Raw genomic sequence first — 115,343 nt, 5'->3', positions numbered from 1 at the left:
GCAGATACAAATTCAATTGTTGTGAATTATTCTCCATATGGTGTATCCGGTAACATAAGTGTATATGGTTCTAACTCATGTGGTAACGGTGCTGCCGCTACAATTAATATTACGTTTGAAGCAATTCCAAGAGTTGAGTTGTGTTATATTACTGTTGATTCTGCAAGTCAAAAAAGTTTGCTATGGTGGCAGAAACCAAATGAAGCGCAAAGTGACAGTATTGTAATAATGCGAAAAAACAAAGGAACTTCATTATTCGAAAAAGTGGCAACAGTAAAAGATACTGTACCCACTTCTTACCTTGATTTAGCATCTGATCCTACAACAATTGAAGGAGAAAGCTATCAGTTGGCAGTGAAAGATACTTGTGGTAATGTTGGTAGTTTTAGCGGTGTAATTATCCATAAAACAATTTATTTATATGGATTATTGGGTTGGGGAAATTTTCCAAAGCTTTATTGGACTCCTTATTTAGGAAGCAATGATACTTTGAGATATTACCGAGTGATGAGAGATACATTAGGTGCTGGACCATTTAATATCCTTAAAGATAGCATTGCCTTCAATTCAACATTAAATTATACTGATACTAGCAAAAAAGCTGCAACTTGTCCCTCTTGTCGCTATGCCATTGAGATGGTCTATGATGTGGATTGTAACCCGTCAGCTCGTTTGAATACACTTTATAGAAGCACCACTCGGTCAAATATTAAAAATAAAGTAGCTATGCCATTTGATAGTACATTGCTTTTTAGTAGTCAAATAGAGCGCCTTCAAAATAGTATAATGGTATACCCTAATCCGGCTAAAGAAAGAATTTCTTTTTATTCCTTTCGACAACTAAATAATATAAATATTCAACTTTTTGACATGTTAGGAAATAGTATATTTTATGACGAGATTGAAGCTTTGAAGGTTGGTGAACAAAGCTTTATCAAAACTGAAGCCTTCACAAGAGGGATTTATTTACTAAAAATATCTGATTCTAATGATGTGATTATTAGAAAAATCATACTTAATTAAGTTTGAAAAAATTATTATAAAAACTAATTAAATAAGATTTTTCAATCTAGCTTCTGCAGCTAGTACAATTTGTATTGGTTGACTTTTTGGGACTTTCCTTATCGAAAAAATATTTAGTTTTGGAATGCTATAATATGAATGCCTTCAAACGAATATTTTTTTTCATCCTTTTATGTACCGGTAATATTGCTGGTGCTCAACATTATAATTTACTAAAATTTAAGAACAAGGATGGTCTTGGTGGTTTTACTATAAATGCAATTATTAAAGATAGTAAAGACTATATGTGGCTAGCCTCACAAGACGGTGGGGTTTGTAAATATAATGGAAAGGAGTTTGTAAACTATTCCACTTCAAATGGCTTACACACAAATGATATAACAAGCCTTTGCGAAGATGCACTGGGCAATATTTGGATTGGAACTAAAACAGGTGTTGCATTATTTGACGGCAAAAAATTCCGTAGAATTCATGATTTTGGGTTAGATTCTTTAGTGATTTATTCAATTTATTGTGATAAAAAGAACAATATTTGGATCGCTACTTTTGGAAATGGTTTAATTAAATATGACGGAAAATCATATACTCATTATAGGAAGAATAATGGTTTACCCACAGATTCTATTTTTACTATTATTCAAGATACTGATGAAAATTACTGGATTGGAACATATCATTTTGGAGTATGCAAAATAAGTTCAATAAATGCAGAATCACACAAATTGGGCATTCAAGTATTCAAGGATGCTATAGGTGGATCTAGCAGTGTCTTTTCATTGTTACAAGATAGTAAAGGAAGGATTTGGATAGGTTCAACTAGTGCATTTGTTTATAAATTCGAAAACAATAAAATTAGCCAACTATTCAACTCAGTTGAAACAAATACGGCATTGGTTGGGAAAATACTTGAAGATGCAAACGGTGCAATTTGGATAGCAACTCAAGAAAGTGGGTTGTTTAAATTTATGAATAATGAATTTAAAAAATATAGTGAACGGGAGGGGTTTCCATCAAATGAAATTTATGCACTTGGATTAGATCACGAAAATAATCTTTGGGTGGGTACAAATGGACAAGGTCTTTGTGTTTTTAAAAACGAATCATTTCTTAATTTCAATAAATTTGATGGCCTACCACATAAACAGATAAGCAGTTTTTTTGAGCTTAATAAAAACTTTATACTAATCGGTACAGCTTCAGGTCTTTGTTATTATGATGGCCTGAAAATTAGATCAATAAACAATATTCCAGAAATAGAGAATCAGTCCATTCATTGCATTGCAAAAGATAAAGACAATAATATTTGGCTTGGGACAGATGATGGAATTATCATTCTCAGAAAGACATCGAAATTGGAGTTTGTTAAGTCATTCCCAATGATTAATAACATAAATCTTGGCGTTATATACGGGCTTGTATACATTGATCACACAATGTGGATTGCAACAAGCACTGAGGGGCTTTTTGCAATTACTGGATCAGAAACAAAAATTTATACATCTAAAAATGAGCTGACAAACAATAATATTTTTACAATTACAAAATCAAGTGATAATTCACTGTGGATTGGGTATTTAAATGGTGGGGCGTCAAAATATGATGGCAAAAAATTTGTTCATTTCAATGCGAAGAATCAATTAGCAAATCTTACAATTGAAAGTATTGTTAGCAATAAAAGAGGCCAATTACTCTTTGCAACAGCAGATAAGGGTTTGGTTTGTTATGACACCAAAATAGGGTTTAAAAATATTACTCAAAAGCAAGGTCTCTCCTCTGATGTTATTGTTGCTGCTATTGCAGATGCATATGATCCAAATGTAGTATGGCTTAGCACACCTAAAGGATTAAATAAGCTTAAATTGGATAGTCTTTTCAATGTTGTTTCAATAAAGCATTACACTGAAGAAAACGGACTTTTTGGAAATGAATTGACAGAGAATACATTGATGGTTGATTCAAATAAAAACATTTGGATTGGCGGTGCAGAGGGCTTTTCTATTTTTAATCCATCATTTGAGAAAATTAATTATACCCCACCAACTGTTTATTTAATGGATATTAGGTTGTTTTACCAAAAAGTAGATTGGTCAAAGTATTCTGATTTAATTGACGATGTCACGGATTTACCAAAATCCCTAAAATTGAATTATAAAAACAACCACTTAACTTTCGATTTTCAAGCTATTAGTGTAGATAAGGAGATGAAATACTCCTACATCCTTGAAGGCTTTGACAAAGATTGGTCGCCTCCCGGAAAGCTGAATGAAGCCATCTATAGCAACATCCCCTCCGGTAAGGATTATATTTTTCGAGTGAAAGCTCAAAACAGCGATGGGGTATGGAGTACCAAAAATATCGAATTCAAATTCACCATCGAATCCCCTATTTGGCAGCGCTGGTGGTTTATTACATTGGCTATTTTGTTTGCCCTTGTTGGAATTGTTTTCTACACCAATTACCGCACCGCAAAACTGGCCAAAGAAAAAAAATTGCTGGAAGATACTGTTGCCTCTCGCACGGTAGAATTAAAAGAAACGAACGATCAATTAAGCGATGCCTTTAAAGATATTAAGGACAGTATCAATTATGCTCAAAAAATTCAGCAATCTATCCTTCCGGTAGATGCAAAAGTAAAAGCCGCCTTGCCCGATTCCTTCATTTTATTTAAACCACGCGACATTGTTAGCGGAGATTTTTATTGGTTTGGTTCGGTAAATGTGCAAGGCGTTTCCCATCATATTTTAGCAGCTGCCGATTGCACCGGCCATGGTGTTCCGGGTGCATTTATGAGCATGGTAGGAAATACTATTTTAAATGAAATTGTTATCACCAAACACATCATCGACCCTTCCGAAATTCTTTCGCAATTGCATCATGGTGTAAAAACGGCGCTCCAACAAAGCGAAAACGAAAGCCGCGATGGTATGGACATCTGCCTCTGCAGTATCAATTCAAAAACGAATGAGGTGCTCTATGCCGGTGCATTTAATCCCTTGTGGATATTGCGCAACAGCGGCGAAATGGAAATCATTAAGGCCACAAAATCCGCTATCGGAGGCTTTACGCCCGATGACCAGGTATTTGAATCGCATAAAGTACAGCTACAAAAAGGGGAGTGCATTTATTTATTTACCGATGGATACGCCGATCAGTTTGGAGGAGAAAACGGAAAAAAATTAACCTCTAAAAAATTCAGAGATGCACTACTTGCAAACTCTTATAAAACCATGAAAGAACAAGGTTTCTTCCTCGATAATTACATCGAAATTTGGAAAGGCAACGAAAGCCAAGTGGATGATATTTTGGTAATAGGAGCGAGGGTCTGAGTTTCAAAAAAAGAGTCGTTGGAGAAAAATAAACACATAGCCACATAGCTCAACCCTATGAGAATCCTATGTTCCTATGATCCTATGTGTTTCAAAAAAAGAGTCACTGAAAAAATATAAACACATAGCCACATAGCACATCCCTATGTGAATCCTATGTTCCTATGACCCTATGTGTTTCAAAAAAAGAGTAACTGAAAAAATATAAACACATAGCACACCCCTATGTGAATCCTATGTTCCTATGACCCTATTTGTTTCAAAAAAAGAGTAACTGAAAAAATATAAACACATAGCCACATAGCACATCCCTATGTGAATCCTATGTTCCTATGATCCTATGTGGTTCAAAAAAATAACTTAAAAAGAAGAAACCTCATTCCTCAAATCTAAACCACCACTAGGAATTGCAGCAATCAATGCTTGCGTATACGCACTTTTCGGCGCAGCATAAATTGCATCCGCATCACCTATCTCTTCTATTTTTCCTTTGTGCATCACCATCATCCTATCGCTCATAAATTTCACCACCGATAAATCATGTGAAATAAAAATACAAGTAAAGCCAAACTCATCGCGTAATTCGCGAATCAAGTTCAACACCTGCGCTTGCACCGAAACATCCAAAGCCGAAACCGATTCATCGCAAATAATAAATTGAGGTTGCACCGAAAGAGCACGTGCAATGCATACCCGCTGCCTTTGTCCACCCGAAAATTCATGCGGATAGCGGTTAAAATGGCTTTCGTTCATGCTAACCCGTTCCAATAATTCAATAACCTTTTTTCTTCTTTCCGTGTCGTTTGCATACAAACCATGAACTTGCATCGGTTCCATTATCGCTTTACCAATTGTCATTCTTGGATTTAAAGAAGAATAAGGATCTTGAAATATGAGTTGCATTTCCTTGCGGAGTTTACGCATACTCGCATCGTCTAATTGTAGTAGGTTTTTTCCTTTGTAGTAAACTTCACCCGAATTAGGCTCAATTAATCGCAAAATGCTTCTGCCTAAAGTTGTTTTTCCACATCCCGATTCTCCTACTAATCCAAGAATTTCTCCAGGGTAAACATCAAAATTCACCTCATCAACAGCTTTCGTATAGGCAGTAACGTTTCCAAACAAACCATTGCTAATGGGATATATTGTTTTAAGGTTTTTTACTTGAAGCAAGGGTGTTTGAGCATATAATTTATCGAGACGGGTTTTTCTTTCTGATGTACTAATTTGAAGTGCTTTCCGAAACTGTTCAACACTTACATTGCTTTCACTAAGCACCCCTGCGGCATCTGGTGCCATGAAATCAGAAATAACGGGCAATCTTTTTAAGCGTAAATCAAGTGGAGGACGGCAGGCCAAAAGTCCTTTTGTATAGGGATTTTGGGGTGTTTTAAAAATATCTTTCACGCTACCTTGCTCTACAATTTCGCCTTTATACATCACCAAAACCCTATCTGCTATCTCGGCAATCACAGCTAAATCATGTGAAATAAAAAGCATACTCATGCCCTGCTTTTGCTGCAATTTACGCAGCAACGCTAATATGGTTTTTTGAAGCGTAACATCCAATGAAGTAGTGGGCTCATCTGCAATCAATAAGTCGGGATTACAACAAATTGCCATGGCTATTAATACCCGCTGCTTTTGCCCGCCCGATAATTGATGCGGATAACTTTTGTAGATGCGTTCTGGGTTATCTAATTGCACCTCGCTAAATAATTCAAGACAGCGCTTTTTAGCAGCAGCTTTAGATAATTTTTTATGTAAAATTAAGGACTCAATAACCTGGTTGCCACAGGTAAAAACAGGGTTTAAGGCGCTCATCGGTTCTTGAAAAACCATGGCCATTTCATTCCCTCTTAATTTGCGAATTTGTTTTTCCGAAAGCCTTGTCAAATCCACATCGCCCTGACTTCCGGAATGAAAGAGCAATTCCCCCGAGGTGATTTTTCCTAGAGAGGACAATAAGCGCATCAGCGAAAGTGCAGTTACCGATTTGCCCGAACCCGATTCGCCAACAATGCCAACTGTTTCACCCTTTAGAACTTGAAACGAAATGGAATTTACGGCTATCACCTGACCTTCTTCCGCAGAAAATTCAGTTCGCAAATTTTTTACATCAAGTAACAGGTCTGTCATTAATGCAAATTAAAGGAATTATATGTTAAGCAGCCACAAAAACCGATGACTCTTCTATCAAAGGCTTTCCAATAAAGCGAAGTATTAATTGCGCCACGGTTAGCACATCTTTTTGGCAATAGCGCACAATGCGCAATACGTTTTTTTCTTCCCAAAACACTTTTGATACTTCACTCCCATCAATATCATCCTTTGGGGTGGTGATTTTAAATATGGCTGCTAATAAATTTAGGGAGGTGAAGTTTTTGTAATCGCCAAATTTCCACATTTCAAGCGTATCCAAATGAGGCACTTCCCAAGGTTTTTTGCCTGCAAGGTCCAATACCGATGGCAGCTTAATTCCTTGTATGAGCATGCGCCTTGCTATATAGGGGAAATCGAATTCTTTTCCATTGTGCGCACACAACAAATAACTTTTTTTTCCATACCTATTGTTTAAGAATGCAGTAAAATCAGTAAGTAACTGAAATTCGTCCATTCCAAAAAAGGATTGGATTTGAAAAGTGTTTTCTTTGTTTTGGACTTCTAGGTATCCCACAGAAATGCATACAATTTTTCCAAATTCAGCATAGATTCCTGCTCGCGAATAGAGTTCAGCCGAGGTATTATTTTCCTTTTTAAAATATTGCATTTTTTTGTCCCAGAGTTCCTGCATTTCAGTAGATAGGGCAGCGTATTCATATACCTCAGGAACTGTTTCTATATCCAGAAACAACACGTTTTGTAGATTGATTTTTTCTAGCATAATTTTTAGGTTTAATACTTAAAATTAGCCATTAGGAAGATGCTAGAAGAGCTCCTCATCCAAAAATCATCCAAAAAAAAGACCTGCTTCGAAACTCAAAGCAGGTCTTTTAATAAATTATAATGGGTTACTCTTTATGCATTTTTGCGCAAGCTTCACCGCATTTTGCAGCACATTCTTCCTTTGTTTTACATCCTTGATCACATCCTTCCATACAAGATGAAATAGCACCTTTTCCAGCATGTTGTAAACACATTGCTTTTTCCTCAGGGCTGCATTTCATACTATCACAATAAGCAGCACATTCTTCTTTGCTCATGTTCATGCATTTACTCATATCGCATTTTGGACCAACAAATTTTCCGTCGGCACCATACATGCTCATGCAATACGCTTTTTCTTCAGCGGTACAGCCTTTATCATCACACATTTTAGCGCATTCCTCTTTGCTCATTTTAGCACATTCGCTCATGTCGCATTTACCCATTTCGCATTTTCCACCCATTCCCATTTCAGTAGTGCAGCAATTCGCTTTGTCCATTTCGCATTTTCCTTCTCCGCCATCATTTCCAACAACTGCTATATAAGGAGCTATAACCAATGAAACAATACTCATTAATTTAATTAGGATGTTCATTGATGGTCCTGATGTATCTTTAAACGGATCACCCACAGTATCACCTGTAACAGATGCTTTGTGTGGTTCTGATTTTTTATAAAACATCTCACCGTTAATCATTACCCCTTTTTCAAACGATTTTTTAGCATTGTCCCAAGCTCCCCCTGCATTGCTTTGGAAAATTCCCATCAATACACCACTAACGGTAACACCTGCCAATAAACCTCCTAATACTTCAGGTCCAAATACAAATCCAACAATTACCGGAGTAATCAAAGCAATTGCACCCGGCATCATCATTTCGCGGATAGAAGCTTTTGTAGAAATAGCAACGCATTTTTCGTATTCAGGCTTTGCTTTGTATTCCATAATTCCCGGAATTTCGCGGAACTGACGACGCACTTCCTGAACCATGTCCATTGCGGCACGCCCTACTGCTTGTATACATAACGCAGAAAAAATAAATGGAATCATCCCACCCACAAATAAACCGGCTAAAACAGGAGCCTTATAAATATCAATCGAATCAATACCGGCAATCCCGACAAAGGCTGCAAACAAAGCCAAAGAGGTTAAAGCGGCCGAAGCAATTGCAAATCCTTTACCGGTAGCTGCAGTGGTATTTCCAACCGCATCCAAATTATCGGTGCGTTCACGCACTTCCGGTGGTAACTGACTCATCTCTGCAATACCTCCTGCGTTATCTGCAATAGGACCAAATGCATCAATAGCCAACTGCATAGCAGTTGTTGCCATCATTCCGGCAGCAGCGATTGCAACACCATACAAACCGGCAAAATGATAAGAAGCCATAATACCTGCCGCTAGCGTTAAAATTGGAATAACAGTTGATTTCATCCCTACAGATAATCCACCAATGATATTGGTAGCATGTCCGGTGGAAGATTGTTGTATAATTGAATTTACAGGGCCTTTACCCATTGCGGTATAATATTCAGTCACTATACTCATTATCGCGCCTACTGCAGTACCTACTAATATGGCATAAAATACGCCCATACGGTCAAACTCCATTCCACGAAGTGATATTGGACCTTCTGGCAACAAATACATCACCACAAAGTAAGAAGCAATAACAGTCAAAATCATCGATGACCAGTTTCCTAAGTTCAACGCATTTTGAACATTTGCTTTATCATCTTTAATGGTTACAAACCAAGTTCCTACAATCGAAAAAACAATCCCTAATCCACAAATTAACATCGGTAATAAAATGGGAGACATTCCACCAAAATTATCTGTTAATACAATCTCTTGTCCAAGCACCATGGTGGCTAAAATGGTTGCAACATAAGAACCAAATAAATCGGCACCCATTCCGGCAACATCTCCAACGTTATCGCCCACATTATCAGCAATAGTAGCAGGGTTGCGCACATCATCCTCAGGAATTCCGGCTTCTACTTTACCAACTAAATCTGCTCCCACATCTGCTGCTTTGGTGTAAATACCTCCGCCTACACGCGCAAACAATGCAATAGACTCAGCACCCAATGAAAACCCGGTTAATACTTCAATAGCAGTTTTAACAGTATCTGCACCTAAATCAGCAAAAACCGAAAGAAAGGTAATAAACAAGCCTCCCAATCCTAGCACAGCTAATCCTGCAACACCTAATCCCATTACCGTTCCGCCAGTAAATGAAACTTTTAAAGCTTGCTTTAAGCTGGTACGTGCTGCTTGGGTTGTACGCACATTTGCTTTGGTTGCTACCTTCATTCCAATATAACCTGCAGTTGCTGAAAATACAGCTCCAATAATAAAGGCTATTGAAATAATCCAGCTGGAATGAATAGGAACCCCATTTACTTCATGAATTGTTCCTGAGTAAGCTAATAATGCTGCTGCAAAAGCAACAAAAATTCCCAAAACTTTCCACTCTGCTTTTAAAAATGCCATGGCGCCATCGGCTATATAGCCTGCAAGCTCTTGCATGTTTTTATCGCCCGCATCCTGCTTGCTAACCCAGGCAGATTTAACTGCCATTACTACCAATCCTAAAATTCCTAAGGCCGGTACTAAATAAATAATGTTCTGCATAAATTGTATCTAATTAATTATTAAATGGTTACAAATGTCCTTTTTTTAAAAGGGCTGCAAACTTAGAAAAATTTAAAGGAAATAGCAAAAAAGTCCTTGCCAAAGGCATTTAAATCATTGATAATCTTGCTTTATATGAAATGGAAATGAGAGAAAGGATGTTGGCGAAAAGAATTTTATTCGACTGATTTGGCTTTAGGTGGCTTAATAAATTTGAGACCAACTAATATTTCGTGCGTGCCACTGCTGTAATTTTTTAAGTTTGAAAAGGTAAAATCATGCGCATAAGCAAATGTTAAGTGCTTTTGAATGCATAATCCAAGCATAGCACTATAAGCATCTTTAGAGCGATATGCGCCACCAATCCAAATCATTTCCTTATACATAACCTTAAGTCCGGCGTCGATTTGCGTAGGCACCGGTTTTAGAACCTTTACCATAAAAGAGGGTTCAATTTCAAAATCTTCGGTTGGGCGAATGCGGTAAGCTCCATTAATAAAATAATGATCTTCTAATTTCGATGCTATAGAATTGGTGCTTTCATACAAATCCAATTTGTTTTGAACCAATTGCGGAGCACTAAAACCTAAGGTAAATTGCTTTGAATATAAATTTAAACCAAAGCCAAAATCCGGTAGAATAACCGATTGTAAACTATTATCCAAGGCAACATCTGCATCGTCGTGCAGTTTAATTTTTGATCCATCAACCGTGAATTGAAGTAAGCCGGCAGATAATCCCAAGCCAAGTTTAACCTGCTCGTTTATTTTTAAATGATAGGCATAGCTGGCATAAATTCCTGTTCTACGTGTAGGCCCGGTAATATCTGTAAAAAGATAGCCCCCCAACCCAACTTTACGTGACCGAAGTGGTCCATTTACACTAAGAATGTAGGTTCGAGGAGCATCCGTAATCCCTTTCCATTGGTATCGGTTATTGCTTTTCGCTTCAAAAAAATCATTCTTGCCTCCCGCTGCAGGATTTACAATATATTCATTCAACATGTACTGGGTGTAAAGCGGAACTTGCTGCGCAACCACATTCAGCGCAACATACATGAAAATTAGAAGTAAACTGATTTTTTTCATTGTCTTAACGCATTATGGTTATTGGTCCGGTTAGGTTTTCAGTATTCACCTCATCGTGTAAGTTAATGATGTAATAATAAGTTCCTACCGGCAAATCCTTACCCTTAAACTTACCATCCCACTTTTCAACATAGCCGGGAGAACTGAATAGTTTTTCACCCCAGCGATTATAAACTTCAACTTCACAATTTTTATATGCCTGTATACCATCAATTTCCCAAACATCATTTTTACCATCTCCATTAGGAGTAATACCATTGCTGACGCCAATGGTAGGAAGAACGGTTATGGTTATTGAATCAACTGCAAAACAGCCTGTTGGGTTGGTAATCTTTACCGTATAGGTTGTAGTTACGATGGGCGTAGCAGTTGGTGTGGCAGTGAGTGTATCAACTAAGTTAGTTGTAGGTGACCACAAATAGCTTGAGCCCGTGGTTCCTCCAGCCGCATTTAATTGCACAGTGCTGCCTTGTATGATACTTACGTTCGGACCCAAGTCTGTTTCAGGTAAGGGATTTACAAAGATGCGAACAGTATCAGTATCCGAACATGCACCGCTATATGCAACCAATATAAAGTCATTTATACCCACCACCGGCTTTACAATTACGGCAAAAGTGCTATCAATAAATTGAAGCCCTGAATTTGTTATACTGAACCATTTGTATTTACTTCCTCCATTTCCTTGTAAGGTAATTTGATTGGTAAAACACAAGGTATCATCCGGTCCTGCACCAGCTTGAACAATTACTAATGCTTTTATAGTATCTGAATAAACAAAGCTACATCCGTTTGCATCATTAATGGTGGCATGATATACACCGGCTATTACTCCGGTTAAATCTTCAGTAACTGTTGAATTAGCGTCATCCCATAAAAAGCTGTAAGGAGGTGTTCCGCCACTTGGTGTCAAATCGATTGCACCATCCAAAGAATTGCTGCATTGTGCATAAGTAACAACAGCACTTGCAGATAATGCGTTTGGAGTGCTAATTACCAATGTTGGCGATACCGTATCACAGCCATTTGCATCTGTGATGGTAACAAATAAATTTCCATTTGGCACATGCGCAATAGTAGGTGTCGTGAAACCTCCAATGCTCCACAAATACTGGTAGGGTATGGTTCCTCCTGAAGGAATAACTGTTATACTGCCACTGCTATCGCCAAAGCACAGCACATCTTTTATTTGCGACAAGCTTAACGATATTGCACTAGGTTCATTAATGCTGATTTGCTGAAATCCTTTACAGCCTAAATTATCTTGCGCCTCTACTATATAATTACCGGCACAGAGGTTAGAAATTGTGCTGCTTACCTGATTTCCTGGAGTCCATGAATAGGTGTAACCGGGGTTAATACCTGATGCCGTCGCGGTTATGCTACCATTGCAAGAAGTGTTACAAGTTACATCTGTAGCCGTATAAACTATTGATGGACCTGTTGTATTTCCCAAAGTTACTGTATCTATTTGAGCGCAGCCATTTATGTCGGTTACAGTTGCAATATAAATACCTGCACACAAATTTGAAATGCTCGATGTGGGCGTGTTTGCAGGTAACCAGGCATACGTATAAGGCCCAACTCCACCGGTAATAGTTGTCGACAGCGCACCGTCACACACGCCACAATTTGGGCTAGTTTTCGTAAATGCAATGTTTACGGTACTTGCAGGACTTATTGTAACACTACCTGCACTTACACAGCCATTTGTATCAATTACTTCATAATTGTAAGAGCCGGCACAAAGTCCACTTAATGAGGAGGTGGTAGCACCATTGAATAACCAATAAAAACTAAAAGGTCCTGCCCCCGCTGTTACTGTGAGTTGTGCAGTTCCATTGCATGATCCGGAGCAGGTTTCATCGGTTTTTGTTGCAGTAACTAATGGTCCGGAAGAATTACTAATGCTCACATTTTTGGTTTGAACACAACCTCCATTATCTGTTACAGATACTGTATAAATTCCTGCACATAAACTGTCGGCTGATAATCCCAAATCGGAATTACTCCATAACACAGCATTGGGTAATACTCCTCCGGATGGAATTATTGTTGCACTCCCATTACACTCTCCACAGCTAGCATTTACAGTATTACTAATGCTGAATAATATTGGTGGTGGTTCAGAAATGCTGATGCTATTAAAGGTTTTACATCCTACATCATCTGTTACTTCAATTATATAAGGCCCCGCACAAAGCCCGGTAATGGAGGCAGAAACTTGCCCTCCGGGACTCCAGCTATATGAAAATGGAGCATTTGCGCCACTCACCACCGCGGTTGCGGTTCCATCACATGCAGCATTACAGTGAGCATCGGTAAAACTGGTTGTTACGCCTGGTCCGTTCGAATTATTTAATGTAAATACTTTTATATAACTACAGCCTGCACCATCTGTTAGATGCAAGGTGTAAATTCCAGCGCATAAATTGCTGATGCTTGCTGTACTAGCTCCTCCGGGTAACCAAGAGTAAGTATAAGACCCTGTTCCACCGCTTGGATTTACCGTTATTGAGCCATTGCAAACGCCACAACTGGGTTGTACTTGTGTTTCATTGTAACTAATAATTCCGGGAGTGCTTAGTGTAATGGATGAAGTGAATATACAACCAAGCGAATCTGTAACTTGATAATCATAAGTCCCTGCACATAAATTAGTAAGGGATGCATTCGTTTGGCTGCCTTGTAACCACAAATAAGAATAAGGTGGAGATCCGCTAGTAACCGTTAAGGATGCTGTTCCGTCGCATAAATTTGCACAACTTTCATTAGTGAAACTTTCAACAACAACCGGTCCGGTACTATTGCTTATTGTAACAGTAGCCGCAGTTTTACACTCCGATTTATCTTTCATAAAAATGGAATACACACCGGCACATAAATTATTAGCAAAGGCACCTGTATCTCCGCTGCTCCAAAAAACAGTATAGGGTAATGTCCCTCCATTCGGCAGTATCGAAGCCGTTCCATCACAATTTCCGCAACTGGCTGGAGTGGTATGCGGCAAGCTAAACACTAATGGTGTTGGTTCTTGAATTGTGATTGGTGCAATGCTCTTACAGTTATTTACATCATTTACAGTTACAAAATATGTTCCTGCACACAATCCATAAAGGGTATCAACATTTTGTCCGGTATTCCATTGATAGGAATAAGGAGAACTACCTCCAAACGCACTTACAAAAACGGATCCATCACAAGTCCCAAAACAGGTAGCATCGGTAAATGAATTAGAAATTGAGGGCGCATTGCTATTGTTTAAAATGATGGATGCATTTGTTGAACAATTAGTTGAATCCGTAATTTGAACCGAATAAACTCCTGCGCATAAAGCATTTAATGTAGAAGTGCTTTGCCCATTGCTCCACAACAAGGTATAAGGCGAAATTCCTCCGGTTGGATTTAAGGTAATACTTCCATCGCAAATTCCACAACTCGCATTCATAAAGCTCGTTCCCGGATTAATAGCTGCCGGTTCTGTAATAGTTACCGATGAAACTCTTTTACATCCATTGGCATCTATAATTTCAAAAGTATAGGTTCCGGCACACAGTCCATTTAGCGAGTTTGTTGTGGCTCCTGAATGAAGCCAGTAGTAACTATAGGGCGCTTGCCCGCCAATAGGAGTAATACTCACTGTTCCATTACAAACGCCATGGCAGGTAATGTCAGTTTTTACTATATTTTCCCCACTCGGTCCTGTGGTGTTGGAAATATTAAAATTACTGGTACTTGCACAGCCTGAATTATCACTTACTTGCACCGAATAGGTTCCTGAACATAAACTATCTACACTAAAAGAAGTTTGATTTATACTCCACAAATAACTGTAAGAACCTGTTCCGCCTGTTCCACTAACTTGGGCTGTACCATCACATAAGCCACAACTGGCATCTGTCGATGTAACGTTTGCTTGAACTGCTGTGGGCTCTATAATTTGAACTGTCTCAAATACAACACAACCTATTGCATCAGTTACTTTTGGGAAGTAGGTGCCAGGGCATAAATTTGTGATGCTATCAGTAGATAAGCCTCCCGGAGTCCATAAATAAGTAAATGGAGCTGTACCGCCAACAGGAGTAACGGATGCAAGTCCATCACATCTGCCAAAACAACTTGCATTTAAGGAAAGTTTTGATAACGTAAAAGCATTGGTACTTAATGGCACGCTTGAGTTAATAGAACAACCTCTGCTATCGGTTATTTGAACTGTGTAAAGATTGGCTGATAAATTACTTACTGTATCATTTGTTGACCCACCCGGAATCCAATTATAAGTATATCCGGGAGTTCCACCATTGGCGTTTACTATTATGCTTCCATTACTAGTGTTACAGGTGGGGTTGGTGGTGATAAATGTGCTTGTAATAACCGGCGGTTCCGATATCACAGCTGTTTGTGTAATGGAACAATTATTAGTATCAATAACAGTCAATACATACGTTCCGGCACACAAACCTGTAATTCCAGCAGTATTAGCATTTCCGGGTGACCATAAATACCTAAAGGGTGCTGTACCGCCAAGGGTAACCGATGTGGCTGTTCCATCACAACTTCCATTGCAACTAATATCTACACTATTAATATTTGCATTTAACAACCCGGGTTCTGTAATCGTAACCGGAACGGTAATAAAACAGCCACTTGCATCCGCAATATTCACAGCATAATTTCCGGCACAAAGATTTGAAACAGAATCTGCTGAGCTTACCACACCAACCCAAGTAAATGTATACGGACCTATACCTCCCGATGGGCTAACTTTGGCACTTCCATTACATTGTCCAAAACATTTGATATCATTCTTTACCAAATTGCTTAAGATGGCTATGGGTTGGTTGACTACTACAATTGCCGATTGCGAACAATTGCGAGCATCTGTCACAAAAACCGTATAACTTCCTGCACATAAATTTCCGACAGTAGCTAAGGTATCGCTAGCACTACTCGACCAGGAATATCGGTATGGCGCAGTACCACCGGATGGTGTAACGGTTGCTGAACCATTGCATACCCCATTGCAGCTTAAATCCGTATGTGTTTGCTGTATCGTAATCGCTGCAGGATTGGCAACAGTAAAATCGAACGGTGAGGCACAATTATTTGCATCGGTTATAGTAACATGATAGGGCCCGGCACTTAAGTTGGTGATACTTGATAAAACGGCTCCTGCAGGTGGATTCCAAGAGTATGAATATGCTCCAGTTCCTCCCGATGGAAACAAGAAAATGGCACCATCGCTTAATCCATTACAGCTTATGTCAACTACCGAATCATTGCTAACAATTGGCAAAGGTTCAGTAATAGTATCGCTTGTGAGCTGAATGCATCCTGTTGCATCTGTAGTTTGCAATATATAAACTCCGGCGCATTGGTTTGTTAAGGTCGCCACACCGGTTGGTCCAGTTGGTAGCCAAGAATAAGTATAAGGCAATGTTCCTCCACTCACTGCAACAGCCATAGTTCCATTACATTGTCCGTTACAACTGGCGTTTGATAGTGTAACAACTGCTGTATCCGGCCCCGCATTATTACTTAAGGGCAAAGTAAACGGTTGCACACAATTATTTACATCAGTAACAGTTACACTATATAACCCGGCACATAAATTAATTGCAATTTGCCCGGTTTGATTGGTAGGTGTCCAACTATACGTATATGGTCCTCCCGAACCACCGGCAGGAAATATTGCCAATGCACCGTCACAAGCACCACAATTCGCTGGAGTTGCGCCCGATACTATAGTTATAGCAGCTGGATCAATTAAAGTTAAATTTTGAGTCACACTGCAACCATTTGCATCCGTCACAATCACACTTATTGTCCCTGCACAAACGCCACTTATGCTTTGAGTTGTTTGACCACTTGGTAACCAAGAATAGGTATAAACTCCTGAACCTCCGGATGGAATTACTGTAGCTGTACCATTACATACTGCTTTACAAGTTGAGTTAACACTGCTTGCATTCGCTACTAGTACTGCCGGTTGTGTTACAGTTACTGTTTGGCTGGAGCTACATCCGTTCAAATCAGTTACAAAAACAGTATATGTGCCTGCACATAAATTGGTAATGGTTTGTGAGGTTAACCCATTTACTGACCAGGAATATGAATAAGGAGCTGAGCCTCCCGAAGGTGTGGCTGTTGCTGTTCCATCACAAGCCGCATTGCAGCTAGGGGATGTAAAAGTAGTTGCCACTGAAATAAGACTTGGTTCCGTTACATTCACTGTTTTTATGACCGAACAATTATTAAAATCATTTATTGTTACGGAATAGGTTCCGGCACACAAATCACTAACAGCAGGATTCGTGTAATTTCCGGGCGACCATAAATAGGTAAAAGGAGGTGTACCCCCATTTACCTGCACATCTACAGTGCCATCGCAGGCAGCATTACATGAGTTGGGCGTGAAAGATGCAAGACCATCTAAAACAGCCGGCTCTGTAATTGTTTCCGATGAACTTATATTGCAATTATTAAAATCGGTAACAGTTAGAGTATAGCTGTTTGGGCAAAGCAAGGCTACCGATGGAACAGTAGGTCCATTACTCCAAACATATGAATAAGGAAGTGTTCCGCCGCTTACAACTCCTGTAATTTTCCCATCGCAATTTCCATTACAAGTTACATTTGTCTTATTTAAATTAAGCACAAGTGCTGCTGGTTCTGATATTGTTAATGTGTCAAAATCAAAACAATTATTAGCATCCGAAATACGTACAATATAGGATCCAACACACAAATTCGAAATGCTAGTGCCAAGCGCGCCGGTTGACCATGAATAGGTGAATGGATTTGTTCCACCTGAAGGAGTCAATGTTAAACTACCATTGCACTGTCCTCCACAGGAAGTATTTACCGTCACTGCATTTGAGCTAATTGCAGGTGGTGAAATTATGGTGTCATTTAAAAGGGTATTGCATCCATTAGCATCCGTAATTTTTACCGAATAGGCACCGGCACATAAATTAGAAATCGAAGTTGCTGCGCTATTGCCTGGTGTCCACAAATAGGTAAAGGGGCCAACTCCAACAGGTGGTGTGGTAGAAATTGAACCGTCGCAATTATTCGGACAACTCGTATTTATTTTTGAAGAACTAACAATTGGACCCGCAGCATCGCTAATAGCAATTGTAAATAGTTTTGAACATAAAAGGGCATCCGTTATTGTAACAGAGTATGAACCTGCCGCCAGATTTGAGACACTTGATGAATTTGATACCAGTGGAGCTGCCCAAGAATAAGTGTAAGGAGCTGTTCCTCCGGTTGGGGCAAGAGTGATTGACCCATTATTTAAAAGACATTGTGATTTAACAACAACTTCGTTTGCCGCTATTACAGTTGGTTCTGTAACCGTAAAGGTACTCACCTTAGTACAACCATTGTTATCGGTAATGGTCACCGTTTGAGTACCGGCACACAATCCATTCACCGAATTTCCAGTTTGCCCGGCTGCACTCCACGAAAAAGTATAGGGTGGTGTTCCTCCTGTTGGTATCGAGATAGCACTGCCGTTACAACTTCCAAAACAAGTTGCATTTGTAACATTCACGGAATTGTTTAAAACGGGCGGATCAGTAAATGTTATGGTTGAGACATTAAAACAGCCATTTGCATCTGTTACACGCACAGAATCAATTCCTGCACATAATCCAGTTGCAGTTTGCGTAGTTTGTCCACTTGGAAACCAAAGAAATGAATAGGGCTGTTGTCCTCCACTAGCATTGGCAGTTGCTGTTCCATTGCATGAATTGGCACACAATGCATTAGTAGATGAACTGGTAATTAAGATAACCACCACAGGATCAATTGTGAGATTTCTATTCACCTGGCAGTTATTTGCATCAGTTACAATTACTGAGTAATTTCCAATACACAAGCCTACAGCTGTTGGAGTTAATTGTGAATTAGACCAAGAGTATTGATAAGGCTGGGTTCCTCCTGCCGGCGATACGGTTGCAGTTCCGGTACAAACACCACAACTCGATGTGGTACTTGCTAAATTAATGGTCAACAAGGGTGGCTGTGTAATGGTAACGGTATTACTCGCTTTACAGCCTCTAGAATCGGTTACTTCTACGGTATACACACCTGGACAAAGATTTACTATAGTTGAAGTAGTTAGGCCATTACTCCAGGAATAAGTATAAGGCCCCGTTCCTCCACTTCCACTTGCAGTCGCTTTTCCATCACAAACTCCATTACAACTCGGTTGGGTGGGAGTTGCTGCTACTGCTAATGGAAGAGGCTCTGTAATGGTTACTGATCCCGGTACAGAACAATTATTTACGTCTTTAACGGTGTAGGTATAAACACCTGCGCACAAAGCAGTAAGATTCGAACTTGTTTGATTACCGGGCAACCACAAATAGGTGAAGGGAGCGGTTCCGCCACTGGGCAGTATGTTTGCAGTTCCATCACAGCCTCCATTGCAAGTAATATCGGTTTTTGATGAGGTGGCAATTAGCTGATTGGGTTGAGTTATTGTTACGCTAACCGAAGTGCTGCAATTTTTTGCATCAGTAATAAAGAGCGTATATGTGCCAATACATAAATTGGTTAATGATGAACTTAATACTCCTGTATTCCATGAAAACGAATAAGGTGGTGTACCCCCAGATGTGGATGCTACAGCAGAACCATTGCATTGCCCAAAACAAGTAATTTGTGAAGGGCTAATGGTTGCAGTTAATGCATTGGGTTGTGTTATTACAACTGTTTGTTGACTTAAACAATTGCTGGAATCGCGCACAAATACAGTGTAACTTCCGGCACATAAAGCATTCACAGTGGCAGATGTCGACACAATTGGTGCACTCCATGAAAACGTATAGGGTGCGCGCCCTCCCGCAGGTGTTGCGGTTATTGAACCATCACACGCCCCATTGCAGCTAATATCGGTTTTAACAGTATTCACCAATAAGGCCAATGGTTCTGTAATAATAGCACTATCCCTTTTTATACAACCCGAAATATCAGTTACCTGTACCCGATATGTGCCAGGGCATAAATTGTTTTGTGGATTAGTGGATCCACCGGGAGTCCATTGTATAGCATAAGTGCCTGCTCCACCCGACGGTGTAACTCTTGCAGTTCCATCACAAGCTCCATTGCAACTAATATTTCTTTTTGTTAAGTTGGTCAATAAGGGAGTGGGTTGATTCAAATTAGTAGTAAACGATTTTGCACAACCTTTCGAATCGGTAACAATTACGCTCACCGATCCTCCGCAAAGTAAACTATCTGTTTGCCCGGTTTGCCCATTGTTCCAGAGGTAACTATAACTTGGTGTACCTCCTAATGGATTAGCTCTTACTTTTCCATTACAATCTCCAAAACATTTGGGCTGTGTTTTTGTATAGTTAGGGATGATAATTGGGGGAGGGTCATTAATAATAACAAACTGATTCAGTACCTCTCCATTACTGGTGTTTGTAACGGTAATGATGTAAGTTCCGGCAGGCAAATTCACCATTGGATTTCCGGAGTAGTTCGAATTCCCATCTGTGAGTGCATAGGTGTAAACTCCGGGCGTTGCTGTAAAAACCGAATCTACTTCTACAATCGCATTGGAATCACCATTGCATTTCGGTGGAGTAACTGTTACATGAATGCTATCAATAATTGCTTGAATACCAGAAAATTTTTGTACAGCTGGGTTTAGTAACACAGCATCTTTTTTCTTTAAAGTAAAATTAGTTGCGGCATCATTAATAATTTTATTTTGAAGTATAACGGTTGATTTTCCTAAATCTAAAGTGCTTTTTTGAGGTCCAAAAACATGAATGGTTTTTGCCTGAATAAAATAATTATTTGAAAGAATTTTACCGCCGGATAGTGTAATTGTCTTGGTCTTATCAAGCAATAAATGGTTTTGTAAGGCCCATGAACTGTTCACACCTTCAAAAAATAAATTACCAAGAAAGAGTTGATTCGCTGATTCTATGACATTTTGAGCCGTATTGGAATAAAAATAAATTGTGCCGTGAAATTGATTTTGAATTCCTCGAGAAAATAGGAATGAACCTCCAACATAAAGCTGTGCCGAAGCTGAACCTTTTAAGGCTGCTAATGGAATTGCGGGTGCACACGAAAAGGTCTTACAACGTGCAATTCCATTTACGGTGATGTTTTGCCCGCTTTGATTAAATGAATTTTCATCAAAGTAAACATTGTCAGCCGCTCCGGGAATTATTCCTGCAGCAGCACCTCCACTGGTTATCGACCAATGTGCACCATCCTCCCAATTACCGGAATTATTTACCCAATATAAATTCGAAGCAATTGTCGTTCCGAGCAAACAGAAAGATAAAAAGAGTGGAAATAAAAGGAGAGTAGCTATTTTTTTCACATCGAATGAATTGTTTCTCTGACGAAAATATTTAAAAAATCAGGTGGTAAATTTGTATGTTAAATATACTTATAAACAGTAAGCGTTTTAAAAGTATTCGATTAATGCATTTAAAGGGGATAATTAGTTGAATTAAATCGTCTACTATTTAATAAAATTTGCGTGCCTTTTGCAATTTGAAAAAGCAATTAATTCAAATAAAGTTTAATACAACAGTTTCATTCTAATGCTTACTTTTGAAGTCCAAAAAAATAATATGATTAAATCGATGACCGGCTTTGGAAAAGCTACAATAGATGCCAATGGGAAAACAATTGTGGCGGAGGTGCGTTCATTAAACAGTAAGCAACTTGACTTAAACATAAAACTCCCTTCAGCATTTAGAAGCAAAGAATTGGAGTTGCGCAATAGCGCTGCAAAATTAATTGAACGTGGCAAAGCAGATGTATTAGTTTACATCGAAAATAGTGACCCGGAAAAGCTTGTTTCAGTTAATACAAGTCTTGCCAAAAGTTACTACCATGAATTTAAAAAGCTCGCAATAGAGTTAAATGAATCATCTCACGACCTGCTTTCTCATATTTTAAAAATGCCCGAAGTGTTAAAGCCTGAAATTATTGAACCGGATGAGGTACAAGAAAATCTGCTTAAGGACTGCTTAGACAAAGCCATCGCAGCCTTCATTAGTTTTCGAACTGCCGAAGGAAAAGTACTCGAGAAGGAATTTGTGAGCCGGCTTGCGAATATATTAAATCACTTGGCTGCAATCGAAAAGAAAGATAGCAAGCGAGCTGTAGAACTAAGAAAACGCATTGAAAAAAACTTAGAAGAACTTATCCAAAAGGAACGGATCGACCAAAATCGACTAGAGCAGGAGTTGATTTACTACATCGAAAAAATGGATATTACCGAAGAAAAATTGCGCCTGAAAACCCATTGCGAATATTTTCTGAAAACCATGAAAGAGGAAGAATCAGTTGGAAGAAAATTAGGATTTATTACGCAAGAAATTGGCCGTGAAATCAATACAATCGGCTCAAAGGTAAATGATTCTAGCATGCAAAAATTAGTTGTTCAAATGAAGGACGAATTGGAAAAAATTAAAGAACAACTCCTCAATGTTTTATAACCGTTACGAACTCTGAAATGCAAGGTAAACTCATTATATTTTCGGCCCCTTCCGGCGCAGGTAAAACTACCATTGTACAACATCTACTCAAAAAATTTCCGGTATTGGAATTTTCAATTTCGGCATGTAGTCGCACCATGCGAAAAGATGAAAAGGAAGGCGAAGATTATTATTTTTTATCGGTAAAGGATTTCAAAAAAAAAATAATTAACGACGAGTTTCTCGAATGGGAAGAAGTATATACCGATCACTATTACGGAACACTTAAATCAGAAATTGAACGCATTTGGAATAAAGGGCATCATGTTATTTTTGATGTGGACGTACATGGCGGTTTAAATCTTAAGAAAATATTTGGTGAGAGAGCCCTAGCTGTTTTTGTAAAAGCACCTTCCATTCAACATCTCGAAAATCGCTTAAAGCTACGCGAAACCGAAACACCCGAAAGTATTGCTCGAAGAATTAGTAAAGCCGAACAAGAAATAAAACTGGCCCCCGATTTCGACAAAATTGTGTTAAACGATAAAATGGAACATGCTTTCGAACAAGCAGAAAAATTAGTTACAGAGTTTTTAAATAAGCAATAAGAGTTAATAAATGAAAGGCTTGGAAGAAGAAAAATTATGCTACCCCATTGGCAGATTTAAGCTTCCCGAGAAGGTAACTAATAAGGAGCTGACACAATTTTTAAGTGACATTGAATCCCTTCCATCCCAAATGAAACTTCTTGTTCAAAATTGTTCCGAACAACAATTGCAATTAACCTATCGTAAAAGCGGTTGGAGTGTTAAACAAATTTTAAATCACTTGGTCGATAGCCACTCCAATTCGGTAATTCGTTTCAAATTAGCACTAACCGAAGCTATCCCGGTTATAAAACCGTATGATGAAGCTAAATGGGCCCTGCTATCCGATACACAAAACTGCCCTATTCAACTTTCACTCAAATTATTGGATGCCATACATCAACGCTGGACTATCCTTTTAAAATCATTAAGTAATGAGGATTGGGAAAAGAAATTATTTCACCCCGGTTCCAAAATAGAATATAATTTAAAGCAACTCGCCGCACTATATGCTTGGCATGGAAAGCATCACCTTGCTCACATCCAATTGGCTTTAAATACGATAGGTTAACAGCTTATTTATTTGAAGCTATCTAAAGCTTTCTTGGCTTTATCATTGCCCGGGTCTATTTCCAATACTTTTTGCCAATTTTGTTTGGCAGCAACCGTATCTTTTTGCTTCATTCCTTGAAATCCTAAATAAGAATACGCCTCAATTAAATCTTTTTTGTTTTTTTCTATTTCTTCAGTTTTAATAAGACTTACAAATTTTTCATAATGGGGTTTTGCCAAGCCTTTCTCGTTGCTGGCATCCAGCTGTGTATTGGATTTAGCTCTCCACAAATAGCCTAAAGGTAAAGTTGGATTTGATTTAATGATTTGTGAAAATGAACTATCCGCATTCACAAAATCCTTCGTAAAATAATAGGCACGACCCATCCCAAAATAGTCATTCGCATTAGGTTTACCCATGGTTAACTTTTTTTGATAATTGCTAATGGCTTGTGCATATTTTTTTTGCTTCATATAAGAAGATGCAATTTCACTGTATAAATCGGTTTTAGAAGTATCCAAATCCAAAGCCTTGTTTAATCGCTCAATTCCCAAAGAATCATTATTTGTTTTAATCAGCAACTTTCCATTGTACTCATAATCTTGTGCTAAAATTTTTGTTTTTTCCACATCTGCTCGCTTAAAAAAAGCATTGCTTTTGGAAAGACCATTCGCAAAATCACCGGTTTCGAAATAAGAAAAAGCAAGCAATCGATTCAAAATATTATTACTCGTATCCAGTTTTTGGATTTCATTTATTTCAGCAATAGAGTTGGCATATTCTTTACTCAAATACAAAAAGGAAGCATAACGTGTTCTTGCATCCAAATTGTTGCTCGAAAGCTCTAAAAAGCGCTTGTATTTAGCCTTGGCAACATTGTACTGCTTGGCCATATAATAAAGTTCTCCCTGCTCACGATATGCCGGAGCAAAGGATGAATCAATAAGAGCAGCCTTTTTATAATATTCTAAAGCCAAGTTATAATTACGAGCGCGTCCATATAATTGCCCAATTCGTAAAATGGCTTTTAAAGAAGATTTGTCAATTTCAGCTGCTTTTTCGTAGTTTTTTATGGCATTGCTACCATCATTATTATTTTCTAAATACGCATCTCCGGTAAGAATGTATACTTCTGCATTTTTAGGTTCAAGTTTCGCAGCACTTGTCAAAAGGGAAAATGCAGCCATTAAATCTTTCTTTTCGGCTTGCGTATAGCATTCTGCAATTTTCATTTGCACCAAAGCATTCTTATTAGCACTTAAGGTGAGGGCATTTGTAAAGGTTGCCTTTGCCTCATCGTATTTACCACTATACCACAATACTTTTCCGAGTCCAACAAAATTTATAGGATTGGCAGGATTCACTTCAGCTCCTTTTTTGTAAGCCAGTTGTGCGGAATCCAATTTCTCCGATTTAAAATAATTTTCTCCCATGTAAAAATAATTTTCACCTAAGGTGGGTTGCTGTTGCACAAGATTTTTATACATCCTTGTGGCAGCATAAAATTGTTCATTGTCGGTCAACTTAAGCGCATCTTTCAACGTTTGTCCAATAGTTACTTGTGCGACTAAAAGAGCAAGGGCTAAAATTACTTTCTTCATTTTTTGTGGATTGTTTTAGTTTTTTATCTCTACGATTCTGCTGGGGATAGTTGCCGGTACAAGTCCTGACTTCAATATCATACGTTGTCCTTTTTCACCCGCAACAAAAGAAACAAAGCCCGTGCCAAGTCCTGCGCGGGTTTGTCGGTTTATCATATACACATCTCTGCAGAGCGGATATTCTTTTGTTTTTATGTAGGCCTGATAAGGCTTATAAAAATCAAGTCCCTCCGATTTTGAAATCCCTACTACTTTTACTTTCGTTAAAAAGCGTTGGCTTAGTGTGTCGTCTTGATCACTAATCCAGTTCACACTAATAACGCCTAAAGCATTCTTATGTGTATTCACATAATTAATCACTTCAGGATTCGACTTTACTGCAAAACAATTTTTTTGGTAGGGCTGATTATCCAGTAATACCTCCCTTAAATAACGCTCATTTGCTGAATTGTTGTTGTCGAATACAACATTTATCCTGCCTTCCTGCGATTCCGGATTTACTTGCTTCCATAAACTGTCTTTTCCCAACAATATAGATTTTAATTGGGCTAAACTTAATTGTAGATTTATATTTTCATTATTTACAATCAAGGCAACAGCATCTTCGGCAATTTTTGTAGAAATGGGATAAAGGTTATTCTTTTTAAATTGTAATCGCTCATCACTACTCAAATCACGATTTATGACAATAACTTTGCAGCAATCTTTCATAAGTGCGCTCAGTGCCTCTTGCTCAGGAAGATAGCTTGCGTGTATGCTACCCCGCTTATACAGTTTTTGAAAGGTATAAATTTGTGAATCAAATAAAAGTGAATAACTTTCATCCACCACAATACTAACTTTACCGGAAGTGGTGGTATCTGTAAATTGTTTTGGCCCTCCACTATCGCACCCTAAAAGTGAAATGAATAAAATCAGGAGCGTGCTGTAAAATACTTTTTTCATTTATTTTCCTCAGTTTTAGCCGCTTTTTGTTCCTGGAAAAAAATATAACTCTTACGCTGACGATTTAAGATATATAATCGAAACACTCCATAAATAATTAAAATACCACCAATTATAATTCGATTGTTGGGAACCATTTCAATCATAAAATTACTAAAAGCCACTGCTATGCCCAATGCAATATAAACCAACACCATTAGCAAGCTAAAGTAGAATAATGTTTTTCTTAATCCTGGATTCTCACTTATCATACGATTATAGTTAAAGAAATAGCGTTGAGTAAAACCCAACGCTATTTACGATTGTACTTTATTTAAACTTTTATTTTAACACAAACTTAATAGGTAAATTAAACTGAACAGACACTTGTCGACCATTTTGCTTACCTGCTTTCCAATCCGGCATGTTCGATACTACACGTAATGCTTCTCTGTCACATCCAGACCCACCTTTTACCCCACGTGCAATTTTAGCATCCTTTATTTTACCATCCTTATCTACTACAAATGTAACATAGGCTGTTCCCGAAATGCCATTGTCTTTTTCCATGGCAGGATAGTTAATGTTTTTGCTCAAATACTTGAACAACTCTTCTTCACCACCCGGGAAACTTGGCATTTGTTCCACTATTGTAAATACTTCTTCCGGCTGTGTTCCAACAACCTCATTACCGGTTCCGTCGGGGATAATAATATCTCCGCCATTACCTTCCTGAGTTTCGGTACTAACCTGTGTTTCCGAAAGTTTTTCTTGTGGAGGTGGAATTTCTTCATCGGGAACCTCTTCATCGGTTACAACCGGAGGCACAAATTTTACCGTTTCCATAACCGGCGGTGGTGGCGGTGGTGGCGGTGGTGGCTCTGTTTCATCAATGGGTGGCGGTGCAGTTAAATCGATTGCCACTTCTGTATTGTTTTTTAGCGCATCATCTTCCGATGGAGTTAATAAATCAATAATCTTTGGAAGCAATGCAAAAAACACAAATGCACTTATGCCAATCAGTAATGCAGAGGTAACCGTGCGGTTATATCCCTTTCTAATTTGATAAGCTCCATATTCTTTGTTCTTATTTTCAAATACAAGTTCGTTACGTCCTTCAAAAACAACGTTACTCCAATCTTGTACAAACATTCCGTTTTTCTCTGCCATGTTACAAAATATTAATTGGGTTGTTGTTTAACCAGTTCAAGTTCAGGGGCACTAATATCAACTAATGCATACTTTCCTACATAGCAAATATTTAATTCATCCAGCATGTCAATCACATTGCCATAAGTTGCTTTATCGTCGGTTTTTACGAGTGCCATCAAGGATTTTTTCTCACCTTTAATTTCTACCGCCATACGCTTAAAAGTACTGTCTGCTATTTGACGTGTATCTCTTTTTTTCTCCAATTCCATAATACGGGTAGCTACATCTTTATTGTAATCTTCCAATAAAATTTTGTGTATGCCATCCTTACTGAAATTGGTTTTATTCAAAGTGGTTGCAGGTTTCCCATCCGGATTAGTAGCCGCATAAAATTCACCGTAATACCAATACACCTTATTGTTCTCAGTGAGTAAAAAGGTAATTGCATTTTTTACCTTTGGTTGCTTTTGCTTTTCTATTGGATCGGCCGGCATATTCAGCTCCATTGTTTTGGGTTTGCTGAAGGTGGTGGTGAGCATAAAAAAAGTAAGCAACAAAAACGCCAAATCCACCATGGGCGTCATGTCTATTTTAGTGGACGATTTTTTGGCGCGTTTTTTCTCATGTTTACCATGACTGCCACCACCGTCTGAATTTAATTCTGCCATTTAATTTCGTTGTTTAAACTAATTAGTTAAATGTATTTCTTGTGTTCCATTTTTAGGGATGCACGCTTTGCGAAAATTCCATAAGTGGAAAAATTTTTTTTTACTCTTTGTCTTTCGACTCCAAATCAGTAATCAAATTAAACCGATAAATTTCCTTTTTCTTGAAAATATCGAATACTTGTTTTACTGTGATGTAGTTAGATTTTGCGTCAGCTTTAATGGCAAATCGCAAAGGTTCATGTTTTTGACCGGCATCTTTTAAGGCACGTTCTGCCAATGCACCATTTCTCCATCCTGCTTGAATCCAATCGCTCAACTCATTACTAGCTGTTGTGTCTGCAGGTATTCCCATTGATTTGAATTTACCTTTTTCTGTTTCAGATAAAGCAATATATTGTTTCAATTGCTTAATAGGAACTCCAAAACTTGTCATGAGGGAAAAGCGTTTTTGTTCTTCCGGTGTAAAATCTATTTTATATTGCTTACCCATATCCAATAAGGTCTTTATTTTGGTCTCCTGTCCACTAATAGCATAAAAAATTTTGCCATCATGATCCACCGAAATCAACATTACATTTTCTGGTAATATTTTTTCCGAAATGGAAGAAGGAGTATCCACTACTGCAGGCTCAGTTGCACGAAACTGCGTGGTCAACATAAAGAAGGTTACGAGGAGGAAAGCCAAATCCACCATCGGCGTCATATCCAGCGAAGGACTGCTGCGGGGAACTTTAATTTTAGGCATTTCTTATTTATTTAAAGAGGTTTACGAATTCAATAATTTCAAAAAAAATTATGCTTTGTGTTTTTCATTAAATGTTTGCACAATGCTGAATCCTGCCTCATCAATACCATAAGTTAAGGTGTCAATTTTGTTGGTGAAATAGTTATACATAATAATCGCTATTGTAGAACCAATAATACCTAAAGCCGTATTAATAAGTGCTTCGGAAATACCTGTTGCAAGTGCTGTTGCATCCGGTGCACCGGCCTGAGCAAGCGCGGCAAAAGCACGAATCATACCCAATACTGTTCCAATAAGACCAATTAAAGTGGCAATAGATGCACAAGTTGAAATAATAACCAAATTCTTCGAAAGCATCGGCAATTCTAATGAAGTAGCTTCTTCCAATTCTTTTTGAATGGCTGCGATTTTACCTTCTTTATCCATTGTGTTGTCATTCTCCACATACTTGTATTTACCTAAACCAGCTTTAATTACCGCAGCAATTGAACCTTTTTGTTTATCACACTCTGCCATTGCAGCATCAATTTTATCAGTGCCCATCAAGTTTTTTACATTGCGGATAAAAGGCTCCACTCGTGCGCTGCCTTTTGCTTTTGAGATAGTAATAAAACGCTCAATTGAAAAGGTAAGAACTAATAAGTTAACAGTAATCAAAATTGGTACAATTGGACCTCCCATATAGATTACACCAAGGTAATTGCCTGTTACTGGATGACCTTCTGCATCAAAATTTCCGGGGGCTCCCAAAATAAATTTGTATATAATCCATGATACCACTAAAGCCGTAGGTATAACTATAGCTGCGAATAGCGCTTTGAAACTACTCTCTTGTGTTGATTTTGTACTGCTCATTTTTGTCTTGTTTATTGGTTATTAAATTGGTTTTAAAATTTCGATTTTTATAAGTGAGGCGCAAGTTTAGTAATTATTTTCTCAAATCACAAAACGCGGTTTAACAGCTGTTATTGTTGTTAATGATTTTTTAACAATTGAGCCAAATCAAATGTTCCGCTTATTTTTCTCCGTTCACAAAATTTTGCTTTAGCCCAATTGCACAATAATTTTTTACTTTTGACCACCTAATGCCACAATACTAATGAAAGAAAGGATAGCTGCTTTATCGATTGAAGTTGAAAAATTTATTGCTCAAAGTGAGGAAAATCTAGAAGGATTTAGAGTGAGCATGTTAGGAAAAAAGGGCGCTATAACCGAGCTTTTTGAGGAGTTTAAAATGGTGAGCCCTGAAGTGAAACGCGAAATGGGGCAAGTGCTCAATCAACTTAAAAATAAAGCTCAAGAAAAAATTGCTGAATTCAAAGATATTCTTGAGGCGAAAGTAGTTGAGCCCGCAAATCAAGTAGATGCTACTCGCCCGGCTGATGCACCTTTGTTGGGCTCTAGGCATCCATTAAGCTTAGTGCGGAATGAAATAATTTCAGTGTTTTCCCGAATCGGATTTGTGGTAAGTGAAGGCCCTGAAATTGAAGACGATTGGCATAATTTCTCCGCGTTAAATTTTCCTGAGGAACACCCGGCAAGAGACATGCAGGATACTTTTTTTATCGATCAGCAAATTGCATTACGCACGCATACTTCATCCGTGCAAGTGAGGGTTATGGAAAATTCAAAACCGCCCATTCGAACCATCTCGCCGGGAAGAGTATACCGAAATGAAGCAATTTCTGCGCGTGCACATTGCCAGTTTCATCAAGTGGAGGGATTGTATATTGATGAAAATGTATCTTTTGCAGATCTAAAACAAACGCTCCTTTATTTTGCCAAAGAAATGTTTGGTGATAAAACTAAAATCCGTTTGCGCCCCTCTTATTTTCCTTTCACAGAACCGAGTGCCGAAATGGATATCTCCTGCCCATTCTGCGAAGGCAAAGGTTGTAACATTTGCAAAGGAGCCGGCTGGGTGGAGATACTAGGCTGCGGAATGGTGGATCCGAATGTGCTTGAAAATTGCAACATCGACAGTAAAAAATATACTGGTTTCGCTTTCGGTATGGGCATCGAACGCATCACCATGTTGAAGTATAAAATTAATGATTTGCGTTTGTTTTTTGAAAATGATGTGCGTTTTCTGAATCAATTTAAGTCGGTTATTTAAATTCTTTATTGTAAAAAATGAATACTTCTGAAAGAGTGGTTTCCCTATTGAAAATGCTCGAGAAGGAACCGTATGATTCATTTTTAAATTATGCCTTGGCTCTCGAATACCACAAGCAAGGCAAACTTCAAGAAGCAATTCAACTCATTCTTCAACTCCTAAATCGGGATGAAAATTATTTGGGGGCCTATCTGCAAATTGGTCAACTGCTCGAAGAAGCAGGCGATTTGAAAGAGGCTTTATTATGGTATGAACGAGGTTGTGTTATTGCTAAAGTTCAAAAAAGCACTAAGGCACTTTCTGAATTAAACCAGGCCATTCAACAATTAAATGAAGAGCTTATCGAATAAGTTGTTGTGGTAATTTGTAATGGGAAGTATTCAAATAGTTTTCAAAGCCCTTGTAATTTTGAATTTCATTTAAGGCTTCTGCTAAATTAAAATTAGGTTGCAATTGGAAATAGCTAATGCCTTTTGCACTAAAATATTCAGCCAAATAAACTTGCTCGGTTTGACCTGGCGTAGGCACAAAAATTGCTTTTTTGCCGAGTGCCGCTAAATCCATTATAGAGCTATAACCCGAGCGGCATAGAACTGTTTTTGAACAGCTTATTAATTCACTTAATTTCTCACTGGATAAATGATTAAAAGAAGCAGATAGCTCACTGCTTTCGAGTGTTTTGTTTGAATCTGTTAGCCCTCTCACAAAAACAGTTTTTAGTTTGAGTCCTTTCAATTCCGCTATCACTCTATTTTCTAAAATACTGCGCTGTGGTTCAGGTCCGGATAAAAGGATACATAGGTCATATTTGATTACATTGGTTTTTAGTTTTTGTGCGGATGCAAATCGTGACAAAGGACCAATATACACGATGTTATTGGGTGTCTTTTCACCGTGAGACAAGGCTCCAGATAAATTCAAGGAACCTGCTAAATCCGGCACCCACACTTGATTATAGCGCGACAAAAACCAAAAATTAATTTTTGCTACCAGCGATTTTAATATTGGAGTTTGGATAAATAACTGATGGCTAATAAAAACACTGTAAACTTCCTTGTTCCAACAACCATATCGATTATCCGAAATAACCACATCGATGTGGTGTTGCTTGATGATATTGCGAAGCGTTAAATGTTCTTTTAAAATGCCTTTTATCATGCTGGGAATGGATGCTACTAGCTTCACCCATAAAAAGTGTTTTGAGTAGTGCATTTCGTAACCCTCAAAAACGATAAACTCAAGATTCGGAAATTCAAGTTGCAAGAGCTTTAGCGGTTTTTTATCAGCTGCAATAACAACAGTATGTCCCTCTTCGATAAGTTTTCGAATAATAGGAATACAGCGGCTTGCATGCCCTAATCCCCAATTTAATGGACAAACTAAAATTCGCTTTTGCATACTTCTTTAAAGGAATTTAATGGATTTAAAGTTTCGGGAGCAATTAGTTTGAAATTATAATCAAAGTCCTTTTCTCTAAGGTTGCTAAATTCAGAATTCAAGTGCGCAAAGATAATTTCTGATTTCATAAAGTGTTGTAAAATTAATTAAACACCAGAATATCCAATAAATTAGAATGCTGTAGGAATATTGACGAAGCGCAATCAGTAAAATTGATTTTAGGGAAAAAGAGGAATACCAATGAATGTGTTTTTATTGAAATACCAAAACCAATGTCCCGCCTGTGATTAAGCTTGCTCCCAACAGAATTTTCGGAGTGAGCGGTTCATATAGAAAAAAAAGGGCTAAAAAATTGTAATAACAAGACTTGTTTTAGCTATGCTTGCAATTACCGATACAGGGCCTATTTTAATGGCACGACAACAGAAAATCCACGAAAGTGTTGTGGTTAATCCTTAAATACATAAGTATATTAAATCGCGTTTGGTGAAATTTGAAAGTTGAGTTGTGTAGCGCAAAGCAAAGGCATTCATCCAAATAAAAACGAAAACAGCAGAGGTGCGTATGGCCGGTGCTAAATCGTTCGGCACATTTTTTAATCCAAATTTTGCAATTACGGAAGTGAGCCCTGCAAATACCATTGAGGCTAAAGCATATAGAACCCAGAGTGGCATTGTTTTTTTGAATTTGATAAGGTTAAGGTAGAATAATCACTACAGATTGGAAATGAAAAATTGCAAACTTTGAAAACTTAAATTAAATTCGCTCCATATATTTATTAATCCAAAAGACAAGATGAAAAAAACCTACATGTCAAGAACATCGATTGCTGCAGTAAATCATTTAACAAGAGTGGTGCTTTTTGCTGTTATCGCATTATTCACCTATTCAAATTTGAATGCCCAAACAACCATTACCACAGAAAACGGAACAAATTTTACAGGAGGTAATGGTGTTGCAGGAAATTCGGCAATAACTTTTGTTATTGAAAATACAAATAGCTTTGCAATTCAGATTACTCAAATTGATAACTATTGGCAAACAGCAAATACTGGCACAACCCCCTCTTTATGGTATAGTTCTACCTCTTTGGGAGGTGCTCCAACTATAGCTTCGCCGGATTGGACGCTCATTACAGGGCCAATAAGTCCGATTACGGTAGCAGCAAATGGATATTATCCAACCTTTACAGGGATGTCCTTTACAATCCCGGCTGCAACTTCGTATCGTTTTGCTTTGCAATCCACAGCTGGAATTCGTTATAGCGGACCAACACCTGCGCCAACACCTACTACTTTATCTGCTGGTGGTGTGAATTTAAATGTGTACGATTTTTCAATTGGAGCAACGGTTGGTTACGGTGGAGCTTTCCCGAGCCCAACAAATAACCCAAGAGCGTTTACAGGAAGAATTACTTTTGTTCCTGCAATTGCTTGCACCGGCACCCCAACAGCCGGTTCGGTTGCAGCAACAGATACTTCTGTTTGCCCTGGCACAAACTTCAATTTGAGTTTGGTGGGTGCAACACTTGCAAGTGGCTTATCCTTTCAATGGGAAAGTTCGGCAAATAATGTCAATTGGTCTCCAATAGTAGGCGCAACACAGTCATCTTATCTCAGTTCTCAAACTACGGATACATATTATCACTGTATTGTTACCTGTTCCGGACAAAGTTCAACCTCAACCAGCTTATTGGTTACTACCAATACTTTCGTGGATTGCTATTGCGCTTCTGCTGCTACTGGAGCTGCAGGTGCAGATATTGATAATGTATCTATAGCAACCCTCAATAATGGTGTTGGAACACCCGCAGTGAGCAATCCTGCTTCAGTTAATTTATATACTGATTTTACATCACTTCCCGCAACCGATTTAATGCAAGGAATAAGTTACCCTATATCTGTTACACAGATAAACAGTGGTGCTGCAATTACAACATCCTATGTTACGGTATATATCGATTACAATCACAATGGAACGTTTGACTTAATTGACGAAACGTATTCCATCGCACAAACCTCTACTGCAAATGGAAACATAGCAGCAGGAACTATTACTGTTCCATTTACCGCCCTTACAGGAACAACAAGAATGCGTGTTGTGTTGAGAACAGGTGGTTCAGCAACTCAAAGCGCATGCGGAACTTATGCTGCCGGTGAAACAGAAGATTATTTGGTTAATGTATTGGCAGGAACTGTTTGCACAGCGCCTCCAACTGCCGGAGCTGCCGTTGCTACTTTTACTTCCGGCTGTTTTGGACTAGCAACTACAATTTCCTTAAATGGCAACTCTGTTGGCTCCGGACAAACTTATCAATGGCAAATGTCAACTGATAATGCAACTTGGTCGAACATTAGCGGAGCAATAAATAGCTCTTTAATAATTCTAATAAGTTCAACCGCATATTATCAATGCATAGTAACTTGTAGTGCTCAATCTGCCACTTCCTCCAGTATTCAGGTTTCTTTGAATCCACCTACGTTGTGCTATTGTTCCACTGGTTTAGGTGGCGCAGGATGTTCAGCTACAGACCGAATTACAGCTGTGGAAATTGTGAGTACTTCCCTAAACAGTTTATCAGCTGATACTTGTTTTGGTACTACAGCAAATACCTTAACACCTTATCCTGCATCAGGAAGCACTACAGCCATTTTAACAAGAGGAGATACATACACATTCAATATTACTACTTTAGCTAATAATATTATTTCACTTTGGATTGATTATGACCAAGATGGGATTTTTGGAACAAACGAATGGACAAGAGTTTGCACCACTTCGGTTGCCGGAGTTGCTAATACAGTGCAAGTTTCCATTCCATGGGGCATTCCCGGCGGGCAAACAGGTCTTAGAATAAGAAGCAGAGCCGTAAATAATACGAACGATTCCACATCTGCTTGCACGAATTTCGGTTCCGGAGAAGCAGAAGATTATATTGTTACAATTGATATCGGAAATGGAATTAAAAAGTCAATTCAAAATCAATCGTTCACTATTGCCCCCAACCCTGCACATGAGTTTTTTATTCTATCCTTTAACAGTAATTCTTCCGAAAAAAATCTTTTAAAAGTATTGAATACTCGAGGCGAATTGGTGTATTCTGAAACCATTAGCAATGTGAGTGGAAAATACAGCAAACAACTTGATCTTAAGAATCTTGCAAAAGGAATTTATTTTGTTCAATTGATTTCTGATTCTTCTAACAGCACGCAAAAGCTTATTGTAGAATAAATACTACTACATAAAAAGCAAAAAGTCCCTAATTTTAGGGACTTTTTGCTTTTTAGAAATGTTTATCTTTACGACTTTAACATAAAATGCTGTATCCAAAATGAAAAAATCAGTCATCCAAACTATTTCCTTTCTTGCCTTATTGCTTTTAGTAACAAGCACAGTAAGTCAAGCACAAATTACGATTTCTACAACATCTACTTTTTTAAATAATAACGGGTCAGGAACCGTAACTTTTAATTTTGAAAATACAAATTCAAGCGATGTAATAATTACCGACATTGAAGGAATAGTGGGTACAACAGCGAATGTTTCTGTTGATTTTTGGTATAAAACAACTCCCTTGAATGGTTCTCCGGGAAATATTTCGGTAGCAAATGGTTGGACACTCGTTGCAACAGGAACTATTGCAGGGGTAGCCAATACAACAACTACGGTTACACAATCCTTTTTTACGGGCTTAAGTTTTTTAGTACCTGCCGGAGCAAATTACGGATTCGCAGTCTCGGCTTACAACGGAACGGCTGGAGTGCAGCGTTATCATACAATTGTTGCTCCGAATCTTCCAACAGTTACCATATCGGCCGGTGGTTGTAACATTGTAACCGGCGACAACATAGGATACGGCGGAGGCGCTCCTCCAACTACCCCTACCAATACTCCAAGAGGATGGCTTGGGAGTATTTCATTTATTCCAGCCACACCTTGCACAGCGCCGCCTAATGCAGGTACAACTGCAGCAACTGATTCAAGTGTATGCCCAAATACAAACTTTTCATTGAGCTTAAATGGAAATACACTCGCTTCAGGACTAACGTATCAATGGCAATCCTCTCCAAATAATACCGTTTGGACAGATATAGTTGGTGCAGCAAATATCAATTTAAGCACCACTCAAACAAGTAACACCTATTATCGATGCATTTCAACCTGCACCGGTGTTGCAGATACTTCAACCAGCTTATTAATCACCACGAATACTTTTGTCGATTGCTATTGTTCTTCTAATCCTACAGGTGCAACCGGCAGCGATATTGGAAATATTACCATTGCAGCATTAAATAATGGAACAGCCGGAACAGCCACGAATAATGCCGCTTCGGTAAATACCTATTCCGATTTCTCAAATTTACCTGCTACTGCTTTAACGCAAGGTGGTACCTATCCGATAAGCATAACGCAAATTAACAGCGCTGCTTTTAGTGTAAATTATGCAACCGCACACATCGATTTTAACCATGACGGTCTGTTTGACCCGGTGGTTGAAACGTTTACATTGGGTGCATCCACTTCGGCAGTTAATGGTAATATAATTAGCTCGGCCCTTAATATCCCATACACAGCGCTTACAGGCCTCACCCGTATGCGTATTGTATTAAGAGCGGCAGGATCTGCAACGCAAAGTCCTTGTGGAACATACGGCACTGGAGAAACTGAGGATTATTTGGTGGATATTTTGCAAGGTGCTGTATGTACAGCCCCTCCTACTGCCGGCGCTGCTGCGGCATCCTTTACCTCCGGGTGCTCAGGAGTAGCAACCCTAATTTCCTTAATAGGAAATTCAATTGGTTCTGGACAAACCTATCAATGGGAATCTTCAACCGACAGTGTAACTTGGACACCCATTAGTGGAGCAACCAATACACTATATGCTACTACCATAACCGGCACGTTGTTTTATCATTGTGTTGTTACTTGTAATGCACAGTCTGCAGCTTCTGCAGGTATAAAAGTGTCTCAAAATCCACCAAGTTTATGCTATTGTGTAACCGGCTTAGGCGGCGGCGGATGTGCCTCTTACACCATTAATGATGTGGTAATTGCCGGTACCACGTTAAATAATCTTGGAAGTATTTGCACCGGAACCACAGCTAATACATTAACTGTTTTTCCTCCATCAGGTAACACCACAGCATCCTTAATTCAAGGCTTATCCTATAATCTTAGTGTAACTTTGCCAGTGGCAGCTTATGTTTCTGTATGGATTGATTTTGATGGATCAGGAACCTATGATGTTTCTGAATGGAGTCAGGTTTGTATTCCCTCCACTTCTGCTCCCAATATACCTAATACTATCTCGATCTCAGTGCCCTTTAGCTCTATTATTGGGCAAACAGGTATGCGCATCAGAAGCCGTTCAGCAACACCCAATGGAGCACCTGATGCATGCTTGAGTTTTGGAAGCGGAGAAACTGAAGATTATATACTCACTATTATTCCAAATGTGAATTGTGCAGGTACTCCAAATGCAGGAACTGCTGTTGCTAATGCTTCTTCGGTATGCCCTAGTGTTCCGGTTGCCCTAAGTTTAAATGGTGTAACTCTTGCGAGTGGCTTAACTTACCAATGGGAGAGTTCGGCAAATAACATTACGTTTGCGCCGATTAGTGGAGCAACTCAACCATCCTATTCAAGCACTCAACCCAACAGCACCTATTACCGTTGCATTGTATCTTGCAGTGCTGCTGCCGATACTTCCACAAGTATTTATGTTACAACTAATACCTTCGCAAGTTGTTATTGCACTTCAGCAGCAACAAGTACTGCAGATGATGATATAGGTAATGTAACTTTTGGACCTTTAAATAACGGTATCGGAACGCCGGCTACAACCAATGCTACCTCTGTAAATACCTATACGGATTTTACAAGCTTGCCACCTCAAACCTTCTTCCTTGGTTTTCCATATCCCATTTCAGTTACTCAAATTGATTTGAATGGATTTTATGTATGTACCATCGCTGTTTTTATCGATTACAATCAAGACGGAAGCTACGATCCGGCCACTGAACTTGTTTTTGATGGAACCACTTTTGCAGGCCAACTCGGCAACATTGTTTCCGGGCTAGTTGTTATTCCAGCTTCAGCAACTTTGGGAAATACCGGAATGCGGGTTGTTTTAAGAGAGGGTACTGTTATGCCGAGCCCTTGCGGAACCTACACTTGGGGTGAAACTGAGGATTATATCGTGAACCTTGCACAGGCTCCACCCTGCATTGCACCAACAGCAGCAGGAACAGCCGCAGCAAGCGATTCAACTGTTTGTCCTAATGTGAACTTTACCTTGAGCCTTGCAGGTTATTCCATTTCATCAGGCATCACCTACCAATGGCAAGCATCGCCCGATAACATTAACTGGTCACCCATTGCAGGTGCAAATACTTTGTATTATCAAATGTCTCAAACCAGCAGTACCTATTATCGTTGCCAACTTATTTGCTCAGGTGTTACATCTACTTCTACCGCATTATTTGTAGCGCTTAATTCATTTGTTGATTGTTATTGCACCTCAGGTCCAACCAGTGCAGTTAATAATTACGATATAGGAAACGTTTCATTTGGCTTATTAAATAATGGTATAGCGCTTCCGGTTACAAATAACCCAACTTCGATAAATTCATACACCGATTTTGGTTATCTACCACCGGTGAATTTGGTTAAGACCTTGAGCTATCCGCTTGCCGTTTCTCAAATTAATTTTGGAACCTTTGCCACGTGTAATTTAGGCATTTACATCGATTTTGATCACGATGGAATTTTTGATCCTAGTGGTGAAATTATTTTGAACGCCCAAACAATAGGTGGCCCTAATCCTATACGTGATACCATTTTAATACCTTCGACAGCATTATCAGGTCTTACTAAAATGCGTTTGGTGTTGCGAAATGGCACTACATCGGCCGATCCTTGCGGAACCTATTTATATGGCGAAACCGAAGATTATTTAGTGAATTTACTAACTCCTAACTCTTGTAGTTTGCCATTTAGCGCCGGCTTTGCTAAATCCGGAACCATGGAAGTATGTGCCTCCGACATTTTTTCATTATCTATCGATAGCTTGAGCACAGACACCGGATATACTTTTCAATGGCAGAAATCATTCGATAATCAAACCTGGACATCAATTGCAGGCGCAACTACTCAAGTGTATTTAACAAGCCAAAATTTTGATACTTATTATCATTGTAATGTAACATGTAATGGCGGCACTACAGTTACCTCAACAGCAGTGCATGTTTTAAACAAATCAGTGGCTTTGTGCGATTATTGCAACAACGAAATCAATGGAAATTGCACCCTCGAAAACTATATCGATTCTGTAGCTTTTGGGCAAACAACTTTCAATAATGCAAATTCGGGTTGTGCAGCTAATGCAGGCTTTGCTTACTCAAAATATCCCGGTACAGGGAACACCACTACCACTTTAGGCATTGGAAATTACTATGATTTATATGTGAAAACCATTGGTGAGTGCAGTATCTCTGTTTGGATTGATTATGACCAAAGCGGTACCTTTGATCCAGAAGAATGGAAAGAAGTGAGTCATGCTACTGTCTCAGGACTTGCTACAAAAGTTCCTTTCGTAATTGACGACTCTGCTAAGGTTGGAGTAACCGGTATGCGCATCAGATCACGAATTGCCGGTAGCAGCAACCTTGCTAATGAAGCTTGTGCAGCCTTTGGTAGCGGTGAGACCGAAGATTACTACATTACCTTGGCAACTGCTATTTCTACCGGAAATGAGTTGGAGAGAGAAAAGGACCTTACAATTTATCCTAACCCAAGCAATGGAAAAATCAGCATTAGCTATTATAATTTGGATTCAAAATCAATTAGCCTAATGATTTCAAGTATGGAAGGCAAAGAAATTCTGAAACAAAACTCAGCACTCAATGCTAACCAATTTAATACACAGCTCGATCTTACAACCTATCCAAAAGGAATTTATTTTATTCAATTAACCACCGATAAAAATAGTATTACTAAAAAGCTGGTAATTAAGTAGATTTGCAGGAAAGAAATTTCTTCGGTGAATCTAGTTCTCGACATTGGTAACACCCGTATTAAAGCAGCCTCCTTCGATAAGGCTGCTTTAATGCGTTTGGAGGTGTTCGATTCTTTCGATAATTTTCGAAGCAATTTTAATTTTGATGCGCATGTCGCCCAGCCCTGTATTATTTCATCAGTGGTGAATGCTCATTTGGAAAGCGTTCAATCCATTAAGTTTCATTCAGCACCACTAATTTTTTCGGATGCTACTGCCATTCCAATTCAAAATCGTTATGCTACTCCCGGCACTTTAGGAAGCGATAGGCTGGCTGCTGCGGTGGCTGCTGCACATTATTTTCCGGGCAAAAATGTGTTAAATGTTGATACCGGTACCTGCTTGAAATATAATTTTGTAGACAACACTTCTTCTTTTTTGGGAGGAGCCATTTCACCCGGATTAAGGATGCGCTTAAAAGCCATGCATCAGTTTACGGATGGTTTGCCCTTGGTGGAGATGGATGCAGAATTTAACACCTTAATTGGTACGGATACGCATAGTTCGCTGCTTTCGGGTGCTTTGGTTTCAGCTTGTGCAGAAGTGGATGGAGTTATTAGATTGTATCAACAACAATTTTCCGACTTAACAGTTGTTGTGAGCGGAGGCGATACCGATTTTTTTGTAAAACGGTTAAAAAACAGCACCTTTGCGCGCCCTCATTTGGTGCTCGAAGGCTTAAATCATATTCTGGAATATAATGTCAATAAATAATCGCGTTTTAGTATTCGCTTTTTTTTCGTTCCTGCTTACAAAAGCGGATGCACAATCCATAACTAAATCACCTTATTCGCGCTATGGTTTGGGCGATATTTTGGATAACAGCATTGCACAAAGTCAGGCAATGGGTGGCGTTTCTCAGGGTTTTCGTTCTTCCACTTGGATTAATTATTCAAACCCTGCATCTTACTCCAGTCTTGAGCTCTCCACCTTTCAAACCAGTGTAAATTTATCCATTACCGAGCAAAGCACTGCTGCCTCCACCCAAAAAGTAAAGAACGGAAACCTTGCTTCACTTGCATTTGGCATCCCCTTAAAAAAGGGTTGGGGACTTAGTTTTGGACTATTGCCTTTTAGTAGCATAGGATACAAATTCAGCAATTTTTCGACTGCTCCTAACGGCGAAGAAGTGCAGTACTTGTACAACGGCTCAGGTGGCCTGAATAAAGTATTTTTGGGAACCGGCATTTCTCCTTTTATTAATAAATCGGACAGCAGCTGGTTAAAAGGATTTTCATTGGGAATAAATGCCTCCTACATTTTTGGAAACATGACTTATGAGCGCAGAGTCATTTTTACCGATGCCAATACCCAATTAAATAACATAATGGACTTTGATTATTATAAAGTTGGAGATTTTGATTTGGATTACGGCATACAATACCGTGCAAACTTAAAAAAGAAGTGGTCGCTCATTGGTGGAATAACCCTCTCTAACGCTACAAAATTAGATGCGGAACATTCCGGCTTAGGTCTAACCTATAGGGTAATAAATGATTTCGAAAACGCTATTGATACCGTGTATCGTTTTCAAAACGTGAAAGGAAACATTCAAATGCCTACCCGTATTGGCTTTGGCATACTTGCAAATAAGTCGGATAAATTAATGATTGGTGCCGATTTTAAAACTCAGGATTGGAGTAAGTTTAGCTCTTTTGGTGTGAAAGACAGTTTAAACAACAGCAATTCTATTTCGTTAGGCGTGCAATACATTCCCAACCCCAGCAGTGGGAGGGGATTTTGGAAACACGTGCAATACCGCGCAGGGGTAAGTTATTCAACAACTTATCTTAAAATTCGAAATACCTTACTCACTCAACAATCCGTAAATTTTGGTGCCGGATTTCCCATCATTAAAAGTCTCTCTACTTTAAATGTGGCTTTCCAATATGGCGTGCGCGGTACAACTACCGATAACCTTGTGAAAGAAAAATTTTACGGCTTGAGCGTAGGTCTTACCTTTAGCGACAAGTGGTTTATTAAACGCAAATTTGATTGATACCATAATGTTTTTCGTTTCGAAAAATAGCCGCATTGTTCTTGCCTATATAGCAATATCGTTGACTTTTACAGCCTGTGAAAACGATATTGAGCAGGTAAATTTAATCACCTCCAAAAAGAAAATCCCCTCAGAATCAGGTAAAAATGTACTCATCGTTTACAGTGATTCAGCCCGGATTAAAATGAAACTGAACGCGGCCCAACTCGATCATTACGATGGCGAAAATGCTTATGTGGAATTCCCTAAAGGGGTGAATGTGTTTTTTTACAACGATCAAAATAAGCTTGAATCTAACCTAAAGGCCAACTATGCCATCCGCTACGAAAAAAGCAACATGATGGAGGCTAAAAACAATGTAATTGTTATAAATAATAAAGGGGAGAAGCTAAATACCGAACACCTGTTTTGGGACGAAAAAAAGGAACAAATTTACTCCGATGTGTTCGTAAAAATCACCACCAAAACCGAAATCATCATGGGCGAAGGCCTCGAATCCAACCAGGATTTCAGCAAATACAAATTCAAAAAAATTAAAGGGACCATAAATGTGAAGCAGTAATTTGCATCATGCAGGCGCGCTTTCAGCGCGTGATTCAATAGACTGGCGCGCGCTTGCAGCGCGTGACTTCATACATAATAACAACACTATTCCTTAATAATTTTCTCCACCCACTGCTTCCCATCCAAGTTCGCACTCACAATATAAATGCCTTGCGGCTGATCGCTTAAATCGATTTTGTTATCTGTTGAATTACTTTTACTGCTAAGCACCTTGCGGCCATACACATCGCTTACTTCAAAGCTGAAGGCTTCTTTTATGTTTTGTAGCTGCACATTAAAAATACCCTTAGTTGGATTTGGATAAATTTTTAAAACAAAATCTGCAGCATCTGTTGCAAATTCTACAGTATTACTACAAATGAGTTGCATAATCGGGATAGTGTCATTGCTTATAAATTGCAAAATTACCTCATTCGCATTTGTAGCGCTAATAGGTATATTCCAATCGGTAAAAGTAACAGGAGAAATTATTGAGAAAATATTAGATGTTGCCGTATTGTTATAACAAGAAGTAAAGGAAGTGCTGTCCTTCTTTACAATTAAAATATTGCGAATATTTTGCGAAGGTAATATCTCAGTACCGGCAATTACATAACCGTTATCACTTGTATGTATAATAGAATTATAATTATATTGGAATGGAAAATTTTGATACTTCCTGGATTGAATATTCCCAAATTTATCAATGTAAGAACTTTGATCCGACAATTTCATAAATCCTGAATCTTTTAATGCTGTAATATAATTGCATGCCGTGCTTTGAAATCTATGCCATATAAGGTTTCCATTAAAATCAATTTTTGCAAAACTGGTTTGACTATTAGCAACTCCTGTACCCAAACCGGTGTAGCATATTGCAATGCAAGAATCAATAGTAAGTGCAAAAGAGGCATTGCCTCTATACATGTTTTCCAAATTACCCAGTGAACGCTTACACCATATTTTATTTCCAAACTTATCTAAACGTAAAATGAAACAGTTACTTCGAGCTGGAAAGTTATTCGGATCAGTATTAAACTGGTAAGTAAGCCCTGAGAGAATTAGACCTGAATCAGGAAGCGAAAATACACCCCAACCTTCAGAACTAGACGTATCACCAAATAATTTGCTCCATTGCTGATTTAACAAAGAATCTAATTTTATTACAAACATTTTACTGCTATCAATTACACTTGAGTTACTAGAAAAATTTGTACTTCCAACAAGCACAAATCCCCCATCAGGTGTATTTACAATACTTGAAATATTGTCAGAATTAGATAGGGTCAACTTCTTTACGGTATTAAGTGATAAACTATCGCTTAACTTAGCAATAAAAGGAATATTCTGATTTTGTAAGGTAATAGTATCGATGCCTGAAATCCGGCCTGCTATTATAAATTCCTTTCCTTTTGCATCTGCAGTAATAATGGAAGCTGTGGAATTCGGGTATGTGGTAGAGAATTGAAAATATTTCATGAATTTATAAGAACCAGTGTAATCGGTCTTTAAAATTATTGTGCATGCCTTATCTGTATTTAATGAATCTCTGAATGCTGAACCCCCTAAAAAAATATAACTGCTATCAACTTTTGAATCAGCAACTCCCCATACTTGACTATTTAATCGCATTTTATATTTAACTGTAAAAAGTGATTGTCCTTTCAACCCCAAAGTAAAAAGCGAAAGCAAAACAATAGCCAATAATTTCAGTATCATTTCAAATAAATCTAAAACTATTTCTTATAAGACTTCAAAACCTCAATCTCCTTCTGCAATTGCAGCACATACAAAAAGAGTTCTTCGAGTTTTTGTTGTTGCCTGTAAAGCGTAAATCTAAAATTCATTTTCATATGATTTTGATAATTAAAATGTGAAAAGTTGCAATTACTGACTAGCCCAATTACTGGCGTGCACTTCCAGCATGTGACCTCCCCATGATTAAATTTATCATCAATTGTTTGCAAAACAAAAAAGCCCTGAACATTTCGTCCAGGGCTTAAATTTATACTTAAATTGCAATTAAAACTCCACCAAAGTCCCAATCTTATCACCCGAAATCAATTTGGCTAAATTCCCTTCTTTATTCATGTCAAAAACAATGATGGGTAGTTTGTTCTCATTACAGAGGGTAAAGGCGGTCATATCCATCACATTTAAGCCTTTTTCGTATACTTCATCAAAGGAGATCGTTTCGTATTTTGTAGCGCTTTTATCTTTTTCAGGATCGGCAGTATAAATGCCATCCACACGGGTGCCTTTTAAAATAACATTGGCTTCAATTTCTATGGCTCTTAAGGATGCAGCTGTATCGGTAGTAAAATAAGGGTTTCCGGTACCGGCTCCAAAAATTACAACACGTCCTTTTTCCAAGTGGCGTACCGCTCGGCGGCGGATAAAAGGCTCGCAAATTTGTTCCATTTTAATGGCTGATAGCAAGCGGGTATTTACATGCAAGCGTTCTAATGCACTTTGTAATGCCATGCTGTTAATCACAGTGGCCAACATCCCCATATAATCGCCCTGCACACGGTCCATTCCACCTTTCTCAGCCTGTATGCCGCGAAATATATTTCCGCCACCTATAACAATCGCTACTTCAATTCCTTTGTCGACAATGGATTTAATATCATTGGCATATTGTCCGAGTCGCTCAGGGTCAATCCCAAATTGCTTTTCGCCCATTAGCGCCTCACCACTCAACTTTAGAAGTACTCTTTTATATTTCATGTGCCCAATTTTATGTGTGTAACGATAGGTAAGTGCAAAAAAAATCCCGACTTTAAAGTCGGGATTTAAATAAGTGAACGATTAGCTTAACGAAACGCGTTTAAAGGCGGTAACGGTTAATCCTTTTTCGGCATCGTTGAGGTATTGGGCAACCGTTTTCTTGTTGTCCTTTACAAACTCTTGATTTAACAAGGTTGATTCTTTATAGAATTTCTCAATCTTTCCTTTCGAAATCATTTCAATTTTATCTTCCGGCTTGCCTTCGTTGCGTAATTGCTCTTTTGCAATTTCAATTTCGCGCTCTAACAGGCTTGGGTCAACATCTCCTTTGTCAACAGCAACAGGAGCCATGGCAGCAATTTGCATTGCAACATCTTTTCCTACTTGCTCATCAGCAATGTTTTTGTTAAAACCAACAATCGTAGCCAATTTGTTTCCCGGGTGAATGTAAGCTACTACTTTCTCAGCGTTAACTACTTCGTATCGTGATAATTCAATTTTTTCGCCGATTTTACCTACGTATTCAGTAATTTTTTCAGCTACGCTTAGGTTTCCAATGCTTAAAGCATGAAACGCTTCAACGTTTGCAGGGTTTTTCTCGATAGCTAAATCCAATAGGGAAGTAGTAAATCCAACAAAGTCTTCATTGATCGCAACGAAATCGGTTTCGCAACTCAACGTTACAACCACTCCTCTTTTGCCATCAGCAGTTACTTTAGCCAATACACATCCTTCTTTGGCATCACGGTCGCCACGGTTAGCAGCAACTTTTTGTCCTTTTTTTCTTAAATAATCAACTGCTTTTTCAAAATCACCTTCAGCTTCCATCAGTGCTTTTTTGCAGTCCATCATGCCTGCTCCGGTTTGCGTTCTCAGCTTGTTTACATCGGCAGCAGTAATCGTTAATGTTGACATGTTAATTTTATGATTTTAAGTATTGATTTTACGCAATACAAATGAGTTAATTCTTTTTATCTGATAATTAAGCTTTAGCACGTGGACGTTTTCCGGTTCTTTTATCGTCGCCATCTTCGCCTCTTGTACGTCTTGCACGCGGTGATTCAGCACCTTCAGCTACCATTTCTCCTTCTTCTTTTGCATCGTCATCGTCCTTATCTTTATCCACTTTGCGTTCAGAAAGTCCTTCTTCGATTGCTTTAGCAACAATGTCAATAATTAATTGAATTGATTTTGTAGCATCGTCATTAGCAGGAATAGCGTAATCTACTAAGTTTGGATCAGAGTTAGTATCTACAATTCCGAAAGTTGGGATGTTTAATCTTTTAGCTTCGGCAACTGCGATGTGTTCTTTAAAAATATCTACAATAAACAAAGCAGCAGGCAAACGGGTAAGGTCGGCGATACTTCCTAAGTTTTTTTCCAATTTAGCACGCTCACGGGTAATTTGTAATTTTTCTTTTTTCGAAATATTATCAAAAGTACCGTCAGTAGCCATTTTGTCGATAGAAGACATTTTCTTAACCGCTTTACGGATAGTTGCAAAGTTAGTTAACATTCCACCCGGCCAGCGCTCTGTAACATAAGGCATATTCAGGTTTTTAACACCGCTTGCCACTACGTCTTTTGCTTGCTTTTTAGTAGCAACAAATAATATTTTTTTGCCTGATTTTGCAATTTGTTTTAAGGCTTCAGACGCAGCATCCAACTTAACCATAGTTTTGTTAAGGTCGATGATGTGAATTCCGTTTTTCTCCATAAAAATATACGGAGCCATGCTTGGATTCCACTTGCGCTTAAGGTGTCCAAAGTGACAGCCTGCTTCTAATAATGCCTCGTGAGTTGTTCTTGCCATTGAAATATAGTTCTATTATTTTGTTGTATATACGATTAACGTTTGCTGAATTGGAAACGTTTTCTTGCTTTCTTTTGTCCCGGTTTCTTACGCTCTACCATTCTTGGGTCGCGGGTCATTAAACCAAGCGGCTTAAGAGTAGCACGGTTTTCGGGATTTACTTCGCACAATGCGCGAGAAATGCCTAAACGTAATGCTTCAGCTTGTCCTGAAACTCCACCTCCGTCAATGTTTGCAGTAATATCGTATTCACCCACATTGTTAGTTAATGCGAAAGCTTGATTTACCACATATTGCAAAGTAGCTGTTGGAAAATATACTTTGTAATCTTTATCGTTTACAGTAATGTTGCCTTTGCCTTTTGTCATGTAAACGCGGGCTACAGCTGACTTTCTACGGCCTAATGTATTTGTTACTTCCATTGACTTATTTTATAGAATTTAATTTAATTTCTTTTGGTTGTTGAGCTGCATGCGGATGCTCGCTTCCTGCGTAAACAAACAGGTTTTTTGCAATAGCGTTACCCAATTTTGTTTTTGGCAACATCCCTCTCACAGCCATTTTCACAACTGCTTCCGGTTTACGCACCAATAACTCTTTTGGAGTAGCAAAACGTTGTCCTCCAGGGTACCCGGTGTGACGTACGTATTCTTTTTCGGTCATTTTGTTCCCGGTTAACTTAATTTTCTCTGCATTGATAACGATAACGTTATCCCCACAATCCACATGCGGCGTAAATTCTGTTTTGTTTTTACCACGAATGATTTTAGCTGCATTTGAAGCCAAACGACCTAATACTTCGTTTTCAGCATCAATAAGAACCCATTGCTTGTTAACAGTGGCGCGGTTTGCCGAAACTGTTTTATAACTTTGTGTATCCACCTTATTTAGTTTATTTTAATGTTTTGATTCCCATACAAAAAGACATATTTTTTCATTTGGGGCTGCGAAGTTACACCTTTTTTTATTTCCAACAAACTTTATCAACAAAAAACTGTGAAGAATTGAAAGTGAGGAGCTTACTTAAAGTATAAAAGCGCTGATTTTGAGGAATTTGGAAAATCGGATTTGTTTATTTTCCTTTATTGGCTTTCACAATATATTGCTCCAGTGCCATGGTCATAGAAGGTGCGGCTGGCATGGGTGCATGAATATCAAGCTTCAATCCGGCTTCTTTTACCGCTTTTGCAGTAGTGGGGCCAAAGGCAGCAATCCGGGTTTTATTTTGTTTGAATTTTGGGAAGTTTTGAAACAAGGATTTTATCCCGGAAGGGCTAAAGAAAACCAAAACATCGTAATTTACATCCGCTAAATCGCTCAAATCGCTACAAACGGTTTTGTAAATGATGGCTTTTGTATAATTGATATTTAATTGATCCAAAACATCCGGAACCTCTTCTTTGTGTTTATCGGAGCAAGGCAGTAAAAATTTTTCTTCTTTATGCTTTTTAATAACATCTATTAAGTCCAAGAAAGTTTGCTTGCCGTGAAAGATTTTTCGTTTACGGTAAATTACATATTTCTGTAAATAATATGCAGTCGATTCTGAAATGCAAAAGTATTTTAAGGTATCCGGAATTGAAACACGCATTTCCTGACACATTCTGAAAAAATGATCTACTGCATTTTTACTTGTTAAAATAACTGCAGTATGTTCGGCTATATTGATACGGTCCTTTCGAAACTCTGCAGCCGGAATTCCTTCTACATGAATAAAAGGTCGAAAGTCAATTTTTACATTGCACTTTTTAGCAAGATCAAAATAGGGGGATTTTTCGGATTCCGGTTTGGGTTGAGAAACAAGAATACTTTTTACTTTCAAACTGTTCGGCTCCTTCAATTGTTTTAGCATTATAAATTACTACCCGCGAACTATACAATGTTAATTATCAACTTCGTTATCACCACTAAGGGTAAAATTTCGAGGGTGCAAAGATATAAAAATAAATAGAAAATAGAAAAGCGCGACCCGGCCGAAACATTTCCATAGCTCCGAAAAGCGCGCAGCAGAAAGGCAAACACAAAGAAAATAGCCCCGGTAATAAAAACTCCTTTGTGTGCGGTACCGGGTATAAATGCTAAAATAATTACCAATGGAATGAGTCCAACACCAATAAAATGATTGTACAAAAAAAGTGTAAACACATATTCTTTCATCTCCTTATCGATACGCAATAAAAAGCCTAAAAAATTAAAGGTGCTTATTTTTATAAAGTAAAAAGCAAAAAGAGAAATTAAAATAACCGAGTAGTTAATAAAACTATTGTTGGAGGAAAAAGGCAAGGTGAAAAACCGACCCAATTGAAAAATAAAAAGCGAGGTAATAAGCAAGAATACTAGGGAGAGAAAAATACTGATGCGCTGAAACATTACATTCTCCTCGCGCACGATTTGCGCAACAAAGCGATTGCTGGCAAAAGCGTTGAACAATTGTCTTAATCGACTGCGATAAGAAACATTTAAAATACAAGCTATCCCAACAACAAGCAATAAAACACCGGTAGTCCAATCTTCATGTTCTTGTTTTTTTATTTTGGGAAGTATTTCCTTTGGATGTAAAAGATGGCTCTCAAATAAACTTTTAGAATAGCTTTTGTTTGATTTGGGAGGAAGTGGATGTAAAATCGTTTTTTGGGGAACATTCACCACCGCTGAACTTGTGTCATTGGGAAGCGAATCTATAACCGGACTTGGAGCAATTGTAATTAATTCAGTTTTAGGTTCAGGGGTTTTTTCGGGCAGCTTCTTTTCAATAGCCGTTGTTTTTTGCTCGACTTTTGCTTTTTGCTTTTCTTTAGTTTTTTTTGTGGTGGTGGGTACAAAATCCTTAATGGGCTCAGGGCCGATGGGAGCCGTTAACTCAAACTTTACAACTTTTTTGGGTGCGAGTAAACTATCCAATGTTTTGGATTTGCTTGCTTCCGATTCCGAAATATCATAAGAAATAATACTCTTATTTCGATTCGAATCGAGTGGATTGGGAAGAAATGAAAAAGCGCCTTTGTTCACCGCAATTTTCTTGCAAAAGTAAATACAAAAGCGCTTTAACGAGATAAAAATTGTTCACATTCAACTTGTGAACAAGTGTTCTTATTTTTTTACGTAAGGTGAATACGTAGAGGTCATCGTAACTTGAATATCTTCAGCAATATTTTGGAAAACGAGTTTCGGAACCTCGATATTGAAATCTTTTAACTTCACCGAAAACTTGGAATCCAGCACTAATTTTCCGTCAACCACTTTTATAGTACCGGAAATAGTTGTTGGTTTTGTAACACCATGAATGGTAAGGTCTCCGGTACAGGTTACTTTATTTTCACCGGCTTTGGTATAGTCGATTTTCTCATTAATTTTTCCACGGAATTTAGCTTGAGGGAATTTTGCACTTTCCATATAGTTTTCATTAAAATGCTCTTGCATCAAGGATTTTGGAAAAATAAATGCATTAATGGGAACTTTAACCACTACAGAGTCATTTGAAGCATTTAAGATAGAAGTTATTGCATCGTTGGTAGCATCAATGTTTTCAACAGGTGTAGCACTAAAGAATTTGATTTGTGCCGATTTATCTTTGGCGACATAAATTTGTGAGAAACTACTTGCCGAAATTAACAAGCTGGTTACGAGCAGGATTACTTTTTTCATATAGATTATTATTTGTTTAAATTAATTTTCTTTTCCACCGTCTTTTAGCCAACAGTTAATAGCTTGATATTCGCTTTGAGTTAAGGTACCTTTTAATGGCATTGTTTTTTTAACGATTACTTTATCTCTTACTTGACCGGTATCCACTTTGCGTTTAAAATTTTCAAACACTCTAAAATCACCCTTCCCTTTTGCGTGACAACCTTCTGTTGCACATTTAGTTTCAATTATAGCTTTTATTTCGGCTGAATAAGATGGAGCAGGCGTTGCACATGCTTCTTCAGTAGTAGTTTGTTTTGGTGTTTTGCAAGAGTTTACAAAGATGGTGCCGAAAGCCAAAACAGCGCAAAGGAGTAGTTTTTTCATATACGTTTTGATTATTTTTTTTAAAAGTAGTTTTAATAAATTAAATTACAAACTATTTAGTGCCTAACAGGAAAAATAGCGGATTCTTTGGGAAAATAGGAATCTTAAAATATTCTGTAAAGGCACCTATAGGCTAGCGATGATGATGTGTATATAGTTATTAATGTGATGCCTCAAAAGTGTGAAATTAGTTTGAATTCACATTGCAACATAAATCCGCATCAAAAGAAATAATTTAGATTAAATTTGCACTCTAATAAAAATCAGATGGCAACGCTTATCCCTGCAAAAAAATTAAAAGTATCGCGAATGGCCGAGAACCTTATTGGCTCAGAAATAATTAAGCTGGCGGGCGAAATAAATGAAAAGATTAAAAACGGGGAAAAGATTTACAACCTTACTATTGGTGATTTTAACCCACGCTATTTTCCAATTCCAAGCGGATTAAAGACAGCAATTATTGAAGCTTACGAAAAGGGCGAAACTAATTATCCCCCAGCAGATGGAATACTGGCCTTACGTGAAGTTGTTTCGGAATATTTAAAAAGCAAAGGTGATTTACACTACTCTCCCGGTGAAATATTAATTGCCGGTGGTGCGCGTCCTTTAATATACTCTGTTTTTAGTGCCTTAATTGATCCGGGAGATACCATTTTATTTCCGGTTCCCTCTTGGAATAATAACCATTATACACACCTTGCCTCAGCCAAACAAATATTGGTAGAAACACTGCCAGAGAATAATTTTATGCCCACCGCTGCTGAACTCAAGCCTCATATTCAGCAAGCAAATTTATTGGCACTCTGTTCGCCTTTGAATCCAACCGGGACAACTTTTACAAAAGAGGGTTTGGAAGAGATTTGTGATTTGGTGTTGGCTGAGAATAACCGAAGAGGAGCCAATGAAAAACCATTGTATTTAATGTACGATCAAATTTATTGGACACTTACTTTTGGTGAAACTGTGCATTACAATCCGGTTTCACTTCGACCCGAAATGCGCGACTATACTGTATTTATTGATGGCCTGTCTAAATCTTTTGCAGCCACCGGTATTCGGGTAGGGTGGGGTTTTGGACCTCAAGCGATTATCGAAAAAATGAAATCCATACTTGGGCATGTGGGAGCATGGGCGCCTCGTGCAGAGCAAATTGCAAGTGCTGCTTACATGAATCAGTCAGCTGAGGTGGATAATTTTTTAGACGATATTCGATCAAAAATTCACGCGCGGTTAGAAGCAATACATCAAGGTTTTGTTGAACTGAAGGCACTGGGATATAAGGTTGATTCCATTGCTCCACAGGCTGCATTATACCTAACGGTAAACTTGGATTTAAAAGGTATGAAAAAGCATAACGGTGAAGTATTGAATAGTACCCAAGACATTACAAAATACATTCTTGAAGAAGCAAAGGTTGGGATTGTTCCCTTTTCTGCATTCGGCTCCTCGGCTGATTCCACCTGGTACAGGATATCGGTTGGAACCTGTTCGTTAGAGGATACAACAGGAATAGTATCTAACTTAAAAAACGCCCTCTCAAAATTAAATTAATAGCAATAACCATCTAGTTAGTGGTAACATACGCTAACTTCCAATTATTTTACTAAAACGAGTATGAAGAACAACTATTGTGTGATTATGGCAGGTGGCATAGGAAGCCGCTTTTGGCCGATGAGTCGCACTAATTTTCCCAAGCAATTTATCGATATTTTAGGTACAGGCGAAACGCTGCTGCAGCAAACGTATAAACGTTTTTTAAAGCTCTGTCCTAAAGAAAATATATTTATTGTTACCAATGAAATTTACAAGGAATTGGTGCATCAACAGATAAATGGCATTGCCGAAGACCGCGTTTTACTGGAGCCGGCGCGCAGAAATACAGCTCCTTGTATAGCCTACGCCTGCTATAAAATTTCGAAATTAAATCCCCAAGCCAACGTGGTGGTAGCTCCCAGTGATCACCTCATATTAAAGGAGAACACTTTTGTAAAGGCTATTCAATCGTGTTTCAAAAAGGCTTCGAGTGAGGATTGTTTGGTAACATTGGGTATTAAACCCTCTCGCCCGGATACCGGCTATGGCTACATACAATTCCGCCAAAGCGAAACAAAGGAAAGTGATCCACGCATGAAGAAAGTGAAAACATTCACAGAAAAGCCGGATTTAGAAATGGCTAAATTTTTTCGTCAAAGTGGTGATTTTTTATGGAATGCCGGTATTTTTATATGGAGTGTAAAAAGTATAATTCGTGCCTTTGAAACCTATATGCCGGAAATGCATGCCCTTTTTAACGATGGACTTAGCAAACTAAATACGCCGGAAGAAGTGGAGTTTATTAAAAACACTTATCCGCAATGCAAGAATATTTCAATTGACTATGGCATTATGGAAAAGGCAAGTAATGTATATGTGCGCAGTTCGGCCATAGGCTGGAGTGATTTAGGAACTTGGGGTTCTCTTTATCAACACATGGACAAGGAAGAAAAGGGTAATGCGGTGGTGGGAAAAAATGTAATGCTCTATAATAGCAAAAACTGTATTGTGCACGTTCCTAAAAACAAATTGGTAGTTTTAGAAGGGCTGTCCGATTACATTGTGGTTGAATCGGATGATGTATTATTGGTGTGTAAAAAATCGGAAGAGCAACAAATACGGCAATTTGTGAACGATGTAAAAAGTTTAAAAGGGGATAAGTTTGTGTAGTTAGAATGCCCTTTTTAAAACTTATACATCACTCTAAAAGTAAAAACATTATCAGGTATATCTTGTGTGAATCCCGTTAATTGTGTTTTTTCATTTTGAACCATTGCATAGTATGCAGTTAATCTTACGTTATCGTCCCAATTGTAAATAATTCCCAAGCCTAATGTGGAGTACTTAATATCTGCAGAGGTGAAATTATTCGCTTTACCCGTATTTCCCTTAGCTCCAATTTGGTTGCCCTTAATTTTTGTATTGGGATCGAACCAATCGTATTTTACAACAGTTTGCAACTTTGTTTTACCAATAGTCTGTATAAAGTAGAAATATGCACCATCAATATGACGTTTGTATATGTCGGTTGTTGGCTGTACATCCATATTTAGGGTAGATGACTTTGTACTTGGTGTATATCCTTTAATATATTCAGCGCGTAAAGTTGTTTGACCTAAAAGCCAATGAAAAGAAAACTGAGCATCGGCTCCTTTATATTCTTTTGCTGCGATACTTCCTGCGTTTGAAAAGGATGAATCCGCACTAAATTGAATAACATTATTCACCGTATTTATGCGGTTATAATATTTATTCGTGTTCATTCGACTCCCGCCGCGATAATAAGAAACTCCACCACCGTATTGAATTGTTTTTGATTTGTTAGCTTTTATTAAATAAAGCCTTGAAATGAAATCCTTTTGTTTGTCAAAGTCAGTTTGTAGTCTACCCACGCCATTAAAAAAACCGGCATCCCATTTTATGAAGTGAAGCTTATATTTTGTGGGAAACTGCACGGATAGCATGGCTCCAATATCTCGCTCACTTGGAAAAAGAGTTTGTGACATTCTCCCCCTTTCGGTGGATTCACGTAGGTTAGATGGATTATTCACTTCAAAACCAAATGGACGGCTAAATGCTCCGGCAGTAATCGAAAAGGTTTTTATCCAAGGGTCTGTTAATCGACCATAGAAATCCATCACCTTCACACCTCTCTCATTTCCATCAATTTGAATCGTGAAAATACCTAGGCGTTCTTCATGTGTAATTCGGAATCGGGCCCTACGAATTTGAAATCGTTTATCCACATTAGGGGCAAAGTTACCCCCTTCAAAGCTTTCAATACCTGAAGAGTCCGCGTATTGAAACTGCGCTTGCAAATATCCGGAAATGCTGGTACGCTTTAAGAAATCCAATTGACCGGCAATTTTTTTTAATGCTAATTGAGTCGAATCAACTGTTAATGTATCGTGATTTATGGTTGTGGTGCTAGAGCTGGCAGGGGTGTAAAAAGAAAGTTGAAGTAAGAGTGCAACTGCAAGTTTAAGAAGCGCATTACCATCCGATTTTTTAAACATTTATTTACAATTATTTTGCATTTAATTAATGCGCAAAGCAGTAAATCGAATGTTATTGAGGTATTACGTGTGTGTTAAGCGAATGTTAAATCAGGAATAGTATACGCTGGAGAAATTGACAAGTAGAGAATTAAGGAACAATAATTTCATCGGTGCGAATGCGGTTGCTTTCGTGCAGTGCTCTGTCTTTGATGTATATTTCGTATTGAATAGTATCTTTTAATGTTGGAAAATAATAAGGTTTAAGAAAGGTTATTAAAATATCTCCTTCCAAGGATTTTGATTTTTTACTTGAGTTTAAAATTGGAATTCTAAAGTTTAATGGAATCGGTAAAACCTTTTCTACAAAAACGCCATTTACCTTAGTGTAATATCTGGTAAAAAAGTTAAATAAATAAGGTTCGCTGGTATCACTCTGCGTTAAACCAATGTCTCCATCGCCATCCGTAAAGGAAATAATTAAGTGAGCAGAATCGGCACCAAATTTTTCGAAAGCTTTGTAGGTAATTTCAGGCTCAGCAGGAAACTTATCCTTCTTTTTACAAGAATAAAAAGAGGCACCAGTTAGAAGCATAAGAATTAGCGCTATTTTTGAAATCTTTTTCATTGAAAAATTAGATGAACAAAGTTAAAAATATATTTCTTTAAAGTGTTAACCTTGAACAAACATACTTTATGAAGGAGTTGGAGAATCGAATCTTTAACATTACAAGTGAGCAAGAATTTGAAGCTTGTGCCTTGGAAGTTTTTGCCTTTCAATATTCCGAGAATAGCGTATATCGTATGTTTGTTGATAACCTAACGATTCACCGAAGTTCGGTAAACAATCTTTCAAGAATTCCTTATTTGCCTATCAGTTTTTTTAAGTCGCATCGCGTGCACTGTGGAGATAAGACACCTGAGCTAGTTTTCACTAGTAGCGGCACAACAGGGGCAATGAGCAGTGCGCATTATGTTAGTGATTTGGAACTCTATAAAAGGAGTTATCTTGGCTCATTCACTCAGTTCTACGCTGAACCATCTGAGTATTGCATTTTGGCTTTATTGCCTTCCTATAGCGAGCGGAGTGGATCATCACTCATTTATATGGTGGATGATTTAATACGCAAAAGTGGACATTCAAAAAGCGGTTATTATTTGAAAGCAGACGAAAAGCTGAGAGACACTTTACATGAATTAAGCGCAGTTAAACAGAAAACGCTCTTACTTGGCGTGACGCATGCTTTGTTTGATTTTGCGGAAAAATTCAAACTGAATTTAAGCAATTGTATCGTGATGGAAACAGGTGGCATGAAAGGAAGGCGAAGAGAATTAATTAGAACCGAGCTCCACCAAATTTTAACACAAGCGTTTGGAGTAACAAAAATACATTCGGAATTTGGGATGACAGAATTGTTATCTCAAGCGTATTCAAAAGGGGATGGAATTTTTGAATGCCCGCCTTGGATGCGTGTTGAAGCAAGAGAGATCGATGATCCTTTAAGTCCGGCTCTAACCCAAAAAACCGGAGGTTTAAATGTCATCGATCTCGCAAACCTCAATTCCTGCAGCTTCATTTCTACACAAGACTTGTGTAAAGTCTATCCCGACAAATCTTTTGAAGTGCTTGGCAGATTTGACAACAGCGACATTCGTGGCTGTAATCTACTACTGTAATATATTAACCCATTAAAACCGTTTCAAAAGTAGTATACTTTCAGATATATTGATATTATTTCATGTAAACTTGTTAAAAATTACGATAATTTCATAAAATGCCTATATTTGTTAACAGTATTAAAATCTGATTTAAATTATATGCCACTTCCTTACCAAATTGATAAACTAGACCAACAGATACTTTCTATTTTGATGAAAGATGCTACCATTCCGTACACCGATATAGCAAAGGAGTTATTGATATCGGGCGGTACAGTGCATGTGCGCATGAAAAAATTAGAAGAAATGGGGGTGGTAAAAGGGTCGCAGTTTGTGGTGAATCCTATGAAAGTTGGTTATGATATATGTGCATTTTTAGGAATCTTTTTGGAGAAGGGGTCTGAATATAATGATGCAGTGGCGCGCATGAAAAAAATTGATGAGATTGTAGAACTGCATTACCTTACTGGGACTTACAGTATGTTTGCAAAGATATTTTGCAGAGACACCAACCATCTCCGCGAAGTATTAAACGAAAAAATTCAAAGTATAAAGGGTGTTTCAAGGACGGAAACCTTTATCTCGCTAGAAGAAAGTATAAAAAGGCAAATTAAAATAGGATAAGCTTAATCGTTAGCCTGCGCTGCAAAATATTCACGGTTCATACGTGCAATGTTGCTAAGCGAAATTTCTTTAGGGCATTCTGCTTCGCAAGCACCGGTATTTGTGCAGGCTCCAAAACCTTCTTCATCCATTTGATTCACCATTGCTAAAACACGTTTTTCACGTTCAATTTGACCTTGGGGTAGCAATGCAAACTGGGAAACTTTTGCACTCACAAAAAGCATGGCACTGGCATTTTTGCAACTGGCAACACAAGCTCCACATCCAATACATGCAGCGGCATCCATAGCTAAGTCGGCATCTTTTTTATTTACCGGAATATTGTTGGCATCTTGAGCTTGACCGGTATTTACAGAAATAAATCCGCCTGCATTCATGATTCTATCAAAAGAGGAGCGGTCCACAACCAAATCCTTCATCACCGGAAAAGCGGCTGCACGAAAGGGTTCAATAAAAATAGTTTCGCCATCACTGAAATTACGCATGTACAATTGACAAGTGGTAGTGGCGCTTTTAGGACCATGTGCGCGACCGTTAATAAACATGCTGCAAGTACCGCAAATACCTTCACGGCAATCGTGATCAAATGCTACCGGAGTTTCGCCTTTACGGATAAGTTCTTCGTTCAACACATCCATCATTTCCAAAAAGGACATATCCGCATTAATATTATCGATAGGATAATCTACCAATTTACCGTCGGATTTTGCATTGGCTTGTCGCCATATTTTTAATGTAAATTTCATCGCTTATTTCTTTATTGTTTTGGATTTCCGGAAATCCGGAACAGTAACTTATTTATAGCTTCTTGTAGCTAGTTTGATATTTTCGTAAACCAGTTCTTCTTTATGTACTTCCGGTTCATTGTCAATTCCTTTAAACTCCCAAGCTGCTACGTAGGCGTAATTTTCATCGTTGCGTTTTGCTTCGCCTTCGTCTTGATATTCGGTACGGAAATGCCCACCACAGGATTCATTGCGTTGGAAGGCATCGTTTACCATTAGCTCGCCCAATTCAATAAAATCAGCAACTCTGCCTGCTTTTTCTAAATCGGGGTTTAGTTCGTTCATTCCGCCGGTAACTTTCACATTGCTCCAGAATTCTTTGCGTAATTCTTTAATCATTCCTTTTGCTTTAGTTAAACCTTCGGCAGTTCGGGCCATTCCACAATAATCCCACATAATTTTCCCCAATTCTTTGTGGTAATCGTCCACTGTTTTAGTGCCTTTAATTGAGAGCAATTTTTCCATTCGTGCTTTGGCATTATTTTCGGCATCAATAAAAGCAGGATGATCGGTTGGAATTGCTTTGGTGAAAATTTCACCGGCTAAATATTCTCCGATGGTATACGGTAAAACAAAGTAGCCATCGGCCAAGCCTTGCATTAATGCCGAAGCGCCAAGACGATTAGCACCGTGATCGCTAAAGTTTGCTTCGCCGGTTGCGTATAAGCCGGGAACAGTAGTCATTAAATTATAATCCACCCAAAGACCACCCATGGTGTAATGCACAGCAGGATAGATGCGCATGGGCACTTCATAAGGATTTTCGTTGGTGATGTGTGCATACATATCGAAGAGGTTTCCATAACGTTCTTCGATAACATTTTTTCCTAAGCGTTTGATCGCTGCAGCGAAATCCAAATACACCGCCAAGCCTGATTCGCCTACACCACGACCATCATCACAGGCTTCTTTAGCAGCTCGTGAAGCAATGTCGCGAGGAGCAAGGTTTCCATAACTTGGATATTTTCTTTCGAGGTAATAATCTCTTTCTTCTTCCGGAATATCTTGGGGTTTACGTTTATCGCCCTTTGCTTTTGGTACCCAAACACGGCCATCGTTACGCAAACTTTCGCTCATAAGGGTGAGTTTGCTTTGATAATCGCCACTTACCGGAATACAAGTTGGGTGAATTTGAGTGAAACAAGGGTTGCCAAAAAATGCACCTTGCTTATAAGCTTTCCATATTGCCGTTACATTGCATCCCATGGCATTGGTGCTTAAGAAAAATACGTTTCCATATCCACCACTTGCCAAAACAACCGCATGTCCAAAGTGACGCTCTAATTCGCCGGTTACCAGATTTCGAGCAATAATTCCGCGTGCTTTGCCATCGATATTAACCAGTTCAACCATCTCATGACGGTTAAACATTTCAACATTTTTAAGTCCAACTTGACGACTCAATGCGGAGTAAGCGCCTAATAGGAGTTGCTGTCCGGTTTGACCACGTGCGTAAAAAGTACGTGAAACCTGAGAGCCGCCAAAGCTACGGTTATCGAGTAAGCCGCCGTATTCGCGCGCAAAAGGAACACCTTGTGCAACACATTGATCAATAATATTTACACTTACTTCGGCTAGCCGATGCACATTTGCTTCGCGGGCACGAAAATCGCCACCTTTAATGGTATCGTAAAACAAGCGATACACGCTATCTCCGTCGTTTTTATAATTTTTGGCAGAATTAATTCCGCCTTGAGCAGCAATACTGTGTGCTCTGCGCGGGCTATCTTGGTAGCAAAATGCTTTTACTTTATAGCCCAACTCAGCTAAGCTGGCAGCAGCAGAGGCACCGGCAAGTCCGGTTCCAATCACAATAACTTCCAGTTTTCTTTTATTCGCCGGGTTTACCAGTTTAATGCTGGATTTATGTTTTGTCCATTTTTCAGCAAGCGGACCTGCAGGAATTTTACTATCTAATTTCATTTAGTTTGAGTGTTGAAGCAGGTTAATTAGTTTATCCAATGAAAGTACATTGCCAGTGGCATAAGCGCAAAAATCAAAGGAACAATAATGGAGAATGCAATTCCTAATTTTTTAATAAATGGGGTAAAATTTTTATGGTTTAATCCAAGGGTTTGAAAAGCGGATTGAAAGCCATGAAGCAAGTGGTAAGCTAATGAAATCATACCTAATACATATACTGCTACTGCACCACCATAAGAAAAAACAATTTTCATTTCGGCGTATAAATTATCGTGCCCGTTGGCATCTAATCCGGGTAAACCGGTAAAACGGCTTTTTACCCAAAAATGCCCTAAGTGCAAAATCAGAAACAACAATAAGAGAGTTCCGAGTAAACCCATACTGCGTGAATACCAGGTACTATTGGCGCTTGCATTGGTTTTAGCATATTTTACCGGGCGCGCTTTAGCATTATTAAGTGTTAGGATTAAAGCTTGAACAATGTGAAGGATGATTCCGAAAAAAAGCACTATTTCGGTAGTACGAATAAGGATGTTGGTACCCATGAAATGTGCGGCAGTATTAAATAGTAGACCGCCATCGTTGGCAAAAATACAAGCATTTACACCGCAGTGTACAACTAAAAAAGTGATTAAAAATAGACCGGTAAGGCCCATTATTACTTTTTTACCTAGAGATGATTCCAAAAATTTTTTTGATTGACTCATTGTTGTGTGAAGGATTTATTTGAGGAAGCTTGTGATGAATAGTTTTTATATTTACAGCACACAAATTTATAATCAAATACATTCTAAACAAATTTAATTTCCAAACATCATTATTCCCTTAGAGATTACAGGAAACTTAAGGGTATGATATAAATCATAGGCTATGAAATACAACCCCATTAACTCAAAATTGTTCATCGAAAATCGTGCACGTTTCGCGAAAAAATTAAAATCAAATTCAATTGCGGTATTTAACAGTAATGATATATTGCCTACGAATGCGGATGGTTCGATGGGCTTTCGGCAAAATTCGGACTTGTTTTATTTGTCGGGTATTGATCAGGAAGAAAGCATACTTGTTATTTTTCCTGATGCAAAAGACTCGCATCACCGCGAAGTTTTATTTTTAAAGGAAACCAATGCGCATATTGCAATTTGGGAGGGACATAAATATACTAAAGCAGAAGCAACTGCTGCATCAGGAATCCAAACTATTTATTGGTTGCATGAATTTAATACCCTCTTTAAAACGCTCTTGTTTCGTGCTGAAAATGTGTATTTGAATACCAATGAACATACACGAGCGACAATTGAAACGGAGACAAGAGATGCTCGATTTATTAAGTGGTGTAAGGATAATTTTCCTTTGCATAAATACGAGCGCTCGGCGCCAATTATGCATCATTTACGAGCAATTAAATCAAAGTATGAAATTGAATTAATACAGCAAGCATGTAACATTACAGAAAAGGGCTTTAGAAGGTTATTGAAATTTATTAAGCCGGGTGTGAAAGAATATGAAATTGAAGCGGAATTGATTCATGAATTTATTCGTAATCGTTCACAAGGATTTGCGTATGGGCCAATTATCGCTTCAGGTGCAAGTGCTTGTGTTTTGCATTATGTAGAGAATAATCGCGAATGTAAAAACGGCGATGTGATATTGCTTGATGTGGCAGCAGAGTATGGTAATTACGCATCTGATTTAACCCGTTGTTTGCCGGTAAACGGAAAGTTTACAAAACGCCAAAAGGATGTATATAATGCTGTTTTGCGTGTGATGAAAGCAGCAACGAAGATGTTGGTTGTTGGTAATACAATTGAGAAGTATCATGTGGAAGTTGGAAAATTGATGGAGAAGGAATTAATTGGACTTGGATTATTAGATGCGAAAGCAGTTGCCAAACAGGATAAGAATAAGCCTTTGTATAAAAAATATTTCATGCATGGCACCTCACATTTTTTAGGATTAGATGTACATGATGTGGGTGATTTCAAGCGCCCACTAGAGGAAGGCATGGTATTTACATGTGAACCCGGAATTTATATTCCGGAAGAAAGTTTAGGTATCCGAATTGAGAATAATATTTTGGTAACTAAAAAAGGACCGGTGGATTTGATGAAAAATATTCCATTGGAAGTGGAAGAGATTGAGCGTTTGATGCAACAAAAGTGATGCAAACCGTACCCTTCAAATACGGAAAAATTTCTTACCAAGTAAAAGGTAAAGGCCGTGCCATTGTGCTTTTGCATGGTTTTTTAGAATCGTCGCAAATTTGGAGTGAGTATGCGGAACGACTTTCAAAGGTGTATAAAGTAATTTTAATTGACTTACCTGGCCATGGTGAAAGCGAGTGTTTTGGATATGTGCATCGGATGGAATTGATGGCTCAAAGTGTGAAAGCGGTGCTCGACAGTTTGCATTTAAGACGCTATATTTTGGTTGGCCATTCAATGGGTGGGTATGTAGCTTTAGCTTTTGCAGAATTGTATTCCGATAATTTGAAAGGAATGGTTTTATTTCATTCCACTGCCTTGCCTGATTCTAAAGAGAAAAAGCGTGATCGCGAAAAGGCTATTGAATTTGTAAAAAAGAATCCTAAAGTTTATGCGCAAGAAGCTACAAAGAAATTGTTCGCACCCTTAAATGTGGATCTCTTTAGGAACAAGGTTGAACTTGCTCAAAGCATTAGTGTGCGCACTTCGCAGCAAGGTATAATAGCAGCATTGGAAGGAATGAAAGTGCGTAAAAATCGAGAAGTGGTATTGAAATTTGCACGCTATCCGGTATTGTTTATTGCAGGTAAATTAGATACTACAATTCCATTTGAGCGAATTAAACCCTTATTTTCATTAGCTAAAAATACCTACACACAAACCTTGGAAAATGCGGGGCACATGGGATTTTTTGAAGCGGAAACGGAAACGTTGAGGGCGACTAAAAAATTTGCGCGCGTTTGTTTTCGCACACCTTATTAAAATTATTTTGCCAATTCTGCTTGTTTGCTGCTCAAGCCGGTAATTACTTCATCGTAAATCTTTTCAAAATCATCGGGATGAGCAGTATAGTAGGAAAAACTAGCTTCAAAAATTTTCTTATTTATTTTATGTTTTAAATAAATAGATTCGAATAGTTTTTCCTTGTCGTTTGGGAAATTTGTTTGGCCATAATTGCTTAAATTCACTGCTGCATCAGCTAATTGAATATCTATCATTACCGCAACCATTGCTTCTTTTTTTAAGATACCATCGGGGAGTGTATCTTTTTTAGAACTGCATGAAATCAAGAAAAATAGAAAACCCGCAAAAAGTATGGACTTATTTATAAATTGCATTGCTTTTATTTGAAAGCAAAAGTAACAAATATTGATGGAGCTTATGAACTTTCGTTTGAAGAGAATACTTATAGTATGCGGTATTGGCTTTTTTAGCCTATTGGTGTTATTTCTACTTTTCAGAAATTCATTGCTGACCTACATCCTAAACAAAAAATTGACAGCCTTCGAGCAGCGCTATCATACTCAAATTGCTATCCATTTAGCTGATTTCAAGGGACTAAATGGATTGCTTATAAAAGGAGTTACTCTGGCACCGCAAGCATCCGATACCTTACTTCAAATAGATTCTGTATTTCTTAATATTCGTTTGTTTCCGCTTCTTACAGGAAAAGTGCGTTTTAGTAATTTGGAAATAGCCAATACCTACTTACACATTATTAAAAGTTCAAACCGGAATAATTTTTCATTTTTGATACAACAAAAAAAGGATAAACAGGATAGTGTTATTGTAAAAGCGGATTATAGCAGGTATGCCGAAAAAATGCTAAGCACCTTATTTGATGCAATTCCATCGAGTGTTCGTTTTAAAAATACAATTGTAAGCTTTGAAGGGGATAGTATAGAAATGAAAGCGAATGTGCCAAAGCTTGAAATTAAAGACCATGTTTTTAGCACACAAATTATTTTGTTGGAGAATAATGTTGCACAGCGATGGCTTGCAGAAGGAAGTATTTTTTCGGATGAAAGGACAGCTGATTTGAAACTATTTCCTCAAGAAAAGGGTGGGACATTTTTGCCTTTATTGAAGCAAAAATGGAAACTTTCATTAACCTTCGACACCATTCAAATGAAACTGGACAGAGCATCTTATGAAAATAATTCTTTATTGTTAAGTGGCCGGATTTCGGCAAAAAATTTTCAACTCAACCATTGGAGAGTTTCCGCAAACAATGTGATAATTCAAAACCAAACCTTAGATTATTTGTTGCGCATTGGGACAAATTTTGTGGAATTGGATAGTACTTCAACGGTTTCATATAACAAAGTCAAATATCATCCCTGTTTGAGCTATCAGATTTATCCAACACACAAAATTAAGTTAGATGTAAGCCTTCCGGAGTGTAGCGCGCAAGATTTTTTTGAATCCTTTCCGAAGGGATTATTTGAAAATATTGATGGAATAAAGACGAGCGGTTCCTTGTCTTATAAGCTTCATTTTTTTATCGACACAAAATATCCTAATGAACTTGAATTCAGCTCTTCATTAAGTAAGAAGAATTTTAAGATATTAGGTTTTGGAAATACCAATTTGGCAAAAATGAATGGGGAATTCCAATATACGGCATACGAGAAAGATAGAGCAGTACGGAGTTTTTCGGTTGGTACAAGTAATCCTTATTATACTCCGATAAATGAAATTAGTACTTCAATGAAAGCTGCTTTACTCACTTCCGAAGACGGTAATTTTTATTCGCATTCCGGTTTTAATGAAGATGCCTTTCGAAAATCGATAGCTACAAATTTTAAGGAGAAACGATTTGTAAGAGGGGGCAGCACTATTAGTATGCAGTTGGTTAAAAATGTATTTCTTACACGCAATAAAACAATTGCTCGAAAAATGGAAGAGGCCATGTTGGTTTGGCTTATTGAAAACAATCGACTGGTGAGTAAAGAAAGAATGTATGAAGTGTACCTAAATATAATTGAGTGGGGGCCAAATGTATATGGTATTGGGGAAGCAAGCCGTTTTTATTTTGAAAAGAAACCTTCGGAATTGTCGCTCGCTGAAAGTATTTTTTTAGCAATGATTGTACCTCGCCCGAAAGGGTTTAAATACAACTTTGGGCCGGATGGAAAATTAAAAGAAAGTGTTGCCAGTTATTACTCATTGGTAGCAGGGCATATGGTTAGAAAAGGTGCGCTAACTGAACAGGAAAAGAGCGAGCTTGTACCAAATGTAATTTTAAAGGGATTTGCTAAAAGTATGGTGTTGGTTAGCGATACCATTCAGATTCAAGAGGAACAAGAAGATATTTTTTGAAAGTGAATTACTATTCACGCGAGAAGGTCAATCTTTTTCCACGAATTGCTTCATTTATATTTCCATTTTCAAAGACGCAAGCTCCATTTACAAAAGTATTTAGAACTTTTGCTTGGAAAGTAGTTCCTTCAAATGGAGACCAGCCGCAGTGCGCAATTATATTAGACTTATTTACTTCCCAAGGGGAATTTAAATCCACTAATACTAAGTCGGCAAAGTAACCAGAACGAATGTATCCACGTTTTTCAATCTGAAATAGTGTTGCAGGGGCGTGGCACATTTTTTCAACAATTTTTTGGAGGGTTATTTTTTTTTGATGGAAAAACTCAAGCATAGCGACTAGTGAATGTTGAATCAAAGGTCCACCGGAAGGGGCATTGAGATACGTATTTTGCTTTTCCTCAATTGTGTGTGGGGCATGGTCGGTAGCAATTACATCAATTCTATTGTCGAGTAATGCATTCCATATTTCAGTTCTATCGTTTGCAGATTTTATTGCCGGATTCCATTTAATCCAGTTTCCTAAGCGTTCATAATCTTCGTCACAAAACCACAAATGATGGATGCACGCTTCTGCTGTAATTCTTTTTTCGTTCAGCGGCTTTTGTTCAAAAAGTGTGGTTTCCTTTGCGGTTGAGATATGAAGTACGTGCAAACGGGAATTGTATTTTTGAGCAAGACTAACCGCTAGTGATGAAGACTTGTAGCATGCTTCAGCATTGCGTATGATCGGATGGTAGCTGGGCGGAATAGCATCTCCGAATTTTTCTTTTGCCAGAGCTAGATTTTCGCGAATTGTTTTTTCGTCTTCGCAATGCACTGCAATAAGTAATTTGGATTGAGAAAAAATAGTTTCAAGCGTTTCGCGGTTATCAACCAGCATATTTCCGGTTGACGATCCCATAAAAATTTTAATACCACATACCGTTTGTGGATTTGTTTTTAATACTTCCTCGATGTTGCTATTTGATGCGCCCATAAAAAAGGAATAATTGGCGAATGAATTCTTTGAAGCGAGGTTGTATTTGTCTTCTAGTAATTCTTGCGTAAAAACATTGGGAATTGTGTTGGGCATTTCCATGTAAGAAGTAACTCCACCGGCAACAGCAGCGCGTGATTCACTATAAATGGTTCCTTTATGGGTAAGGCCCGGTTCGCGAAAATGGACTTGATCATCAATCACTCCGGGTAAAAGATATTTACCCGTGGCATCAATAATTCTAGTATCCTCAGGTAATGAGGGAGTAGCACCCGAGCCGTTAACATATGGCTTAATCCAACTAATTTTTTCACCTTCGATAAATACATCTCCAATGAAAATATTTCCTTCATTAACAATACTTGCATTCTTAATGAAGGTTGACGGCATGAAAAGATTATTTAATTTTTTTAAAACGCATTTGAAGCACTCCAAAAAATGCTTCCTTGAAAATTTTTGTGCTCATTTTCGAAACGCCTTCTTGTCGATCAATAAAAGTTATAGGAACTTCTTTTATTTTGAAGCCAAGTTTGCTTGCGGTATATTTCATTTCAATTTGAAATGCATAACCAGTAAATTTAATATCGTCTAAGTGAATTCTTTTTAGCACAGCACTTTTGTAACACATAAATCCGGCAGTCGTGTCGTGAACATTAAACCACAATACAATTCGAGCATAAACGGATGCAAAATAGGACATTAATATGCGAAGAACCGGCCAGTTTTTTACTTTTCCACCGGAGATGTATCTTGAACCAACAGCTGCGTCAGCACCTTGATTTGCGCAGGCGTCGTAAAGCCTTATGAGGTCATTGGGGTTATGCGAAAAATCTGCATCCATTTCGAAAATGTACTCGTAATTGTTTTTTAAAGCCCAACGAAATCCATGAATATAGGCGGTTCCTAAGCCAAGTTTGCCTTTTCTTTCTTCTATAAAAAGTTTATCCTTAAACTCCATCATGAGTTGTTTCACAATGTTGGCAGTACCGTCAGGCGAATTGTCTTCAATAATTAAAATGTGAAACTCCTTCTTCAAAGAAAAAACTGTTCGAATAATTTTTTCGATGTTTTCCTTTTCATTGTAAGTAGGGATAATTACCAGACTATCAATCACAGTTTGTATTTGAAAAAGCGAATATAATCTTCCTATTTTTAACTGCCAACAATTGTGGATAATTAACTAATTTTTGCAATTCCAAAATTAAAAAAGGCGGGAACCACCCCGCCTTTTTCTAACAAAAATCAACCACACTAAACTAAACCACTATTTTTTTGATTAAGCAATATCAATCAAACGCGCCGGTTTTTCTTTTGCTTCTTCACGTTTTGGAATGCTAATGCTTAATAGCCCATCCATGTAACTTGCAGTAATATTGTCTTTGTTTACAGTTTGCGGTAAATTGAATGAGCGAGTGAAAGCATGATAGCTAAATTCTTTACGCGTAAATCCTTCGTTACTTTCATCTTTGTTGCTTTCTTTCTCAGAAGAGATGGTAAGCACATTGTTATTCACTTCTATTTTGAAATCCGACTTTTTCATTCCGGGAGCTGCCATTTCTAAAATGAAATTGTCTTTTGTTTCTTTGATATTGGCAGCCGGCAGCGTTGCCAAGGTGTTGTTGTAATTGTAGTCAAAGAAATCTTTTCCGAAAAGTGTGTCAAAAAAAGTTGGCACAACTGGTAATGAATTGTTTTTGAATTTTACGAGTGTCATTTTTAGGTCCTCCTATTTTTAGTTGTTAATATTTTTTATAGACTTTTTGAAAACGTTTTCGTGAAGGATACTTTCAATTCAAATGCCAGTCGAAATTTTGTGAAAACTTGTCATGGGTTTTTTTAAAAGCAAGAAAAAATGTCTGTAAGTCCTTTAAATATAGGACATAAAGGCAGATTGCGAAATGGAATTCGCAATAAAAAAATTGAGACAGGAGATATAAATGGAATTTAAAATCGAATATCTTTCACGTTCAATTGGAGCTTGATTCTACCATTCCATTCATTTTCATCGATGGAATAACAGATATCAAATTCTTTTGTTTGAGAAAGCATTTCAAGGTGTCCGCCTAAACCAAATCCAATTGCGGGAAAGGTAATGGAATTAGAGCTTTGGGTAGCATCAAATTTCAGATGATTGTTTCCAACAATTTTTGCATATCCTTTATCGCGCACTTTTTTGGATAAAAATACTGGGTGCATATTTTCTGGGCCAAAGGGTGCAAATTGTTTAAGTATTCGAAAAAATCGCGGGTCTATTTCATTGAAATTTAATTCTGCATCAATTTCAATTTCAGGAACAAGCCATTCTTCATTAATTGTAGCCGAAACAATTTCTTCAAATTTAGTTTGAAATGCGGATATGTTTTCAAGTTTCAAAGTTAAACCGGCGGCATATTTATGGCCACCAAATTGCTCCAATAAATCAGCGCAAGCTTCGATAGCATTATACACATCAAAATTTTTGACAGAGCGTGCTGATCCAGTTGCAAGTCCATTAGATTCAGTTAAAACAATTGTAGGTCGATAGTATTTTTCGGTAAGGCGTGACGCAACAATTCCTACCACACCCTTGTGCCAGTCGTTGTGAAAAACCACAGTTGTTTTACGATCAATTAATTCGGCATTACTTCCAATAATTGAAAGTGCGTGATCGGTGATTAATTTATCCAAATTTTTTCTATCCGTATTGGTATCGTTTAAATTTTTACCGGATTCGAGGGCTTCTAAATTGTCTTCAGAAATCAAAAGTTCGACAGCTTTTTTTCCGCTGTGTAATCTTCCTGCAGCATTAATTCGAGGTGCGATAATAAACACTATATCGGAAATAGTGAGTTCTTTATCCTTGGTTGCTCCCGCTAATTCCAACATAATTTTAATGCCTTTTCGCGGATTTTTATTTAAATGCTGCAGGCCAAAATGTGCTAGAATTCTATTTTCTCCAACTATGGGAACAATATCAGCAGCAATGCTAACGGCCACCAAATCGAGGTAGATATGTAACAATGAAAAGTCAATTTCATTTCTAGAGGCAAACGCTTGAATCAATTTGAATCCAATGCCACAACCTGTTAATTCATTAAATGGGTAGTTACAATCATTTCTTTTCGGATCCAGCACAGCAACTGCATTGGGTATTGTATCGCCAGGGCGATGATGGTCACAAATAATGAAATCAATGCCTTTCTTGGTTGCGTATTCAACTTTGTCATTTGATTTAATACCGCAATCTAAAGCTATGATTAAGCTAATCTCGTTATCAGCGGCAAAGTCAATTCCTTTAAACGAAATTCCATATCCTTCCGCATACCTATCCGGTATGTAAAATTCAACATTAGAATAAAACGAATTTAAGAAGCTATACAGCAGTGCAACTGCGGTAGTTCCATCTACATCATAATCACCAAAAACAAGGATTCTTTCATTTTGCTGAATTGCTTTTTCGATACGAAGCACAGCATTTTCCATATCTTTCATTAAAAAGGGATCATGCAAATCTTCAAGTGAGGGACGAAAAAATAATTTAGCTTCATTAAAGTTGGTAATTCCCCTTTGTACAAGCAGGTGAGCAAGAATGGATGGAATATTTAAGTCGTTAGAAAGTTGATTGACTGTCTCCAAATTTGGAGTGTTTTTTATAACCCAGCGTTTTTTCATGGTCCAAGGTTATGTATTTAAGGTGATTTCAAAAATACTCCCTTTGGATGAATTTTTTCGCACTTTAATAGTTCCATTGTGGTTTTTCACCAATTGTCGAACAATATAAAGTCCTAAGCCGGTTCCTTTGTTTTTACGCGTTTCTTCACTGCCCACACGATAAAACTTATCAAAAATAAGGAGCGCTTCTGATTCAGAAATTCCAATACCATTGTCTTCAAATAGCAACTCCAACTGCTCATCCATTTTACGTAGTGAAATTTTTAGGATCGGTTCTGAAGCAGAATATTTTATTGCATTTTCATACAGGTTACTGAGAATTGAAACAAATGCAAATGCATCTGTCATAAAATAGATACCAGGTTCAACATCTACCTGTAAAACGTGTTTCTTTTCAAGTTGAAAATGGGCGGCTAATTTTCCAATTTCTTTTTCAATTAAATCGGATAAATTAATATTTGCTCGCAATAGTTTATAGTTACTATCTTCTAATCGGGTAGCAATTAGCACATTTTCGACAAGCGCATTTAGCCGCTCAGTGTCGTTTAAGGCATTAGTTAAAATTTCTATTTGTTTTTCTTTTGAAAGGTCTCTCTTAAGAAGCGTTTCTAATTGTAATTTCGCGGAGGCGATTGGCGATTTTAATTCATGTGTCACCGAAAGGAGGAAATTTTTTTGTCGATTATTTAGTTCGGCTTCCTTTTTAAATGTTTTACGCGTTTGAATGAAGCCAGAGATTAACAAAACTAAAAATACTGTTCCTTCGCCTGCAATCATTAGCCATCGTTTTTGAATCTTGCTGTGTAATTCATTTTTAGCAAAAACTATTGCGGAAGGACTTGTATTACTTAATTCGATAATTTGCAAACGTTGTTGAAGCACTTCATTATTTAATTTCACCATTAAATAGCTCCACCAAATGAATTGCAGAAATACATAAACAACAAGTAAATAAAAAATAAAAAGGGGGCCGGGTCTTTTTTGCGCGATGTTCATTGCTAACAAATGTAATTTGTTTTTTAGTAAAAGCTATTTTACAAATATGGAATTTTGAATTATCTTGCATCAAGCTTCAGTACCAAATTTAAGAATTGATGAAAAAACTAAAATTGATTTTGTTTCTCACCGTGTTCTGCACCTTAAGCATTTTTGCTTTTCGAATTTATAACGGTTCAAGCAATAAGGATATTAAAATAAAATTTAGAATGGGGAGTAGTTATGAAAAAGAGTGGAAGCGTGTGGATTCCCTTCAAAATAAAGGACTTTCAAAATCTGCTTTAGAATTGGTTACAGCAATTTATGCGAAAGCAAAGTCAGAGAAGAACACTGTGAATTTTATCCGTGCAATTATTGAGAAAATGAAATACGAAAGTTATTTAGAGGAAGATTCGTATGTGAAAGCTATTGCTAACCTTGAGCAGGAAGCAGCTGATGCTGAATTTCCAATAAAATCAATTATTCATAGTATTGCTGCCGAGACATATTGGAGGTACTATCAAAACAATCGATACACTTTTATTAACCGCAGCGAAACAGTAAATTTTGACAATTCAGATATCCGAACTTGGGACTTAAGTAAATTGATTGCAAAAGTTGATGAAAATTATTTGAACTCGCTCCAAGCTTCTGCTAAATTAAAGCAATCGGAACTTGTTAACTACGATGCGATTTTAATTAAGATAGATGGATCGAAAAAGTATAGACCAACACTTTACGATTTTTTAGCGCATCGTGCATTGGATTATTTTATGAATGAGGAGCCGGATATTGCAAAGCCGGCTTTTGCATTTGAACTGGATAAGGCGAATTATTTTGAGGATTATTTTTCATTTCAAGACCTCAAGGTAAAATCTGTGGACTCTACCTCAATGAAGCTTTATGCAATTACACTGATGCAAGAATTAATTCGATTTCATCAAAAAGATAAGAATCCTGAAACCTTGATTGATGCTGATTTAATACGATTAAAATTTGTTTGGCAGCACTCTACTCAATTGGAAAAGGACAGTTTGTATTTAGCTGCGTTGAAAAGATTGCAAAGATTATTTGAAAATGATATTGCATCAACGGACGTTTCTTATCAGCTGGCAAGCTATTATTGGGACAAGTCAAATCTTACAAGCAATGGTTCAGCAGAGGATTCGCTTAAGCTATATAAGAAATTGGCAATGCAGCAGTGCGAAGCTATAATTGCAAAGTTCCCATTGAGCGATGCCGCTACGAATGCAGCTTATTTAAAAGGATTAATTCTTGAAAAATCGCTTACAGTAACACTTGAAGATGCTAATATTCCTGAAAAGCCTATGCTTTTTCTCCTTCAATACAAAAATGTTAGCAGAACTTATTTTAAAGTAGTTAAGTTAGATGAAACAAATGAGTTTGATTTGGATAGAGGGATAAATAAAGAAGTTAAAAGCAAATTGTTGAATAAAAGAGAAGCGTTCAAGTGGCAGATTGATTTACCTTATGAGCAAGATTATTGCGATCATAAAGTTCAATTAAAAATCCCAAAATTAGGAAAGGGGCATTATATACTTTTTGCGGGTACAGATCCTAGCTTTACAGAAGAGAGCAATGGAATTGCGCATGCAAATTTTTGGGTAAGCAGCATTTCTTACATCACTCAAAAAAAATCGGATGATAGTTATGAGGGCTATGCGCTTGATAGAGAAAGCGGGCATGGATTAAATTCAATTTTAATACAACTGTGGAGTGAAAAATATGATTATAATTCTCGTGTTTACCAATTCGAGAAAGGGACCTCAGTAAGAACTGATAAAGAGGGTTATTTCAGTATTCCTTCGACAACAACCAATCGTAATTTTTATCTTGAAATGAAGCGTGATGATGGGGATAGAATATGCAGTGATTATGGTTTTTATCAATATAAAAGACAGTCAGAGGAAAACAAAAGTTATTTGCAGACTTATTTTTTCACAGACCGGAAAATTTATCGCCCGGGGCAAACGGTTTACTTTAAGGGATTGATGCTTGAAAAAACCGGAGAGCAGTCAAAGCTTGTAACCCAGAAAATGACGGATGTGATTTTTAATGATGTGAATGGACAAAAGGTAGCAATGCAAGGTTATACATCTAATGATTATGGAACTTTTAGTGGTAGCTTTATTGTTCCGCAGGGTTTACTTAATGGTCAAATGTCGATTAGCAACGGCACGGGAAGTATATATTTTTCGGTTGAAGAATACAAGCGCCCAAAATTTGAAGTAAATTTTGATGCTTTATCAGAAAGCTATAAACTATCGGATAGTATTGAAATTAAGGGAAAAGCTATAACTTATTCAGGTGTATTGCTTGATGGCGCAAAGGTTAATTACAGAGTGGTGCGAGAAGCGGTTTATCCCAATTGGTGGGCGTATTCTCGAGGTTATCAAAAGAATGCTCCTGCCATGGAAATATTTAGTAGTGTTGCGATTAGCAATGCGATAGGAGAATTTATAATTAAATTTAAGGCAATCCCGGATTTAAGTATCGAAAGAAATTCAAGCACTTACTTTACTTACACTATTTATGCGGATGTAACCGATATTGACGGCGAGACACACAGTGCTGAAAAGGCTGTGAATATTGGTTATTCAATGCTAAAACTAGGTGCTGATTTTCCATCCAATATTGACAAAGTAAATTATCCCCCATTCAAAATTATGTCTACTAATTTAAATGGAGATTATCTTTCCACAAAGGGAGTTTTAAGAATTTATAAGTTGAAGCAACTATCCAGGAATTACCGTGCTAGAAAATGGGAGAAACCGGATCGTTTTATACTTAATAGAGCAGAATTTGAAGCGGATTTTCCAACTGATTTGTACGACGATGAGGATAATAAGTTAAAGTGGGAAAGAACAGAAATGGTTGCGGAAATTGATTTTGATACTGATTCAAGCCACACTAATACAAAGAACATAATTGCTTTGAATAACATTAAAAAATGGAGTGATGGTGAGTATGTTTGGGAGGCTATTACCCAAGATAAGAACAAGCAAGAAATAAAGATTTTCGACTATTTTACTTTATTTTCTTCAGAAGCGAAGAAGGCACCACAGCACGAAATAAATTATTTTAATCTCCTAGTTAGTAAAGGCGAACCCGGGGAAAGGGCACGTGTCCTAATCGGGTCAACTGAAACTAATTTACATGTACTTTATGAACTGGAAAACAAAGGAGAATTCATAAAAAGAGAGTGGATGGTTATAAGTGATGAACTGAAAGTATTGGATATACCTATTGAAGAGAATTACCGTGGAAATTTTGTAGTTCACTGCACTTTTGTAAAAGGAAATAGAGTTTATAAGAATGATGGGTTAATTACGGTTCCTTATAGTAATAAGGAGCTTTCAATTTCTTTTGAAACATTTCGAAATAAATTATATCCGGGTCAGCAGGAGGAGTGGCGGATAAAAATAATTAATAAGGCAGGGAAAAACGAAGCAGCTGAAATGATGGCCACGCTATATGATGCTTCGCTGGATGCATTTTCTAAAAACAGCTGGTATTTGAATCTATACCAAAACTACTATTCTCAGCGAAACTGGGAGATAAACAATGCTTTCAAAGTAAATTCAGTAAGTGGTTATGGTAACAATTGGAATGTTTATCACACTCCTCTATTTCGCGATTACGATGCATTAAACTGGTTTGGTTTTGAAGGTTACTCATATTTCGGATACGGCCGTGGTGGAATAGCATATTCAGAAGATAGAGCAGCGTCTCCAATGGTTATGCAAGCAGCAAATGTTTTGAATGAGGCAGCACCATCAAGTGGAAAAATGATGAAATCAAGAGATGCAAATTATAAAGAGAGCGAAGCTGAAATAGCTAAGAAAGACGAAACAATAACTAATAAATCCGGTCAGAAAGATGCAACGCAAGGAATCCAAATTCGAAAAAATTTTAATGAAACTGCTTTCTTTTATCCACAAATGGAAACAGATGAAAAGGGCGAAATAAAAATAAAATTCACTATTCCAGAAGCAGTAACAAAATGGAGAATGCTTGGTTTAGCGCATTCAAAGGATTTAAAAGTAGGTACAATTGAAAAGGAACTGCAAACACAAAAGGATTTAATGATTAGTGTAAATGCTCCTCGGTTTTTTAGGGAAGGCGATAAAGTAAACTTGCTTGCTAAGCTTATCAACCTAACCCCATTAAACATGGTTGTTAATGCGGAATTAAAGATCTATAATTCTGTTACAATGGATGATATTACAAGTTTGATTTTGAATAGTGGTGCATCGTCTCAGGTTTTAAAAATGGAAGCTGAGCAGAATGCCAGTATTGGCTGGGAACTTACTATTCCGGATGGATTAGAAGCCATAACCTACCGAGTAATTGCAAAATCTCCTAATTTTTCCGATGGCGAAGAAAACACCCTTCCTGTATTATCAAATAAAATTCTTGTAACTGAAAGTCTTCCACTGCCAGTTCGAGGAAAGGAGCTTAAAAAATTCTCTTTCACAAAATTATTGAATCAAAACAACAATAGCACAACACTAAGTAACTACAAGGTTACACTTGAATTCACTTCGAATCCTGCATGGTATGCATTGCAGGCATTACCCTATTTAATGGAATACCCCTATGAGTGTTCGGAACAAACATTTGCACGGTTTTATGCAAACAGCATAGCTCAACATATAGCAAATTCCAACCCAAAGATTAAAGCTGTATTTGATAGTTGGAAGCTGTCGAGCGTTGCGCAGAATAAAGAAAGCTTGCTTTCAAATCTTGAAAAAAATCAGGAACTAAAATCCCTTTTACTTAAGGAAACACCATGGGTGATGCAAGCAAAAAACGAGAGCGAAAGGAAGCAACGATTGGCATTGCTATTTGATTTTAATAAAATGCAAAATGAGCAAGAAGCAGCTTTTAATAAATTAATAATGATGCAAAGCCCAAATGGAGGTTGGCCTTGGATGAAGGGGATGCCGGATGATGTTTATATAACCCAATATATTGTTGCCGGAATGGGGCATCTTGAACATCTTGGCGTGGAAAAAATACGGAAGGATAATGTGAATTTGAATATGATACAATCGGCTCTTAATTATATGGATGAGCGAATTCGAGAGGATTATGACTGGATTTTAAAGCATGATGGGGCTCGAATAAATAGCAATCATTTATCTTATAAAATTATACATTATTTATACGCTAGAAGTTATTTTAAAGACATTCCTATAAACAAGCAGCATCAGAAAGCGATAGAATATTTTAAAGAACAAGCCGCAAAATATTGGTTGAGTCAGAGTCGTTATATGCAAGGAATGATTGCGCTTGCATTAAATCGTTATTCCAATAAAACCATTGCCATGGACATTATTAAATCATTAAAAGAAAACGCAATTGAAAATGAAGAATTAGGAATGTATTGGAAAGAAAATACAGCCGGATTTTATTGGTATCAGGCACCAGTTGAAACGCAAGCATTATTGATTGAAGCATTTGATGAAGTTGCCAATGATTTAAAATCGGTTGAAGAAATGAAAGTTTGGTTATTAAAGAATAAGCAAACAACAGATTGGAAAACGACAAAAGCAACAAGTGAGGCCTGCTATGCTCTTTTGTTAAGAGGTAATGATTGGCTAGCTGATGAATCAGGTATTGATATTGAAATTGGCACAAAAAAAATAAATTCCAGGAGAAATTCTGAATTAAAAGCAGAGGCAGGAACAGGATATTTTAGCCAAAGTTGGAATAGCAGTGAAGTAGAACCCAGTATGGGTATGATTAGCATTCAACCTATGGGAGGTTCGAACCAGACTAATAAAGTAATGTGGGGTGCTGTATATTGGCAGTATTTTGAAAACCTCGATAAAATTACTTCGCATGCTACTCCATTGCAATTGAAGAAAAAAGTATTTGTTGAAAAAAATTCTAATCATGGTCCGGTTATTTTAGCTGTTGATTCATCAAGTGAATTGAGGGTGGGAGATAAGGTAAAGATCAGAATAGAGTTATTTGTTGATAGAGATATGGAATACGTTCAGTTAAAAGATATGCGTGCATCTAGTTTTGAGCCAATAAATGTTATTTCATCCTACAAATTTCAAGATGGATTGGGGTATTATGAAAGTACCGGCGATGCTGCGACAAATTTCTTTTTTTCGTATTTGCCGAAAGGCACCTATGTATTTGAATATCCATTAAGGGTGAGCCAAAGTGGAAGTTTTAGCAATGGAATTAGCACCATTCAATGCATGTATGCACCGGAATTTTTGAGTCATTCTGAGGGAATTCGACTAAAAGTTTCAAGATAAATAATTAAAAACTCCCGACAAAAAAGGATGAACAAAATGTTGTTCATCCTTTTTTTATGCTTGGAAATGAAACAAAAACTTTTGACTTACTTTTGGTTCACCCTTTTCAATATAAATGCACCATTTGCGACTTAAATTAGTCTTGTTTTTATTTGGCATTTCTGCTTGTGTTTATGGGCAGTCGAGCAATTATGCATCCTGGAAAGATTTAGATACTGTTCGTTTCAAATCTACAATTGACTCAGTTTCAAGTTTAAATATCCAAGTCAAAGAGCTGAGTAAAACAAATAAAGAGGCCGCTTTAAAACTTTGTTCCCACGCCTTAAAAATAGCCGTAAAAATTCATGATTTAAGGGGAATGGCTGATTGTTATAATAACATGGGCATTATTTATAAGAATTTGGGGGAGTATTCGGTTGCTTTGAATTATCATTTGAAAGCATTGAATTTAAGAATGATAGTGGGGGATAAAAAGTTAATTGCTAGGTCTTGTAATAATTTGGCTGTTGTTTACGGCCATCAAAATGAGTTGATTAAAGCGCTAGAATACCAACAAAAGGGGCTCAAAATAAAGGAGGAGATAAATGATATAAATGAGCTTGCAATCTCTTACGCAAATATAGGACTGATTTATTCTGATCAAAAAAATCATAAAATGGCGTTGGAATATTTTTTTAAGGCCCTCAGAATGGATATTCGGTTAAAGGATTCGATAGGTATTTCATTTGATTATAAGGGAATTGGAACAGAATATTATAATATGGGAAATCTTGAATTAGCGAAACTAAACCAAGAAAAGGCATTAAAGTTCAAATTGTCTATGAAGACTGTTGATAAGGAACTAACTGATTTGTATAATAATCTAGCAAATATTGAAGCGGATAATAAAAATTTTAGTAGTGCGTTGAATTATTATCAAAAATCTTTGGAATTAAATAAACTACTGGATGATAGGAAAGCAGTTGCAATTTCACAAGCAAATATTGGCGCAACCCTTATAGATATTAACAAATTTAACGAAGCTGAGAGTTATTTAAATAGTAGTTTAAAAATTGCAGAAGAAATAAAAGCTCGAAATGTTAGAATGAGCATTTACGAACTGATGATGAATTTGTATGGAAAAACAGGAAATTACTATAAAGCTTATGAATCTTCTAAAATGTTCAAAAAGCTAAGTGATGAAAGTTATCAAACTAACAATTTTGAAAAATTAAATGAGCTTGGAATTAAATACGAAACGGATAAAAAAGAAAAGGAAATTAAACTTTTAAACAAGGATAAGGATTTAAAAACGATAGAAATTGCGCATCAAAAAAGTGTAAGAAATTACTTCGTAGGCCTTGCCCTAATTATCTTGATTTCTACTTTCTTTATTTTTCGACTTTATAAGAATAAGCAAAAAGATAATGTGCTATTGAAAGAGCAAAAGGAAGAAATTGAAATTCAAAAGAAGTCCATTACTGATAGCATAAACTATGCGTATAGAATCCAAAAATCAATCTTACCTTCACAAGAACATTTTTATGAAATATTGCCCCAATCGTTTGTTTTTAATAAGCCAAAGGATATTGTTAGCGGTGATTTTTATTGGTTGCATGAAACCTCTCCCTTTAAATATTCCTCGGTAAACTCAAAAGTATTGTTGGCAATGGCAGATTGCACCGGACATGGAGTACCCGGAGCGTTTATGAGTATGATTGGAGTGGAATTATTGAATGAAGCTGTAAATGAGAGCCATTCTCCTGCAAAGATTCTACAAATCGTAGATGAGGGAATTCGTAAGGCTTTACATACTAACAATATTGATTCAAAAAAAGATGGTATGGATATGGCGCTTTGCGCTTTTGATTTTGAAAAGAATGTAATGAAGTTTTGTGGAGCGAACCGGCCAGTTTATCGCATCCGTAACAATGTGCTAGACATTTTTTTACCACAAAAAACTGCAGTAGGTTTTAGTGAGCAGGGCTTTGTTTTTGTGAACCAAGAAATTGACATTCAAAAGAACGATGCGATTTATCTTTTTTCGGATGGATATGCCGACCAATTTGGGGGAGAAAGAGATAAAAAATTGACAACCAAAAAATTTAAGGATTTGCTCATGTCGTTGCAGGCTATTCCAATTAGAGAGCAAGGGTTAGAGCTTGAAAAATTTATTACAAATTGGGCTGGATCCCGACAACAAGTTGACGACATGTTAGTAATTGGATTAAGGGTTTAGCGCCAAAATGAATTTCATTAAGTCTTTTCCTTCTTTTCGGCAATTGGGTGTGATGGATTGTGGTCCTGTATGCCTTAAAATTATTTTCAGTTTTTACGGCGCAGATATTCCTATTGATACATTAAGGGAAAAATGTCAAATAAGTAAACTTGGAGTAAGCCTCTTGGGAATTTCAGAAGCCGCTGAATTAATGGGTTTTCGCACTATTTCAACAAAAATTACTATTAATGAATTGAAGGAAATTAGTTCATTTCCTTGCATTCTGCATTGGAATCAAAATCATTTTGTGGTTTTATATAAACTAACAAGTGAATATGCTTATATCAGCGACCCTGTCCAAGGAAAAATAAAGTTGCCGTTAGAGGAATTCCTTCTTTCATGGACTCAAAAGAATGAAACCGGTGGAATAGTTCTTTTTCTCGAGCCTACTAAAGAATTTACTACAGCGAGCGAAGGAAACCCCATTAGGAAAGCGAGTGATTGGTCTTATTTATTTTTTCACCTCAAAAAGTATCGAAAATACTTTTTGCAATTAATAATAAGCTTACTCTTTGGGAGTCTTGTTTTATTAATATCCCCTTTTTTAATCGAAGCCTTAGTGGATAAAGGAATTGGAGAGAAAAATTTGAGTTTTGTTTACCTTATTTTGTTAGGCCAATTAAGCTTATTTCTAGGAAACACATTTGTCGAGATTTTCCGCAATTGGATTTTATTGAAAATTGGGGCTAGGGTTACCATGAACTTGGTGGCAGATTTCTTTTTAAAATTATTTCAACTCCCTTTAAGTTTTTTTGATACGCATTTGCTAGGGGATTTAATTTTGCGCACAAATGATCACAAAAGATTAGAAACACTTCTAACAACAAAATCATTAAATGCAATTTTTGCGGTATTTAATTTAGTGTTGTTTGGAGCAGTTTTGTTTAATTATAATGTTTCTGTGTTTTTTTTATTTTTCAGTGGTAGCAGTTTAGGTATTTGCTGGATATTTCTATTTATGAAGCGCCGCGCTGCATTAGATTATAAATTTTTTGATTTATATGGACAACAGCAAGGCAAAATGATTGAGTTGCTGAGTGGGGTAGAAGAAATAAAAATTAGTAACGGAAGTAGGCAAAAACGTTGGGAATGGGAAGAAGTTCAAGCAAAAATTTTTAAAGTTAGGGTTAAATCCTTAAATCTTGACCAGCTACAACATAATGGATTTGAAACAATTATTCGCTTTACTGGAATTATACTTACCGTTATTACAGCAAAGCTAGTAATAGAAGGTGAAATTACCTTAGGGACTATGTTTGCCATTAATATGATTGTTGGTCAGCTCACCAATCCAATATACTCCTTGGTAGACTTCATCCCTGCTTGGCAGGACGCAAAGTTAGCGTTGCAGCGTATTGGAGATGTATACAACCAAAAAAACGAAGAAGAAAACCAGAAAATAGCAATTATGAAATTCCTAAATCCGCCAACATTAAATTCGAGAATGTTTCATTTTCCTACAGTGGATCTGTTCAGAATTTAATTTTAAAAAATTTGAATTTTGAAATTGAAGCAGGCACAACTACTGCAATTGTCGGCGCCAGTGGTAGTGGCAAAACTACCTTATTAAAATTATTGCTTAAGTTTTACAAACCAACTACAGGTAAAATTAAATTGGGCACGTCTGATTTTAACGAAATTAATAGCGCAAAGTGGAGAGACCAATGTGGTGTTGTGATGCAAGGAGGGAAAATATTTTCGGATTCAATTGTAAATAATATTGCGCTCGGTCAACCGGTGGATATGGAGCAAATAGTTATGATGAGCGCATTGGCAAACTTAGATGACTTTGTGAATAGTGATTTACCCATGGGTTATTTCACAAAAGTGGGAGACGATGGATTGCAATTGAGTGAAGGACAAAAGCAACGCTTATTGTTGGCTCGAGCCATCTATAAGAACCCTGAATTTTTGTTTCTTGATGAGGCAACTAGTTCCTTAGACGCCAAAAACGAAAGAGAAGTGATGATAGGCTTGAGTAATTTTGGTATGAATAAAACAATTGTCATTATTGCTCATCGTTTGAGTACTGTCAGAAAGTCAAGCAAAATACTTGTTATAAAAGAGGGTGAAATTGTGGAATAAGGAACGCATTCCGAGCTTATTGGAATAAAGGGATATTATTATTCACTTATTAAGGAACAGCTTGAATTAGGGTTTTGAATTCGTAATCTTGTTTAAATATAAGATTAATTGAATAGTCGTTATTGTATTAATTAACTAATTTAAAAAAAATATTAGAGTCCCCATTTTCTAAATTGTATTAAATTTAAAAAAAAATTTGCTGATTTCAAAAAATTATTATATTTTGAATCTGAATTAACCTTAAAAGTCAATAATATGAAATCAAAATTAGAAGGTTTTAAAGTTAAAAGTACTATCTCTAAAGAAAAGGGTAAGTTATTGGAGGAAACATATCTAACGTCTGGGGCGAGACAATGGTAGAGATCCCAAGTCTGGAGGGCGTGATACCGGAGAATCGTCTGGGGATACCGGTAGAGATAATAAAAGATAATAAAAAAAGCCGGTTTAAACCGGCTTTTTTTATTTTAAAAATCTTCAGATCCCCTTCAACTTAGCAATAGCACTCTTAAACATATCCACGCTATTCTCGCTATTCCAGAGTGCTTCAGATAGCACCATTCCAGCAAATCCCATTTCCTTTATTGAATCGAATCTATTGGGTTGAATTCCGCCTAAGGCCATTGTTTTATGTTTACTTTTCATTAATGCTACAGCCAAATTATGTTGGCTAAAAGACGATTGATAGCCGTTTTTATTAACACTGTCAAATACAGGGCTTAAAAAAACATAATCATAATTGTTATCATCATTATAAAGGCTCGATAAATTATTAAAGGAGGATGAAACCTGGAGATTTGGACGCTTGAACCGATAATAAAAAAGCTTTATCCAATAAATGAATTTTTGCTTTTTGAAATTTCTATTCAAGTGAATTCCCTTTAAATTGTATTTAATAGCCAATTTATAATGGGAGTGTAAAACAATCCTTGACCAATATTTACGGGGGATTGTGTTAATGTACTCTTCCATTTGACGGGTTGAGGCATTTTTTTTTCTGAGGTGGAATGTTTCAAGACCGTTATCGAAAAGCTCTTTCACTATTTCGGTCTCCCCTTCAATTATTTTTGGACTTGACTGAACTAAAAGTAACATGGTTTTAAATTTAATTTTGAAATACTTTAGCTAATTTATTTACAAGAGAAATGTCTTTTTCCAAAGCTGTTCCTATAACAATAATATCAGCTCCTGCGTCACAAGCCTTTTGAACACCTTCTTCAGAGTTTATTCCTCCCCCAATAATTAAGGGAATTGTTATAGAATTGCTCACTTTTTTAATCATGGATGAACTTATGGGATTTTTAGCACCACTTCCTGCATCCATGTATATCATTTTTAAACCCAACATCTCACCCGCCATTGCAGTGCACATAGCAATGTCATCTTTATCTGCCGGAATGGGCATCGTATTACTCATATATGAAACCGTTGTTTGATTCCCACTTTCAATTAACATGTACCCAGTTGGTATCACTTCCAATAGACTTGCTTTTAATACCGGAGCTGCAATAACATGCTTTCCAATTAACATTTCTGCATTCCTGCCGGAAATTAAGGATAAGAACAAAATAGCATCCGCTGCAGCATCAATTTGATAAATATTACCGGGAAATAAAATTACTGGAATTTTGGTTGATTTTTTAACAAACTCGATACAATTCTTTAAATTACCGTTAGTGAGTAAGCTTCCACCGATAAGAAAATAATCTACCCCGGCTTCTTCGGCCATGCGCAATGCATCAACCGAAGGCTCTTTATCAGGATCAATTAAAAAAGCAAACTGTTTTTGCCCTTTTTTCTTTGCTGCTAGGATAGAAGAATAGATATTTCGATTCATTCGTTAATTTAATTCATGCTCTGTACAAAAGTAAGATTAATGTCGAATTAAATTAGTCTGATTATCGAATACCAGAAAGTTTGTTGCTATTCAAGCTGTTAAAAATGCGCTATATAATTGCATAGAAAACTTCTTAATGAATTGTTCATTTTTTTTTTTCATATTTGCTCAACTCAAATTTTAACAGCTATGAAAAACACTTTTTTGAAAAGTATTGCAATTTCTACCCTTTGCCTTATTTCTTTTCTTTCGAAGGCTCAAGATGTTTTATACCCAATTCAACAAAGCGGGAAATACGGTTATGTAAATAAATCGGGTAAAATTATTGTTGAACCGCAGTTTACGTTTGCAGATCAGTTTAGCGAAGGATTAGCGGCTGTGAAACAAGGAGGTAAAAAGGGCTTTATCAATACTTCCGGTAAAATGGTTATAGAACCCCAATTTGATGATGGGTATGGATTTAAAGAAGGTATGGCTGCTATGAAGCGTGATGGGAAATGGATATATATTGATAAATCCGGTAAAACTGTTTTTGAAACAAAATGTGATTACGCTTATCCATTTTCAGAGGGATTGGCAAGGTTTCAATTGGGATATAAGTTGGGTTATTTCGATAAAACAGGAAAAATTGCAATTCCTGCAAACTATGATGCTGCTTATGATTTTAGTGAAGGAATGGCCAGGGTTAAGTCTGGTGATTTAAATAAATCGAAATGGGGATATATTAATAAGGAAGGTGAATTAGCAATTGAATACTCTTTTGATGATTGTTTTGAATTTAATGAAGGTCTTGCCAATGTGCGCATTGGTAATGAACAAACCGGGAAATATGGCTACATTGATAAGAAGGGAAAAATTGTGTTAGAAGCAAAATATGACAAAGCATACAGATTTGCCGATGGTTTAGCTATTGTTAGAGTGGGCGATTTTAAAAAGGGTAAGTTTGGATATATCGATAAAACCGGTAAAATGGTTCTTCCGGCAGATAATGATGCTGCATTTAATTTTGTTGATGGACTTGCATGTGTGCGACAAGGTGATGCTAAGACAGGGAAATGGGGGTATATTGATAAAACGGGAAGAGTTGTGATTAGTCGGCAATATGATTTCCCTTCCGACTTCAAGAATGGACTAGCTTATGTGCGCCTTGGGAACTTTAAAAACAAGACCGCTTACATTGATAAAAAGGGGAATGTAATCTGGCAACAGCAATAACAAAAAAAGCAGAGAATTATCTCTGCTTTTTTTGCTTTAGTACCCAGGGCCGGGATCGAACCGGCATGAGGGTTAACTCACTGGTGTTTGAGACCAGCGCGTCTACCAATTCCGCCACCTGGGCATTTCTTTAACGGGATGCAAAAGTATTTATTTTTTTGAGATATGAAGCAATTTTAATTTATTTTGTTGTGGTGTTAACAACAAGCTCTATTATTGGCGTATCGGCCAAAATCAGTTTTCTAATGTTTCAAAGCTATATCCTAGTTTTGAATAAAAATTTAAAGTTTTCGGTAGTGTTTGGTATAAGTTATCCTTTGCTTTAAAACTGTCATGAAAAACAATGATGGAGCCTGCTTCATAATTATTAGTTGCATTTTTAAAACAAGTATCCGGACTCGTTTGCGCATCAAAATCATAACTAATCAAATCCCACATGATAATTTTATATTTTGATTTTAAATACTTGATCTGAGAACTGGTAATCTTTCCATAGGGCGGCCTGAAATACTTACTTTTTATTAACTGATTGGCCTTTTCTACATTGTTGAAGTACTCGAAATTACTTGTTTTCCATCCGTTCAAATGATTAAAAGTGTGGTTTCCTACAAGATGCTTATCAGCAATTATTGCATTAAACACACTTGGATATTTCGCAACATTTTCTCCGATACAAAAGAAAGTTGCCTTTGCATGATACTGTCGAAGCTCATTCAGCACCCATTCGGTTATTTCAGGAATGGGGCCATCGTCGAAAGTGAGGTAAATTTTTTTTTCGTTTGTTTTTACATTCCAAACCAATGAAGGATAAAATCGGCGTAATAGAGAAGAAGATTTTATCAAAAGTTTGTAGCTGAAAAATGGTAAGTGTAAGTAGTATTTATATTAATTGGCTGCAATAAATTTTTCAACACGATTTTTAACCGGTTTTAGTGTTTTGATATAGGCGAATATTGCTAACAAATCGTCCTCCGTCATTTGTGCGTACATGCTCCAAGGCATTGGAGTTTGCATGGCTCCTTTTTGAACTGTTGGAATAACATAACCTGAGTCTTTATATATTCGGAAACGTGCAAGAAAATTTTCTTCTGTCCACGCACCTATTCCGGTTTCTTCATCCGGTGTTAGATTCGAAGAATAGGCCTTACCCATTGCACCCATATTAAATTCAAACCCACCCGCCATTTCCATTCCCGGAACTTGCTTCCCTTTTTCTTGTTTTGTATGACACTCAGTGCATCCTGATGCATTCCACATATATTTACCATAAGCTAAGCGATCTTGTGGGCTAGGACGTTTTTGCATTTCTTGTTTTGATGGAATGGTGTTTATAATAAAATTCATTGGAAAGTCGGGCACGGATTCTTGATTAGCTCGTTCAATTGGTTTTAAGGAACGAATGTAAACGATAATGGAATATAAGTCCTCTTGGTCCATTTGTCCATAATGCATGTAGGGCATTATAGGAAATAGCGCTTTCCCATTTTTATTAACTCCGGTAGTTATTGTTCTTAAGATTTCACCATCTGTCCAATCGCCAATTCCTGAAGGGGTAATATTTTTTGAGATGAACGATCCGGGAAAACCAAAATCTTGATTGAACACTTCACCTCCTTGACCAAATGTACCATTGACAGGTGGTCCTGAAAATTTAGTCCAATCACGTTGCGAATGACAGTCCATGCAAACACAAACTGCATTTGCTAAGTATTCACCTCTTTTTAACCGCTCGGGAGTTGCCTCAATTTTAATTTTTGGAGCATCTCCAACACTGGGCAATGCTAACTTCACATAAGTCAACAAACCAACAACTGTCAATACAATTAAAAGCAGCGCATAAAGAATAATTTTTTTTATCATTGGTAAGTAGTTTTAATGAATTTGACTTCAGTTTAATATTACTCCTCTAAAATAAAAATTGTTTTGAATAAAATGTGAGAAAGAATGAAAAATTTGTTTTGATGCTTTAAATCCTTATAAAATAGTTATTCCCATTCAAAACTTTCAATCAAGTGAGTTACATCTGATTTAATATACTTGAGCACAGGTGCAGTTGAATCGCTGTTGGGTGAGGAATTAAAATACAGTGCTCCCCGAATAAAATGTTTAGTACTATCTGTAATGTAAAATTGCAGACCGCTGGCAGCATTGCCGGAAATGGAATACACTAAACCATAAACTTTTTTAACCGGGTTCATAAAGGGCAGCTCTTCAATACCATCGGCTTTTACGGTGTGTTTATAAGCTAAAGAACGTGAATCCTCTAGATGTTTATTTAAATCATTACTCAAGTCAAAATAACTTAGGTGTATTTTAGTGTTGTAGTTATGAAAATCAAGATTCATCCAACAATTTTCATTTTGGTTGCCCTGGTATGGTATTGCCCTACAATACTGAGGGATATCGAATCTGAATGGGCAATCTGTTTCCAACCTACTGTATTTTTTTTCCGGAAAATCAATTCTGAAATAGCCTTTTGGTTTTGGGGTATATTCACTTTCGCAAGCTGAAAACAGCGTGGATGCTGTAAAACAAAAAATAAATAACACGGTGGCTTTGGTTATGAATATTGTTGATGAGGCCCCATCAACAGTTTTGTTTTCGCGTTTAGGTAGCGTTATTTTTACTCTTTTAATTCGACGTTTATCTACAGATTCAATTTCGAAGACAAAATCACGGTGTTTAATTTTTTCGAATTTCTGAGGAATTTTACCGGACAGTTCGAGGATAAATCCTGCCAGTGTATCCGAATCTCCTTTTACTGCTTCAAATTCTTCCGCATCAATATCTAATACACGGTATAAATCATTTAATAATATCTTTCCTTCAAAAACATAATTTTGCTCATCTAACTTGGAATAGGTCAATTCTTCTTCATCAAACTCATCTTTAATATCTCCAACAACCTCCTCAATTATATCTTCAAGTGTAACAATGCCACAGGTGCCACCATATTCATCCACAACAACTGCCAAATGATTTTTTTTGGCTTGGAATTCCTTCATTAAATCGTCAATTTTTTTGTTTTCGGGAACAAAAAAAGCTGGGCGCATCAATATTTTCCAATCAAAATCAGCTGATTTGTCAAGGTGTGCCAACATATCCTTAATATATAATATCCCCAAAACATTATCAAGTGACTCTTTATATACCGGTACTCTTGAAAAACCAGATTCAACAATTTTTGCAATCAGTTCTTCAAAATTCAAACTTATCTCAAATGCTATTACATCCATTCGAGCTTTCATAATCTGACGTACTTCCGTATTCCCAAACTCAACAATTCCTTTTAAAATTTTTTGCTCCTGTTCGGGTGTGTGCTCATTGCTGGTTAATTCCAATGCATGAGAAAGGTCATCTACAGATATATTGTGACCACGTTTTTTGATTCTGCTATCAATTATTGAAGTAAGGTATATGAGGACACTGCTCAATGGCCAAAGTAGCTTTTGTAATGCAACAATCGGATACACCAAACGCGTAGCAGTTTTTAAAGCATTTTGTGTGGAGTAAATTTTAGGGATTACTTCTCCAATTAGTAATATTAAAAAGGTAACTATCACCACTTGAATTACGAAACCAAGAGTTGGATTAGCCGTAAAATCGAACAAATGATGAAATATTGTTTCGGAAATAATAATCACACCAACATTAACTAAGTTATGTGCAACAACAATTGTGGCAAGTAATTTTTTCGGTTTTTCAAGCAAAAGAATCACTCTTTGGCTAGCGGGCGTATAATTGTTTTTTAAGATTTCAATTTGAGATGGAACCAGCGAAAAAAATCCCACTTCAGCAGCTGCTATAAGTGCTGAAATCAGGAGTAAAATAACAACAGCAACAAGTCCAGTTAATATGGAAGGTTCAAATAAAACTTCGCTACGAAGGAATAATAAATGTGGAATTAGAATACTGACGGGAATGTCCAATCGATTGGGTTTTGATTTTCTTTATTTTTGCAAATGTAAAGTTTTTGCGCTTGCTATAGTGGTATATTATTTTGTTCAGCTTCAGGGTTTAAAAAGGCAAATCATCAGCAGCAGCATTTCCACTAGCGCTTGTGTTTTCAACTTGTGCGGATGAAGCTTGAACGTTTTGATTTCCGGTTTCTTCCCTCCGGGTATTTGCATTGCTTACAATGGAAATATTGTCTCCAACAATCTCAGTTGTATATCGTTTATTTTTGTCTTTATCTTCCCAAGAGCGCGTTCTAAGTTTTCCTTCTACTAAAATGGTATTTCCCTTTTTGAGATATTTTTCAGCAAATTCAGCCTGACTGCGCCATAAAACAATATTGTGCCATTCTGTTTGCTCCACTTTATTCCCACTTTTATCCTTATAACTTTCTGACGTCGCTAATGGAAAATTTGCTACTGTAGCTCCACCTTCCAGGTGTCGCACTTCCGGGTCTTTTCCCAGATTTCCTAAGAGGATTACTTTGTTAATTCCGGCCATTTTGAAAGGGGTTTTAGTGAATGGTCTAACAAATTTAAAAAAAAATGGATACGAACAAACATTAAAAGGAGATTTTGTTTGCTCGAAAAACAATCAATTAGGAAGTAGTTCAGCGTTCAAAATTAGAGCTTTCCGTTCTTAATTTCTTCTACTATTCCCGGATCTAAAAGGGTGCTTGTGTCTCCTAAATTTGAAGTTTCCCCTTCTGCGATTTTTCTTAGAATTCGTCGCATTATTTTTCCGCTTCTTGTTTTTGGAAGGCCGCTCACAAATTGAATTTTATCTGGTTTCGCAATTGCGCCTATTATCTTGGCAACGGTAAGAGTAATGTCTTGCTTTGCAAGATTTAAATCGCCATGATGCCCATTGTAAATTACATATGCGTAAACGCCCTGACCTTTTATATCGTGAGGATAGCCAACTACTGCACTTTCAACAACTCCTGAGTGCATATTTATTGCATTTTCTATTTCGGCTGTACCAATTCGGTGACCGCTAACGTTAAGCACATCATCAACACGTCCAGTTATTCTATAATTTCCAACCTCGTCACGCAGGCAGCCATCGCCGGTGAAATATAAATTGGGATAAGTTGCAAAATAATTAATTCGGCAGCGTTCATGGTCTCCATAGGTAGTTCGAAGCATGCCGGGCCATGGAAATTTAATGCAAAGATTTCCACTGACGTTATTTCCTTCTATTTCCTGTGCATGCTCATCTACTAGGCAAGGCTGAATTCCTGGAAGGGGCAAGGTGGCATGAGCAGGCTTGTGAGGTGTAACACCTGCCATATTAGAAATCATAATTCCACCGGTTTCAGTTTGCCACCACGTATCAACAACGGGGCAATTTTCTTTTCCTATATTTTTATGATACCAATGCCATGCTTCTTCATTTATGGGTTCACCAACTGTTCCAAGCACTTTTAAGGAGGTCAAATCTTTGCCGTTTAAGATGTCGGTTCCAAATCCCATCAAACTGCGAATTGCTGTTGGAGCGGTGTATAAGATACTTACTTTATGCTTTTCAATAATTTCCCAAAATCTACCAGCATCCGGATAAGTTGGAATACCTTCAAACATTAAACTGGTGGCACCGGCTGAGAGTGGTCCATAAACAATATAGCTATGTCCGGTTATCCACCCAATATCCGCAGTGCAAAAGTGAACCTGCCCAGGTTGATATTGAAAAACATTAACAAACGAATAATTCGCCCAAATCATGTATCCCGCGCATGTGTGCACCACACCTTTGGGTTTGCCGGTAGAGCCTGAGGTATATAAAATAAACAATACATCTTCAGCATCCATTTCTTCAGCAGGACAGTCCGGATTTCCTTGCTCAATGACCTTTTGAACTTCATCTTGCCACCAAACATCCCGATCTTTTATCATACTCACCGGTGTGTCGGTTCGTTCGCAAACAATCACTCTTTTTACAAAATCGCAATTGATAAGTGCATCATCAATTACATTTTTTAAAGGAATATCCTTAGCTCCTCTGTATGCACCATCGCAGGTAATAATAAATTCGGCTTTAGCATCGTGCAAGCGGTCGGAAATAGATTGAGCTGAAAAGCCGCCAAAAACAACTGAATGTACTGCACCAATTCTTGCACAGGCCAACACTGCAATTGCCAATTCAGGAATCATTCCCATATAGATACAAACACGATCTCCTTTTTTTACACCATTGTTTTTTAGCACATTTCCAAACTGACATACCAGAAAATGCAACTCTTTATAAGTAATAACCCGCGCTGCTTCCTTAGGGTTATTGCTTTCCCAAAGCAGTGCAACCGTATTTGCATTTGTTTCGAGGTGTCGATCTAAACAGTTTTCGGTAATATTTAGCTTGGCTCCTGCAAACCATTTAATACTGGGTTCCTTGAAATTCCATTCCAGAACAGAATTCCACTTTTTTTTCCATTTGAAATTATCTGCTATTGCTGCCCAAAATTCATTTGGATGCTCAACACTTTGCTTGTAAGCAGCGGTATATTCTTCGAATGATTTGATTTGATAAGGATAATTCATATTCATGTAGTTAAAAGCACTTACAATAATATAGAATATTACTAAGAAAAGAAAAGCCCTGCAGTTTTATTTGCAGGGCTTTATTTTTGAAATTGGCTGAACTAATTAATATTTCCTACCACTTTGAATTCTGTCCTTCGGTTAACTTGATATTCTGCATCCGTGCAAGTAACACCGTCGCTACACTTATTTAATGGTATTGATTCACCATATCCTTTCCCGCTCACTCTGGATTTTTCGATTCCATTGTCAATCATATATTGTGCAGACGCTTTTGCTCTATTATCGGATAATGTTAAATTACTTTCTGAGGTGCCACGTGAATCGGTATGGGAACTTAATTCAATAATAATTGTTGGATTATCTTTTAATAATTTTACTACCTTGTTTAACTCCAATGCGGCATCTGCTCGTATGTTCCACTTGCCACTGTCGAAATAAATATTCTCAATTTTAATGGCTTTGTTTAATACAATTTTATCAAGGGTGAAGTTTCGTATAAACGATTTGCAGTTTCGTTCATTCTTAGTACTAAAATCAGCACTTTGGGTAAAGTATCCTTCCTTTGCAACTATTAATTTATAGTCTACAAATAAATCTAAATTATAAAAAGTGTATTTGCCATATGCATCAGTTAATGCTTCTTGTTTTTTTGTATTTGAGGCTGCATCATAAAAAGTAATTTTTGCATCTCTGATTGGTTCGTTTGTGGCTTTATCATAGAGTGTTCCGGCCAGAATGCAGTATTTTTTATTAGATGCAGGATCTAATGAATTTATTAAATAAATAATTTTATATAGCTTGTTTCCTTCGGTTATGCCGATGGTGCTCACAAAGTACTTATTTGAGTTACGCCCATTTCCGGAAGCAATAATATAATAGGAGGATTCAGGTTGAATTACAGCGTTTATTTTTCCATTTTGCGTAGAAACAAATTCCTCTGTTTTGTTCGTGTTTACTTTTACAAGGTTAACTTTTAATCCTTCCACTCCGGTAGGGTTTAGAAAACTCTCATTCACAGTTACCTCAATATCAATACCTAGGGAACGTTGGAGTTTTATAACTTTATTAAGTTCTTTTTTTGATGTTGACCAATCAATTTGTTGATTGATATAAGCAAAAACATTGGTGTTAATCCGATAGGTCTTATTTGGAATTAAATCAATCGAAAATGTTCCTTTTGTAGATTTTTGTGTTGTACTGTTGCCTTCTGCATCAGTAACTGTAATTTCTGCATCACTCAGTTCGGTGTCGGTAACACTATCTCTTAAACTTATATTAAATGCAATTGGTTGAGGTTTTAATACATTGAAATAGTAAATATTATCATCGGTTGTTTTAGTGTAGATACTGGTACTTCTGTTCGAACTAAAATATCCACTTTGCAAATCTTTATTAAAAATTAATGCAAAATCATCATCCCTACTATTCATTGGAGCCATAAGGTTTTTGGGTTCTAACCAGGCACCATTTTTTTCTTGAACCGAATAAATATCTAAACCACCCAAACCTTCGTGGCCATTAGACGCAAAATACAAGGTGCCATCTTTCTTAATAAAAGGAAAAACTTCATTACCTGCAGTGTTTACCTTGGCTCCCAAATTTATAGGTGTATCCCAAGTTTTATCTTTTTTATTCATGACATATAGATCCATTCCTCCCATTCCTCCCGGCATATCGCTCGAAAAATAAAGTTTGTTACCATCCTCACTTAAGGAGGCATGTGCTACATTGTATTGGTCATTGTTTGGTGGAAGCGTGTCATCAAAAACCCATTCATTTTCAACCAAGACATATTTATATATTTTTAATTTAACAACTCCCTCTTTGCTTCTGCGTGTTTTTCCTTCTTCAATATTATTGGTTGTAATATACAATTCATTTCCTGCTTTGTTTATGCATAGTGGGCCATCGTTGTATACTGTTTGAATAGATTTTTCAAATAGTTTAGGTGTTGAAAATGTGGTAGCTTTTCCCTCTGCCTGATAGAGTGCAAAAAATTTTTCACCGGTCCAACCGTTAGTTCTATTAATTGCTTGATTTCTTTCGCGTGCAGAAACGAAAATAATTCCATTACCAAACTCAACTGCACCAAAATCCGTGTAAGGTCCATTGCAATTGATTTTTTCGATTTTAAAATTTTGTGAATCTTCGCTGTAGCCATTAATATTATCGATTGATTTGATAAGGCTTTCAGCACGACCATCGCCGGGTTCTGCTAGTTTATATGCTTCGAGCCATTTTCTGGCTTCTGCGTACTTGCCCACACCCATCAAAGCTTGAGCATAATACAATTTATGAATTGCTATTCCTTTTCCGGCTTTTACGGATTTGCTGTACCATCGTTCAGCCTGCGCACTATTGTTTGTCAAGCGATAACAATCGGCAAGTTTTAATCCGTTTTCCACATTCATGGAATCTTTTTTTAGCACAGCTAAAAATTTTGGAATTGCTTTATCATAAGCCATTGCGCTGTACAACTTATTCGCTTTTTTCTGCACCGATTGCGCATTAGATTGAAGGAAGTTGAGCAATAAAATTGAACTTAGAATAAAAATTAGAGACTTGTTTTTCATAAAGCTAATAAAAGGCAATATGCCTTATTTAAAAAAAGCGGGGTGTTACAATTTTTGTTTTATCAAAAGAAAAATCATAGCCCAATGTAATTTCATGCGAGCCGCCGTTGTATTTTTTCAATTGTGTTGTTGTATAATCGTAGGCATATCCAAAGCGCATTTGTTTGGTAATTTGAATTCCTGCAAATACCGAAACGGCATCTCCGGTTCTATAGGCAGCACCCAGCCAAACCAACTCATTAAATAGAGCATTTAAACTTATGTCGAGTTCAAATGGCGCCCCCCCTGATTTTTTAAGCATAACGGTAGGTTTAAGTTGAATGGTTTCACTCAGCTTAGCTACGTATCCGGCGGTGAGGTGCAAATTCCAGTCTTTAGCGGATGCTTTGTTGGTTACTTTTTTTGTTTCGGAGGCACTTACTGTATTTAAAATTAATTTAGGAATGGATAGGCCTGCATAGAATTTTTGAGTGTAATAAAAAACTCCAAATCCTGCATTGGGTAACAAAAGTTTGGGAGTGCTAGTAGCAAATTGTGGATCGTTACTTTGCCCAGGGCTTAATTCGCTTAATTTTTCATAATGATTTATAGCTCCTACTTGCAATCCAAATGATAGTTTTCCTTTACTTAATGGCATGCGATAAGCATAGTTTGCGAACACACCGGTATTGTGCATTACTGTAATTTTATCGTTTACAATGGATAATCCAAGCCCCATTTTTTGATTTGCAATAGGTGCATGAATGGAAAAGGTTTCCGTAACCGGAGCGCCTTCGATTCCAGTCCACTGATTTCGATAAAGTAATGTGGAAGAAAGGCACTCACGTGCGCCAGCATAGGCAGGGTTCAAAATCAGCTCATTATACATGTATTGTGTAAACTGTGGCTGGTATTGAGCGTTTGCTATAAAATAGTTCATAAAAAAGAACCCGCATAGTAGCAACTTTGAATACCGGTTTGCTCGTATAGATTTTGTTTCCATTCTCATTTTAATTAATTATTTACGAATTACAATGTAACCTTGCATTGCTTCGTTAACTCCGTCATTAAAGGTCAGTATATAATAATATGATCCACTCGCTAATTCTTTTCCCTCGGAGCCATCTGAGGATTTACCATTCCAGGTATTGTCGTACCCTTTTTTGCTGTACACTAAATTCCCCCATCGATTAAAAATTCTTAGCTCATTTTGTGGATATGCTTGAATGCGTTTGATTACAAAGAAATCATTGATGTTATCTCCATCGGGTGAAAAAGCATTGGGCACTGTAAAAGGTGTTTCGTTAATGGTAATACGGACTATACCCGTTGCACATAATTTTGAAAGCACATAATCGTCACACACCTCGTAAGCAAAGGAATCCGTACCGGCATATAATTCATCAGGAGTATAAGTGAAGGTCCCATCGGCGGCTAGGGTTAGCCCACCGTGTTGGGGAGGAGTTGTAATTAGCGATATGCTTAATAAATCGGTTAAGTCAGGATCCATATCGTTCACAAGCACATTTCTGGTAACGGCATCACCTTGATTCAGGCTCACTGTATCATCCATAGCGAATGGTGCTTTATTCACTCTTAACACGGTTATGTTTACGATGGCTGTATCGCAAAGTGAAGGAATACCTAAATCACAAAGCGAATAAATGAAACTATCATTTCCAATGAATTGAGCATTGGGGATATACGTAAAAGTTCCATTTAAATTAAAGTTGAGCGTTCCATTGGAAGGCTGTGAAATCACCGTTGTTTGGAGTGAATCCAAATCAATATCTGAATCATTTATCAAACAATTTCCATTTAAGCTTACATTTTCAAACGTTTGAAAATTATCAGACTTTGCTAAAGGGCTATCATTTACTGCAATAACTTTAATTTTAACTAGTGCTGTATCGCAGTTAACAGGATTAGGAAGGGAAGTGTCTAAAACTGCGTATATAAAACTATCTGTGCCAAAATAATTCACATTTGGTGAATAGGAAATCGTATTGTTTGCGTTAATTATTATGCTTCCATGCAAAGGATTGAGTGTAATCGAAATGCCAACATTTGAGAGAATAACAGTATCATTAGCTAATACAGAAAGTAATAAAGTATTATCTTCTGAAACACTTGCAGTATCTGATATAGCTAAAAATCCACCACAAAGTTGACCCGTTACAAAAATGGTTACAAGTCCGGTATCGCATAGTTGTGGTGTGGCGCCGTCGCATACAATATAAGTAAAGCTATCACTACCCAAAAAGCCTGCGAAAGGAGTGTAGATAAATGTACCGTTCGTATTAAATACAAGGGTTCCATTTGAAGGAGCAGTTGCTTGAGTGGTAGAGAGTAAAGGGTCGTCTACATCTAAATCATTCAATAGCACATTTCCTGAAACAGCCGTTCCCAGTGGAGTGTTTACGGTATCATCAACTGCAATTGGGGCATCATTAATAGCTATAATGGCAATGTTTACAATTGCCGTATCACAAATAGATGGTCCGCCGCTAGGTTTTCCAACAGTGTATACAAAGCTATCGTTCCCGTTAAAATTTAGGTTAGGGGTGTAGGTAATTGTGTTATTGGCATTTATCACAACACTCCCATTTAAAGGGTTAGTTGAAATACCAACCAATATATTTGTGAGTATTACATTGTCATTGGTTAATTCTGAAATAATAAGTTGGAAATCTTCATTTGTACTTTCATTGTCCGAATTTGCAAGGTAGCCTGCACAAGGCGGTGCATCTACATTTATAACTACTAATGCAGTATCGCACATATTGGGACTGCCTCCATCACAAACTAAGTAAGAAAAGATATCTGTACCAACAAAATTTGAATTAGGAGTATAACTAAAGCTTCCATTAGGATTAATAACAGCAACACCATTAATTGGAATTACAAGTAAGCTAGAGTTTAATGTCGCTCCTTCTATATCACTGTCGTTGTTTAAAACATTTCCGTTGGCTGCTGTTCCTTGTAGAATGTTTGCTGTATCGTTTTGTGCAATTGGCGCGTCATTTATGGCATTTATTGTAAAGGTTACAATAGCAGTATCACATAATGCCGGAGTGGCGGTATCACATACGGTATAGGTAAATGAATCCGTTCCAAAGTAATTTAAAGTTGGCACATAAATATAATTTCCGCTAGCACTAATGGCTATAGTTCCATGTGGAGTCGCACCATTAAAGGCGCTGTAAATTAATGTGCTGCCTTCCGGGTCAGCATCATTGGCAGAAAGACTACCACTCAGCTGAGTATCTTCATTGGTGATAAAGTAGTCACCGTTTGCCACCGGTGCTTGATTTGGAGGCAAAGGGTTAACCACAATAATAACTGTTGCTACAGCACATAAATTTGGATTTCCTCCGTCACAAACTGTATAAACAAATGAGTCAGTACCTGTAAAACCAATGGCGGGGGTATATGTAAATGAACCAATTCCATTCATCACCACCGTGCCATTTGCAGGCAATGAAAGAATCGAAGCAATTGCGGTAGGGCCATCAACATCCGTATCATTAAACAATGCATCACCATTAACACTTGTATTTAGTAAAGTAATAAGACTATCGTTTTCAGCTATTGGTGCATCGTTTACAGCATTCACTGTGAGATAAACAATTGCGGTATCACAAAGAGCGGGAGTTCCATCGTCACAAATTTGATATACAAAACTATCTGTGCCTGCAAAATCTAAGTCCGGTGTATAGGAGAAAGTGCCATTAAAATTCAAGGAAAGCGTTCCATTTAAAGGAAATACAATTGGTGAAATGGTTAATGTAATAGTATTTCCATCGGGGTCAAAATCATTTGCTAATATGGATGAACTAGTATTTAAAGTATTATCCTCATTTACTGAATAATTATCGGTATTTGCTACCGGGATAGTATTCGGCGCAAGGGTAACGCTTATCAAAAGGGTTGCAGTATCGCATAAGTTTGGCACTCCCCCGTCACAAACAATATAGGAAATTGAATCGTTACCAATAAAACCGTTATCAGGTGTGTAGTTAAAGGTACCGTTTGAATTTAATACCATATTCCCATTAAGTGCATTTGTGAGCAGGGAAACAGCTAAGGCCGGACCATCAATATCGAAATCATTAGTAACAACATTTCCGGAAACTAGCGTGTTTTGAAGTGTACTTGCGAAATCATTTACTACCACAGGTGCATCATTTACGGAGGTGATAGAAATTAATACTATTGCAGTGTCACATAATGCAGGTGTACCATTGTCGCAAATTTGATAAACAAAACTATCAGCGCCAAAATAATTGGAATTGGGGATGTAACTATAAGTTCCATTGGTGTTAATTTGCAAAGTACCATGTTGGGGCGCATTAACTGGTGTGGTACTTATTGAAATTGTGTTACCATCCGGATCTGTATCATTAAGTAATAAATTTATTCCATTGAGTGAAGTGTCTTCTGTAGTGCCGGTAAAGTCAGCATTAGCAAATGGTGCATCATTTACAGGGTTTACAGTTATGCTAACAGAAGCAGTTACGCAAAGAGATGGTGCACCATCGTCGCAAACCTGATACGTGAAGTTATCGATACCGGAGAAGCTAAGATTAGGTGTATAACTAAATGTTCCATTCGCATTAATTACAGCAATTCCATTGGATGGTGCAATGAAAGGAGTTATTGAATAAATCAAATTATTGCCATCCGGATCCACATCATTTGTGGCTAAGGAACCTGATATGACGATGTTTTCATTGGTAGTAAATGCATCATTTAATGGTTGTGGGGAGTGATTTACTGCACCAATTCCAATTGTTACCGTAGCATTGTCGCAAAGTACCGGACTACCATTGTCGCAAACTTGATATACAAAACTATCAAAACCTGAATAGCCAAAGTTCGGGCTGTAGGTATATGTTCCATTTGAATTAATTACCACTATTCCGTGAACAGGAGGTGTTACCGGAGTTGTTGTAATGGTTAAAGGGTTACCATCCAAATCGCTATCATTCGAAAGTAAATTTGAACCATTCAATACTGTATTTTCCAATGTAGAGCCATTGTCGTCAGCAGCTATTGGTGCGTCGTTAACCGGAGTAACTGTTATCGTTACCGTTGCAGTTGAACAAGCAACAGGAATTCCGGCGTCGCACACTTGGTACACAAAGCTATCAACTCCATTGTAATTTGAATTTGGAGTATAGGTAAATGTTCCGTTTGGGTTAATTAAAAGAGTTCCATGAGCTGGAACAGTAACTGGAACAGTGTTTATTACAATTACGCCTCCTTCCGGATCGGTATCATTAAGCAATAAACTTGTTCCTATTAAAGAGCCATCTTCAGCAACGGTATAACTGTCGTTTGCAGCTAATGGGGCGTCATTAATAGCATTAATGGTAATAGTAACAGTTGAGGTAGAGCATAAAGGCGGAACTCCATTATCGCATGCCTGATAAACAAAGCTATCCAAGCCGTTATAATTCAAAAATGGCACATAAGCATACGTTCCATTCGCATTTAAGGTTAAGTTTCCATGAGCTGGTGGGCTTATTGGAGCAATGGTTACCACTATCGGGTTTCCGTCAGGATCCGAATCATTACTTAAAACAGTTGTTCCGTTTAAAGGCGTGTCTTCATTCGTTAGTGCAAAATCGTCAAGGGTAACTGGCGCATCGTTAACTGCTGTAATTAGAATTGAAACAACTGCAGTTGCACATAAAACCGGACTCCCATTATCGCAAATTTGATAAGTAAAGCTATCACTGCCACTGTAGTTTAAAACGGGCGTATAGAGATAGGTTCCATCTGCATTCAACACAACAGTTCCATGAATTGGATTTACAGCCGGACTAGTATTTATGGTAATAGGATTACCATCCGGGTCGGTGTCATTTAATAAGACTGATGCACCGTTTATTGGGGTATCCTCAGCAGTACTTGCTGCATTCAACAATGCAACCGGAGCATCATTAATTGAATTAATAGTTATGTTTACAGTTGCACTAGAACAAAGAGAAGGAGCAGCATTATCACACACTTGATACACAAAACTATCTGTGCCGTTGTAATTGGCAAACGGGGTAAATATAAATGTGCCATTTGCGTTTAAAACTAAATTTCCGTGCGCCGGAGGGGTTATTGCAATTCCTGTTACTTGAAGTGCATTTCCATCCTGATCACTGTCGTTAAGTAAGACACTACTTGCATTCAGCACCACATCTTCATTTGTAACATAGGTGTCATTGTTTGCTGAAGGAGCATCATTAACAGGGCTAATTGTAATTAAAACAACTGCATTGCTGCATGCACTAGGAATGCCATTATCACAAACTTCATAAACAAATGTATCACCTCCCACATAGTTTAAACTTGGTGTGTAAGTATAAGTACCATTTGAATTAAGCAGCAGTGTACCATGGGCAGGAGGAACCAAAGGGCTTGTAGAAACGGTAAGCGTATTTCCGTCTACATCGAGATCATTAGTAAGCAAAGTTGTTCCTAATAACGGTGTGTCTTCAGGTGTTGATACATTGTCGTTAACTGCTACCGGTGAATCATTCACAGGGTTTACTGTTATATTTATAGAAGCATTGGAACACAGCAATGGATTCCCGTTGTCGCACACTTGATAAGTGAAAATATCAGATCCATTATAGTTTAAATTTGGGGTATAGGTGTAGGCTCCATTTGCAGCTATCGTAATTTTGCCATGTAAGGTTGGGAAGTTTGTAAGCGCTGTAACCGTTAATAAATCCAAATCCGGATCGCTATCATTTGTCAATACATTATCACTGTTGGGAGTATCCTCATTGGTTGATATTGCATCGTTTAGGGCCAGAGGAAATTGATTTACCGAACCTATAGAAATGGTAACAGTTGCAGTTGCACAAGCAATTGGTGTTCCATTGTCGCACGCACTGTATACAAAAAAGTCGAATCCATTGTAGTTCAAGTTTGGTGTATACACGTAGGTTCCGTTTGAATTAAGGGTAAGCGTTCCATGCGCCACATTTGTAACCGGTACAGTATTTACAGTAAGTACGCCGTTTTCCGGATCAGAGTCGTTTGTGAGCACACTGGTTCCGTTCAATACAATATTTTCTAAGGTTGTTCCATTGTCATCAGTGGCGATGGGTGTATCGTTCACCGATACAATTGTAATAGTTACAGTTGCATTGGAGCAAAGTGAAGGAACTCCATTGTCGCAAATTTGATACACAAAGTTATCGCTGCCATTGTAATTAGCAGCAGGTGTATAGGTAAAAGTACCGTTAATATTAAGCACCAAATTTCCATGAACGGGTAATGAAACCGGTGTTGTGTTGACTGTAATTGTATTCCCTTCCACATCACTATCATTAATTAATACACTACTGCCATTAAGCGGGGTATCCTCGTTAGTGCTGTAAGCATCAGCAACTGCAGCTGGAGCATCGTTCACCGATAGCACATCAATTGTTGTTGTTGCTTGCGAACAAAGCGAAGGAATAGCATTGTCGCAAACTTGATATACAAAACTAACTGTGCCATTAAAATTTAAAACCGGGGTATAGGTAAAAGTTCCATCTGAGTTTAAATTAAGAATTCCACTGCTTACATTCACGAGAGGGGTGGTGTTCACACTTAATAAATCTCCATCCGGATCACTATCGTTACCCAGCACTGACGAACCGGTTAATGGTGTGTCTTCAGAGGTAGAATAGGCGCCATTTACCGCAACAGGAGCATCGTTCACAGGGTTTACAGTAATTGAAACAAGTGCTGTACTACAGAGTGCAGGTACACCGTTATCACAAATACGATAAGTAAATGAATCACTGCCCGAATAATTTGCCGCTGGAATATACGTGAAAGTTCCATCACCATTGAGTGTTATCGATCCATGCAAAGGAAGCACAGTTGGAATAGTATTTAAAGTAGTCGGATCCCCATCCACATCACTGTCATTTAAAAGTATTGATGTTCCATTTAGCGGGGTATCTTCGTTTGTGCTGAATGCATTCGCAACAGCTAAAGGAGCATCGTTCACCGAAGTAATCGTAATTGTTACAGTGGCACTTGAACATCCAACCGGAGAGGCATTATCACAAACCTCATACACAAAGCTGTCTGTGCCATGATAATTTAAAAAAGGAGTGTAAACATAGGTCCCATTTGAGTTAATATTCACGGTTCCATGCGCCGGGGCTACAAGGGGTATTGCAGATACAGTTAATGTGTTTCCTTCAGGATCGCTGTCGTTTGCCAGTACAGAAGTTCCGTTTAATGTAACATCTTCAGCAGTTGAACCAACATCGCCCACTGCAAGGGGCAAATCATTTACCGCATTAATAGTAAGTGCAACACTTGCATTTGCACATAGAGATGGGCTACCGTTATCGCATGCCTGATACACAAAGCTATCCGTTCCATTAAAGTTAAGATTGGGAGAATAGGAATACGTTCCATTGGCGTTTATTACTAATATTCCATTTACAGGACTAACAATTGGTGTAGTATTTATGCTTAGAATATTTCCATCCACATCCGAATCATTGGCTAACAATGAGGTGCCAATTAACGATACATCTTCGCTTGTAATTCCAACATTATTTACTAAGGTAGGAGCATCGTTCACAGCATTTACAGTAATTGTAACTGTTCCGGTAGCACATACCGAAGGAATTCCATTATCACAAACTTGGTAAGTAAAACTGTCGGTACCGTTATAATTTGGACTGGGAGAATATGTGTATGTACCGGTTGCGCTTAGTGCAAGAATTCCATTAGAGGGTCCACTAATTGGAATTGTATTAACTGTTAATGTATTTGATTCCGGGTCACTATCATTTATAAGCACGGAACTTCCATTTAATACATTGTCTTCATTTACGGATGATAAATCATTAACGACAACAGGAGAATCGTTAACAGCGTTAATAGTAATAATTACAGTTGTAGTGGAACACAGCGATGATCCATCACAGACTTGGTAAACAAAACTATCCGAACCATTATAATTTGCAGTCGGTATATAAATAAAAGTACCATCCGAATTTAATATCAATACACCATGTGTTACATTACTAACAGGGATTGTGGATACTGTAAGCGCATCACCATCACCATCGCTATCGTTAGCTAAAACACTTGTTCCATTAAGTAAGGCATCTTCGTTTGTAGTATAATTATCACTGTTGGCAATTGGTGTGTCGGCAATCGGGTTTATTGTAATTGTTACCAAAGCAGTAGCGCATAATGTTGGAGTACCGTTATCGCAAATTTCATAAACGAAACTATCGCTTCCGGTGTAATTTAAATCTGGAGTATACGTATATGTTCCATTTGAATTTAAATTCACGGCTCCATGTAAAGGCAAGGTAATTGGGGTGGTATTCACAGTTAATGGATTTCCATCAACATCCGAATCATTTGAAAGCACAGTTGCGCCGTTTAGCACCACATCCTCATTCGTAACAGCTACATCATTAGCGGCTATCGGAGCATCGTTAAGCGCAACAATCGAAATGTTAACTGTTGCATTCGTGCATAAAACCGGGCTTCCATTATCGCAAACACTATAAATAAAAGAATCTATTCCGTTATAATTTGCAAACGGAGTGTACAAGTATGTACCATCTGAATTTAAGCTGAGCGAACCGTTCGCAGGACTTAGCACCGGCACGGTATTAACAGATAAAGTGTTGGTATCGGGGTCGGAATCATTCGCTAAAACTGTATTTCCGACTAAGGCATTATCCTCGTTTGTTGAAACCGTATCGTTGCCTGCAATTGGTGCATCGTTAAGTGGATTCACATTTATGGAAACGATGCCTTGTGAACACTCTGATGGAATTCCATCGTCACATACTTCATACACAAATGAGTCCGAACCATTGAAATTTAATTGAGGTGTATAACTGAATGTTCCATCGGGTGAAATGATAAGATTACCATGGCTTGGCGCCGATATGGGACTGGTATTGATAACCAGCAATTGACTGTCAAAATCTAAATCATTTGATAATAATGAACTTCCATTTAAAGTAATATCTTCATTTGTAGCATAAAAATCGTTGCCCACCGCAGGAGGGTCTGGAACTCCTGTTATACTTATGTTTACCGTTGCATTTGCACAAAGAATCGGGCTTCCATTATCACATACTTCATAGGTAAATGAATCAGTGCCAAAATAATTTGGAAGGGCAGTATAGGTATAGGTTCCATCAGGATGAATGGTCACTCCGCCATGGGTTGGACCAAGAATTGGTGTGCTAGTAATAGTCAGGAGATCACCTAAATCCGGATCAGTATCATTTATCAATAGGGAAATTCCAGTATAAGGGGTATCTTCAATGGCAGGAGGCACAGTTATATCATCCAAAGCAATTGGGGCATCGTTTACAGCAGAAATGGTTAAACTTACAATAGCCTTGCTACATTCCTGTATTGCTGCGTCATCACAAACTTCATACTCAAATGAATCAGTCCCGTTAAAATCAGGATTCGGTATATATTCGAAAGTACCATCCGGGTTAATGGTAACTGTGCCATTAGTAGGTAAAGTCACAGGAATAAGGCTGACCGTTAGATTGTCTAAATCAGGATCTGAATCATTAGCGAGCAAGCCCAATAAGGGGTCTGTAATAGTAAGTGTTACATCTTCATCTAAAATGTAATTATCATTTTCGGCAAGTGGTGCGGTTAGAATTGTATTTGCCGGTGTAAATTTTTTGTTAAATGCTAACAAGGTCTGTAGCGCATAACCGTTATAATCTTGTTGGGTGTTTTTATTTTTAATAGCGCTAAAATCATCCTTGTTGGGAGTTGTTGTTTTTTTGAATTCGAGTACTGATGAGGGATTTTTTAGTTCAAAAAAGGGATTTGACTGCGCACTTACATTCATCCAACTTAGTGACAAAAGAATGCTCAAAAAGTTGATGAAACGCAGCAATAAATTAGATTTCATAAAGTTTGGGTAAAAAAATAATTTGTTTTTTTACAGCAAGGACATTCTTGCCTTTCATCGAAGATACTGAATTTATCTATCATTTCGAAGACTTAGTGGTAATTATGTAAGCTTTGAACATTAAAATACAAATCCTTTTTTTTTGAATAAAATCCTCTCGAAATGTTTTATCTCGCCGACATAACACAATTTTAACCTTTAATTGGGGTGGGAAATAAAGGGCAAGACGTGTTTTTTACACAAAGTTTTTAACATAACAAAAGTACTCAATAGCCCGAAGAATGCAAAATTGTGGCGGTTTTATTAAAATTTATGATTCATGTATCGTGAATAAAATGCTTGCTCAATCGGTATTTCTCAAAAAGTTTACATTTGGGTAAGAAATTATTTCAAACATGAAAAAAAATATCGCCTTCGGATTAGTGCTACTTTTGGCGCTACCTGCCTTTAGCTTATCCCCTAAAATAAAAAGCGCTAAAAAACCAGTCTTTCAACATTCAGCAAAATATGTTAGTGGAGGAGAAGCAGCCGATGATTCGCGCAAACGAAATGAATGGGAATACAAACGATTAATGGATCCTGTTAGCGGTAAAATTCCAGATCATATCCGTGAACGTGAATTGGCCTATGCGGCAACATTGCCATCTGATGCTAGTTCATCAAACAGTCGAAGCACACAATTACTTTCTTGGAACACAAGAGGTCCATTCAATTACGGAGGCCGAACAAGAGCTATGGCTTTTGACTTAAATGATGAAAATATTTTGCTTGCCGGCGCTGTCTCTGGTGGTATGTGGCGTTCTTCAAATGGTGGTGTTTCATGGTCAAAAGTTTCAGCTGCCAATATTAATCAGAGTGTAACGTGCATTGCGCAAGACCAGCGAACCGCACATCGTAACATCTGGTACTACGGTTCAGGCGAAGCTTATGGTGCTTCAGCTAGCGGTGGGAGTGCATTTCATTTAGGTAGCGGATTATTTAAATCCATCAACAATGGAATATCTTGGACCAAATTAGGATCTACAGGTGCCAGTACTCCTGAAATTTTTGACAATGTTTGGGATCTGGTTTGGAATGTACAAACCGATTCAAGCAATGCAGCTCAGAATGAAGTTTATGCAGCGACCTATGGTGCAATTTTTAGAAGTGTAAACGGGGGAACAAGCTGGACGCTAGTGAGAGGCTCAAATGGCAGCGGTCCGTTTTCGTATTTTACGGATGTTGCTGTAACTCCCACAGGCGTTGTGTATGCCACATTAAGTACAGAAGGTAATCATCCCGGAATTTGGCGCTCCACCAATGGAACCAACTGGACGGATATTTCTCCTACATTTATGGATACTGCTAACCGCATTGTAATTGGGATAGATCCTAATAATGAAAACGAAGTATTTTTTTTAGCTGAAACCCCAGGTTCCGGTAAAACAACTACCAATTATGCAGGAACACCGGAACAAAATAGCCTTTGGAAATATACCTATTTAAGTGGAAACGGAGACAGTCTTGGCGGACAATGGGAAGATCGCTCCATGAATCTTCCTGACAACGGGGGAATCTTTGATAAATTTAACTCTCAAGGAGGATATGATTTAGTGGTGCGCGTGCAGCCCGGAAATTCATCTACTGTAATCATTGGTGGTACCAACCTCTTTCGATCCACTGATGGCTTCACATCTGCCGCAAATACAAGTCAAATAGGAGGGTATGGAATCGGTGCTACCATTCCATTTTACACGCTATATCCCAATCATCATCCCGATCAACACAGTGTTTTGTTTTCTTTGAATACTCCCAATGTAATGTATTCCACTTGTGATGGGGGAGTATTTAAAACAAGCGATATTACTAGCGCCTTCTGTTACCTGGAATTCACTAAATCAAGGTTATCTATCCACCCAATTTTATACCCTCGCAATTGATCCCGCAAGCCCGGGAGATAGTGTTATTATTGGTGGAGCTCAAGATAATGGAACACTTTATACCAATTCATTAAGCCCTTCATTTAATTGGACTCAACCATCTTTAGGCGATGGTTCCTATTGCGCTATTGCGGATGGTGGAACAAATTATTATTACTCTCGACAAGAAGGCAAATTAATTAAAACTACTATGGGCACAAATGGATTTACTAATGGATATGTACGTATTGATCCGTTGATGGCAGATACCACAAAATATGATTTTATTGCACCTTTTGTATTGGATCCCAATAACAATGCGGTGTTGTATCTTACCTGTGGAGATATGATTTACCGCAACCACGACCTTTCTCAAATCGCTGTTTCGAATACCTATTTGCGCAGCAATCAAAATTGGGATTCTCTCTCATTTACGCGCGATTCAACAACTTCTATAACCGCAATAGCCATCTCAAAATTGCCTGCCAACCGCCTGTATTATGGAAACCGTAAGGGAAAAATATACCGTGTCGACAATGCAAATAGCGGCAATCCGGTACCAATAAACATTTCATCAGCGGCCTTTCCGGCAACTGCTTATGTAAGCTGCATTGCAGTTAATCCCAATAATGCGGATCATGTACTTTTGGTTTTTTCAAACTATAGTATTTATAGTCTGTATGCTACTACAAATGGAGGCACAACTTGGACTAAAGTTGGCGGGAATCTGGAGGTAAATGCAAATGGAACCGGTGCTGGGCCATCTTTACGATGGGCGTCAATATTGCCTTTGAGCAACGGTACTGCTTATTTTGTTGCAAGTAGCACAGGTGTATATGCCACCGATACGCTAAAAGGGCTTACTACCGTGTGGGCGCAGCAAGGTGCAAATTCAATTGGAAGTGTGGTAAGCGATGTAATTGTAAGTCGATCATCTGATGGTTTAGTTGTAATAGGTACACATGGAAATGGTATTTACACAGCAAATATCACAGACATTCATCAGCTCATTACCGGAGTTGAATTTGAAGCATCAACTTCGAGCTTGGAGTTAAAAAATTATCCAAATCCATTCAGCCAACAATCCACCATTGCTTATTCCATAAAGGAAAAAAGCACCGTGGAATTATTGCTTTTGGACGAATTAGGTAAGGTAGTGAAGACCATAAAAAATGGGCCCCTCAATCCGGGTAACTATACCGAAACGCTTGATAGAAGCGGGCTTGCTTCAGGAATTTATTATTGTTCCCTTAAAGTGAAAGATCAAAAAGTGGTAAGAATGGTGGTGATTGAATAAGGTTATACCTTAATTTCATCTTCATTGCCATTCAAAAAATGATACTCAGTAAAGTGATATGCATTTACCGGTTTCACTTTTACCCAGCATTTGTATTTTCTCCACCATTTGTAACGAATGGAAAAAAGTCCTTTGGTAAAATAAGCTGCTAAATAGGGGTGAGCGTTTAGCGTAACATTTTTTTCGTTTTGCTCTTTTACGATGTAGCGCAAATTGTTTTCGATTTCATCGCTAAGTAAAATGCTGGCAGCAATTTCGCCGGTTCCATTACATGTTGGGCATTTTTCTACCGTAATTACATTCATCTCAGGGCGCACCCGTTGACGTGTAATTTGAACTACACCAAATTTACTTGGCGGTAATATATTGTGTTTTGCACGATCGGTTTTCATTTCCTCTTTCAGCTTTTCGTACAATAATTTACGATTAGCGGGATTGTGCATGTCAATAAAATCGATTACAATAATACCACCCATATCGCGCAAACGCAATTGGCGTGATACTTCCACAGCGGCATCTAAATTTACTTCTAAGGCATTCGATTCCTGGTTGTTTTCGGCTCTATTGCGGTGGCCACTGTTCACGTCAATCACATGCATGGCTTCGGTGTGTTCCACAATCAGGTATGCACCTGTTTTCATGGTTACCGTTTTACCAAAAGAGCCTTTAATTTGCTTATCCACCCCATAGGCATCAAAAATTGGATCAGGTCCTTTATGAAGCTTTAGAATTTTTTCCTTATCAGGAGAAATGGTTTGGAGGTAGTTTTTTATTTCTTCAAACATATCCTCACTGTTCACCACAATACTGTTAAAAGAAGGATTCAAGATATCGCGAAGAATGGCGGAAGTGCGGTCAATTTCGCCCAACACTTTTTTAGGTGGAGCTGAGTTTTTAAGCTCATTAAAGCAGAGGTCCCATTTTTTTATGAGGTCGTTCATATCCGCTTCAATTTCGGTCACCTTTTTATTTTCGGCAACAGTGCGAATGATTACACCAAAATTTTTGGGTTTAATTCCAAGAATTAATTTCTTTAATCGGTCCTTTTCTTCGGCACCTTTAATTTTTTGCGAAACAGAAACGCGGTCGCTAAAAGGCACTAGCACAATGTATCTCCCGGCAAGGGAAATTTCGCAACTGATGCGCGGACCTTTTGTACTAATTGGTTCTTTGGCAATTTGCACCATTATGTGCTGGTTACTTGCCAATACCTGCGTAATTTTGCCGCCTTTATCAATATCCTGCTCGAGTGTAAAGTGGTTGAGTAGGCTTTCGCGTTGTTTGCCGCTTGCAATACGTTTGCTGTAACTCATCAAAGAGTTAAACTGCGGACCTAAATCGAGGTAATGCAAAAACGCATCTTTCTCATAGCCCACATCCACAAAGGCTGCATTGAGCCCGGGCATTACCTTTTTTATTTTTCCTAAATAGATGTCACCTACCGAAAAGTTGTTATTTCTCTTTTCTCTATGAAGTTCGATTAATCGCTTGTCGTTGAGTAGGGCAATAACAACCTCTGTGGCAGTAGAATCAATTATTAATTCGTTGTTCACAAAAGTTATTTTTAAGTAAATACACGTTCCCCACGACTGATTTTTCAGCCTTAGGGAACATCTTAATTCAGAAAGGATTAGTTGACAAATGGCGATACATTAGCAAAAGTAATGCGCAGCAATTAAGCTACGATATGCTAATGCAAAGCCCTATCGAAAAAACTATTTCTTCTTTTTATGTCTGTTTTTACGAAGACGTTTCTTGCGCTTGTGCGTTGAAATCTTATGTCTTTTTCTTTTTTTTCCGCTTGGCATTGTAGTTCGTTTTTAACTGTTTTTTAATTGATTTATGTACTGCGTAATTTCCGAAACAACCGTTTCGTCCTTACTTAATTCTTTAAATTTTTCTAATGCTTCAATCGCTTCCTTCTTCTTACCAATATTCGCATACGTTTGTCCCAAATACAAATAAGCTTCTGTAAATTCAGGATTTAACCGGAGAATTTTCTTAAAGCGTTCAATTGCTTTATCGTATTGACCGGATTGAACAGCAAACAAGCCCAAATTTAATTGTGCGTTGATATTCGTCGAATCTTTGGCCACCACTTCCCTCAGCAACATAATTCCTTTCATTGGTTCCGCTGTGCTTTCCACATAGCAAATTCCTAAATTTACTTTTGTATCCAAATTACTCGAATCCAATTGTAAGGAACTAGAATAGGCAGCCACCGCTTGATCCACAAAATAGTGTCGGTATGATTCTGTGGCAAAACGGGATGCTTTGTAGTAAGCCGCACCGGCTTTATTCCACTTTTTTGCATCCTGTTGCATTTCAGCACTTTTTTGTAAATAATGCGCTTCAATTCCAGCCTGATTCAAACTGTGCCAAATACCACTCAATGAATCTAAGGCTGCTGCCGACTGGGATGCAGCTTGTTCCTCAATAAGGGCAAGTGCATTTTTATCAAGTGTTTTTTTAATAGAATCGATGTAGGATTCCATTGAAAAATCAGTTGAAGCAGCAGATTCCGATTTTTTAGTGCTTTCGGGCGCTCCGGTTTTTCGTGCAAATAATAAAAGAACGAGAAGTGCAATTGCTCCTAAAATCGCTGCTATTTGTGCTTTTCGAGGAGTAGTCATTAAAATTATTTTACTGTTTTCTTAATTTTTTCGCTAAATGTTTTAGCCGGTTTAAAAGCCGGTACATTGTGAGCCGGAATAATAATTGATGTGTTTTTTAAAATATTTCTTCCTGTTTTTTCAGCTCTTTTTTTGATGATGAAAGAACCAAACCCTCTCAAATAAACGTTGTTTCCTTTGGTTAACGAACCCTTAACGGATTTCATGAATGTTTCTACGGTAGCTTGTACGGCAACTTTTTCGATCCCTGTCTTTTCTGCAATTTCTGCAACAATATCAGCTTTTGTCATTGAAGTGTGTAATTTGATTTTTAAGTTATTATTAGATTGTATCGATTATACTTTTTTAATTTGGGGCTGCAAATATAGAATTTAAAAACAGAACACCAAAAATGAACCACTTGTTTTTTATTCTGTTTCACTGTGTTACACTTTAATTATGGACTTTGCCGCTCAATTAATTCAATGGTACCGCCAAAATAAACGCGATTTGCCTTGGCGCAATACCCGGAATGCTTACCATATATGGCTTTCTGAAATAATATTACAGCAAACACGTGTGGCGCAGGGTATGCCTTATTACCATAGCTTTGTTACTCGTTTTCCGGATGTAATGGACTTGGCTGCGGCCGATGAGGATAGCGTGCTGAAGCTTTGGCAAGGTTTGGGCTATTATTCGCGCGCCCGCAATTTGCATTTCGCGGCAAAGGAAATAGTACAAAAGCACAAGGGCAAATTTCCGCAAAATTATGAAGCCATTCGCGCCCTTAAAGGGATTGGCGATTATACCGCTGCAGCGATTGCTTCCTTTGCTTTTAATGCCCCTCATGCGGTGGTGGATGGCAATGTGTACCGCGTATTAGCAAGAGTTTTTGGTATAGCAAGCCCTATTGATTCCCCTCAAGGGAAAAAGGAATTTGCAACTCTTGCACAAGCATTAATCCTTAAGAAAAATCCGGCTGAATACAACCAAGCCATTATGGAATTTGGCGCCCTGCAATGCCTACCCAATAATCCCGATTGTGGAACCTGTTGTTTACTTGAGCTATGCCAGGCTGCACGTAACAAACAGGTTGGCATATTGCCGCTTAAGGCAAAAAAAACGAAGCAACGCACACGCTATTTTAATTACCTCCTGCTCGAGCAAGGGGCTTACACCTATATTAAACAAAGGGGCGCGGGCGACATTTGGCAAGGACTTTTTGAATTCCCATTGCTGGAAACCACAAGCGATATTTCCGAAAAGGAACTCCTGCAAAGCCCTGAATGGAAGGCATTTTTTGGCAATACGCCTATCCAAATTGTGAGTATATCTCCTTACTGCAAACACCTCCTAAGCCACCAAATATTACAAGCGCGTTTTTTTACTATACGCATTGGCAAAGGCATTCCCGTTGGTATTCACAATTCATTTCTTAAAATTAAAAAGCAGCAATTAAATAGCTATGCATTGCCGCGATTGATTGATAGGGTGGTAAACGACCTAAGCTAAAAATCATCCTTTTTGAGTATTTTTTCATTTTTGCGAAAGTTGTAGTTTTGAAAAAAGTGAAAATTTGTTCGTGAAGAAAATAATTCTATTCTATCTCTTAATTCAGTTGCCTACACTCGCAAGTGGCATGTCGCAATCATTTGACAATGGCTTAATTTGGAGGCTTCGAGATACAGTTAAAATAAATGCGATACTTGATTCAGGTTGGAAGGCGACTTATTCTTATTCAATGGTTGCGCTGAAACTTGCAAAGGAAGCAACCTTCAAATCAATTGAATTAAAGTGGGATAAAGGCGCTGCAAAGGCATTGCTTTTAGAGGCGAAGGCTCACGATTTACTTGGTAATTTTAAGGAGGCATTACAAATCAGTTTCCAAGCCCTTACTATCAGTAGACGGATTTCAGATAGGATTAGTGAAGCAAACTCTTTGAGGCAAATAGGTGGAATGTATGAAGCATTATGTGATTATCCCGCAGCCATTCAATATTTGCAAAGTAGTTATTTACTGAGCAAAAGAATTGGTTACCTAAAGGGCGCCGCATCAGCATTGAGTGATTTAGGTTTAGTTTATAAATGGAAACTGGATTTTAAAAAAGCGTTAGAGTACAACCTAAAAAGCATTGCTATCAAAGTCAAAATTGGTGATAGAAAAAATTTAGCAAATTCTTATTCTAATGTGGCAGATATTTTTTTAACGAAAATGACTACAATCGAGCAATTGAATATCAGTTGAAAGGATTAAGGATTCGAGAGGATATAAATGATGTATGGGGGTTAACACAGAGTTATTATATTATGGGTTCGTTAAAATACTTATTGTATGATTTTCCAACTGCAATATTTTATTTGCAAAAAAGCCTGCAATTTGATATTCAATATTCTTACAAATCACAAATACCAAATATTCTAGGAAATTTAGGATTAGTGTACAGTAGATTAGGAAAACAAAACACTGCATTGATGTATCATAAAATGGCTCTTAAAAAACAATTTGAACTTGGTAATATGGAAGGAATTTCAGTAAATTATACAAATATTGGAGAGGTCTATGCTAATCTTCAAAAGTATGATTCTGCTATGATATATATGAAAAAAGCACTCTACTGTGATTCTATTCTTCAAAATCGAATTAGTATAGTTGACGATTACATTATATTAAGTAAAGTTTGTTTAAAAAGTGGAGATTATTTAGCCTCAAAAAACTACCTTGAAATTGCATGTAAATTTTTGGTTGATCATCCTACTCTAAACCAATCCCGCGACCTCGCCGAACTCCAAAGCCAACTCTTCGAAAAGCAAGGCAAATTCAAAGCCTCCCTTATAGCATATAAGCGATTTATAAGCCTTCGTGATTCCGCCATTAATCAAAATAAAAAAGTAGCCGTTGCACTCAAAGAAGCGAAGTATGAATTTGATAAAAAGGCATTGGCGGATAGCTTAAAAAACAATGAAGCTCAAAAAGCAAAAGACCTGCAAATAAAATTCAAAGATTCCGAATTACAAAAGCAAAAACTCAAGCAAAATGCTATGTTGGCAGGAATTGTAGTGCTGTTTGTGTTGGGATGGTTGTTATATAGTCGCTACAAAGCTGTGTCGCTGCAACAAGTATCGGAGCGCAAATTAATGCTGCTAGAAAAGGAGCAGGCACTGGTGGAAGAGCGCACCCGGATTGCCGACGAAATGCATGATGATGTGGGTGCCGACCTCAGTAATTTACTGCTCAAAATAAGGATGAATGAACATACGCAAACACAAAGTGCAACACAGCCAGTGGATTTGGGTGGTTTAAAAAACTCCACCAACGGCATCATCCATAAAATTGATGAAATTATTTGGTCTTTAAATTCCCATCGAGATACCTTACAAGAGCTTGTGAATTTTATTGTAAAATATTACGACTCCATTTTGAAAGAAAACAATTTAAGTGGAAAAGCTGATGTGCAAGAAACACTACCAGCAATACAAATGGCAGCCAAACAAAGACGGAATATTTATTTAACTGTAAAGGAAATTCTGAACAATGCCTTAAAGCATTCTCAAGCCAGAAGCATACAACTTAGTGTTGGATTTGCTAACGATTTACTAGAAATAAAAATATGCGATAACGGAAAGGGATTTGATACCGAGAAATCTTTTCAAGGAAATGGATTAAGGAGTATGAGAAAGCGATTGGAAATGATGGATGGAAAGTTGGAAATAAAATCAGTACCTAATTCTGGGAGTACATTTTTAATGTTTATTCCGGTGGTTTAAATAGAATTTATTTTGAGTAAACCCAATTTTTATGTACGCTGAGGATTTAAATAAAATGAAATTAGCATGATGAGATTTTTATTTCTTTTTAGTCTTTTTATGCAGCTCCAATATCCCTCACCTTGTGCATCACAATCACTTGACAATGGCTTAATTTGGATGCTTCAGGATACCGTCAAAATTAATGCATTGATTGATTCGGGTTGGAAGGCAAATTACACTTCACCTAAAGAAGCACTAAGACTTGCAGAGGAAGCACTCTTAATAGCTAACGATTTAATGAGAGATAGAGAGAAGACAAAGGCACTTTTGTTAATTGCCAAAACGTACGACTATTTTGGAAAATATAAAGAAGCATTGCAATTAAATTGTCAAGCACTTATTTTAAGCAGGAGAACAATTGATAAAATTAGTGAAGCAAATGCCTTGCGGCAGATAGGTGGTATGTACCAAGCTTTATGCAATTACCCTGAAGCAATTGAGTATTTGCAAAGTAGTATAAGCCTTAGCACTAAGATTGGTTATCTTAAAGGAACCGCTTCTGCATTAAGTGATTTGGGACTAGTTTATAGATGGAAATCGGATTATAAAAAGTCGATTGAATGCTATTTTAAAAGTATTGCAATCAAGAATCGAATTGGAGATAAAAAAAATGCTGCAACATCTTACAGTAATATTGCTAATGTTTTTTTAGAACAAAACGACTATGAACAGGCAATAGAATATCAATTAAAAGGTTTAAGGATTCGGGAGGAAATTAACGATGTATGGGGTTTAACTCAAAGTTATACGGTGTTGGGATCAATTAAGCTATTA

At 37.5% G+C, this 115,343-nt stretch carries 76 protein-coding genes, 1 tRNA gene and 2 pseudogenes (2 of these 79 running past the window's edge); 30 read left to right on the top strand and 49 right to left on the bottom strand.

The genetic code is table 11. The features are described from left to right. Window positions 1-1,023 carry the 3' portion of a T9SS type A sorting domain-containing protein gene (locus IPP32_02065; GenBank protein MBL0046871.1) on the top strand. The gene continues 2,268 nt to the left of window position 1, outside the view, so 1,023 of the gene's 3,291 nt are visible here — the last part of the coding sequence; its start codon lies off the left edge, out of view; it ends in the stop codon at window positions 1,021-1,023. A gap of 134 nt (window positions 1,024-1,157) precedes the next feature. Next, complete coding sequence (locus tag IPP32_02060; protein MBL0046870.1) at window positions 1,158-4,349, top strand: SpoIIE family protein phosphatase; 3,192 nt, start codon at window positions 1,158-1,160, stop codon at window positions 4,347-4,349. Between the two features lie 360 nt (window positions 4,350-4,709). On the opposite strand, the gene IPP32_02055 is transcribed toward IPP32_02060, so the two are convergent. The 5 genes and pseudogenes from IPP32_02055 to IPP32_02035 all read right to left on the bottom strand — a co-directional run bounded on the left by IPP32_02055 (window position 4,710) and on the right by IPP32_02035 (window position 21,358). Further along, window positions 4,710-6,488, bottom strand: a complete 1,779-nt coding sequence (locus IPP32_02055) for an ABC transporter ATP-binding protein (protein MBL0046869.1) — start codon at window positions 6,486-6,488, stop codon at window positions 4,710-4,712. Between the two features lie 25 nt (window positions 6,489-6,513). Next, window positions 6,514-7,233, bottom strand: coding sequence for a 3'-5' exonuclease (locus tag IPP32_02050; protein ID MBL0046868.1), 720 nt, complete (start codon window positions 7,231-7,233; stop codon window positions 6,514-6,516). Window positions 7,234-7,585: 352 nt separating this feature from the next. After that, window positions 7,586-9,913: pseudogene (locus IPP32_02045) on the bottom strand (sodium-translocating pyrophosphatase). 176 nt (window positions 9,914-10,089) lie between these two features. After that, the gene (locus IPP32_02040; protein ID MBL0046867.1) at window positions 10,090-11,001 is read right to left on the bottom strand and encodes a type IX secretion system membrane protein PorP/SprF; all 912 of its coding nucleotides are present in this window, start codon (window positions 10,999-11,001) and stop codon (window positions 10,090-10,092) included. Window positions 11,002-11,005: 4 nt separating this feature from the next. Continuing rightward, window positions 11,006-21,358: a gliding motility-associated C-terminal domain-containing protein gene (locus IPP32_02035; GenBank protein MBL0046866.1), complete on the bottom strand. Its 10,353-nt coding sequence runs from the start codon at window positions 21,356-21,358 to the stop codon at window positions 11,006-11,008. Window positions 21,359-21,614: 256 nt separating this feature from the next. Here IPP32_02035 and IPP32_02030 point away from each other — a divergent pair, with 256 nt between their 5' ends. Genes IPP32_02030 through IPP32_02020 form a run of 3 tightly spaced genes read left to right on the top strand, consistent with a single transcriptional unit; the run spans window position 21,615 to window position 23,624 of the window. Further along, complete coding sequence (locus IPP32_02030) at window positions 21,615-22,487, top strand: YicC family protein (GenBank protein MBL0046865.1); 873 nt, start codon at window positions 21,615-21,617, stop codon at window positions 22,485-22,487. Between the two features lie 17 nt (window positions 22,488-22,504). Beyond that, window positions 22,505-23,074 carry a guanylate kinase gene (gene gmk / locus IPP32_02025; GenBank protein MBL0046864.1) on the top strand — a complete coding sequence of 190 codons (570 nt, stop codon included), beginning with the start codon at window positions 22,505-22,507 and terminating at the stop codon, window positions 23,072-23,074. 10 nt (window positions 23,075-23,084) lie between these two features. Then, on the top strand, window positions 23,085-23,624 hold the full coding sequence (locus IPP32_02020) for a putative metal-dependent hydrolase (protein MBL0046863.1): 540 nt from the start codon (window positions 23,085-23,087) through the stop codon (window positions 23,622-23,624). A gap of 8 nt (window positions 23,625-23,632) precedes the next feature. Here the strand turns inward: IPP32_02020 and IPP32_02015 are convergent, their stop codons facing one another. The 7 genes from IPP32_02015 to IPP32_01985 form a co-directional block, all read right to left on the bottom strand. Continuing rightward, complete coding sequence (locus IPP32_02015) at window positions 23,633-25,207, bottom strand: hypothetical protein (GenBank protein MBL0046862.1); 1,575 nt, start codon at window positions 25,205-25,207, stop codon at window positions 23,633-23,635. Between the two features lie 15 nt (window positions 25,208-25,222). After that, the gene (locus IPP32_02010) at window positions 25,223-26,152 is read right to left on the bottom strand and encodes a substrate-binding domain-containing protein (GenBank protein MBL0046861.1); all 930 of its coding nucleotides are present in this window, start codon (window positions 26,150-26,152) and stop codon (window positions 25,223-25,225) included. Then, a complete protein-coding gene (locus IPP32_02005) occupies window positions 26,149-26,403 on the bottom strand; it encodes a hypothetical protein (protein MBL0046860.1) in 255 nt (84 codons plus the stop codon). The genes IPP32_02010 and IPP32_02005 overlap by 4 nt, the downstream gene beginning before the upstream one ends. Before the next feature lie 70 nt (window positions 26,404-26,473). After that, a complete protein-coding gene (locus IPP32_02000) occupies window positions 26,474-27,283 on the bottom strand; it encodes a TonB family protein (protein ID MBL0046859.1) in 810 nt (269 codons plus the stop codon). 29 nt (window positions 27,284-27,312) lie between these two features. Beyond that, entirely contained in the window at window positions 27,313-27,951 is a 639-nt protein-coding gene (locus IPP32_01995; GenBank protein MBL0046858.1) for a biopolymer transporter ExbD, read from the bottom strand. A gap of 100 nt (window positions 27,952-28,051) precedes the next feature. After that, entirely contained in the window at window positions 28,052-28,696 is a 645-nt protein-coding gene (locus tag IPP32_01990) for a biopolymer transporter ExbD (GenBank protein ID MBL0046857.1), read from the bottom strand. 48 nt (window positions 28,697-28,744) lie between these two features. After that, window positions 28,745-29,551, bottom strand: a complete 807-nt coding sequence (locus IPP32_01985; protein ID MBL0046856.1) for a MotA/TolQ/ExbB proton channel family protein — start codon at window positions 29,549-29,551, stop codon at window positions 28,745-28,747. A 244-nt stretch (window positions 29,552-29,795) separates the two neighbouring features. On the opposite strand from IPP32_01985, the gene pheS reads away from it, so the two are divergent. Then, on the top strand, window positions 29,796-30,812 hold the full coding sequence (gene pheS, locus IPP32_01980) for a phenylalanine--tRNA ligase subunit alpha (protein MBL0046855.1): 1,017 nt from the start codon (window positions 29,796-29,798) through the stop codon (window positions 30,810-30,812). A 17-nt stretch (window positions 30,813-30,829) separates the two neighbouring features. Next, the gene (locus tag IPP32_01975) at window positions 30,830-31,162 is read left to right on the top strand and encodes a tetratricopeptide repeat protein (GenBank protein MBL0046854.1); all 333 of its coding nucleotides are present in this window, start codon (window positions 30,830-30,832) and stop codon (window positions 31,160-31,162) included. On the opposite strand, the gene IPP32_01970 is transcribed toward IPP32_01975, so the two are convergent. Both IPP32_01970 and IPP32_01965 read right to left on the bottom strand, forming a co-directional pair. Continuing rightward, complete coding sequence (locus tag IPP32_01970) at window positions 31,152-32,210, bottom strand: glycosyltransferase (protein MBL0046853.1); 1,059 nt, start codon at window positions 32,208-32,210, stop codon at window positions 31,152-31,154. The genes IPP32_01975 and IPP32_01970 overlap by 11 nt on opposite strands. 252 nt (window positions 32,211-32,462) lie before the next feature. Beyond that, window positions 32,463-32,884 (bottom strand): annotated as a pseudogene (locus IPP32_01965) (EamA family transporter). Window positions 32,885-33,005: 121 nt separating this feature from the next. Here IPP32_01965 and IPP32_01960 point away from each other — a divergent pair. The 5 genes from IPP32_01960 to lptC all read left to right on the top strand — a co-directional run bounded on the left by IPP32_01960 (window position 33,006) and on the right by lptC (window position 42,827). After that, complete coding sequence (locus tag IPP32_01960; protein ID MBL0046852.1) at window positions 33,006-35,441, top strand: T9SS type A sorting domain-containing protein; 2,436 nt, start codon at window positions 33,006-33,008, stop codon at window positions 35,439-35,441. Window positions 35,442-35,541: 100 nt separating this feature from the next. Continuing rightward, window positions 35,542-40,227, top strand: a complete 4,686-nt coding sequence (locus IPP32_01955; protein MBL0046851.1) for a T9SS type A sorting domain-containing protein — start codon at window positions 35,542-35,544, stop codon at window positions 40,225-40,227. Between the two features lie 24 nt (window positions 40,228-40,251). Next, window positions 40,252-40,980, top strand: a complete 729-nt coding sequence (locus IPP32_01950; protein ID MBL0046850.1) for a type III pantothenate kinase — start codon at window positions 40,252-40,254, stop codon at window positions 40,978-40,980. After that, the gene (locus IPP32_01945; GenBank protein ID MBL0046849.1) at window positions 40,967-42,265 is read left to right on the top strand and encodes a hypothetical protein; all 1,299 of its coding nucleotides are present in this window, start codon (window positions 40,967-40,969) and stop codon (window positions 42,263-42,265) included. The genes IPP32_01950 and IPP32_01945 overlap by 14 nt, the downstream gene beginning before the upstream one ends. A gap of 61 nt (window positions 42,266-42,326) precedes the next feature. Next, complete coding sequence (gene lptC / locus IPP32_01940; protein ID MBL0046848.1) at window positions 42,327-42,827, top strand: LPS export ABC transporter periplasmic protein LptC; 501 nt, start codon at window positions 42,327-42,329, stop codon at window positions 42,825-42,827. 86 nt (window positions 42,828-42,913) lie between these two features. On the opposite strand, the gene IPP32_01935 is transcribed toward lptC, so the two are convergent. The 10 genes from IPP32_01935 to IPP32_01890 form a co-directional block, all read right to left on the bottom strand. After that, entirely contained in the window at window positions 42,914-44,527 is a 1,614-nt protein-coding gene (locus IPP32_01935) for a T9SS type A sorting domain-containing protein (GenBank protein MBL0046847.1), read from the bottom strand. A 303-nt stretch (window positions 44,528-44,830) separates the two neighbouring features. Beyond that, window positions 44,831-45,538 (bottom strand): UMP kinase, encoded by a 708-nt coding sequence (locus IPP32_01930; GenBank protein MBL0046846.1) that lies wholly within the window; start codon window positions 45,536-45,538, stop codon window positions 44,831-44,833. Between the two features lie 81 nt (window positions 45,539-45,619). Then, window positions 45,620-46,453, bottom strand: a complete 834-nt coding sequence (locus IPP32_01925) for an elongation factor Ts (GenBank protein MBL0046845.1) — start codon at window positions 46,451-46,453, stop codon at window positions 45,620-45,622. Window positions 46,454-46,520: 67 nt separating this feature from the next. Continuing rightward, complete coding sequence (gene rpsB, locus IPP32_01920) at window positions 46,521-47,351, bottom strand: 30S ribosomal protein S2 (protein MBL0046844.1); 831 nt, start codon at window positions 47,349-47,351, stop codon at window positions 46,521-46,523. A gap of 35 nt (window positions 47,352-47,386) precedes the next feature. Further along, the gene (gene rpsI / locus IPP32_01915) at window positions 47,387-47,773 is read right to left on the bottom strand and encodes a 30S ribosomal protein S9 (GenBank protein ID MBL0046843.1); all 387 of its coding nucleotides are present in this window, start codon (window positions 47,771-47,773) and stop codon (window positions 47,387-47,389) included. Window positions 47,774-47,777: 4 nt separating this feature from the next. Further along, entirely contained in the window at window positions 47,778-48,233 is a 456-nt protein-coding gene (rplM, locus tag IPP32_01910; GenBank protein ID MBL0046842.1) for a 50S ribosomal protein L13, read from the bottom strand. A gap of 190 nt (window positions 48,234-48,423) precedes the next feature. Beyond that, window positions 48,424-49,173 carry a uroporphyrinogen-III synthase gene (locus tag IPP32_01905; GenBank protein ID MBL0046841.1) on the bottom strand — a complete coding sequence of 250 codons (750 nt, stop codon included), beginning with the start codon at window positions 49,171-49,173 and terminating at the stop codon, window positions 48,424-48,426. A gap of 50 nt (window positions 49,174-49,223) precedes the next feature. Further along, a complete protein-coding gene (locus tag IPP32_01900) occupies window positions 49,224-50,360 on the bottom strand; it encodes a DUF4271 domain-containing protein (protein MBL0046840.1) in 1,137 nt (378 codons plus the stop codon). Between the two features lie 81 nt (window positions 50,361-50,441). Beyond that, window positions 50,442-50,996, bottom strand: a complete 555-nt coding sequence (locus tag IPP32_01895; GenBank protein ID MBL0046839.1) for a YceI family protein — start codon at window positions 50,994-50,996, stop codon at window positions 50,442-50,444. A 21-nt stretch (window positions 50,997-51,017) separates the two neighbouring features. Further along, the gene (locus IPP32_01890) at window positions 51,018-51,362 is read right to left on the bottom strand and encodes a hypothetical protein (GenBank protein MBL0046838.1); all 345 of its coding nucleotides are present in this window, start codon (window positions 51,360-51,362) and stop codon (window positions 51,018-51,020) included. 309 nt (window positions 51,363-51,671) lie between these two features. Between IPP32_01890 and IPP32_01885 the strand changes: the two genes are divergently transcribed. Together IPP32_01885 and IPP32_01880 are read left to right on the top strand one after the other, a co-directional pair. Then, window positions 51,672-52,913, top strand: a complete 1,242-nt coding sequence (locus IPP32_01885) for a pyridoxal phosphate-dependent aminotransferase (GenBank protein MBL0046837.1) — start codon at window positions 51,672-51,674, stop codon at window positions 52,911-52,913. A 63-nt stretch (window positions 52,914-52,976) separates the two neighbouring features. Further along, window positions 52,977-54,065 (top strand): NTP transferase domain-containing protein, encoded by a 1,089-nt coding sequence (locus IPP32_01880; protein MBL0046836.1) that lies wholly within the window; start codon window positions 52,977-52,979, stop codon window positions 54,063-54,065. A gap of 14 nt (window positions 54,066-54,079) precedes the next feature. On the opposite strand, the gene IPP32_01875 is transcribed toward IPP32_01880, so the two are convergent. Together IPP32_01875 and IPP32_01870 are read right to left on the bottom strand one after the other, a co-directional pair. Further along, window positions 54,080-55,411, bottom strand: coding sequence for a porin (locus IPP32_01875; GenBank protein ID MBL0046835.1), 1,332 nt, complete (start codon window positions 55,409-55,411; stop codon window positions 54,080-54,082). A 130-nt stretch (window positions 55,412-55,541) separates the two neighbouring features. After that, window positions 55,542-56,018: a hypothetical protein gene (locus IPP32_01870; protein MBL0046834.1), complete on the bottom strand. Its 477-nt coding sequence runs from the start codon at window positions 56,016-56,018 to the stop codon at window positions 55,542-55,544. A gap of 68 nt (window positions 56,019-56,086) precedes the next feature. On the opposite strand from IPP32_01870, the gene IPP32_01865 reads away from it, so the two are divergent. Together IPP32_01865 and IPP32_01860 are read left to right on the top strand one after the other, a co-directional pair. Next, window positions 56,087-57,067, top strand: a complete 981-nt coding sequence (locus tag IPP32_01865; GenBank protein MBL0046833.1) for an acyl transferase — start codon at window positions 56,087-56,089, stop codon at window positions 57,065-57,067. A 141-nt stretch (window positions 57,068-57,208) separates the two neighbouring features. Then, window positions 57,209-57,673: an Lrp/AsnC ligand binding domain-containing protein gene (locus tag IPP32_01860; protein ID MBL0046832.1), complete on the top strand. Its 465-nt coding sequence runs from the start codon at window positions 57,209-57,211 to the stop codon at window positions 57,671-57,673. Window positions 57,674-57,675: 2 nt separating this feature from the next. Here the strand turns inward: IPP32_01860 and IPP32_01855 are convergent, their stop codons facing one another. From IPP32_01855 to IPP32_01845, 3 genes are read right to left on the bottom strand one after another with little or no spacing between them, the layout of a single operon-like run. Continuing rightward, complete coding sequence (locus IPP32_01855; protein ID MBL0046831.1) at window positions 57,676-58,419, bottom strand: succinate dehydrogenase/fumarate reductase iron-sulfur subunit; 744 nt, start codon at window positions 58,417-58,419, stop codon at window positions 57,676-57,678. Window positions 58,420-58,467: 48 nt separating this feature from the next. Further along, window positions 58,468-60,381: a fumarate reductase/succinate dehydrogenase flavoprotein subunit gene (locus tag IPP32_01850; GenBank protein MBL0046830.1), complete on the bottom strand. Its 1,914-nt coding sequence runs from the start codon at window positions 60,379-60,381 to the stop codon at window positions 58,468-58,470. Between the two features lie 26 nt (window positions 60,382-60,407). Further along, window positions 60,408-61,088: a succinate dehydrogenase cytochrome b subunit gene (locus tag IPP32_01845; protein ID MBL0046829.1), complete on the bottom strand. Its 681-nt coding sequence runs from the start codon at window positions 61,086-61,088 to the stop codon at window positions 60,408-60,410. Window positions 61,089-61,251: 163 nt separating this feature from the next. On the opposite strand from IPP32_01845, the gene IPP32_01840 reads away from it, so the two are divergent. Both IPP32_01840 and IPP32_01835 read left to right on the top strand, forming a co-directional pair. After that, a complete protein-coding gene (locus IPP32_01840) occupies window positions 61,252-62,544 on the top strand; it encodes an aminopeptidase P family protein (GenBank protein ID MBL0046828.1) in 1,293 nt (430 codons plus the stop codon). Further along, window positions 62,541-63,347 (top strand): alpha/beta hydrolase, encoded by an 807-nt coding sequence (locus IPP32_01835; protein MBL0046827.1) that lies wholly within the window; start codon window positions 62,541-62,543, stop codon window positions 63,345-63,347. Before IPP32_01840 ends, IPP32_01835 begins: the two co-directional genes overlap by 4 nt. Before the next feature lie 2 nt (window positions 63,348-63,349). Here IPP32_01835 and IPP32_01830 read toward each other — a convergent pair whose 3' ends face one another. Next, complete coding sequence (locus IPP32_01830; GenBank protein MBL0046826.1) at window positions 63,350-63,703, bottom strand: DUF4296 domain-containing protein; 354 nt, start codon at window positions 63,701-63,703, stop codon at window positions 63,350-63,352. 157 nt (window positions 63,704-63,860) lie between these two features. On the opposite strand from IPP32_01830, the gene IPP32_01825 reads away from it, so the two are divergent. Further along, window positions 63,861-65,687, top strand: a complete 1,827-nt coding sequence (locus IPP32_01825; protein MBL0046825.1) for a transglycosylase domain-containing protein — start codon at window positions 63,861-63,863, stop codon at window positions 65,685-65,687. 10 nt (window positions 65,688-65,697) lie between these two features. Here the strand turns inward: IPP32_01825 and IPP32_01820 are convergent, their stop codons facing one another. The 5 genes from IPP32_01820 to IPP32_01800 all read right to left on the bottom strand — a co-directional run bounded on the left by IPP32_01820 (window position 65,698) and on the right by IPP32_01800 (window position 71,313). Further along, window positions 65,698-67,056 carry a dihydroorotase gene (locus IPP32_01820; protein MBL0046824.1) on the bottom strand — a complete coding sequence of 453 codons (1,359 nt, stop codon included), beginning with the start codon at window positions 67,054-67,056 and terminating at the stop codon, window positions 65,698-65,700. A 7-nt stretch (window positions 67,057-67,063) separates the two neighbouring features. Beyond that, window positions 67,064-67,789, bottom strand: a complete 726-nt coding sequence (locus IPP32_01815; GenBank protein ID MBL0046823.1) for a polyprenol monophosphomannose synthase — start codon at window positions 67,787-67,789, stop codon at window positions 67,064-67,066. A 153-nt stretch (window positions 67,790-67,942) separates the two neighbouring features. After that, complete coding sequence (locus IPP32_01810) at window positions 67,943-68,380, bottom strand: Hsp20/alpha crystallin family protein (protein ID MBL0046822.1); 438 nt, start codon at window positions 68,378-68,380, stop codon at window positions 67,943-67,945. 230 nt (window positions 68,381-68,610) lie between these two features. Then, the gene (gene recJ, locus IPP32_01805) at window positions 68,611-70,317 is read right to left on the bottom strand and encodes a single-stranded-DNA-specific exonuclease RecJ (protein ID MBL0046821.1); all 1,707 of its coding nucleotides are present in this window, start codon (window positions 70,315-70,317) and stop codon (window positions 68,611-68,613) included. Between the two features lie 9 nt (window positions 70,318-70,326). Continuing rightward, window positions 70,327-71,313 (bottom strand): GHKL domain-containing protein, encoded by a 987-nt coding sequence (locus IPP32_01800; GenBank protein MBL0046820.1) that lies wholly within the window; start codon window positions 71,311-71,313, stop codon window positions 70,327-70,329. A gap of 98 nt (window positions 71,314-71,411) precedes the next feature. On the opposite strand from IPP32_01800, the gene IPP32_01795 reads away from it, so the two are divergent. The 4 genes from IPP32_01795 (at window position 71,412) to IPP32_01780 (ending at window position 81,933) form a co-directional block, all read left to right on the top strand. Then, on the top strand, window positions 71,412-77,591 hold the full coding sequence (locus IPP32_01795; GenBank protein ID MBL0046819.1) for a hypothetical protein: 6,180 nt from the start codon (window positions 71,412-71,414) through the stop codon (window positions 77,589-77,591). 115 nt (window positions 77,592-77,706) lie between these two features. Further along, window positions 77,707-79,809 (top strand): tetratricopeptide repeat protein, encoded by a 2,103-nt coding sequence (locus IPP32_01790; protein ID MBL0046818.1) that lies wholly within the window; start codon window positions 77,707-77,709, stop codon window positions 79,807-79,809. Between the two features lie 7 nt (window positions 79,810-79,816). Further along, complete coding sequence (locus IPP32_01785) at window positions 79,817-81,331, top strand: hypothetical protein (protein ID MBL0046817.1); 1,515 nt, start codon at window positions 79,817-79,819, stop codon at window positions 81,329-81,331. Between the two features lie 11 nt (window positions 81,332-81,342). After that, the gene (locus IPP32_01780) at window positions 81,343-81,933 is read left to right on the top strand and encodes an ATP-binding cassette domain-containing protein (protein ID MBL0046816.1); all 591 of its coding nucleotides are present in this window, start codon (window positions 81,343-81,345) and stop codon (window positions 81,931-81,933) included. Between the two features lie 474 nt (window positions 81,934-82,407). On the opposite strand, the gene IPP32_01775 is transcribed toward IPP32_01780, so the two are convergent. Beyond that, complete coding sequence (locus IPP32_01775; GenBank protein ID MBL0046815.1) at window positions 82,408-83,025, bottom strand: thiamine phosphate synthase; 618 nt, start codon at window positions 83,023-83,025, stop codon at window positions 82,408-82,410. A 10-nt stretch (window positions 83,026-83,035) separates the two neighbouring features. After that, on the bottom strand, window positions 83,036-83,767 hold the full coding sequence (locus tag IPP32_01770; protein ID MBL0046814.1) for a geranylgeranylglyceryl/heptaprenylglyceryl phosphate synthase: 732 nt from the start codon (window positions 83,765-83,767) through the stop codon (window positions 83,036-83,038). Window positions 83,768-83,956: 189 nt separating this feature from the next. On the opposite strand from IPP32_01770, the gene IPP32_01765 reads away from it, so the two are divergent. Then, a complete protein-coding gene (locus tag IPP32_01765; GenBank protein ID MBL0046813.1) occupies window positions 83,957-84,982 on the top strand; it encodes a WG repeat-containing protein in 1,026 nt (341 codons plus the stop codon). A gap of 40 nt (window positions 84,983-85,022) precedes the next feature. Here the strand turns inward: IPP32_01765 and IPP32_01760 are convergent. From IPP32_01760 to IPP32_01720, 9 genes are all read right to left on the bottom strand, one after another. Then, window positions 85,023-85,106, bottom strand: a tRNA-Leu gene (locus IPP32_01760). A gap of 110 nt (window positions 85,107-85,216) precedes the next feature. After that, window positions 85,217-85,825, bottom strand: a complete 609-nt coding sequence (locus IPP32_01755) for a polysaccharide deacetylase family protein (protein ID MBL0046812.1) — start codon at window positions 85,823-85,825, stop codon at window positions 85,217-85,219. A gap of 42 nt (window positions 85,826-85,867) precedes the next feature. Beyond that, complete coding sequence (locus IPP32_01750) at window positions 85,868-86,842, bottom strand: c-type cytochrome (protein MBL0046811.1); 975 nt, start codon at window positions 86,840-86,842, stop codon at window positions 85,868-85,870. A gap of 125 nt (window positions 86,843-86,967) precedes the next feature. After that, a complete protein-coding gene (gldD, locus tag IPP32_01745; GenBank protein ID MBL0046810.1) occupies window positions 86,968-88,911 on the bottom strand; it encodes a gliding motility lipoprotein GldD in 1,944 nt (647 codons plus the stop codon). Between the two features lie 88 nt (window positions 88,912-88,999). Then, window positions 89,000-89,437 (bottom strand): single-stranded DNA-binding protein, encoded by a 438-nt coding sequence (locus tag IPP32_01740; GenBank protein ID MBL0046809.1) that lies wholly within the window; start codon window positions 89,435-89,437, stop codon window positions 89,000-89,002. Window positions 89,438-89,559: 122 nt separating this feature from the next. After that, complete coding sequence (gene acs, locus IPP32_01735; GenBank protein ID MBL0046808.1) at window positions 89,560-91,473, bottom strand: acetate--CoA ligase; 1,914 nt, start codon at window positions 91,471-91,473, stop codon at window positions 89,560-89,562. 101 nt (window positions 91,474-91,574) lie between these two features. Beyond that, on the bottom strand, window positions 91,575-94,049 hold the full coding sequence (locus IPP32_01730; GenBank protein ID MBL0046807.1) for an OmpA family protein: 2,475 nt from the start codon (window positions 94,047-94,049) through the stop codon (window positions 91,575-91,577). 28 nt (window positions 94,050-94,077) lie between these two features. Further along, a complete protein-coding gene (locus IPP32_01725; protein ID MBL0046806.1) occupies window positions 94,078-94,968 on the bottom strand; it encodes a type IX secretion system membrane protein PorP/SprF in 891 nt (296 codons plus the stop codon). A 78-nt stretch (window positions 94,969-95,046) separates the two neighbouring features. Continuing rightward, window positions 95,047-104,955, bottom strand: coding sequence for a tandem-95 repeat protein (locus IPP32_01720; GenBank protein ID MBL0046805.1), 9,909 nt, complete (start codon window positions 104,953-104,955; stop codon window positions 95,047-95,049). A gap of 395 nt (window positions 104,956-105,350) precedes the next feature. On the opposite strand from IPP32_01720, the gene IPP32_01715 reads away from it, so the two are divergent. Together IPP32_01715 and IPP32_01710 are read left to right on the top strand one after the other, a co-directional pair. After that, on the top strand, window positions 105,351-106,874 hold the full coding sequence (locus tag IPP32_01715) for a hypothetical protein (GenBank protein MBL0046804.1): 1,524 nt from the start codon (window positions 105,351-105,353) through the stop codon (window positions 106,872-106,874). Further along, the gene (locus IPP32_01710) at window positions 106,771-108,150 is read left to right on the top strand and encodes a T9SS type A sorting domain-containing protein (GenBank protein ID MBL0046803.1); all 1,380 of its coding nucleotides are present in this window, start codon (window positions 106,771-106,773) and stop codon (window positions 108,148-108,150) included. Before IPP32_01715 ends, IPP32_01710 begins: the two co-directional genes overlap by 104 nt. A gap of 2 nt (window positions 108,151-108,152) precedes the next feature. On the opposite strand, the gene IPP32_01705 is transcribed toward IPP32_01710, so the two are convergent. The 3 genes from IPP32_01705 to IPP32_01695 form a co-directional block, all read right to left on the bottom strand. Further along, on the bottom strand, window positions 108,153-109,703 hold the full coding sequence (locus IPP32_01705; GenBank protein MBL0046802.1) for an Rne/Rng family ribonuclease: 1,551 nt from the start codon (window positions 109,701-109,703) through the stop codon (window positions 108,153-108,155). 267 nt (window positions 109,704-109,970) lie between these two features. Further along, a complete protein-coding gene (locus IPP32_01700) occupies window positions 109,971-110,783 on the bottom strand; it encodes a tetratricopeptide repeat protein (protein ID MBL0046801.1) in 813 nt (270 codons plus the stop codon). A gap of 5 nt (window positions 110,784-110,788) precedes the next feature. Next, the gene (locus IPP32_01695) at window positions 110,789-111,073 is read right to left on the bottom strand and encodes an integration host factor subunit beta (GenBank protein MBL0046800.1); all 285 of its coding nucleotides are present in this window, start codon (window positions 111,071-111,073) and stop codon (window positions 110,789-110,791) included. Between the two features lie 148 nt (window positions 111,074-111,221). Between IPP32_01695 and mutY the strand changes: the two genes are divergently transcribed. From mutY to IPP32_01675, 4 genes are all read left to right on the top strand, one after another. Then, window positions 111,222-112,274 carry an A/G-specific adenine glycosylase gene (gene mutY / locus IPP32_01690; GenBank protein ID MBL0046799.1) on the top strand — a complete coding sequence of 351 codons (1,053 nt, stop codon included), beginning with the start codon at window positions 111,222-111,224 and terminating at the stop codon, window positions 112,272-112,274. Between the two features lie 229 nt (window positions 112,275-112,503). Next, window positions 112,504-113,007, top strand: coding sequence for a tetratricopeptide repeat protein (locus tag IPP32_01685; protein ID MBL0046798.1), 504 nt, complete (start codon window positions 112,504-112,506; stop codon window positions 113,005-113,007). Next, complete coding sequence (locus IPP32_01680; protein MBL0046797.1) at window positions 113,004-114,527, top strand: hypothetical protein; 1,524 nt, start codon at window positions 113,004-113,006, stop codon at window positions 114,525-114,527. Before IPP32_01685 ends, IPP32_01680 begins: the two co-directional genes overlap by 4 nt. Window positions 114,528-114,593: 66 nt before the next feature. Further along, on the top strand, window positions 114,594-115,343 hold the 5' portion of the coding sequence (locus IPP32_01675; GenBank protein MBL0046796.1) for a tetratricopeptide repeat protein. It continues 1,437 nt past the right edge of the window; the window shows 750 of its 2,187 coding nt (coding positions 1-750); the start codon lies at window positions 114,594-114,596; its stop codon lies off the right edge, out of view.

Source organism: Bacteroidota bacterium, assembly GCA_016721765.1.
In the GTDB taxonomy this organism is placed as follows: Bacteria; Bacteroidota; Bacteroidia; order UBA4408; family UBA4408; genus UBA4408.
Note: the sequence above shows the minus strand (reverse complement) of the source record. Positions and strands in the feature narration are given on the sequence as shown.

Bases quoted from the DNA above. Each gene is read 5' to 3' on its own strand.
- IPP32_01820 (MBL0046824.1), bottom strand. From the start codon at position 67,056: ATGCCGTCAACCTTCATTAAGAATGCAAGTATTGTTAATGAAGGAAAT.
- IPP32_01995 (MBL0046858.1), bottom strand. From the start codon at position 27,951: ATGGCAGAATTAAATTCAGACGGTGGTGGCAGTCATGGTAAACATGAG.
- rpsI (MBL0046843.1), bottom strand. From the start codon at position 47,773: ATGGAAGTAACAAATACATTAGGCCGTAGAAAGTCAGCTGTAGCCCGC.
- acs (MBL0046808.1), bottom strand. From the start codon at position 91,473: ATGAATTATCCTTATCAAATCAAATCATTCGAAGAATATACCGCTGCT.
- IPP32_01715 (MBL0046804.1), top strand. From the start codon at position 105,351: ATGAAAAAAAATATCGCCTTCGGATTAGTGCTACTTTTGGCGCTACCT.
- IPP32_01880 (MBL0046836.1), top strand. From the start codon at position 52,977: ATGAAGAACAACTATTGTGTGATTATGGCAGGTGGCATAGGAAGCCGC.
- IPP32_01725 (MBL0046806.1), bottom strand. From the start codon at position 94,968: ATGAACTATTTTATAGCAAACGCTCAATACCAGCCACAGTTTACACAA.
- IPP32_01795 (MBL0046819.1), top strand. From the start codon at position 71,412: ATGAAAAAACTAAAATTGATTTTGTTTCTCACCGTGTTCTGCACCTTA.
- IPP32_02030 (MBL0046865.1), top strand. From the start codon at position 21,615: ATGATTAAATCGATGACCGGCTTTGGAAAAGCTACAATAGATGCCAAT.
- IPP32_01750 (MBL0046811.1), bottom strand. From the start codon at position 86,842: ATGATAAAAAAAATTATTCTTTATGCGCTGCTTTTAATTGTATTGACA.
- IPP32_01990 (MBL0046857.1), bottom strand. From the start codon at position 28,696: ATGCCTAAAATTAAAGTTCCCCGCAGCAGTCCTTCGCTGGATATGACG.
- IPP32_02015 (MBL0046862.1), bottom strand. From the start codon at position 25,207: ATGAAGAAAGTAATTTTAGCCCTTGCTCTTTTAGTCGCACAAGTAACT.
- IPP32_01975 (MBL0046854.1), top strand. From the start codon at position 30,830: ATGAATACTTCTGAAAGAGTGGTTTCCCTATTGAAAATGCTCGAGAAG.
- IPP32_01855 (MBL0046831.1), bottom strand. From the start codon at position 58,419: ATGAAATTTACATTAAAAATATGGCGACAAGCCAATGCAAAATCCGAC.
- IPP32_01800 (MBL0046820.1), bottom strand. From the start codon at position 71,313: ATGAACATCGCGCAAAAAAGACCCGGCCCCCTTTTTATTTTTTATTTA.
- IPP32_01895 (MBL0046839.1), bottom strand. From the start codon at position 50,996: ATGAAAAAAGTAATCCTGCTCGTAACCAGCTTGTTAATTTCGGCAAGT.
- IPP32_01845 (MBL0046829.1), bottom strand. From the start codon at position 61,088: ATGAGTCAATCAAAAAAATTTTTGGAATCATCTCTAGGTAAAAAAGTA.
- IPP32_01985 (MBL0046856.1), bottom strand. From the start codon at position 29,551: ATGAGCAGTACAAAATCAACACAAGAGAGTAGTTTCAAAGCGCTATTC.
- IPP32_02020 (MBL0046863.1), top strand. From the start codon at position 23,085: ATGAAAGGCTTGGAAGAAGAAAAATTATGCTACCCCATTGGCAGATTT.
- IPP32_01685 (MBL0046798.1), top strand. From the start codon at position 112,504: ATGGTTGCGCTGAAACTTGCAAAGGAAGCAACCTTCAAATCAATTGAA.
- IPP32_01890 (MBL0046838.1), bottom strand. From the start codon at position 51,362: ATGAAAAAACTACTCCTTTGCGCTGTTTTGGCTTTCGGCACCATCTTT.
- IPP32_01695 (MBL0046800.1), bottom strand. From the start codon at position 111,073: ATGACAAAAGCTGATATTGTTGCAGAAATTGCAGAAAAGACAGGGATC.
- IPP32_01935 (MBL0046847.1), bottom strand. From the start codon at position 44,527: ATGATACTGAAATTATTGGCTATTGTTTTGCTTTCGCTTTTTACTTTG.
- IPP32_02050 (MBL0046868.1), bottom strand. From the start codon at position 7,233: ATGCTAGAAAAAATCAATCTACAAAACGTGTTGTTTCTGGATATAGAA.
- IPP32_01765 (MBL0046813.1), top strand. From the start codon at position 83,957: ATGAAAAACACTTTTTTGAAAAGTATTGCAATTTCTACCCTTTGCCTT.
- IPP32_01850 (MBL0046830.1), bottom strand. From the start codon at position 60,381: ATGAAATTAGATAGTAAAATTCCTGCAGGTCCGCTTGCTGAAAAATGG.
- IPP32_02000 (MBL0046859.1), bottom strand. From the start codon at position 27,283: ATGTTTGTACAAGATTGGAGTAACGTTGTTTTTGAAGGACGTAACGAA.
- IPP32_01960 (MBL0046852.1), top strand. From the start codon at position 33,006: ATGAAAAAAACCTACATGTCAAGAACATCGATTGCTGCAGTAAATCAT.
- IPP32_01830 (MBL0046826.1), bottom strand. From the start codon at position 63,703: ATGCAATTTATAAATAAGTCCATACTTTTTGCGGGTTTTCTATTTTTC.
- recJ (MBL0046821.1), bottom strand. From the start codon at position 70,317: ATGAAAAAACGCTGGGTTATAAAAAACACTCCAAATTTGGAGACAGTC.
- IPP32_01710 (MBL0046803.1), top strand. From the start codon at position 106,771: ATGGGGGAGTATTTAAAACAAGCGATATTACTAGCGCCTTCTGTTACC.
- IPP32_01810 (MBL0046822.1), bottom strand. From the start codon at position 68,380: ATGACACTCGTAAAATTCAAAAACAATTCATTACCAGTTGTGCCAACT.
- IPP32_02060 (MBL0046870.1), top strand. From the start codon at position 1,158: ATGAATGCCTTCAAACGAATATTTTTTTTCATCCTTTTATGTACCGGT.
- IPP32_01870 (MBL0046834.1), bottom strand. From the start codon at position 56,018: ATGAAAAAGATTTCAAAAATAGCGCTAATTCTTATGCTTCTAACTGGT.
- pheS (MBL0046855.1), top strand. From the start codon at position 29,796: ATGAAAGAAAGGATAGCTGCTTTATCGATTGAAGTTGAAAAATTTATT.
- IPP32_01700 (MBL0046801.1), bottom strand. From the start codon at position 110,783: ATGACTACTCCTCGAAAAGCACAAATAGCAGCGATTTTAGGAGCAATT.
- IPP32_01860 (MBL0046832.1), top strand. From the start codon at position 57,209: ATGCCACTTCCTTACCAAATTGATAAACTAGACCAACAGATACTTTCT.
- IPP32_01955 (MBL0046851.1), top strand. From the start codon at position 35,542: ATGAAAAAATCAGTCATCCAAACTATTTCCTTTCTTGCCTTATTGCTT.
- IPP32_01730 (MBL0046807.1), bottom strand. From the start codon at position 94,049: ATGAAAAACAAGTCTCTAATTTTTATTCTAAGTTCAATTTTATTGCTC.
- IPP32_01875 (MBL0046835.1), bottom strand. From the start codon at position 55,411: ATGTTTAAAAAATCGGATGGTAATGCGCTTCTTAAACTTGCAGTTGCA.
- IPP32_01945 (MBL0046849.1), top strand. From the start codon at position 40,967: ATGTCAATAAATAATCGCGTTTTAGTATTCGCTTTTTTTTCGTTCCTG.
- IPP32_01925 (MBL0046845.1), bottom strand. From the start codon at position 46,453: ATGTCAACATTAACGATTACTGCTGCCGATGTAAACAAGCTGAGAACG.
- IPP32_01775 (MBL0046815.1), bottom strand. From the start codon at position 83,025: ATGTTACTTTTAGTTCAGTCAAGTCCAAAAATAATTGAAGGGGAGACC.
- IPP32_01840 (MBL0046828.1), top strand. From the start codon at position 61,252: ATGAAATACAACCCCATTAACTCAAAATTGTTCATCGAAAATCGTGCA.
- IPP32_01740 (MBL0046809.1), bottom strand. From the start codon at position 89,437: ATGGCCGGAATTAACAAAGTAATCCTCTTAGGAAATCTGGGAAAAGAC.
- IPP32_01785 (MBL0046817.1), top strand. From the start codon at position 79,817: ATGAATTTCATTAAGTCTTTTCCTTCTTTTCGGCAATTGGGTGTGATG.
- IPP32_01770 (MBL0046814.1), bottom strand. From the start codon at position 83,767: ATGAATCGAAATATCTATTCTTCTATCCTAGCAGCAAAGAAAAAAGGG.
- IPP32_01865 (MBL0046833.1), top strand. From the start codon at position 56,087: ATGAAGGAGTTGGAGAATCGAATCTTTAACATTACAAGTGAGCAAGAA.
- IPP32_01790 (MBL0046818.1), top strand. From the start codon at position 77,707: ATGCACCATTTGCGACTTAAATTAGTCTTGTTTTTATTTGGCATTTCT.
- IPP32_01720 (MBL0046805.1), bottom strand. From the start codon at position 104,955: ATGAAATCTAATTTATTGCTGCGTTTCATCAACTTTTTGAGCATTCTT.
- IPP32_02010 (MBL0046861.1), bottom strand. From the start codon at position 26,152: ATGAAAAAAGTATTTTACAGCACGCTCCTGATTTTATTCATTTCACTT.
- rpsB (MBL0046844.1), bottom strand. From the start codon at position 47,351: ATGGCAAGAACAACTCACGAGGCATTATTAGAAGCAGGCTGTCACTTT.
- IPP32_02040 (MBL0046867.1), bottom strand. From the start codon at position 11,001: ATGAAAAAAATCAGTTTACTTCTAATTTTCATGTATGTTGCGCTGAAT.
- IPP32_02005 (MBL0046860.1), bottom strand. From the start codon at position 26,403: ATGATAAGTGAGAATCCAGGATTAAGAAAAACATTATTCTACTTTAGC.
- IPP32_01885 (MBL0046837.1), top strand. From the start codon at position 51,672: ATGGCCGAGAACCTTATTGGCTCAGAAATAATTAAGCTGGCGGGCGAA.
- IPP32_02055 (MBL0046869.1), bottom strand. From the start codon at position 6,488: ATGACAGACCTGTTACTTGATGTAAAAAATTTGCGAACTGAATTTTCT.
- mutY (MBL0046799.1), top strand. From the start codon at position 111,222: ATGGACTTTGCCGCTCAATTAATTCAATGGTACCGCCAAAATAAACGC.
- IPP32_01970 (MBL0046853.1), bottom strand. From the start codon at position 32,210: ATGCAAAAGCGAATTTTAGTTTGTCCATTAAATTGGGGATTAGGGCAT.
- IPP32_01930 (MBL0046846.1), bottom strand. From the start codon at position 45,538: ATGAAATATAAAAGAGTACTTCTAAAGTTGAGTGGTGAGGCGCTAATG.
- gmk (MBL0046864.1), top strand. From the start codon at position 22,505: ATGCAAGGTAAACTCATTATATTTTCGGCCCCTTCCGGCGCAGGTAAA.